General features: G+C 70.8%; 67 protein-coding genes and 3 pseudogenes (2 of these 70 only partly in view). 44 read left to right on the forward strand and 26 right to left on the reverse strand.

Features of this window, described 5'->3' with window-relative positions:
* Positions 1 to 1,201, forward strand: a pseudogene (locus AC0KTA_RS37615) (ATP-binding protein) (its annotated part extends 440 nt beyond the left edge of the window); the annotation flags it as partial.
* Between the two features lie 47 nt (positions 1,202 to 1,248).
* Here AC0KTA_RS37615 and AC0KTA_RS37620 read toward each other — a convergent pair.
* The 3 genes from AC0KTA_RS37620 to AC0KTA_RS37630 form a co-directional block, all read right to left on the reverse strand.
* Positions 1,249 to 1,851 carry a DUF2867 domain-containing protein gene (locus tag AC0KTA_RS37620; RefSeq protein ID WP_481052676.1) on the reverse strand — a complete coding sequence of 201 codons (603 nt, stop codon included), beginning with the start codon at positions 1,849 to 1,851 and terminating at the stop codon, positions 1,249 to 1,251.
* Positions 1,852 to 1,880: 29 nt separating this feature from the next.
* Positions 1,881 to 2,519: a TetR/AcrR family transcriptional regulator gene (locus AC0KTA_RS37625; protein WP_481052677.1), complete on the reverse strand. Its 639-nt coding sequence runs from the start codon at positions 2,517 to 2,519 to the stop codon at positions 1,881 to 1,883.
* Positions 2,520 to 2,583: 64 nt separating this feature from the next.
* Entirely contained in the window at positions 2,584 to 3,039 is a 456-nt protein-coding gene (locus AC0KTA_RS37630) for an Lrp/AsnC family transcriptional regulator (RefSeq protein WP_481052678.1), read from the reverse strand.
* A gap of 186 nt (positions 3,040 to 3,225) precedes the next feature.
* Here AC0KTA_RS37630 and AC0KTA_RS37635 point away from each other — a divergent pair, with 186 nt between their 5' ends.
* Together AC0KTA_RS37635 and aspA are read left to right on the forward strand one after the other, a co-directional pair.
* Positions 3,226 to 4,293, forward strand: a complete 1,068-nt coding sequence (locus AC0KTA_RS37635) for an asparaginase (protein WP_481052679.1) — start codon at positions 3,226 to 3,228, stop codon at positions 4,291 to 4,293.
* Between the two features lie 77 nt (positions 4,294 to 4,370).
* A complete protein-coding gene (gene aspA / locus AC0KTA_RS37640; protein WP_481052680.1) occupies positions 4,371 to 5,852 on the forward strand; it encodes an aspartate ammonia-lyase in 1,482 nt (493 codons plus the stop codon).
* Here the strand turns inward: aspA and AC0KTA_RS37645 are convergent.
* Positions 5,825 to 6,421 carry a hypothetical protein gene (locus AC0KTA_RS37645; protein WP_481052681.1) on the reverse strand — a complete coding sequence of 199 codons (597 nt, stop codon included), beginning with the start codon at positions 6,419 to 6,421 and terminating at the stop codon, positions 5,825 to 5,827. The two genes, aspA and AC0KTA_RS37645, sit on opposite strands and share 28 nt — an antisense overlap.
* 344 nt (positions 6,422 to 6,765) lie before the next feature.
* Here AC0KTA_RS37645 and AC0KTA_RS37650 point away from each other — a divergent pair, with 344 nt between their 5' ends.
* Positions 6,766 to 7,503: a S1 family peptidase gene (locus tag AC0KTA_RS37650; protein WP_481052682.1), complete on the forward strand. Its 738-nt coding sequence runs from the start codon at positions 6,766 to 6,768 to the stop codon at positions 7,501 to 7,503.
* Positions 7,504 to 7,682: 179 nt separating this feature from the next.
* Here AC0KTA_RS37650 and AC0KTA_RS37655 read toward each other — a convergent pair whose 3' ends face one another.
* From AC0KTA_RS37655 to ccrA, 6 genes are all read right to left on the reverse strand, one after another.
* Positions 7,683 to 10,556 (reverse strand): amino acid adenylation domain-containing protein, encoded by a 2,874-nt coding sequence (locus AC0KTA_RS37655; protein WP_481052683.1) that lies wholly within the window; start codon positions 10,554 to 10,556, stop codon positions 7,683 to 7,685.
* Positions 10,557 to 10,588: 32 nt separating this feature from the next.
* Positions 10,589 to 11,413, reverse strand: coding sequence for an SDR family NAD(P)-dependent oxidoreductase (locus AC0KTA_RS37660; protein ID WP_481052684.1), 825 nt, complete (start codon positions 11,411 to 11,413; stop codon positions 10,589 to 10,591).
* Positions 11,400 to 12,170: a thioesterase II family protein gene (locus AC0KTA_RS37665; RefSeq protein WP_481052685.1), complete on the reverse strand. Its 771-nt coding sequence runs from the start codon at positions 12,168 to 12,170 to the stop codon at positions 11,400 to 11,402. The genes AC0KTA_RS37660 and AC0KTA_RS37665 overlap by 14 nt, the downstream gene beginning before the upstream one ends.
* A gap of 208 nt (positions 12,171 to 12,378) precedes the next feature.
* Complete coding sequence (locus tag AC0KTA_RS37670; RefSeq protein WP_481052686.1) at positions 12,379 to 13,260, reverse strand: 3-hydroxybutyryl-CoA dehydrogenase; 882 nt, start codon at positions 13,258 to 13,260, stop codon at positions 12,379 to 12,381.
* On the reverse strand, positions 13,257 to 13,421 hold the full coding sequence (locus AC0KTA_RS37675) for a hypothetical protein (protein WP_481052687.1): 165 nt from the start codon (positions 13,419 to 13,421) through the stop codon (positions 13,257 to 13,259). The genes AC0KTA_RS37670 and AC0KTA_RS37675 overlap by 4 nt, the downstream gene beginning before the upstream one ends.
* A gap of 17 nt (positions 13,422 to 13,438) precedes the next feature.
* Positions 13,439 to 14,794 (reverse strand): crotonyl-CoA carboxylase/reductase, encoded by a 1,356-nt coding sequence (gene ccrA / locus AC0KTA_RS37680; protein WP_481052688.1) that lies wholly within the window; start codon positions 14,792 to 14,794, stop codon positions 13,439 to 13,441.
* Between the two features lie 467 nt (positions 14,795 to 15,261).
* On the opposite strand from ccrA, the gene AC0KTA_RS37685 reads away from it, so the two are divergent.
* The 11 genes from AC0KTA_RS37685 to AC0KTA_RS37735 all read left to right on the forward strand — a co-directional run bounded on the left by AC0KTA_RS37685 (position 15,262) and on the right by AC0KTA_RS37735 (position 42,727).
* Positions 15,262 to 15,486, forward strand: a complete 225-nt coding sequence (locus AC0KTA_RS37685; protein ID WP_481052689.1) for an MbtH family protein — start codon at positions 15,262 to 15,264, stop codon at positions 15,484 to 15,486.
* A 295-nt stretch (positions 15,487 to 15,781) separates the two neighbouring features.
* Positions 15,782 to 16,378: an LmbU family transcriptional regulator gene (locus AC0KTA_RS37690; protein ID WP_481052690.1), complete on the forward strand. Its 597-nt coding sequence runs from the start codon at positions 15,782 to 15,784 to the stop codon at positions 16,376 to 16,378.
* 75 nt (positions 16,379 to 16,453) lie between these two features.
* Complete coding sequence (locus tag AC0KTA_RS37695) at positions 16,454 to 18,049, forward strand: amino acid adenylation domain-containing protein (RefSeq protein WP_481052691.1); 1,596 nt, start codon at positions 16,454 to 16,456, stop codon at positions 18,047 to 18,049.
* 14 nt (positions 18,050 to 18,063) lie between these two features.
* Positions 18,064 to 18,294, forward strand: a complete 231-nt coding sequence (locus AC0KTA_RS37700; RefSeq protein WP_481052692.1) for a phosphopantetheine-binding protein — start codon at positions 18,064 to 18,066, stop codon at positions 18,292 to 18,294.
* Between the two features lie 97 nt (positions 18,295 to 18,391).
* A complete protein-coding gene (locus AC0KTA_RS37705; RefSeq protein ID WP_481052693.1) occupies positions 18,392 to 19,579 on the forward strand; it encodes an NAD(P)/FAD-dependent oxidoreductase in 1,188 nt (395 codons plus the stop codon).
* A 42-nt stretch (positions 19,580 to 19,621) separates the two neighbouring features.
* The gene (locus tag AC0KTA_RS37710) at positions 19,622 to 27,406 is read left to right on the forward strand and encodes an amino acid adenylation domain-containing protein (RefSeq protein ID WP_481052694.1); all 7,785 of its coding nucleotides are present in this window, start codon (positions 19,622 to 19,624) and stop codon (positions 27,404 to 27,406) included.
* The gene (locus tag AC0KTA_RS37715) at positions 27,403 to 36,345 is read left to right on the forward strand and encodes a non-ribosomal peptide synthetase (RefSeq protein WP_481052695.1); all 8,943 of its coding nucleotides are present in this window, start codon (positions 27,403 to 27,405) and stop codon (positions 36,343 to 36,345) included. The genes AC0KTA_RS37710 and AC0KTA_RS37715 overlap by 4 nt, the downstream gene beginning before the upstream one ends.
* A gap of 6 nt (positions 36,346 to 36,351) precedes the next feature.
* A complete protein-coding gene (locus AC0KTA_RS37720) occupies positions 36,352 to 40,173 on the forward strand; it encodes a non-ribosomal peptide synthetase (RefSeq protein ID WP_481052696.1) in 3,822 nt (1,273 codons plus the stop codon).
* Between the two features lie 79 nt (positions 40,174 to 40,252).
* On the forward strand, positions 40,253 to 40,972 hold the full coding sequence (locus AC0KTA_RS37725; protein ID WP_481052697.1) for a thioesterase II family protein: 720 nt from the start codon (positions 40,253 to 40,255) through the stop codon (positions 40,970 to 40,972).
* 55 nt (positions 40,973 to 41,027) lie between these two features.
* Positions 41,028 to 41,966: an ATP-binding cassette domain-containing protein gene (locus AC0KTA_RS37730; protein ID WP_481052698.1), complete on the forward strand. Its 939-nt coding sequence runs from the start codon at positions 41,028 to 41,030 to the stop codon at positions 41,964 to 41,966.
* On the forward strand, positions 41,963 to 42,727 hold the full coding sequence (locus AC0KTA_RS37735; protein WP_481052699.1) for an ABC transporter permease: 765 nt from the start codon (positions 41,963 to 41,965) through the stop codon (positions 42,725 to 42,727). Before AC0KTA_RS37730 ends, AC0KTA_RS37735 begins: the two co-directional genes overlap by 4 nt.
* On the opposite strand, the gene AC0KTA_RS37740 is transcribed toward AC0KTA_RS37735, so the two are convergent.
* A complete protein-coding gene (locus AC0KTA_RS37740) occupies positions 42,711 to 45,878 on the reverse strand; it encodes an ATP-binding protein (protein ID WP_481052700.1) in 3,168 nt (1,055 codons plus the stop codon). The genes AC0KTA_RS37735 and AC0KTA_RS37740 overlap by 17 nt on opposite strands.
* A complete protein-coding gene (locus tag AC0KTA_RS37745; protein WP_481052701.1) occupies positions 45,850 to 46,245 on the reverse strand; it encodes a hypothetical protein in 396 nt (131 codons plus the stop codon). Before AC0KTA_RS37745 ends, AC0KTA_RS37740 begins: the two co-directional genes overlap by 29 nt.
* Positions 46,246 to 46,533: 288 nt before the next feature.
* Here AC0KTA_RS37745 and AC0KTA_RS37750 point away from each other — a divergent pair, with 288 nt between their 5' ends.
* The 12 genes and pseudogenes from AC0KTA_RS37750 to AC0KTA_RS37805 form a co-directional block, all read left to right on the forward strand.
* Positions 46,534 to 46,800: a phosphopantetheine-binding protein gene (locus tag AC0KTA_RS37750; protein WP_481052702.1), complete on the forward strand. Its 267-nt coding sequence runs from the start codon at positions 46,534 to 46,536 to the stop codon at positions 46,798 to 46,800.
* Positions 46,797 to 48,047 (forward strand): cytochrome P450, encoded by a 1,251-nt coding sequence (locus tag AC0KTA_RS37755; protein ID WP_481052703.1) that lies wholly within the window; start codon positions 46,797 to 46,799, stop codon positions 48,045 to 48,047. Before AC0KTA_RS37750 ends, AC0KTA_RS37755 begins: the two co-directional genes overlap by 4 nt.
* Entirely contained in the window at positions 48,044 to 48,781 is a 738-nt protein-coding gene (locus AC0KTA_RS37760) for a thioesterase II family protein (protein WP_481052704.1), read from the forward strand. The genes AC0KTA_RS37755 and AC0KTA_RS37760 overlap by 4 nt, the downstream gene beginning before the upstream one ends.
* 54 nt (positions 48,782 to 48,835) lie before the next feature.
* Entirely contained in the window at positions 48,836 to 51,973 is a 3,138-nt protein-coding gene (locus AC0KTA_RS37765) for a type I polyketide synthase (RefSeq protein ID WP_481052705.1), read from the forward strand.
* A gap of 43 nt (positions 51,974 to 52,016) precedes the next feature.
* The gene (locus AC0KTA_RS37770; RefSeq protein WP_481052706.1) at positions 52,017 to 71,690 is read left to right on the forward strand and encodes a type I polyketide synthase; all 19,674 of its coding nucleotides are present in this window, start codon (positions 52,017 to 52,019) and stop codon (positions 71,688 to 71,690) included.
* Between the two features lie 32 nt (positions 71,691 to 71,722).
* Positions 71,723 to 78,253, forward strand: a complete 6,531-nt coding sequence (locus AC0KTA_RS37775) for a type I polyketide synthase (protein WP_481056698.1) — start codon at positions 71,723 to 71,725, stop codon at positions 78,251 to 78,253.
* 1 nt (position 78,254) lies between these two features.
* Positions 78,255 to 81,407, forward strand: a complete 3,153-nt coding sequence (locus tag AC0KTA_RS37780) for a type I polyketide synthase (protein WP_481052707.1) — start codon at positions 78,255 to 78,257, stop codon at positions 81,405 to 81,407.
* A 125-nt stretch (positions 81,408 to 81,532) separates the two neighbouring features.
* Positions 81,533 to 84,847, forward strand: coding sequence for a non-ribosomal peptide synthetase (locus tag AC0KTA_RS37785; RefSeq protein ID WP_481052708.1), 3,315 nt, complete (start codon positions 81,533 to 81,535; stop codon positions 84,845 to 84,847).
* 46 nt (positions 84,848 to 84,893) lie between these two features.
* Complete coding sequence (locus AC0KTA_RS37790) at positions 84,894 to 86,450, forward strand: FAD-dependent monooxygenase (RefSeq protein ID WP_481052709.1); 1,557 nt, start codon at positions 84,894 to 84,896, stop codon at positions 86,448 to 86,450.
* A gap of 124 nt (positions 86,451 to 86,574) precedes the next feature.
* Positions 86,575 to 87,345 (forward strand): thioesterase II family protein, encoded by a 771-nt coding sequence (locus AC0KTA_RS37795; RefSeq protein ID WP_481052710.1) that lies wholly within the window; start codon positions 86,575 to 86,577, stop codon positions 87,343 to 87,345.
* 728 nt (positions 87,346 to 88,073) lie between these two features.
* Positions 88,074 to 88,628: an LmbU family transcriptional regulator gene (locus AC0KTA_RS37800; protein WP_481052711.1), complete on the forward strand. Its 555-nt coding sequence runs from the start codon at positions 88,074 to 88,076 to the stop codon at positions 88,626 to 88,628.
* A gap of 13 nt (positions 88,629 to 88,641) precedes the next feature.
* Positions 88,642 to 88,980, forward strand: a pseudogene (locus tag AC0KTA_RS37805) (MGH1-like glycoside hydrolase domain-containing protein); the annotation flags it as partial.
* Here the strand turns inward: AC0KTA_RS37805 and AC0KTA_RS37810 are convergent.
* On the reverse strand, positions 88,910 to 89,614 hold the full coding sequence (locus AC0KTA_RS37810) for a FadR/GntR family transcriptional regulator (RefSeq protein WP_481052712.1): 705 nt from the start codon (positions 89,612 to 89,614) through the stop codon (positions 88,910 to 88,912). The pseudogene AC0KTA_RS37805 and the gene AC0KTA_RS37810 overlap by 71 nt on opposite strands.
* A 115-nt stretch (positions 89,615 to 89,729) precedes the next feature.
* On the opposite strand from AC0KTA_RS37810, the gene AC0KTA_RS37815 reads away from it, so the two are divergent.
* The gene (locus AC0KTA_RS37815; protein ID WP_481052713.1) at positions 89,730 to 90,212 is read left to right on the forward strand and encodes a flavin reductase family protein; all 483 of its coding nucleotides are present in this window, start codon (positions 89,730 to 89,732) and stop codon (positions 90,210 to 90,212) included.
* A 42-nt stretch (positions 90,213 to 90,254) separates the two neighbouring features.
* A complete protein-coding gene (locus AC0KTA_RS37820) occupies positions 90,255 to 91,451 on the forward strand; it encodes an acyl-CoA dehydrogenase family protein (protein ID WP_481052714.1) in 1,197 nt (398 codons plus the stop codon).
* A 55-nt stretch (positions 91,452 to 91,506) separates the two neighbouring features.
* Here AC0KTA_RS37820 and AC0KTA_RS37825 read toward each other — a convergent pair whose 3' ends face one another.
* From AC0KTA_RS37825 to AC0KTA_RS37840, 4 genes and pseudogenes are all read right to left on the reverse strand, one after another.
* Positions 91,507 to 92,232: a nucleotidyltransferase domain-containing protein gene (locus tag AC0KTA_RS37825; protein WP_481052715.1), complete on the reverse strand. Its 726-nt coding sequence runs from the start codon at positions 92,230 to 92,232 to the stop codon at positions 91,507 to 91,509.
* Between the two features lie 6 nt (positions 92,233 to 92,238).
* Entirely contained in the window at positions 92,239 to 92,985 is a 747-nt protein-coding gene (locus AC0KTA_RS37830; protein WP_481056699.1) for a nucleotidyltransferase domain-containing protein, read from the reverse strand.
* A gap of 207 nt (positions 92,986 to 93,192) precedes the next feature.
* A pseudogene (locus AC0KTA_RS37835) lies at positions 93,193 to 93,979 on the reverse strand (N-acetyltransferase).
* Positions 93,980 to 94,078: 99 nt separating this feature from the next.
* Positions 94,079 to 95,149, reverse strand: a complete 1,071-nt coding sequence (locus tag AC0KTA_RS37840; RefSeq protein ID WP_481052716.1) for an alkene reductase — start codon at positions 95,147 to 95,149, stop codon at positions 94,079 to 94,081.
* A gap of 95 nt (positions 95,150 to 95,244) precedes the next feature.
* Here AC0KTA_RS37840 and AC0KTA_RS37845 point away from each other — a divergent pair, with 95 nt between their 5' ends.
* Both AC0KTA_RS37845 and AC0KTA_RS37850 read left to right on the forward strand, forming a co-directional pair.
* A complete protein-coding gene (locus AC0KTA_RS37845; protein WP_481052717.1) occupies positions 95,245 to 95,613 on the forward strand; it encodes a MerR family transcriptional regulator in 369 nt (122 codons plus the stop codon).
* 150 nt (positions 95,614 to 95,763) lie between these two features.
* Positions 95,764 to 97,095, forward strand: a complete 1,332-nt coding sequence (locus tag AC0KTA_RS37850) for a cytochrome P450 (protein ID WP_481056700.1) — start codon at positions 95,764 to 95,766, stop codon at positions 97,093 to 97,095.
* Positions 97,096 to 97,112: 17 nt separating this feature from the next.
* Here the strand turns inward: AC0KTA_RS37850 and AC0KTA_RS37855 are convergent, their stop codons facing one another.
* Positions 97,113 to 97,442: a hypothetical protein gene (locus AC0KTA_RS37855; protein WP_481052718.1), complete on the reverse strand. Its 330-nt coding sequence runs from the start codon at positions 97,440 to 97,442 to the stop codon at positions 97,113 to 97,115.
* A gap of 93 nt (positions 97,443 to 97,535) precedes the next feature.
* Here AC0KTA_RS37855 and AC0KTA_RS37860 point away from each other — a divergent pair, with 93 nt between their 5' ends.
* The 4 genes from AC0KTA_RS37860 to AC0KTA_RS37875 all read left to right on the forward strand — a co-directional run bounded on the left by AC0KTA_RS37860 (position 97,536) and on the right by AC0KTA_RS37875 (position 100,627).
* Positions 97,536 to 97,808, forward strand: coding sequence for a hypothetical protein (locus tag AC0KTA_RS37860; RefSeq protein WP_481052719.1), 273 nt, complete (start codon positions 97,536 to 97,538; stop codon positions 97,806 to 97,808).
* A gap of 307 nt (positions 97,809 to 98,115) precedes the next feature.
* Positions 98,116 to 98,739, forward strand: a complete 624-nt coding sequence (locus AC0KTA_RS37865; RefSeq protein WP_481052720.1) for a TetR/AcrR family transcriptional regulator — start codon at positions 98,116 to 98,118, stop codon at positions 98,737 to 98,739.
* Positions 98,736 to 99,602, forward strand: coding sequence for an alpha/beta fold hydrolase (locus AC0KTA_RS37870; RefSeq protein ID WP_481052721.1), 867 nt, complete (start codon positions 98,736 to 98,738; stop codon positions 99,600 to 99,602). The genes AC0KTA_RS37865 and AC0KTA_RS37870 overlap by 4 nt, the downstream gene beginning before the upstream one ends.
* A gap of 158 nt (positions 99,603 to 99,760) precedes the next feature.
* On the forward strand, positions 99,761 to 100,627 hold the full coding sequence (locus tag AC0KTA_RS37875) for an AraC family transcriptional regulator (protein WP_481052722.1): 867 nt from the start codon (positions 99,761 to 99,763) through the stop codon (positions 100,625 to 100,627).
* Between the two features lie 34 nt (positions 100,628 to 100,661).
* On the opposite strand, the gene AC0KTA_RS37880 is transcribed toward AC0KTA_RS37875, so the two are convergent.
* Complete coding sequence (locus AC0KTA_RS37880) at positions 100,662 to 101,558, reverse strand: LysR family transcriptional regulator (protein ID WP_481052723.1); 897 nt, start codon at positions 101,556 to 101,558, stop codon at positions 100,662 to 100,664.
* Positions 101,559 to 101,740: 182 nt separating this feature from the next.
* On the opposite strand from AC0KTA_RS37880, the gene AC0KTA_RS37885 reads away from it, so the two are divergent.
* On the forward strand, positions 101,741 to 102,562 hold the full coding sequence (locus AC0KTA_RS37885) for an alpha/beta fold hydrolase (protein ID WP_481052724.1): 822 nt from the start codon (positions 101,741 to 101,743) through the stop codon (positions 102,560 to 102,562).
* An 18-nt stretch (positions 102,563 to 102,580) separates the two neighbouring features.
* Here AC0KTA_RS37885 and AC0KTA_RS37890 read toward each other — a convergent pair whose 3' ends face one another.
* Complete coding sequence (locus AC0KTA_RS37890; protein ID WP_481052725.1) at positions 102,581 to 103,510, reverse strand: alpha/beta fold hydrolase; 930 nt, start codon at positions 103,508 to 103,510, stop codon at positions 102,581 to 102,583.
* A gap of 303 nt (positions 103,511 to 103,813) precedes the next feature.
* Here AC0KTA_RS37890 and AC0KTA_RS37895 point away from each other — a divergent pair, with 303 nt between their 5' ends.
* The 3 genes from AC0KTA_RS37895 (at position 103,814) to AC0KTA_RS37905 (ending at position 106,742) form a co-directional block, all read left to right on the forward strand.
* A complete protein-coding gene (locus tag AC0KTA_RS37895; protein WP_481052726.1) occupies positions 103,814 to 104,941 on the forward strand; it encodes a C45 family autoproteolytic acyltransferase/hydolase in 1,128 nt (375 codons plus the stop codon).
* A 215-nt stretch (positions 104,942 to 105,156) separates the two neighbouring features.
* On the forward strand, positions 105,157 to 106,299 hold the full coding sequence (locus AC0KTA_RS37900) for a baeRF2 domain-containing protein (protein ID WP_481052727.1): 1,143 nt from the start codon (positions 105,157 to 105,159) through the stop codon (positions 106,297 to 106,299).
* Between the two features lie 35 nt (positions 106,300 to 106,334).
* Positions 106,335 to 106,742, forward strand: coding sequence for a DUF2795 domain-containing protein (locus AC0KTA_RS37905; protein WP_481052728.1), 408 nt, complete (start codon positions 106,335 to 106,337; stop codon positions 106,740 to 106,742).
* Between the two features lie 129 nt (positions 106,743 to 106,871).
* On the opposite strand, the gene AC0KTA_RS37910 is transcribed toward AC0KTA_RS37905, so the two are convergent.
* Positions 106,872 to 107,249 carry an ANTAR domain-containing protein gene (locus AC0KTA_RS37910; RefSeq protein ID WP_481052729.1) on the reverse strand — a complete coding sequence of 126 codons (378 nt, stop codon included), beginning with the start codon at positions 107,247 to 107,249 and terminating at the stop codon, positions 106,872 to 106,874.
* A 260-nt stretch (positions 107,250 to 107,509) separates the two neighbouring features.
* Here AC0KTA_RS37910 and AC0KTA_RS37915 point away from each other — a divergent pair, with 260 nt between their 5' ends.
* The gene (locus tag AC0KTA_RS37915) at positions 107,510 to 108,766 is read left to right on the forward strand and encodes an alcohol dehydrogenase catalytic domain-containing protein (protein WP_481052730.1); all 1,257 of its coding nucleotides are present in this window, start codon (positions 107,510 to 107,512) and stop codon (positions 108,764 to 108,766) included.
* Positions 108,767 to 108,798: 32 nt separating this feature from the next.
* Here AC0KTA_RS37915 and AC0KTA_RS37920 read toward each other — a convergent pair whose 3' ends face one another.
* The 5 genes from AC0KTA_RS37920 to AC0KTA_RS37940 all read right to left on the reverse strand — a co-directional run bounded on the left by AC0KTA_RS37920 (position 108,799) and on the right by AC0KTA_RS37940 (position 111,535).
* On the reverse strand, positions 108,799 to 109,176 hold the full coding sequence (locus AC0KTA_RS37920) for a VOC family protein (protein ID WP_481052731.1): 378 nt from the start codon (positions 109,174 to 109,176) through the stop codon (positions 108,799 to 108,801).
* A gap of 267 nt (positions 109,177 to 109,443) precedes the next feature.
* Positions 109,444 to 109,785 (reverse strand): DUF3140 domain-containing protein, encoded by a 342-nt coding sequence (locus AC0KTA_RS37925; RefSeq protein WP_481052732.1) that lies wholly within the window; start codon positions 109,783 to 109,785, stop codon positions 109,444 to 109,446.
* Between the two features lie 36 nt (positions 109,786 to 109,821).
* The gene (locus AC0KTA_RS37930; RefSeq protein WP_481052733.1) at positions 109,822 to 110,397 is read right to left on the reverse strand and encodes a superoxide dismutase family protein; all 576 of its coding nucleotides are present in this window, start codon (positions 110,395 to 110,397) and stop codon (positions 109,822 to 109,824) included.
* A gap of 155 nt (positions 110,398 to 110,552) precedes the next feature.
* Positions 110,553 to 111,023: an N-acetyltransferase family protein gene (locus AC0KTA_RS37935; RefSeq protein WP_481052734.1), complete on the reverse strand. Its 471-nt coding sequence runs from the start codon at positions 111,021 to 111,023 to the stop codon at positions 110,553 to 110,555.
* Positions 111,020 to 111,535, reverse strand: coding sequence for a hypothetical protein (locus tag AC0KTA_RS37940; protein WP_481052735.1), 516 nt, complete (start codon positions 111,533 to 111,535; stop codon positions 111,020 to 111,022). The genes AC0KTA_RS37935 and AC0KTA_RS37940 overlap by 4 nt, the downstream gene beginning before the upstream one ends.
* A gap of 147 nt (positions 111,536 to 111,682) precedes the next feature.
* Here AC0KTA_RS37940 and AC0KTA_RS37945 point away from each other — a divergent pair, with 147 nt between their 5' ends.
* The 4 genes from AC0KTA_RS37945 to AC0KTA_RS37960 all read left to right on the forward strand — a co-directional run.
* On the forward strand, positions 111,683 to 112,126 hold the full coding sequence (locus AC0KTA_RS37945) for a helix-turn-helix transcriptional regulator (RefSeq protein WP_481052736.1): 444 nt from the start codon (positions 111,683 to 111,685) through the stop codon (positions 112,124 to 112,126).
* A gap of 10 nt (positions 112,127 to 112,136) precedes the next feature.
* Complete coding sequence (locus AC0KTA_RS37950) at positions 112,137 to 112,550, forward strand: VOC family protein (protein ID WP_481052737.1); 414 nt, start codon at positions 112,137 to 112,139, stop codon at positions 112,548 to 112,550.
* A gap of 113 nt (positions 112,551 to 112,663) precedes the next feature.
* Positions 112,664 to 115,057, forward strand: coding sequence for an ATP-binding cassette domain-containing protein (locus tag AC0KTA_RS37955; RefSeq protein WP_481052738.1), 2,394 nt, complete (start codon positions 112,664 to 112,666; stop codon positions 115,055 to 115,057).
* Positions 115,058 to 115,275: 218 nt separating this feature from the next.
* On the forward strand, positions 115,276 to 115,343 hold the 5' end (the start) of the coding sequence (locus tag AC0KTA_RS37960) for a hypothetical protein (protein ID WP_481052739.1). Its footprint extends 151 nt past the window's final position; only the first 68 of its 219 coding nucleotides appear in the window; it begins with the start codon at positions 115,276 to 115,278; its stop codon lies off the right edge, out of view.

The following is a 115,343-nucleotide window of genomic DNA, read 5'->3' on the forward strand; positions in this document are numbered from 1 at the left end:
CGCCGACAATGCCGAAGCGAACCTCACGCCCAAGCAGGTGGAGTTCGCCGACACCATCCACAGCGCGGGCTCGGACCTGCTCCAGCTCATCAACGACATCCTCGACCTGTCACAGGTGGAGGAGGGCAGGATGACCCTCAGCCCGGCCCGCGTCGTGCTCGCCCAGCTCGTCGACCACGTGGAGGCCGGTTTCCGCCCGGTGACCACGGAGAAGGCGCTGGACTTCGCCGTGCGCGTGCGGCCGGAGCTGCCCGCCGTGCTGCAGACGGACGAGGAGCGTCTCCTCCAGGTGCTGCGCAATCTGCTGTCCAACGCGGTGAAGTTCACCGATTCCGGAGCGGTCGAGCTGGTCATCCGGCTCGCCGGCGACGACGTGCCGGACGAGATCCGCGAGCAGCTCCTTGATGCCGGTTCCCTGCGGGACGCGGACGCCGACCTGGTCGCCTTCTCCGTGACCGACACCGGCATCGGCATCGCGCCCGCCAAGATGGGGGAGATCTTCGAGGCCTTCAAGCAGGCCGACGGCACCACCAGCCGGAGGTACGGCGGCGCGGGCCTGGGCCTGTCGATCAGCCGGGAGATCGCGCGGCTGCTCGGCGGTGAGATCCACGCGGTGAGCGAGGCGGGGCGTGGGTCCACTTTCACGCTGTACCTGCCGCTGCACCCCGGCTATCTGTTCGTGAGCGGTGATGCGTACGACCTTCCCTCGATGCCCGCGGCCGTGTCCGCTCCCGTTCAGGACGCACTCGTTCAGGACGCACTCGTTCACCACGCAGCCGTTGAGGACGCACCCGCCCTTCCACCCGAGTTCCAATTCGGCGGCGAGAAGGTACTGGTCGTCGACGACGACATCCGCAATGTCTTCGCGCTCACCGAGGGGCTGGAACGCCACGGCTTGCAGGTGTTGTACGCCGAGAACGGGCGGGAATGCATCGAAGTCCTCGAACTGTACGAGGACGTCGAGGTCGTCCTCATCGAAATCATGATCCCGGAGATCGACGGGTACGAAACCATGCGCATGATCCGCGGAATGCCGCAGTGCGCCCGGCTGCCGATCATCGCCCTCACGGCGAAGGCCATGAGAGGCGATCGCGAAAAGGCTCTCGAGTCCGGAGCCTCGGACTATGTGACGAAGCCGGTGGACCTCGATGCGCTGATGTCCGTCATGGAGCGATGGATGCGTACGGCGAAGGAACCCTGAGGGGCGGGAACCCGCGAGTTCCGGGCGCCGCCCCCAGGGCGAGTGGGCTAGGTCGCGGGAACGCGGCCCTGGGGCGGGTCGGCCCGCCACTCGGACGCGATGCCTCGCATCAGCGGCGGATACACGAGCAGGTGCCGGAACGGCGCGATCGCGGCCATGTAGGCCTTCCCGAACAGGCCGTTCGGCTTGACCAGCACGGCCATCTGGCCACGGTAGCCGCCCGCTCCGTCCGGGACCCAGCTCAGGTGCATCACGCCGTGCATGGTGCGGTTGCTCATCTCCGACGCCCACTCGTCGTCCGCCAGGTAGATCGAGCGGAACGGCAGGCGGTCGAAGTCCGGCCCGAAGGGGCCGTCGCGCAGGTCGTCCGGCAGCCGGTCGCGCAGCGTCGGCACCCGGGAGCCGACGCCGGCGTCGGGCTTGTCCCAGCCGAAGAGCTTGCCGAGCTTCCAGCGGATCGCGAAGAGCATGCGGGCGATCCAGGACGGGTTGTCCGACGTGTCGCCCGCGGTGGTCTGCCGTATCAGGTGCGGGAAGTCGTCGGGGCCGCCCGGCGTCGGCAGGGCCCACACGTCGTAGAGGCGGAAGTCGGGAGCGAGCTCGTGGATCCGCCAGGGCCGGGAGGTGTGGGCGGAGTTCGGGAGTTTCATTCGTGGACCTCCATCTGCTCAGTGATGTGTCACAACGAGGGGGTGAGTCCGAGTACGCCGGAGACGGCCCGGGCCGCGAGCAGTTCATCGTCCGGGACCTGCCCGGCCAGTGCGATGACGGTGCCCTCCAGTGCGCCGACGAAGGCGAGCGCGAGGGTCCTGGTCGGCCGCCCCTGCGGGATCGATCCCGCCTCACGCCCGGCGTCGATGAGGCCCGCGCAGCGGGTGAGGAGCGTTTCGTAGTTCCGCTCGACCTCGTGCCCGACGGGATGGTCCTGTCCGCTGAACTCGAGCCGGAGCGCGATCGGTACGCGCGCCACGTCCCGTCGGCAGAAGACGGCGTGGCCGCGTGCCAGCGTGAGCAGCGCCGCGACGGGGTCCGGTTCCTGCTCGACGAAGCGCGCCACCTCGTGCCAGTACGTCTCGCGGTACCACGCGCACACGGCCAGGGCCAGATCCTGCTTGTCCTTGAACTGGTGGTAGAGGGCGCCACGCGTATATCCGGCGTCGCGGGCCACCTGTTCGAGCTTGAGATGGCCGTAGCCGTAGCGGGACAGGCCCCGCGCGGCCGATTCGAGCAGCGCGTTACGCGTGCGCGCGCTGCGGTCGGCCTGGGTGGCGCGACCGGTCTGCGCCCCGCGTCGCGCGTCCGGGGTCCGCGACTTCATCTGGCATCCCTTCTTGGAGCCCTCTGAAACGAGCATACATGCACGTGTGTATGTTTGTTGAGCCCTACGGGCCGACCGGGAGGCCGCGCGGCTCCTTGACCCGCTTCATGATGATCTGCGAGTTGACCTCGGCGACCCCTTCCAGGGACGTCAACCGCTCGATCCACAGGCGTTCGTACGCGGCCAGGTCGGCGACCGCGATGCGCAGCAGGCAGCCGGGGCTGCCGAAGAGGCGGTACGCCTCGATGACGTCGGGGATGTCCTGCAGCGCCGCCTCGAACGCCTCGACCGTCGCCCGGTCGCGGCGCACCTCGATGGAGACGAGGACCTCGAAGCCGCGGCCGACCGCCTGCGGGTCGACGACCGCCCGATAGCCCTGGATCACCCCGTCCTGCTCCAGTTGCCGCACCCGCCGCATGCAGGGTGAGGCGCTCAGGCCGACTCGCTGCGCGAGCTCCTGGTTGCTCAGCCGACCGTCCTGTTGAAGCTCGCGCAAGATTGCGCGATCAATTCCGTCCATGGCGCAATCATCCACTATCCATGCCCGATTTTCCGGGTGAAGTTGGCAAGCCGATTGCGCGGCTTCTCGTCTATCGTTGCGGCGCGGCGGCCCGCGACCCGCGAGCCGCCGTCCGCTGCGGCCGCGTGACGCCACGAGCGCCCCCGGCCGCACACCCGACCAGCATGGAGAGGCGGGCACATCCCGATGACACACCTGGCATCCCCGGCGGTCCCCCGGCGGGTCGTCGTCATCAGCACCGGTGGCACGATCGCCAGCCGCTGGCAGGGCACCGGGTACGCCGCCGACGCCTCCGGCGGCGAGGTCCTGGCCCGGGCCGCCGTGCCGGACGGCGTCACGGCCGAGGTCGTCGACCTGTTCAACGTGAACAGCTCCCGCATGACCTCCGCGCAACAGCTCACGCTGCTGCGCGCGGTCCACGAGGCGCTCACCGACCACCGCGTCGCCGGTGTCGTCGTCACCCACGGCACGGACACCCTGGAGGAGTCCGCCTTTCTGCTCGACCTGCACCACACCGACCCGCGCCCGGTGGTGTTCACCGGTGCCCAGCGCCCCTTCGGCTCCGCCGACAGCGACGGTCCCGGCAATGTGTACGACGCGCTCCAAGTCGCCTCGACCGTACGGCACTTGGGCGTACTCGTGGCCTTCGACGGCATGGTGCACGCGGCGCGCGGCACGGTGAAGACGCAGACCCTGGCGGCCCATCCGTTCACCGACCCGTCCGCGCCGACCGTCGGGCGCCTGGGCTTCGGCCGTGTGGACATCGACCGGCGCCCGGAGCGGCCCGAGCCGCTGCCGTTGCCGCGGGCCGCGCACGCCCTGGCCGCGGGCGGCCCCGTGGAACTGCCGCGCGTCGACATCGTGACGCACCACTCCGACGCCGACCCGGTGCTCCTGGACGCGGCGGTCGCGGCCGGAGCGCGGGGCATCGTGCTCGTCGCCACCGGGGCGGGCAACGCGACACCGCAGTTCGCCGAGGCCGTCGCGGCGGCGGTGGACCGCGGCATCCTTGTGGCCCTCACGACCCGGGTGCACGCCGGTCCCGTCGCCGAGATCTACACCGGCGGCGGCGCGGTGGACCTGGTCGCCGCCGGCGCCGTCCTGACCGGCACGCTGCGCGCCGGTCAGGCGCGGATCGCCGTGCTCGCGACGCTGCTCGCCGACGCCGTGCCGGAGCAGCGGGGAGAGCTCCTCCGACGCCTCCTGGGCGGCGCGAGCCACGATCAGGGTCAGGAGTCCGCCCCGGCCGCCTGACCCTCGTACGCCACCCGCCCCTTCATCCCCTTCCGCTTCGCGCCCGACGTACACGTCGTACACAAAGGACCCGCCCCATGACCGCGCCCGCCCAGGCGTCCCCCGAACCCGCCGCAGCCCACCCGACCGGGCCCGCGACCCGCCGCGAGCACGACCTCCTCGGGGAGCGCGACGTACCCGCCGACGCGTACTGGGGCATCCACTCGCTGCGTGCCCTGGAGAACTTCCCGATCACGGGCGTCCCGATCTCCGTGTACCCGCGGCTCGTCGACGCGCTGGCCGCCGTGAAGGAGGCCGCGGCGCGGGCCAACGAGGAACTGGGCCTGCTGCCCGCGGCCAAGGCCCACGCCGTCGTCGCCGCCTGCCGGGAGATACGCGAGGGGCACCTGCACGACCAGTTCGTCGTGGACGTCGTCCAGGGTGGCGCCGGGACCTCCACGAACATGAACGTGAACGAGGTCGTCGCCAACCGCGCCCTCGAACTCCTCGGCCACACCAAGGGGGAGTACGCGCACCTGCACCCCACCGAGGACGTCAACCTCGGCCAGTCCACCAACGACGCCTACCCGACCGCCCTGCGCATCGCCACCATCACCGCGGCGCACGGGCTGCTGCAGGCCATGACGGTGCTCCAGGACGCGTTCGCGGCGAAGGCCGTCGAGTTCCGCGACATCCTGAAGATGGGCCGGACCCAGCTCCAGGACGCCGTACCCATGACGCTGGGCCAGGAGTTCTCCACGTACGCCGTCATGCTGGACGAGGACCGGAGCCGACTGTCCGAGGCCGTCGAGCTGATCCACGAGATCAACCTCGGCGCCACCGCCATCGGCACCGGCCTCAACACCCCGCCCGGCTATGCCGAGACCGCCCGCCGCCACCTGTGCGAGATCACCGGCCTGCCCCTGGTGACGTCCGCGAACCTGGTCGAGGCCACCCAGGACTGCGGCGCCTTCGTCCAGCTCTCCGGCGTACTCAAGCGGATCGCCGTGAAGCTCTCCAAGACCTGCAACGACCTGCGCCTGCTCTCCTCGGGACCGCGCGCGGGGCTCAACGAGATCAACCTGCCCCCGGTCCAGGCCGGTTCGAGCATCATGCCCGGCAAGGTCAATCCGGTGATCCCCGAGGTCGTCAACCAGGTCGCCTTCGAAGTGATCGGCAACGACGTCACCGTCACCATGGCCGCCGAGGCCGGGCAGCTCCAGCTCAACGCCTTCGAACCGGTCATCCTGCACGCCCTGTCCAAGAGCATCACCTCCCTGCGGGCGGCCTGCCTGACCCTCGCCGAACGCTGTGTCGCCGGACCCGACGGAGGCATCACCGCCAACGCCGCCGCCCTGCGCGCCACCGTGGAGAACTCCATCGGCCTGGTCACCGCCCTCAACCCGCACATCGGCTACACCGCGGCCACCGCCATCGCCCAGGAGGCACTGAGCACCGGCCGTGGCGTCGCCGAACTCACGCTGGAGAAGGGCCTGCTGCCCGCCGAGCGGCTGGCCGGGCTGCTCACCCCCGAACGACTCGCGGGCACACGTCAGTTCTTCGGTACGTCGACGACCTGATCCCCGTCGGGTACGTCCGCCACGGTCACCGCGGCCCCCGGCACGCCGAGCCCCTGTGCCACGGCGGACCTCAGCCCGGCGAAGTCCCGTCCCTCGGGCACGGGGACCTGTTCGCCCTCGCTGTAGCTCTCGATCGCCTTGGTGAAGTAGCTCGGATGCCAGGCGCCGACCGCACCCCTGACGTCCACGGAGGTCACCGCGCGGTCGCCGACGAGACTCTTGATCCGGCCGAGGATCTCGTCGGAGCGGAGTTCGCCCGGTACTTGGAAGAGGCTCGCGTGCGCGCCCACGGCGCCGCCCGAGTGGAGCCGGACCGTGACGGTCAGACAGCTCGTGACACTGGGGTACCTGAGGACACTGCCGGGACCGGCCTCCTTGACCTGGCCCTCTGTCACCACGGTCTCCGTCGCGGCCGGGCGGACAGCGGCGACCGGGCCGCCGCCCTCGGCCGCGTGGGCCGCGACGGGAACCGCGAGGGAGGCGGTGACGGCGGTGACGGCGGTGACGGCCACCCCGGCCAGCACGGATGCCACGGCCGAGGGGAGGGACAGGCGCGTACGTATGGACATGGACAAGGAGGGGCTCCCGGCTGATCGGTGTCAAAGGGAGCCACTTTATGCCGCGTCGGCCGGACCGGCGATGCCGGGCAGCGCGGGCACGGACGCGGCGGCGTTGGGGAGGGAGGCCGGGGATGGAGGCCGGGGAGGTGGGGGCCAACGCCCTTGTCGGCGGGCTCAGTTCGGCGGGCCAAACTCTTGCGTGGGCAACTACTCCTCTGCCACATTCGCCCCAGCCGAACATGGCATGCACGCGCCATGGCTCAACCCGCCTGGCGTGCGTGCGCTCGGGCCGCATACCTATGCGGTCAAGTCCCCATGAAGGACGCTCCAACCCCCACACAATGGAGACGAACGTGCGAATATCCAGACTCGTCCCCGCGCTCGCGGCCACCGCCATCGCCGTCCTGGGGCTCGCCCCCACGGCAGCGGCCCAGTCGGCGCCCAGCGCGAACGCTCCCGCCGCCGCGAACGGCACCTCGGCCCAGCCGATCATCGGCGGCGGCTACGCAAGCAACGCCCCCTGGGCGGCCCGGCTCTTCTCCAACGGCCGGCAGACCTGCAGCGCCACCATCATCGCCCCGACCTGGATCCTCACCGCGAAGCACTGTGTCAGCGGCGGCGGCCTCTCGTTCCGCATCGGCAGCCTCGACCAGACCACCGGCGGCACCACGGCCAACGGCACGAGCGTGCACAACCACTCGTCCTCTGACCTGTCCCTGGTCAAGCTCGACCGCTCCGTGTCGGCCACCTACTCGCGCCTCGGCCAGCCGGGTTCCGTGACGGTCGGCCAGACCGTGCAGGTGTACGGCTGGGGCGCGACCTCCCAGTGCAGCCCTGAGATCAACTGCCAGTCCCGGCTCCTGAAGGTCGCCGACGTCGTCGTGACCGGCGGCTGCCGCGACGCCTACCAGGGCCAGGCCATCTGCGCCCGGCGCGGCAACGGCATCACCGCGGGCGGCGACTCGGGCGGCCCGATGATGGCCAACGGCGTCCAGGTCGGCGTCGCGTCCACCAGCGACCGCCAGACCACGACCGCGTACACGAACGTGACGGCGTACCGCTCCTGGATCCAGAGCGTGGCGGGAGTCTGAGCGACTCCGCCGTCGGCACCGACGCGCAGCCCGGTCGCCGCAGGGTAGTTCGTGTCGCCTCCGTGCGGTCATCGCCATCGCGCGGAGGCGATGCGGGGCCCGCGTCCGTTCGCGGCGCGGGCCCGGATCCACAACACCGGCCACGCCCCGCGCACCCTCGCCGCCGCGGCACGGCCCGGTCACATCGGGGGGTGCCCGCCCGGCTCCTCGGTGGGCTCGCGGCCGGTGATGAGCGCGCGCACCTCGGCCGCGGTCGGGTGTACGTACAGTTCGCGCAGTGACACCGGGGGCAGTCCGGCTCTGCGCAGCGCACCGGACAGCCGTACCGCGAGCAGCGAGTTGCCGCCGCAGGCGAAGAAGTCGTCGTCCGGGCCGACGTGGTCGCCAAGTATCTCGCGCATCGCCCGCAGCACCGGGTCGTCCGTCGGCTGCCCGGCCTCGGCGCCCGGCGTGGCGGTCTCGGTGGCCGGCTTGAGCCTGCTCACGTCGACCTTTCCGTTGACGGTCAGTGGCAGCTCGGACAGCAGCGTGAACGCGGCCGGCACCATGTAGTCCGGCAGGTATCGCGCCGCCCGCCGCCGGATGTCGTCCACGGACACGTCGTCGTGCTTCAGCACCAGGTAGGCCTCCAGGCGGACGTCAGCCGCGTCACCGGTCTCGCCGCCCAGCACGACCGCTGCCGCGGTCACGTTCTGGTCCTCCAGCAGGACCGCGCGGATCTCGCCGAGTTCGATGCGGAAGCCGCGCACCTTGACCTGGCCGTCGATCCGGCCGAGGTGGTCCAAGCGCCCGTCCGGGCGCAGCCTGCCCAGGTCACCGCTGCGGTAGACGCGCTCCCCGGTGACCGGGTCGGACACGAACCGCGCGGCGGTCAGCTCCTCCTGGTTGAGGTAGTGGCTGGCCACGCCTGCGCCGCCGACGTAGATCTCGCCGGGCACCCCGAACGGCTGGACGCGGCCCGCGGGATCCCGCACGGACACCGACCAGCCGGGCAGTGCCCTGCCGACCGAACGGGACCCGGCGCCGACGTCCTGCGGTGTGACGGTCTGGCTGGTGACGTGCACGGTGGTCTCCGTGATGCCGAACATGTTGACCACCCGGCATCGGGTATGCGGGTGCCTGCGGAACCAGTCCTGCAGCATCCGCACGTCCAGCGGCTCACCACCGAAGATCACCAACCGCACCGCGAGGTCGGCGGAGCGCCGCAGGTCGACCTCCTTGAGCATGGCGAACGCGGACGGGGTCTGGTTCAGGACGGTGACCCGGTGCCGCACCAGGAGGTCGTAGAACTCCTCCGGGTTCCGGGAGACGAAGTACGGCACCACGACCAAGTGGCCACCGGTCAGCAGGGCGCCCCAGATCTCCCACACCGAGAAGTCGAACGCACTGGAGTGGAACAGGGCCCAGTTGTCCGCCGGCCCGAGTCCGAAGTCGGTGGTGGTCGCCGCGAGCAGCGCGCCGACGTTGCGGTGGGGTACCGCGACACCCTTGGGCCGACCGGTGGAGCCGGAGGTGTAGATCACGTAGGCGATGTCGTCCGCGCCGACGCCAGGGTCCGTGATCGGCTCACCACCGGCACCGGTCACCTCGCCCGGGTGCACCACGGTCACCCCGTCGACCACGGGGAAGTCCGACGCAGTGGAGAGCACCAACCGGGCGCCGGAGTCGGTCACCGTGTGGACCAGCCGTTCCACCGGATAGGTGACATCCATCGGGACATAGGCGGCACCGGCCTTGAGCACACCGAGCAGCGCGGTCACCAGGTCGACGGCACGGTCGAGGCACACTCCGACCCGGTCCCCCGACGCCACCCCGTGGCCGCGCAGCGCACCGGCCACGGCGTCGGACCGGGCGTCCAACTCGGCGTAGCTCAACGTACGGTCCGGATCGGACAGCGCGGGGGCGTCCGGCCGGCCGGCGGCCACCTTGCGGAACAGCTCGTGGACGGGCGCGACCACCGCGTCGCCCACGGCCGGGGTGCGTCCGGCGGCGATGACGGCGGCGGCCTCCGCGGTGTCCACCAGCTCGATGTCACCGACCCCGGCTCCGGCCGGAGCACGTACCAGCGCCGCCACGAGGCGGTCGATGTGCCCCGCGAACTGCTCGGCGACCACCGGGTCCAGGACACCCTCGTCGTAGTGCAGGACACCGCTCAGGGTGCCGTCCGCGTCGTACTGCCACGCGAGCGTCACCGGAAAGACCGGCGCGAGGACGGCTTGGTAGACGTCACCGGCGCGGCCCTCGGTCAGCAGGACCCCGACCGCCGGCATACCGGACGGCGGCTCGCCGCCCGTGGCGCAGGCGGCTGCCGCGGCGTCGAGCAGGTCGGTGACGCGTGCCGCGTCCCCGGCCGGGAGCGCGACCGACCGCTGCGCGTCGGCGGCCGCCGTACCTCCGGTGATCAGCGTGAACCCGGCGCGCTCCGTCCCGCCGTAACGGGCCAGTACGAGCGCGGCAGTCGCGACCGCCACCGCCGGTGCCGCATCGCCCGCGACCGCCGTCGCGGTCAGTGTGATGGTACCGGTCCGGCCCGCCGCGGCCGGGTCGCCGAGGCCCCACGGCAGATCGGGCGGGCCGTCGTGCTGAGGGCCCCCGTCAGCCGCCGGTTCAGGCAGCGCCACGGGCTGCGCCGGGTCGGCCAGCGCCGTGGCCAGCTGGTCCAGGGCGCGTCGGTCCACGGCCCGGCGGTGTGCCACCAGCACCAGGTCGGCCGCGCCGTCGGCGTAGCCGAGCACGACGGCGCGCGCGATGACCGGGGCGCCGTTGACCGCGCGGCCGGCCTCCCGGGTGCGGCGCCTGTGCGCGACCCTGTCACCCGCGTCGCCGTCCAGCGCCTCGTCGAACAGCTGCATGCCGCGGAGCACTGGATGACGCTCCGTCAGAACGGCCAGGTTCGCGCGCACGGCCACCGCGTCGGTCCCGGCGGGCAGCCGCCTGATGAGGCTGTGGCAGGCACGGGCCGGCTCGGCGCCGAACTCGGCGCGGGCGAAGAGCCGACCGCTCGGGTGATCGGCCGCGGGGACCTCCGCGGCCGCTTCGCTGGAGACGGACACACGCACTCCTTCTGGTGAGGCCGGGAGAGGGGTCAGCGGGCGGAGAAACCGGCATCCACGGGGATCACCGTTCCGGTGACCTTGAGGGAGTCGTCGCCGGCGAGCCAGATCGCGGCACCGGCGACGTCGGCCGGGTCGACCAGCGAACCGGTCGCCACCGACTCCAGGTAGACGGCTTCCTGTTCCTCGTAGGTGATGCCGAGCGCGTCGGCGACGACCGCGGTCATCTGGCCGTCCACGGCCGGGTCGTCCCGCACCGGACCCGGGCACAGCGCGTTGACCCGGATGTTCAGCGGCGCGTAGTCCAGCGCGGCCGCCTTGGTCAGGCCGACCAACCCGTGCTTGGAGGCGACGTATCCGGCGAAGTGGCGGTAGCCGACGAGGCCGGCCGTCGACGCGACGTTGACGATGCTGCCCGACCTCTGGGCGACCATGACCGGCGCGACCGCCGTGATCAGGTGCCATGGCCCGGAGAGGTTCACATCCAGCACGACCTGCCACTCCTCCTCAGTGAAGTCGTGCGCGGCCTTCCCCGACGGTGCCCCCACCCCCGCGTTGTTGATCAGGGCGTCGATCCGCCCGAACCGGTCCACCGCGGCCGTGACGGCCGATGCCACGGCGGACCGCGAGCGGACGTCCGCCGTGGCGACGAGCACGGACACGCCGTTCTTACGGCACAGCCGTGCGGTCTCCTCCAACTGGGTCGTGGAACCAAGGGCGTAGGGGACCTCTGGAAGGTCACCGGCGATGTCGATGAGAACGACGTCCGCGCCCTCCTCGGCGGCCCGCACGGCGCAGGCCCGGCCAATCCCCCTGGCCGCGCCCGTGATGACGACGGTCTTGTCATGCAGTCCCATGGGTGAGCCTCCTTCCGGAGCCGACACGGCCGGCAGCGATGGTCTCGGAGATCAGTGCGAGCAACGGCTCGGGATCATCTGCCGGATACATATGGCCTCCGGGCAGCTCCGCGAGGGAGAAGCCGGCGGTGGTCACGTCCTGCCACTCGGCCACATCGCCACGGGAGACGAACGAGTCGCCCGCGGCGTACACCCCCGTCACCGGGACGTCGAGGGGGGCTCCGCCGCTCGGCCGGTAGCCCTCGTCCATGGCGTAATCGGCACGCAGTGTCGGTATCAGCAGCTCGCGTATTTCAGGTACGTCGAAGGCGTCGTACTGGCGCCCGGTGGTTTTCTCGACGTGCTCGAGGAATGCGTCGTCGGTCAGCCCGGACACGTCGCTGACCGCGCCGGCGGACGGCGGGCGCGCCGCGCTGACGAACAGGTGCACCACCTCGTGGGACCCGGTCTCGGTGATGCGCCGGGTGAGTTCGTAGGCGAGCACCGCGCCGAGGAAGCAGTGCCCGAACACGGCGACGGGGCCCTCGCCCGCCGCCTCGAGCGCGGCCGGGAGCAATCCGTCCGCCGCAACGTGCACGTCCCGGTACGGCTCCTCGTCCAGCCGGCGCTCGCGGCCGGGTAGCTGGAGCGGCGTGGCCACCACCCCTCTCAGGCTGTCCATCCCGTTCCACGGGCGGAAGAAATTCGCTCCGCCCCCGGCGAACGGAAGGCACAGCAACGGCACCTTGCCGCGCCCCGAAGTCGTCGTCTTGGTCACGGCATTGCCTCCAGGCGTGACTCCCGGACGGCTCGGATGTCCGTCCTGGGCAGATGGATGGTGGATGTCGAACCGTGTGCGAATGCTAGCTACCGCGGCGGTGCGGAATGTCTCTCCGGGACCACCGCCCAAGAGGTGCTCGATGTCGTGTTGTGTCTCGCCGGCGAGACACGCCGTGGTGCACGCTCGTCGCCTCCGGTGGAACCGCTCAGGAATGGGAGTAGAAGCCGCGGCCGGACTTCTTGCCCAGCAGTCCGGCCTCCACCATGCGGAGCAGCAGGGCGGGCGGGGCGAACTGCGGTTCGCGGAACTCCCGGTGCAGGGACTCGGCTATCGCGGCGACGACGTCCAGGCCGATCAGGTCGCTCAGCCGCAGCGGCCCCAGGGGGTGCGAGCAGCCGAGCGTCATGCCCTGGTCGACCACTTCGGCCGTGGCGACGCCGGACTCGACCATCCTGATCGAGCTCAGCAGGTAGGGAATGAGCAGGGCGTTGACCACGAAGCCGGACCGGTCCGGCGTGCGGATCGGCGTCTTGCCGAGGGTGACCTCGACGAACTCGGTCATGCGCAGCAGGACGTGCTCCTCGGTGAGCAGCGAACCGGTCAGCTCCACCAGTGGCAGCACGGGCACCGGGTTGAAGAAGTGCGCGCCGACCACTCGCTCCGGCCTGCTGGTGACGGTGGCCAGGCGTGTGATCGGGATGGACGAGGTGTTCGACGCGAGGATGGCGCTCGGGGACTCGACGACCTTGTCCAGCGCCACGAACAGCTCGGACTTCGCGTCCTCGTCCTCCCGGATCGCCTCCACCACGAGGTCACGGTCGGTCAGGTGGTGGAGGTCGGCGGTGAACGCGATGCGCGCCAGCGCGGCATCCCGGTCGGCCTCGGACACCTTGCCGCGGGCCACGGCCCGGTCCAGTGAGGCGACCAGCCGCTCGCGCCCGGCGGACACGGCGCCGGGCCCGGAGACCACGACCACGACGTCCAGTCCGGCCCGGCCGCACACGTCGGCGATACCGGAGCCCATCGTGCCGCAGCCGACGATTCCCACCCGGTGGACGGCATCCGGCAGGCCGGCGGTCCCGGTCATGCGGGCACCCCCCACCACAGCAGGCAGGCGCCGATGTTCCGCGTCCTGCACCGCATCCACTCCGGCCCGACGCCCACGCGCTCGGTCACCTCGGTGTTGCCGATCTGCTCCTCCGGGGCGTACGAGTCCGTCCCCAAGATGCCCACAGCGTGCTCGGTCACGGTCGGGTACCTCCTGGTCAGCCGATGGACCCGGTGACGACCGGGGCCGGGTCCCGCAGCGGGTTGAGCCGGTCCGCGCCGATCCGGGCGCGCAACGCGGGGTCGGTGACCCCGAGCCCGGTGTGCGGGGCCAGGCACAGCACACCGACCTTGCCGGTGTGCTGGTTGTTCTGCACCAGCCGGGTGGCCTCGCCGATCTCGTCGAGCGGGTACGTCGTCGAGAGCGCGGGGACGAGCATGCCCAGCTGCACCAGCCGGTTGCACTCCTGCAGCTCCTGCCAGTTGGCGGCGTGGCTGCCGATGATCCGCTTGAGATTCATCCACAGGTAGCGGTTGTCGTACTGGTGCTGGTAACCGGTGCTGGACCCGCAGGTGATGACCGTGCCGCCCTTGCGCACCACGAACACCGAGACGCCGAAGGTGGCGGCGCCGACGTAGTCGAACACCACATGAGGGTCCTCGCCCACCTCGGCCCGGATCCGCTTGCCGAGTTGCTTGCCCAGGTCGATGGCCTCGTCCGGGCTCGGGACGTGGTGGCCGAGACCGATGTCGTTGCGGTTGACGACCACGTCGCAGCCCAGTCGGCGCAGCGCGCGTGCCTTCTCCTCCGAGCCGACCACACCGATCGGGATGCCACCGCCCGCCTTCACCAGTTGCACCGCGTAGGCGCCCAGGCCGCCGACCGCCCCCCAGATCAGCACGATGTCGCCCTGCTTGATGCGCGCGCCGCGGTCGCCGACCAGCATCCGGTAGGCGGTGCTGCCGCACAGCGGCACGGCCGCGGCCTCCTCCCAGGTCAGGTGCGTGGGTTTGGGCACGAGCTGGTTGACCCGCACCACCGCGTAGTGGGCCAGGCCGCCGAAGTTGGTCTCGAAGCCCCACACGCGCTGCTCCCTGCCGAGCATCCCGTCGGCGTGCGTCGCGGGCTCCTGGTCGTCCACGTAGGACGGCGAGACGACCACGTGGTCGCCGACGCGCCAGTGCCGCACGCCCGTGCCGACGCGCACGATCACGCCGGCGCCGTCCGAGCCGAGGACATGGTGCGGCCGGTCGTGCCGGGCGGCGTAGCCGCCCTGGCGGCCGAACCGGCGCAGGAAGTCGAAGGTGGGCAGCGGTGCGAACGTCGCCGACCAGACGGTGTTGTAGTTGACGGAGCTGGCCATGACCGCGACCAGTGCCTCGTCCGGCGCCAGTTCCGGCATCGACACCCGGCCCACCCGGAGTGAGCGGCGCACATCCTTGTCCGGGGCGTCGCCGAACATACGGGTGTCTTCCGCGTGCAGGTATGCGGCCAGGTACTCGCCCGGCACGTCCTCCTGGCTCAGTTCGTCCGGCGAAGCACCCGCGAGCACGGCTTCGGCCAATGCGTCCATCAGGAATTCCTTTGCCCTCGTTGCGGCGCAAGTGCGGGCGCCGCTGTGCGACGGAGTTCGACTGGAATAGGGCTGTTCCGACGTCTCTTCACTCGGGAGACCAAGCCGTGGCGGGCTACCTGCGCAGGCCCGTAATCAGCCGCGCGCTCCCTTGATCGCCTTGGCGGGAGGAGATGGGTTCAACCCGAAATTGAGTAGGCCTGTCTACGGGCCACTGCTCGGCCATCGTGACACAGAACCCCAGTGGGATACAGGTCCGGGCGGACGACCGGGAGTTCAGCAATTCTGCCGTTCCTTGCGGAGTCGGCGGTCGAGTCCTAGCGTGGCCTCGGCATTCCAGGATGGCCGCGGATACCCGGTGTCCTGTCGACAGGACAAAGTGTCCTGTCGACAGGACAAACGCCGATCTGCGAACCGGTGCGCGGCCCTGGAGAGTTCCTGTCCCGAGATCTCCTTGACGACTGAGGATGGTGGCAGTGAGCACAAACCCATTCGATGACGAGGACGGCAGCTTCTACGTCGTGGTCAATGACGAGGAGCAGCACTCCCTGTGGCCGGTGTTCGCCGAGGTGCCCGCAGGCTGGCGGGTGGTATTCGGCGAGGCGGCCAGGGCTGAGTGCCTGGAGTACGTCGAGCGGCACTGGACCGACTTGCGCCCGAGGAGCCTGCGAGAGGCCATGGCGGCGGACTGAACGTCGGTCGCGCAGAGGGGCCGTACGACACGCGCCCGCCGGTCATCGCGGACCCGCGGCTCCCCGCTGGTGCGCAGGCCGACGGATGCGGAACGACGGTAATTGCTGCCCGGGCGCCCGATCGAGCGATCGGTTCACGCCCAGGCGAACAATGTGGTTGGGAGATGAAGCTTGTGAGGGCCGTCCAGTGAGAACCGCGAGTCGTAACAAAGCAGGGTTAGCCGGTGGTGAGCTCGCCCAGCGCGATGTGCTGCTGTCCTTCGTGGGGGAACAAGCACAGGTGCAGAAGACAGGGATGACCTTTTCGCGGAACCTGTCGGAGCGATCCTGGGTCCAGATCGGGGCCAGCCTGCGCGAGCTCACGAATTCCTCGGCGTGGTGGCTCGGCGACTGGTTGATCTTCGGTGAGGAAGCCTACGGGTGGCGGCGGTACCGGGAGGCGATCGAGCGAACAGGGCTCGACTACCAGACCCTGCGCAACTATGCGTGGGTGGCCCGGCGGTTCGAGCACCACCGCCGGCGGGACGGCCTCAGCTTCGCCCACCACGCCGAGGTGACCCGCCTGTCGCCACCGGAGCAAGACTACTGGCTGCGCACGGCCGAACAGCAGAAGTGGTCGCGCAACGAACTCCGCAAGGTGGTCCGCGCCAGCCTGGCCGAGCAGTCCGACACCCCCGGCATCCCCCCGAGCAGCGGCAACGAGCAGCAAGAGGCACCCAAGGCGGCCGAGTCCGCGGGTGCCGACATGAGTCGGCGGAAGGCCACCACGCTCACCATCGAGCTGTCCGCCGGTCAACTGGACTGCTACGCGAAAGTGGCCGCCGCGCACGGTCTGCCCATCGACAAGTGGGTGACCCAGGTGCTCGACGCCGCCGATCGGCGCACCGTCTGAGTGCCGGACAAGCTCCGTTCCTCGTGGCGTGCCGGCGGCTCGCCCGACGGGACACCTCCCCATCGGAGTCAGCTGATGATCCTTCAGGGAAAGCGCGTCGCCCTGCCCGCGACGCCCGTCGTCCACCGGCAGTTCGAGGCGCATGCGGAAGCCACCCCCGACGCCGTTGCCGTCGTCTGCGCCGGACAGCGGATGACGTACGCGGAACTGAACGCGCAGGCGAACCGGTTCGCGCACTTCCTCACCGCGCGCGGACACGGCCGGGGCGCGAAGGTCGGGGTCTGCCTCGACTACTCGATCGACATGGTCGTCGCCGTCCTCGGCACTCTGAAGGCAGGCGCGGCCTATGTACCGTTCGACCCGTCCTACCCGGCGGCAAGACTGCGACTGCTGCTGGAGCAGGTCCCGGATCTCGCCCTGATCGTGGCCTCCCCGGCGACGGCCGGTCCGGTCGAGTCGGCGGCCGTCGAGATCGTCGGCCTGGAGGAACTGTCCGATCACCTGGCAGGTCTCCCGGCCACCGATCCTGACGTCACGGTCACCGGGGACGACGTGTGCTACGCGGTCTTCACATCCGGGTCGACCGGTACGCCGAAGGTGACCGCGGTGCGGCACGAGGGCTGGTTCAACCTGCTGAACTGGCTGATGCTCGAATACGGTCTGCACCGCGGGTCGAGCAATCTGGTCGTCAGCGCATTCGGGTTCGACCTCTCCCAGCGCGCCCTGATGATGCCGTTGTTCTGCGGCGCCACCCAACACCTCATGGCCAGCCGGAACTTCGACGCCGCGATGGCCTACCGCATGGTGGCCCAGCACGACATACGCGTGGTGCACTGTGCTTCCAGCACGCTGTACCTGCTGGTGGACTGGGAGACCGCACGGGGCGGTGAGGCGCTCACCCGGCTGGACTACGTGCTCTTCGGCGGGGAGCCGCTGCGCATCGAACGGATCGCGGACTGGGCCCGGCGCGAGGGCAACACGTGCACCCTCCTGCACCAGTACGGCGTCGCCGAGTGCACGGACGTCGCGACGTCGTACGACCTCGCCGGCTACCGGCCCGGCGAACACGACATCGCACCCGTCGGTACGCCGGCCTACAACACCGACATCCACATCCTCGACGAGCGGATGCGCGGTGTCGGGGCGGGGGAGTACGGCGAAATCTGCATCTCCGGGACCAGCGTCGGCGCCGGCTACCTGGGCGGCACGGGTCCCGAATCCGAGCGGTTCACGACGGTCGTGATCGACGGCGCGCCGCGCAGGATCTACCGCACGGGTGACCGCGGCTGGGTGAACGAGGCCGGGGAACTCGTCGTCGCCGGCCGGATGGACGCGCAGGTGAAGGTGCGGGGCATGCGCATCGATCCCACCGACGTCGAGCGCGCGCTCGGCAGGCTGGCCGGGGTCCGGGAGGCCGCCGTCGTCGTCAGGTACACGGACTCCGGCGAGGCCGAGCTGATCGCATTCATCGTCCCGGCGGCAGACGGTCTCACCGGAAACGACGTGCGCGCCCACCTCCTCGAGACGCTGCCGCGAAACATGGTTCCGGCCAGGTTCGTCAGTATTCCGCGGCTTCCGTTGAGCCCGCACGGGAAAGTGGACCGCGCTGCGCTGGTCGATGAATGCAAGAACGAGTACGCCGACGGCATGGCCGACGGACCTTACCGATAACCGAGGGGACTGTGATGATCGCCGACAGGGTGCGCAGCATCTGGTGCCGGGAACTTCAGCAAGACGATATATCGGTCGACGACAATTTCTTCGCCCTGGGTGGTCAGTCCGTGATCATGGCCAAAATCCAGATGGCTTTCATTGAGGAGTTGGGCGTCGAGGTTCCGGTGGACCAGATGTTTCTCAACCCGACGGTGGCGTCGATCTCCGCGTACATCGAATCCACGGGTGCGGCCACCCAATAGTGTCAGGCGCGGTTGATGCCGTTTCGTGTGTCTTTTCTCCTCGGCGCTTCCGGCTGTGGCCGCGCTGGGCCAAAAACCACCTGATCAGAGAGGCGCCATGTACGACGTCATTGTCATAGGTGCCCGTTGTGCGGGTTCGCCGGCGGCCATGTTGTTCGCTCAGCAGGGGTACCGAGTCCTGCTCCTGGAGAAAGCGCGATTCCCGCAGGACACGCTGTCCTCGCATTACATCCACCAGCCGGGCGTGGCACTCCTGGGCCGGTGGGGGCTGCTCGACGAACTCCGCGACGCGGGCTGCCGGCCGATCGACCACCAGAGCTACGAGGCGCCCGGCGTCCGGCTGGACGGCTTCTCCCTGCCGGTCGACGGCTACCGGACCACGTACGCGCCGCGACGGTACGTGCTGGACCCCATCCTCGCCGGCGGTGCCGTGGCCTCCGGAGCGGACTTCCGTGAGGGCTGCGCCGTCACGGATCTCGTGTTCGAGGACGACCGGGTCGTCGGGGTGCGGTACACGACGCCCGGCGGCGCCGAGGCGACGGACCGGGCGCGGCTGGTCGTCGGCGCGGACGGCATGCGGTCGCTGGTGGCCCGCAAGGCCGGCGCGCAGAACGTCATCGAGCATCCGCGTATGACGTGCACCTACTACAGCTACTGGGCCGGGGTTCCCGCGCACTTCGAGCTGTACGAGCGGCAGGGGCGCTGGATCGGGGTCATCCCCACCAACGACGACCTCACGCTGATCATGGCCTACTTCCCGCAGGACGAGTTCTCCGAGGTTCGCACCGCGGTGGAACCCGCCTACCTCGACGCCGTCCGCACGACGGCGCCCGAGTTGTACGAGCGGATGTCGGCGGGCAGCCGCGTGGAGCAGCTGTACGGCACGGGGCACCAGGAGAACTACTTCCGCAAGGCCTTCGGTCCCGGGTGGGTGCTGCTCGGTGACGCGGTGCACCACAAGGACTCCATCACCGCCCGCGGCATCACCGACGCCTTCATCCAGGCCCAGTCGCTCACCGAGCACATCGGGGAGCGACTGCACGACGACGCGGCACTCGACGTGGCGCTGCAAGGCTACGAGGACGACCTGGACGACACCTTCTCCGACGTCTACCAGGGCGCGCTCAACGTGGCCGAGCTCAAGCCCGACGGCCGGGCCGAGTTGCTGCGGACACTGGCCGGTCACCAGGAGCTGACCGACCGGTACTTCTCGACGGTGTCGGGCGCCTGCTCCATCGACGACTTCTACAACGCCGAACTCTTGACGCTGCTCGACCAGAGCTGAGTAACGGCTCTCTCCCTGGTGTCCTGCCGATTTGGAGAAGCAATGATCCCGTTGTCGTTCGCGCAGCGTCGGCTGTGGTTCGTGGACCGGTTCGAAGGCCCGTCGCCGACCTACAATGGCGCTTTCGCCCTGCGGCTGACCGGTGAACTGGACGTGGGCGCGCTGGAGTCGGCGCTCCGCGATGTCATCGAGAGGCACGAAGCCCTCCGCACGGTGATCGTCGAGGGCGACGACGGCGTCCCGCACCAGCAGGTGCTGCCCTCCGGTCGGAAGCCGTTGGACCTGCCGGTCGTCGAGGTCGCGAAGGAGGAGGAGCCGGCGGCCGTCGACGAGGTGGCCACCGCGACCTTCGACCTGGCCGCCGACGTTCCGATCCGCGCCAGGCTGCTGCGGTGCGCAGAGCGCGAGCACACCCTGGTGCTGGTGATGCACCACATCGCCGTGGACGGGGAGTCCTTCGGGCCGCTCTTCCGCGATCTCCTCGATGCCTACGCGGCCCGCACGGAGGGCAGGCCCCCGGCGTGGGAGCCGCTCCCGGTGCAGTACGCGGACTACACGCTGTGGCAGCGGGACATGCTCGGCGACGAGTCCGATCCGCACAGCCTGGCGGCCAGGCAGCTGGAGTACTGGCGGCAGACCCTGGCCGATCTGGCACAGCCGCTGGCCCTGCCCACCGATCGGCCGCGCCCGAAGGCGATGAGCCGCCGCGGCGACATGGTCCCGTTCTCCATCGACCCCGACCTGCTCCGGTCCGTGGAGAAGCTGGCCGCGCAGGCGGACACCACGATGTCCATGGTCATGCACTCCGCGCTGGCGGTCCTGCTGCACCATCTCGGCTGCGGTGACGATGTGCCCATCGGCGCACCGATCGCGGGCCGCACCGACAGGGAACTGCGGGACCTCGTCGGCTTCTTCGTCAACACCTGGGTGCTGCGCGTCGACCTCTCCGGGAACCCGACCTTCCTCCAACTGCTCCAGCGGGTGCGGGACCGGGCCCTCGCCGCGTACGACAACCAGGACCTGCCGTTCGAGCGGCTGGTGGAGCTGCTGAACCCGGACCGGTCCACCGCCTACAACCCGTTCTTCCAGGTGATGCTCGCCTGGCAGCCGCCTGTGCCGGAGATGGAGTTCCCCGGCCTCGACGCCCGGGCCGAGAGGCTCGAGACCAGAACAGCCAAGTTCGACCTGTTCTTCGACATCATCCCGAACGGCTCGGGCGGGGCGCGTTGCCGTCTGGAGTACGCCACCGAACTGTTCGACAGGCACACGGTCGAGGGCATCGCGAACCGGTTCGTGCGCGTGCTGGGCCGACTCGCGGCCGACGCGGAGCGCCGGATCGGCGGCATCGACGTGCTCGGCGCGACCGAGCGGGACCGGTTGCTCCGCCAGTTCAACGACACGGCCACAGCGGTGTCCGAGCTGACGGTCCCGGAGCTGTTCGAAAGCCAGGTGGCCAGGACGCCGGACGCGCCGGCGATCGTGTGCGACGGCCGGACGCTGACCTACCGGGAGCTCGACGACCGGGCGAACGGCGTCGCGCGGGAGCTGGTCCGGCGCGGTGCCGGGCCGGAGGACTTGGTGGTGCTGGCCTTGCCGCGCACGGAGGACCTGGCGGTCGGCCTGCTCGGCATCCTCAAGTCCGGTGCCGGGTACCTGCCGATGGACCCGCAGTACCTCGGCGGGCGAGCGGAGACCGTGCTGTCCGAAGCGGCTCCGCGGTTCGCGGTCACCGACACTGAGGCGTGGCAGAACCTGCCGCGGAACGACATCGCGATCGTCGACCTGGACGACCGAGCGGAATGGGCCTCGCTCGAGGGACCGCCGGACGACGCGGGCCGGATCTCGCCGCCGGGTCCGGACAACCTGGCGTACGTCATGTACACCTCCGGCTCCACGGGCAAGCCGAAGGGTGCGATGATCACCCACCGCAATGTCGTCAACGGGATACGGGAGCTGGTGCGCGTCCTGGACGCGCCGCCCGGTTGGCGGATGCTTGCCGGCACCTCGGTGAACTTCGACGTCTCGGTCTTCGAGCTGCTCACCGCCCTGTCCACCGGCGGCACGGCCGAAGTGGTGCCGAACGCGCTGACGCTCGCCGAGCGGGACTCCTGGGACGGCCAGGTCATCAGCGCGGTCCCCGCGGTGCTCGGGGAACTGATCGGCCACCTGGAGAAGACGACGGACGTGCGCACGGTCGTCTTCGCGGGCGATGTGCTCCCGGCCCGGCTGGTGCGTCAGGTGCGCGAGGCCCTGCCCGGGGTGCAGATCGTGAACTCCTACGGGCAGAGCGAGAGTTTCTACGCCACCACGTTCTCCCTCGCCGCGTCCGAGGAGTGGGCGGACAGCGACGTCGCGCCCATCGGCACCCCGCTGGGGAACATGCGGGCCTACGTGCTGGGCCCGGGACTCGCTCCGGTGCCGCAGGGCGCGATCGGGGAGCTGTATGTGGCCGGGACCTGCCTGGGCCGCGGGTACCACGGCCGCCCGGGTATGACCGCCGAGCGCTACGTGGCGAACCCGTTCGGCCCCGCGGGTGAGCGGATGTACCGCACGGGCGACCTGGCCCGCTGGAACGCACGTGGTCGGCTGGAGTGCCTCGGCAGGAGCGACGGCCAGGTGAAGGTGCGCGGCTTCCGCATCGAAACGGCCGAGGTCGAGGCCGTGTGCGCGCTGCACCCCGGGATCAGCGAGGCAGTGGTGGTCAGCCGGGAGGTGCCCTCGGGCGGGCGGCGGCTCGTCGCGTACGTGGTGCATGTCGGCGAGGGAGCCGTCGGTGACGACGGCGCCGGCGGGATCGGCGATGTGGCGGATGTGATGGCCGGTGTCTCGGCCGCCGAGCTGCGCCGATTCGTCGCGGCACGGCTGCCCGACTACATGGTGCCGTCGGTCTTCGTGACCCTCGGCCGCCTGCCGCTCGGGCCGACCGGCAAGCTGGACCGCTCGGCGCTGCCCGAACCGGAGTTCGTGGGCGAGGCCTACCGGGAGCCCGCCACCGAGGCCGAGGCGATCATCACCGCGGCGTACGCGGACGTACTCGGCGTGGACCGGGTCGGTGCCGACGACGACTTCTTCGTCGTGGGCGGGGACAGCCTGAGGTCGATCCAGGTGGTGGCGCGGGCCCGGGCCCGGGGGCTGGACCTCACCACGCGGGAGATCTTCGAGTACCGCACGGCGGCCCGGCTGGCCGAGGCGGCCTCCGCCCGCCGGGACCGGGCGCCCGCGCTTGCGGAAGACGAGGGCGGCGGCGTCGGCCCGATGCCGTTGCAGCCGGTCGCGCGGCATGTGTTCGAGCACGGTGGCGTGACGAACCGGTTCGCCATGGCGATGGCGCTGGAGCTTCCCGCGGGCATCGACGCGAACGGACTTGCCGCGACGCTGGACGCCGTGCTCGACCGGCACGACCTCCTGCGCGCGCAGCTGGTGCGCGGCGACGAGCCCTCTCTCGTCGTGCGTCCGGCGGGCTCCGTGCGGGCGGCGGACCTGATCCACCGGGTTCCCTGCGACGGCCGGTGGGACGAGGCGTCCCTGCTCGACCTGGCGAAGAGGGAACTGGACGAGGCGACCGGGCGGCTCGACCCGGAAGCCGGGACCATGGCGGACTTCGTCTGGTTCGCCGCGGAGCCGGGCGCGGGTCGGCTGTTCGTGGTGCTGCACCACCTGGTGGTGGACGGCGTCTCCTGGCGGATCCTCATGTCGGACTTCGCCGAGGCGTGGCAGCAGGTCAGTTCCGGCCGGACGCCCGAGCTGCCCGCGGTCGGGACGTCGGCCCGCCGCTGGGCGTCGGCGCTGCAGACCGAGGCGCTCGCCCCGGAGCGGGAAGCGGAACTGGCGTACTGGCAGGACATGCTCGAGGCGCCGAACCCCCCGCTGGGCACGCGGGCGCTCGACCCGGCGGTGGACGGGATGGCCACGGTCGACACCGTGCGGGTGCAGCTGTCCGCCGAGGTCACCGAGGCGGTGCTGACCAAGCTTCCCGCGGCCTTCAGGAGCACCGGGACCGATGTGCTGCTCGCCGCGCTCGCCCTGGCGGTGAACCGGTGGCGCGGCGCGGACCGTTCGACCCTGGTCCGGTTGGAGGGGCACGGCCGTGAGGAGGACGTCGTCCCCGGGGCCGACCTCTCCCGAACCGTCGGCTGGTTCACCAGCATGTACCCGGCCCGGGTCGACGTGGGCGGAGTGGACCTGGCCGAGGTGCTGGCAGGCGGCCCCGCGGCCGGTACGGCGATCAAGCTGGTCAAGGAGCAGTTGCGCGGGATCCCGGACAAGGGCGTGGGCTACGGACTGCTGCGCTACCTGAACCCGGAGACCGCCCCGCAGCTCGCGGAGTACCCGGCGCCGCAGATCGGCTTCAACTACCTCGGCCGGATCTCCGACGCCGACGTGCCCGAGCACCTGCGCGGGCACGGCTGGGGACCGGCGCCCTGGTCCGCCGAGCTGGTCCCGGCGCCCGACCCGGACCTGCCCGCGCTGTCCGCGCTGGAGGTCAACTCGGTCGCCACGGACACCGCCGACGGCACTCGCCTGCAGACCGCCTTCATGTTCCCCACCGGGGTGCTGTCCCGTGAACGGACCGCGGAACTGGCCGCGTTGTGGGTCGAGGTGCTGCAGGGCATGGCCGCGCACGCCGCACGCCCGGGGATCGGCGGGCTGACGCCCTCGGACGCCCCGCTGGTCTCGGTGCGCCGACACGAGATCGAGACCTGGGAGCAGCGCTACGGCCCACTGGTCGAGGTGTGGCCGCAGGCCCCGGGACAGTCCGGGATCCAGTTCCAGGCCGCGGTCGCCGACGGCTCCTTCGACGTCTACCACATGCAGTTCGTGCTGCACCTGTCCGGGCATGTGGACCCGGCGCGCATGCGGGCGGCCGGGCAGGCCCTCCTCGACCGGTATCCGAATCTGTGCTCCGCCTTCCTCACCGCGGCCGGCGGCGATCCGGTGCAGGTGGTGCCGGAACACGTGGCCCTGCCGTGGCGGCACATCGACCTGACCGGCCGGAGCGAAGCCGAGCAGGACGCGGCGCTCGACAAGGCACTCGCCGACGACCGGGCCGACCGGCTCGACCCCCTCCGGCCGCCGCTGTTCCGCATGGCTCTGCTCACCTGCGGGCCGCAGCAGGCGAAACTCGTCATCACAGCGCATCACACGGTGTTCGACGGTTGGTCGTCGCCGTTGGTGTTCAAGGATCTGATTCAGCTGTACTCCGGGACCCGCGAGCCCGCCCCGGTCCGAAGCTACGGTGACTACCTGGCCTGGCTGTCCACGCGGGACCGGGAGGAGTCGGCCGCCCGGTGGGCCGCCGAGCTCGCCGGGTTCGACCAGCCGACCCTCGTGGTTCCGAACGCTCCCCTTCAGGAGGCGGCGGCCGCCCTCGGGCGGGTCGAGGTACCGCTGTCCATCGACAAGGGGCGTGAACTCGCCCGGCGTGCCGCGGAACTCGGCGTCACGTTGAACACGCTCCTGCAGGGGGCGTGGGCGATCCTGCTCTCGAAGCTGACGGGCCAGCAGGACGTGGTGTTCGGCGCCGCCGTCAACGGGCGCCCGGCGGATCTCGCCGGTTCGGACGAAATGGTCGGCCTGTTCATCAACACCTTGCCGACCAGGGCTCTGTGCCGGCCGGACCACCGCGTGGTCGACGTCATCACCGAGCTCCAGGACCGGCAGACCGCGCTGCTCGACCACCACTACTACGGGCTGGCCGACATCCAGCGAGGCGTCGGGCTGCCCGCCCTGTTCGACACGATCGTCGTCTTCGAGAACTACCCGGTCGACCGCGAGGGCATCGTCGACGCGAACCTCGCGGCGGGGTTCAAGATCGACGCCATCCGGCCGTTCGCGGGCTCGCACTACGCACTCACGCTCAACGCCTCGGACCCCTATCTGCGGCTCGCCCTCGACTACCGGAAGAACCTCTACGAACGCGACGCGGCCGAGGGGATCGCCGCCCGGCTTGTCCGGGTGTTGGAGCAGGTGCTCGAGGATCCGTTGGTGTCGGTCGGTGCTGTTGAGGTGTTGGGGGAGGAGGAGCGGGACTGGTTGGTGCGGGGGGTCAATGACACGGTCCGGCCTGTGGCCGTGGGGACGTTGCCGGGTGCCTTTGAGGCTCAGGTGGAGCGTGATCCTGATCGGGTGGCTGTGATCGGGGAGGGCGAGAGGCTGTCGTACGGGGAGTTCAACCGGCGTGCGAATCGGTTGGCGCACTGGTTGGTCGAGCGGGGTGCAGGCCCTGAGCGGTTGGTGGGCGTGTGTGTTCCGCGTTCGGTGGATCTGATGGTGGCGATCTATGCGGTGGTCAAGGCTGGTGCGGCCTATCTGCCGGTTGATCCGGATCTGCCTGAGGAGCGGGTGCGGCATGTGCTGGAGGACGCGAAGCCGTTGTTGATGCTCGGTGAGGTGCTTCCGGACGTGTCGGGGTATCCGGACACGAATCCGGAGCGCAGTCTGTCGGCGGATCATGCGGCTTATGTCATCTACACCTCTGGTTCCACGGGTGGGCCGAAGGGTGTGCAGGTGTCGCACCGGTCGATCATGAACCGGCTGGCGTGGGGCCTATCGCACTTCGATGTCACGGTCGATGACCGGGTGCTGCTCAGCACGTCCGCGAGCTTCGACGTGTCGGTGCCGGAGCTGTTCGCGCCCTTGCAGGTCGGTGCGGCGGTGGTCGTCGCGCGTCCGGACGGGCGCCGGGATCCGGCTTATCTGGCGGACCTGATTCGGCGGGAGCGGGTGACGGGTGCGGACTTTGTGCCCTCGCTGCTTGAGGCGTTCGTCGCGGAGCCGGCGGCGGTGGAGTGCACGAGTCTGCGGTGGATGGAGGTCGCGGGTGAGGCGTTCCCGGCCGCGCTGGCGAACAAGGCCGTGGATGTGCTGCCGGGCTGTGGGGTGCACAACCTCTATGGGCCCACTGAGGCGGCGGTGGAGGTCACCGCGTGGCAGCACGTGCCGGGGGCCGAGCGGGTGCCGATCGGTGCGCCCGTCTGGAACACCCAGGTGTATGTGCTCGACGCGGTGTTGCGGCCGGTCGCCCCGGGGGTCGCCGGCGAGCTCTACCTGGCCGGTGCCGGGCTTGCCCGGGGTTACCTGGGGCAGTTCGGCCTGACCGCGAGCCGTTTCGTCGCCTGTCCCTTCGGGGCGCCGGGTACTCGGATGTATCGCACGGGGGATCTGGTGCGGTGGAACGAGGACGGGCAGGTCGAGTACCTCGGGCGGACCGACTTCCAGGTCAAGATCCGCGGCTTCCGCATCGAACTCAGCGAGGTCGAGCAGACACTGACCGCACACCCGGACGTCGACAACGCGGTGGCCGTGGTGCGCCAGGACCGCGTCGGCGACCAGCGCCTGGTGGCATACGTGGTGCCGGGCGACGGCAAGACGGACACCGACGTGGACACCACGGCCCTGCTGGAGCTGGCCCGGGAGACCCTGCCGGAGTACATGGTCCCGTCGGCGATCGTGCCGCTCGCGGAGCTCCCCATGACCACGAGCGGGAAGCTGGACCGCAAGGCGCTCCCCGCGCCCGACCACAGCGAAGTCGCAGCCGCCGGACGAGGGCCGCGCAACCACAACGAGGAAGTGCTCTGCCGGCTGTTCGCCGAGTTGCTCGGCGTGGAGGAGGTCGGCATCGACGTCGACTTCTTCGAACACGGTGGGCACTCGCTGCTGGCCACCCGGCTCATCGGCCGCATACGCAGCGAGCTCGACGTCGACGTGAAGGTCACAACGGTGTTCCGCAATCCGACCGTCGCCCAACTGGCGCAGCGGATCGAGAAGTTGGCCACATCGAAACGCCCCCAGCTGCGACAGATGACCGTACAGGAGAAGCGTCGATGATCCCGTTGTCCTTCGCCCAGCGTCGGATGTGGTTCCTCCACCGTCTGGAAGGTCCATCCGCGACCTACAACATTCCGTTCGCGCTGCGTCTGGACGGCGCGCTGGACACGGAGGCCCTCGTCGCGGCAGTGACGGACGTCGTCACCCGGCACGAGAGCCTGCGCACCCTGGTCGTCGAGAACGCCGACGGCACGCCGGAGCAGCGGGTCCTGCTCCCGGAGGAGGCGGCCCCGGAGTTCCGGGTGGTCGACGTGGCCGCGGAAGCGGTGGACGGCGCGATGCGCGAGGCCGTGGGAGCGAGTTTCGACCTGGAGACGGAACTCCCCCTGCGGACCACCGTTTTCCGCATCTCCCCGCAGGAGCACGTCCTGACGTTCGTGTTCCACCACATCGCCGCGGACGGGGCGTCGATGGCCCCGTTCCTCCGGGATCTGGTGTCGGCCTACACGGCCCGCCACCGCGGGAGCGCACCGGAGTGGGCGCCCCTGCCGGTGCAGTACAAGGACTACACGATGTGGCAGCGGCAACTGCTGGGCGAGGACGGCGACCGAGAGAGCGTCGCCGCGCCACAACTGGCCTACTGGCGGCAGGAGTTGGCCGAAGTGCCGCAGCCGGTGCGGTTACCGCTGGACCGGCCACGACCGACAGTGGCCGGCTACCGCGGCGACCACGTCGACTTCGTGCTGGAGCCCGAGGTGGTCGCGGGCCTCGCGAAACTGGCCGCGGAGCGCGGAGCCACGGCCCCGATGGTGGTCCAGGCCGCCCTGCTGGTGCTGTTGCAGAAGCTGGGCGCCGGCGAGGACGTGACGATCGGCAGCCCGATCGAGGGCCGCACCGACGAGGCCCTGGCCGACCTGATCGGGTTCTTCGTCAACACCTGGGTGCTGCGCGCCGATCTCTCGAAGAACCCCTCGTTCGGCGGTCTGGTGGAGCAGGTCCGGGACAAGGCGCTCGCCGCGTACGACAACCAGGACGTTCCGTTCGAGCGGCTGGTGGAACTGCTCGACCTGGAGCGGTCCACCTCGTACCAGCCGCTGTTCCAGGTGATGCTGGCCTGGCAGTTCGTGTGGCCGGAGATCGAGATGCCGGACCTGCGGGTCTCACTCGTCCCCGTGGGCACCGACACCGCGAAGTTCGACCTGTTCTTCAACATCGTTCCGGAGGCGTCCGGACGCGCCTACGGGCGGCTCGAGTACGCGACCGAACTGTTCGACCACACCACGGCTGTCGACATCGTCGACCGGCTCGTGCGCATCCTGGGACAGGCGGTCGCCGACCCGGGCGTGCGGCTCGGGGACGTCGACGTGCTGTCGGCGGAGGAGCGGGAGTGGTTGGTGCGGGGGGCCAACGACACCGCGCAGCCGGTGGCCGTGGACACTCTGCCGGGCGCGTTCGAGGCGCAGGTGGAGCGGGATCCCGATCGTCTGGCGCTGATCGGGGAGCGGGAGAGGCTGTCGTACGCGGAGTTCAACCGGCGCGCCAATCAACTGGCGCACTGGCTGGTCGAGCAGGGCGCGGGCCCCGAGCGGCTGGTCGCGGTGCGTGTCCCGCGTTCCGTCGACCTGATGGTGGCGATCTACGCGGTGGTCAAGGCGGGCGCGGCCTACCTGCCGATCGACCCCGATCTGCCCGAGGACCGGGTGCGGCACGTGCTGGAGAGCGCGAAGCCGCTGCTGGTGCTCGACGAAGCACTTCCCGAGGTATCCGGCCACTCGACGGCGAACCCGACGCGTGCGCTGTCGCCGGACAACACGGCATACGTCATCTACACCTCCGGCTCCACGGGTGGGCCGAAGGGTGTGCAGGTGTCGCACCGGTCGATCATGAACCGGCTGGCGTGGGGCCTATCGCACTTCGATGTCACGGTCGACGACCGGGTGCTGCTCAGCACGTCCGCAAGCTTCGACGTGTCGGTGCCGGAGCTGTTCGCGCCCTTGCAGGTCGGTGCGGCGGTGGTGATCGCGCGTCCGGACGGCCGCCGGGATCCGGCCTACCTGGCGAAGCTGATCCAGGAGGAGCAGGTGACGGGTGCGGACTTCGTGCCGTCCTTGCTGGAGGTGTTCCTCACCGAGCCGGCGGCGAAGGCGTGCACCAGTCTGCGCTGGATGGAGGTCGCGGGCGAAGCGTTTCCGGCCGCGCTGGCCAACAGGGTCGTCGGCGTGCTGCCGGGTTGTGGGGTGCACAACCTCTACGGACCCACCGAGGCGGCGGTGGAGGTCACCGCGTGGCAGCATGTGCCGGGCGCGGACCGGGTGCCCATCGGTGCGCCGGTGTGGAACACCCAGGTGTACGTGCTGGACGCGGCGCTGCGTCCGGTGGCGCCGGGGGTGGCCGGTGAGCTGTACCTGGCCGGTGCCGGGTTGGCGAGGGGCTATGTGGAGAACAGCGCGCTGACCGCGCACCGGTTTGTCGCCTGCCCCTACGGTGCGCCGGGAACCCGGATGTACCGCACCGGCGATGTGGCGCGGTGGAACAGGGACGGCCAGGTCGAATACCTCGGGCGGACCGACTTCCAGGTCAAGATCCGCGGATTCCGCATCGAGCTGGGCGAGATCGAGCAGGCGCTCGCGGAGCATCCCGGTGTGGCGCAGGCGACCGTCGTGGTGCGGGAAGGCCAGCAGGGCGACAAGCGTCTCGTGGGCTACGTGGTACCTGACCCGAATGCCGCGGTGGCGGATGTCGGCGCTCAGGCGGATGAATGGCGCCAGGTCTACGACGACAGCTACCGCGCGTCCGAGGATCAGGCGTGGGGCGAGGACTTCCAGATGTGGACGTCGTCGTACGACGGTGAGCCGATCCCGCGTGAACAGATGCAGGAGTGGCGGGACGCGGCGGTGGCACAGGTGCTGCGGTACGCGCCGCGGCGGGTGCTGGACATCGGTGTCGGTGCCGGTCTGCTGATGGCAAGGATCGTCGGTGAGGTCGACGAGTACTGGGGCACCGACATCTCGTCCCCGGTGGTGGAGCGGGTCAGGGCACAGGCTGAGCAGGCGGGCCACGGCGACCGGGTCCGGCTGAGCGCCCAGGCGGCCGACGATCTGTCCGGCCTGCCTCGCGGCCGGTTCGACACCGTGGTGCTGAACTCGGTGGTGCAGTACTTCCCGAGCGCCGACTACCTGGACCGGGTTCTGTGCGAGGCCATGGAGCTGCTCGCGCCGGGCGGCCGGGTCGTCGTAGGTGACGTCCGCAACGCCACGACGCTCCGGCTTCTGCTCACCGCGGTGCAGCGTGCGGCGCACCCGCACGCCTCGTACGAGGAGCTGCGGACGCTGGTGGAGAAGGAACTGCTCGCCGAGCGGGAGCTGGTGGTGGCCCCGGAGTGGTTCACCCAGTGGGCGGCGGACCGCTCCGTCGGTGTCGACATCCGGTTGAAGCCGGGGCAGGCGCACAACGAACTCACCCGGCACCGCTACGAGGTGGTCCTCCACAAGGAGTCGGCTGACGTCCTCGACCTGGCCGACGTGCCGTCGGTGCCATGGGGCGGGCAGCTGTCCGACCTGCCCGACCTGGACACTCTCGAGGATCGGGTGGGAGGCGGCCCGGTGCGGGTGACCGGCATACCCAACGCGCGGCTGGTCGAGGAGGCCACCGTGGCCGTCGCGGCAGGTCTCCTCGGTCCGGAGCCCATGCCCGGCAAACCGGTCGATCCGCAAGAACTGCTCGGGTGGGCGGGCGAGAACCGCCGTGACGCGGTCCTCACCCTGTCGGGCGAGGACGCGCGCTGCTTCGACGTGGTGCTGCTGCCCGAGCGGCAGACCGGGCAGTCGCGGGTCTCTGGCACGTTCGTTCCCAGCGCGGTGGGCAGCCGGGTCCGGGCGAACGCCCCCGCACTCGCCAAGACGATCGGTCCGCTCCTCGCCGAGCTGCGCGAACACCTTCAAGGGCGTCTTCCCGACTACATGGTGCCCGCCGCCGTCGTACCGCTGGTGGAGATACCGCTGACTCCGAGCGGGAAGCTGAACCGGAGGGCGCTGCCGCCGCCGGACTACGCGCAGGGGACGACGGGCCGGGCACCGCGCAATCAGAGCGAGGAGACCCTCAGCGCGCTGTTCGCCGAAGTGCTCGGCCTGGAGAGGGTCGGCATCGACGACGACTTCTTCGCCACCGGCGGGGACAGCATTCGTTCCATCCAGGTCGTCGCGCGGGCCAGGTCGCGTGGCCTGACGGTCAGCACGCGGGAGATCTTCGAGCACCGGACGGTCGCTCGGCTCGCGGAACTTGTCGAAGGACGAGAAGGAGCACTCCCGACCCTGGCCGAGCTGCCCGGTGGCGGCGTCGGCTGGGCCCCGCTGCCTCCGATGGCGGCACACGTCCTCGCGCTGGGCGGTGGCATCGGCCGGTTCTCCATGAACGTGATGCTGTCGCTGCCCGAGGACATCGACCGTACGGGACTGGTCGCGACATTGCAGGCCGTGCTGGACCGGCACGACGTGTTGCGCTCCCGGCTCGACCGGGCCGGGCCGGGCCTGTGGATCGAGCCGCCGGGCAGTGCGGACGCCGACGCACTGCTGCGAGAGATCCCCGACCGCGACGCCGACGTGAACGCCGAACTGGACGCGGCCGCAGGCCGGCTGGACCCGGACGCGGGTGTCATGGCGCAGTTCGTGTGGTTCACCTCCGGCACGGGTGGTGGCCGGCTGCTGATCGTGCTGCACCACCTGGTCGTCGACGGGGTGTCGTGGCGGATCCTGGGACCGGCCCTCATCTCGTCCTGGCAGCAGGTCCGGGACGGCCGCGCCCCGGAACCGGTGGAGGCAGGCACCTCGTTGCGCCGGTGGGCGCACGCCCTGGTCGCCGAGGCGGCTCGTCCGGAGCGGGAGGCAGAACTGCCCGTGTGGCAGGGGATCCTGCGCGAAAAGGAGCCGGTGCTGGGAGCACGGGCGCTGGACCGCACGCGTGACGTCGCGGCCACCGTCGACACGGTGCGCGTCCGAGTGCCGGCAGACGTCACGGAGACCTTGCTGACCACACTCCCCGCTGTGTTCCGTGGCAGGCCCGACGACGGTCTCCTTGCCGGGCTCGCACTGGCGCTGGCCCAGTGGCGCCGGACGCGGGGCGTGCCCGCATCCTCGACGCTGGTGCGGATGGAAGGGCACGGCCGGGAAGAGCACGTGGCGCCCGGCGCGGACCTGTCGCGCACGATCGGATGGTTCACCTCGCTGTACCCGGTGCGCCTCGACCTGGACGGCATCGAAGTGGCGGACGCCGTCGCCGGCGGTCCGGCCGCAGGCCGGGTGATCAAGGCCGTCAAGGAGCAGCTGCGGGCGGTGCCGGACAACGGCATGGGCTACGGCCTGCTGCGGCACCTCAACCCCGACACCGCCCCTGTGCTGGCCGCCGCGCCGGAACCGCAGATCGGGTTCAACTACCTCGGCCGGACCTCCGGCGCGGACATCCCGGAAGACCTGTGCGGACTGGGCTGGGCACCGGACACCTCGCACCAGGACCTGATCGCCGCACCGGACGCCGACATGCCTGTGCTGTCGGCACTGGAGATCAACGCGGTGGCCGCCGACACCGGCGACGGCGACGAGCTGACCGCCTATCTCGCCTTCCCGACCGGTGTGCTCGCCCGTGACGAGGTGACCGAGCTGGCCGGGCTGTGGGTCCAGGCGCTCACCGCCCTGGCCCAGCACGCCGCGGCACCCGACGCGGGTGGGCTGACCCCGGCCGACGCATCCCTGGTCGACGTGCGCCAGGAGGAGATCGACACCTGGGAGAGCCGGTTCGGCAAGCTGACCGAGATCTGGCCGACGACCCCCGCACAGTCCGGAATCCTGTTCCACACGATGCTGGCCGGGGCGTCGTTCGACCCGTACCACATCCAGTTGGTGTTCCAGCTGTCCGGCAAGGTCGAGCCGGAGCGGATGCGCCGGGCCGGGCAGGCGCTGCTGGGCCGCTATCCCAACCTCCGTGCGGCGTTCGTCGACCGGGCCGACGGCGATTTCGTCCAGGTGGTGCCCGCGCAGGGAGTGACCCTGCCGTGGCAGTACCTCGACCTGACCGCAGCCGGTGAGGCGGAGCGCACCGAGACGTTCGAGCGGTTCCTCACCGAGGACCGGGCCGCCCACTTCGACGTGGACACCCCGCCGTTGATGCGGTTGGCGCTCGCCGTTCTGGAGCCCGGCCGGGCCGAACTGGTGATGACCGTTCACCACGTGCTGTCCGACGGCTGGTCCACGCCCTTGCTGATGCGGGACCTGTTGCTGCTCTACGCATCCCACGGTGACGCGACCGGTCTGCCCGGCACGCGGAGCTACGGTGAGTTCCTCGCCTGGCGCGCGAGGCAGGACCAGGACGAGGCGGCACGGGCGTGGGTGGCCGAGCTCGACGGGGTCGAGGAGCCCACCCTGCTCGCTCCGGGATCCGCGGGCGGCGACGGCCTCGACCAGATCGAGTTCAGCCTCCCCCTCGACGTGTCCGGCGAACTCGGCCGGCGCGCCGCCGAGTTGGGCGTCACCGTCAACACCCTGGTCCAGGGCGCGTGGGCGCTGCTGCTCGGGCAGCTCACCGGCCGCCAGGACCTGGTGTTCGGTGCCACGGTCTCCGGGCGCCCGCCCGGGGTGCCGGACGTCGAGTCGATGGTCGGGATGTTCATCAACACGCTGCCCGTACGCGTGGAGTACGCGCCCGGCGACACCCTCGCCGACGTCGTGACCCGGCTTCAGCACCGACAGGCCGGCCTGATGGAGCACCACCACTACAGCCTCACGCAGATCCAGCAGTCCGTCGGACTGCAGACCCTCTTCGACACGCTGGTCGTATTCGAGTCCTATCCGGTCGACCGGGAGGGCATCAGCGCCGCCACCGAGGCCGCGGACGGGATCGCCTTCACCGGCCTGCGCCCGTCCAACGGCACCCACTACCCGCTGGCGCTGATGGCGGCGGCCGACAAGCACCTCGAGTTCCTCCTCCAGTACTGGCCCGGCCTCTTCGACCGGGACACGGTGGAGGCCTACGCGGCCCGGTTCGTGCGCGTCCTGGAACAGCTGGCGACCACTCCCGAACTGAAGGTCGCGCAGCTCGACGTCCTGGAGCCGGCCGAACGTGACCGGCTGCTCGTCGAGTTCAACGACACGGCCGTCCCGACCCCGGACGCCACGATCACCGGGCTCGTCGAGGCCCAGGCGGAGCGGACCCCCGACGAGGTCGCCGTGGTCGCCGAGGGCACGTCACTCACGTACCGCGAGGTGACCGCCCGGGCCGACCGCCTGGCGCGCGAACTGGCCGGACGCGGCGTCGGCCCGGAGTCGGTGGTCGCGGTCTCGCTGCCGCGGTCGGCCGACCTGGTGGTGGCACTGCTCGCGGTCCTGAAGGCCGGTGGAGCGTATCTGCCGGTCGACCCCAGGTACCCCAGCCATCGCCTCGTACCCATCTTCGACGAGGCGCGGCCGCACCTGGTCCTGACGGACACCGCGACGGCCGCGGTGCTGGTGGAGCACGACGCCCCGGACGTCCTCCTCGACGCCCTGGACCTCTCCGCGGACGCCCCGGACCTCGACCGTTCTCTCCACGCGGACCAGTTGGCGTACGTGATGTACACCTCCGGCTCCACCGGCAAGCCCAAGGGCGTCGCCATCACCCACGGATGCGTGGTCAACGGCGTGCTGCGGCTGGCCTCGCGCATCGGGATGGAGCCGGGCAAGCGGCTCCTCGCGGGCACGTCGGTCAACTTCGACGTCTCCGTGTTCGAGATCTTCACGACTCTCGCCACCGGCGGCGTCGTCGAAGTCGTCCCGGACGTCTTGGTCCTGGGCGACCACAAGGGCTGGAGCGGCAGTGTCATCTCCACCGTGCCGTCCGCCTTCGCCGAGCTCGTCGACGAGATCTCCGGCCGCACCAGCGTGGAGACGGTCGTCTTCGCCGGCGAGGCCCTGCCCTCGTCGCTCGTCGAGAAGACACGGAACGCCTTCCCGGGTGTGCGGGTCGTCAACGCCTACGGGCAGAGCGAGTCGTTCTACGCCACCACCTTCACCGTGGCGGGCGACACGCGGGACGGTACGGGCAGCGCGCCCGTCGGCACCCCGCTCGGCAATATGCGGACCTACGTCCTCGGCCCCGGTCTGGCCCCGGCGCCGCCGGGCGCGGTCGGCGAGCTGTACGTCGGGGGGAACGTGGGCCGCGGCTACCACGGCCGCGGCGCACTGACCGCCGAGCGTTTCGTCGCCGACCCCTTCGGCCCCTCGGGCTCGCGCATGTACCGCACCGGTGACCTGGCCCGTGTCAACGGCGAGGGTCAGCTGGAGTACGTGGGCCGCGGGGACGCGCAGGTCAAGGTGCGCGGCTTCCGCGTCGAGCCCGCCGAGGTCGAAGCCGCGCTCACCGCGCACCCCGGCGTCGCACAGGCCGTGGTCATCGCCCGCGACGGGCGCGGCGGCAACACCGGCAGGCAACTGGTCGCGTACGTCGTGCCTGCCGTCACCGGTGACGACCCGACGACCGGCGACGACCCCACGACCGGCGACGACCCGACGACCGGTGACGCTCCGACGATTGACCCTTCCGGCCCGGAGACGAAGGCGCTGCGCCCCTTCGTCTCGGAGCGGCTGCCCGACTTCATGGTGCCGTCCGCCTTCGTGGTCCTCGACCGGATGCCGCTCGCCCCGAACGGCAAGCTGGACCGGGCCGCGCTGCCCGAGCCGGAGTACACCGCCACCGCCTACCGGGCACCTCGCACCTCCCGCGAGGAGACCCTGGCCGAGCTGTTCGCCGAGGTGCTCGGCGTGGACCGGGTCGGCATCGACGACGGCTTCTTCGAGCTCGGCGGGCACTCCCTGCTCGCCACCCGGCTGATCAGCCGCGCCCGCGCCGAGATGGAGATCGAGATACCGATCCGCAAGATCTTCGACCTGCCGACAGTGGCCGCGCTCGCCGCGTGGACGGAGGAATCGGCTGCTCCCCGTCGCCCCGGCCTGCGCAAGATGTTCACAGAGGAGTAAGAGGCGATGATTCCGCTTTCATTCGCGCAACGCCGCATGTGGGTTCTGCATCAGATGGAGGGCGGGTCGGAGAACTGGAACATGCCGGCGGCCTTTCGGTTGACCGGGTCCCTGGACCTGGCCGCCCTCGCCGCGGCGATCCGCGACGTGGTCGACCGGCACGAGATCCTGCGCACCGTGTACGCGACGAACGACGACGGTGAGCTCTACCAGCGCATCCTCCCGACAGCGGAGGCCACGCCGGAGGTGCCGGTCATCGAGGTGGCGCCCGAGGACGTGTCCGGCGCGGTCGACGAGGCCATCGCGTACCGGTTCGATCTGGCGGCCGAGATTCCGGTGCGCGTGCGCCTGTTCCGCTGCTCACCCGAGGAACACGTCCTCGTCCTGGTCATCCACCACATCGCCACCGACGGCAGCTCGGGCGCGCCGTTGGCACGGGACCTGGCCGCGGCCTACACCGCCCGCCGGGACGGCCGGGCCCCGCAGTGGGAGCCGCTGCCGGTGCAGTACAAGGACTACACGATGTGGCAGCGCGAGGTGCTCGGTGACGTCGCGGACCCGGACAGTCTCGGGGCGAGGCAGATCGCGTACTGGCGCGGGGAACTGGCCGGGGTGCCGCAGCCGCTGAACCTGCCGCTGGACCGCCCGCGGCCCCCGGAGGCGAGTGGGCGCGGCGCCACGGTCGGCCTCATGGTGGAAGCGGAGGTGGCGACGGGGCTGCAGAGGGTGGCCGACGAGCACGGGTCGACCATGTCGATGGTCCTGCACGCCGCGCTGGCGACGCTGCTGTGCAAGCTGGGCGGCGGGCAGGACGTGACGATCGGCAGCTCGATCGCCGGGCGGACCGACGAGGCGCTTGCCGATCTGGTCGGGTTCTTCGTCAACACCCAGGTGCTGCGAGTGGACCTCTCCGACGACCCCTCGTTCACCGATCTGCTCGCACAGGTACGGAACAAGGCGCTGGCGGCCTACGAGCACCAGGACGTCCCGTTCGACATGCTGGTCGAGTCGATCAACCCCGTACGGTCCGCCGCGTATCAGCCGCTGTTCCAGGTGATGCTCGGCCTGCTGAACTACGAGCGGCCGGAGCTCGAACTCGCCGGACTCACCTTGGAGGCCGAGCCGGCCACCGCGTCTAACTCCAAGGTCGACCTGTTCTTCAACGTGGTCGCGGACGACTCGGGGACGCTGCGGGGCGACATCCTGTACGCGACCGACCTGTTCGACCGGGAGACGGTCGAGGCCATCGCCGCTCGGTTCGTGCGGGTGCTGGAGCAGTTGGCCGCCGATCCGAGCATGCGCGTCGGGGACGTCGACGTACTCCTTGCGGGGGAGCGGCAGCGGCTGGTGGTGGAGGTGAACGACACCGCCGAGCCGACCCTGGAGGGAGGGCTGGTCGCGGCGCTGCGCAGGCAGGCACAGGCGACACCGGAGGCACTCGCCGCCATCGGCGAGGACGAGTCGGTCACCTACCAGGAGCTGGACGCGCGGTCGAGCAGGCTGGCGCACTGGCTGGTCGACCGTGGTGTGCGGGCGGAGTCGCGGGTCGCCGTGTGCCTGCCCCGGACGGTGAACCTGGTGGTGGCGCTGCTGGCGGTGCTGAAGGCCGGAGGAGCCGTCGTTCCGATCGATCCGGACCACCCGCGCTCTCGTATCGACCATGTCATCGCACATGCGGAGCCGGTGCTCGTGCTGGACGCCGACGCGCTGGCCGGCATGGACCGGTCGGGCTACCCGGATTCGGCACCGGAGGTGGTCGTCCGGCCCGAGAACACCCAGTACGTGATCTACACGTCGGAGTCGACGGGGAAGCCCAAGGGCGTGGCGGTCCCGCGCGGCGCGGTGGCCAACTACCTGGCCACGGTGCAGCGTCGGGTCCTGCTGTCGTCCGCGGACCGGATGCTGTTCGGCACGACCGTGGCGCTCGACATGGCCGTCACCGAGCTGTACCTCCCGCTCATCGCCGGCGCCACCATGGTGGTGGCGGCTGAGGAGACCGTCGACGACATGTCGTCCGTGGCGGAGTTGATGCGCCACCACGAGGTCACCGTGGTACAGGCGACGCCCGCCTTCTGGCAGACGCTGGCGATGCGCGAGCCGCACGCCGCGAACGGTCTGCGGATCATCATCGGCGGGGAGGCCGTACCGGTACGGCTGGCCAAGATCCTGGCCAAGCAGGCCGCCGAAGTGCTCCACATGTACGGCCCGACCGAGACGACGACGTGGTGCACCGAGGCACGCGTGAGGGTGGGGGCGGGGGTGCCGATCGGGTTGCCGGTCGGGAACACCCAGGTGTACGTGCTCGACTCACGGTTGCGCCCGGTTCCGCGCGGGGTGCCGGGTGAGCTGTACGTCGCCGGTGCCGGGGTGGCCCGCGGGTACCAGGGCCGGCCGGAGCTGACCGCGGAGCGGTTCGTGGCGTGCCCGTTCGGCCCCGCCGATGGCGGGCGAGGAGAGCGGATGTACCGCACGGGAGACCTCGTGCGCTGGGACAGCAACGGTCAGCTGGAGTACGTCGAGCGAACCGATCGCCAGGTGCAGATCCGGGGTTTCCGGGTCGACCTGGGGGAGATCGAGCATGTGCTGACCGGACATCCGGGCGTGGCCCAGGCGGCGGGTGTGGTGCGTGAGAACCAGGACGGCGGTCAGCGCATCGTGGGCTATGTGGTGCCCGAGCCCGATGCCGCGGAGTCTGATGCCGGTGTGCAGGCGCTGCTCACCGAGCTGCCCGAGTACCTGCGGGGGCACCTCCCGCGCCAACTGGTGCCCTCCGTGGTGATTCCGCTTTCGGAGATCCCGCTGACTCCGGACGGAAGGCTCGACCAAGGAGCACTGCCGTCCGGGGACACGAACACAGCGGTCAGCCGGGAGCCGCGCAACTCCCACGAAGAGAGAATGTGTGCCCTCTTCAGCGAGTTGCTCGACGTCGAGAGGGTCGGTATCGACGACGACTTCTTCGAACTCGGTGGCCACTCGCTCCTGGCCACCCGGCTCAGCGCCCGCATCCACAGCGAGTTCGACATCGAGATGCCCCTCAGGACGATCATCAAGTACCCCACGGTGGCCGAGTTGGCCGCGCTGCTGCTCGTCGCCTCTTCCGAGGAACTCTCCGACCCGTTCGCCGTCGTGCTGCCGTTGAACAGCGATCCCGGCACGGGCAAGCTGCCGCTGTGGTTCCTCCATGGGGGAGGCGGGCTGGGCTGGGCGTTCTTCAGCTTCGTGCTGCACGCGCAGGACCGGCCGGCCTACGCCCTGCAGTCCCGCGGCTGGAACAGCGCGGACAAGCTGGCGGGGTCGGTGGAGGAGATGGTCGAGGACTACGTCGACCAGATGGTGAAGATCCAGCCGGACGGGCCCTTCCACCTGATCGGCTGGTCCTACGGCGGGACTGTCGTGCAGGCCGTCGCGGAGGCGATCGACCGGCGTGGGCGCGAGGTCGCCTTCGTGGCCATCCTGGACTCCCAGCCCGGGGGGAACTATTTCAAGGAGATACACGCCGGCAGGACTCTGGCGGACTACCGGACGGAACTCGAAGAGCACTTCGGCCAGTACTTCGGCACCGAGAACAGGCAACAGCTCGTGGACAGCATGTCGAGAATCCTGGCCAACAACGCGGCAATCATGTCGAAGTTCGAATCGCCGGTCTACCGCGGTGATGTGCTGTTCTTCAACGCGACGCTCGAGGAGAACTCCTACGCGCACCTGTGGCGGCCCTACGTGCTCGGTTCCATCGAGGTGCACGACGTGCGCGCTGTGCACCACGAATTGCACATGCCCGGCCCCGTGGCCGAAATCATGGAGGTCATCAACCGCAAGCTGGCGGCATGACCGGACACCGACGCTGTGGAGCCGATTCGACGAACCGGCGAAGGGATGATGGGGGTTGGTCGCGGTGAAAGCATCCGGCATGCCGGCGGAGGACAGGGACCGGGCCACGCTGCTGTGTGTGCCGTTCGCGGGAGCGGGAGCTTCGTTCTTCCACCCGTGGCGGGCGTTGGCCGCCGACCGGTGGCGCGTGGTCGCCTTCGAATTGCCCGGCAGGGAGCGGCGGATGCTTGAGACGCCGTACCGCAATGTCGTCGAGGCGGCCAGGAACGAGGTCGACGGCATTGCCGCGACGCTCGGCGAGGGGGCACGGGTGGTGCTGTTCGGACACAGCCTGGGCGCGGTGCTCGCGTACGAGCTGGTGCACCTGCTGACCAAGCGCGACGTGCACGTCGAGCGGCTGGTCGTGAGTGGTTCACCGGGACCGTGGACGCAACGGGAGCGGCGCGCCGCGGGGCTCCCCGACGAGGAATTCCTCGCCCGCGTCGAGGAGTTCGCGGGGTTCCGGCACGAAGCCCTGGACCACCCGGAGATGCGTGAGCTGATTCTCCCCGTGCTGCAGGCCGACTGCGAGATGCACGAGGACTACCTTCCCAGCACCGGCGAACCGGTGTCGGTGCCGATCTGCTCGCTGCGGGGCGATTCCGACGGCCTGGTCACGGCGGAAGAGGCGCAACAGTGGCGGGGCGCGACCACGAGTGGATTCAGCTATGCGGAGCTCGAGGGCGATCACATGTACCTGGTCGATCTCGGCCGGGAGGTGCTGGACGTGATCGAGGCCGAGTCCGCCCGTGCCTGCTAGTGCCGTGCCAGGGGCGTGACAGAGGGGTGACAGCTCCGACGAGCACGGTGGGGACATGAGAAGTCCCGCGATTGCAGTCTCTGGACTGCGCAAGGCATATGGCGACAAAGTCGTGCTCGACGGCATCGACTTCGAGGTCGCTGAGGGATCGGTGTTCTCCATGCTCGGCCCGAACGGGGCGGGCAAGACGACGACGGTGAACGTCCTGGCGACGTTGCTGAAGGCCGACGCCGGAACGGTGCGCGTGGCCGGGCACGACGTGGCGACCGCGACCAAGCAGGTGCGCGGGGCCATCGGTGTGACCGGTCAGTTCGCCGCGGTGGACGATCTGCTGACAGGTCGGGAAAACCTGCGGCTGATGGCGGACTTGAAGCGCGTGCCCTCCGGCGATCAGACGGTCACGCAACTGCTGGAGCGGTTCGACCTGACGGAGTCCGCGGACAAGATGGCGGCGACCTACTCCGGCGGCATGGGCCGGAAGCTGGACCTGGCGATGACGCTGGTCGGCAAGCCGCGGATCATCTTCCTGGACGAGCCGACCACGGGTCTCGACCCCCGCAGCAGGCGCACGATGTGGGGCATCGTCCGCGATCTGGTGGCCAACGGCACCACCATCTTCCTCACGACCCAATACCTGGGGGAGGCCGACGAGCTCTCCGACCGGATCGTGGTGCTCGACGAGGGCCACCTGGTCGCCGAGGGCACCCCCGAGGAACTCAAGCGCCAGGCCCCCGGCACCCACGTCCGGCTCCGGTTCGACGACCTCGACGACCTCGACACGGCGGCCCGGATCTTGCCCGGTGCCACCCGGGACGACCAGGAACTGACCCTGCGGGTGCCCAGCAACGGTGACGCGAAGTCGCTGCGGTCCCTGCTGGACCGGCTCGACGAGCACGAGGTCAACGCCCAGGAGGTCTCCGTGCACACACCGGACCTCGACGACGTCTTCCTCGCCCTGACCGGTCACGCGAGCACGAAGGAGGCGGCGAAGTGAGCTCTCTCTCCGCGGCGTTGACCGATTCGTCGATCATGTTGCGCCGCAATCTGAAGCACACCCTGCGGAACCCGATCACGGTGTTCAACGCGCTTCTCATCCCGATCCTGGTCATGCTCATGTTCGTCAAGGTGTTCGGTGGCGCCTTCAGCGTCGGTGACGACTACGTCGACTACGCGACACCGGGGATGCTCGTGATGGGCATCAGCTACGGGCTCGGGGCGACCGCGACGGCCGTGAACGACGACATGACCAAGGGCATCATCAACCGGTTCAAGGCGATGGACGTCTCCCGCGGTGCCGTGCTGACCGGCCAGGTCGTCGTCACCACGCTGCGCTGCATGGTGGCCGACGCGGCCATCATCGGGGTGGCCTTCGCGATGGGATTCAACCCGACCGCGAGCGCCATGGACTGGCTCGGTGTGTTCGGTCTCGTCGTGCTGCTCACCGTCGCGACCAGCTGGCTCACCGTCGCCGTGGGGCTGGCCGCGAAGACCGCCGAGTCGGCCGGCTTGGCCGCCGTGCCGCTGATCCTGCTGCCGTTCCTGAGCAGCGCGTTCGTACCCGCGGACACGATGGGGGCCGGCGCGCGGCAGTTCGCGGAGTACCAGCCCTTCACCCCGATCATCGAGACGCTGCGCGGGCTGCTGGTGGAGGACGGCCCGTCCAGGGGCGACGCGATCGCGGCCGTCGCCTGGTGCGTCGGGCTCGCCCTCCTCGGCTACGTGTGGGCGCTCTCCACGTTCAAGAAGCGAGCGTGACCTCGACCAGCTGAGACCAGTTGGTCCCCGTCCCCTCCCGGGCCGCCTCGGCGAACCGCGCGTCGCCGAGGCGGCGGCGTGCGGTCTGCTCGATCCGGGCCACGTCCGGGTGGGAGCGGTCCTGCAGCCCGCGCACGCCCGCGCTCGCGGCGAGCAGCCGCGCCGCCTGCTCGTGCTCGTCACGGCGCAGCGCCAGGTCCGCGACCCCGACGAGTACGTGCGCGATCAACGGCGCGTGTCCCCCCTGGGACGCCGCCTCGCAGGCCGCCGCCCGGTGCGCCCGGGCCTCGCCGAGGTCATCGGTGAGGTAGCCGAGCAGGTCGTGGGTCGTCGCACGAATGATCGCCCGCTCCGCTTCGTCGCCCAACAGAGCCCTCGCGACGCCGAGTTGTCTGTGCGCCTCCTCGGTCCTGCCGCCCCACCGGGCGAGTTCCGCCTCCGAGAGGGCCAACTCGGCCAGAGCGTCCGGCCAGGTGACACGCTGCGCGCTCCGCCGCGCCTCGGCGAGGGCGACCGTGCAGGCGTCCTCGTCGCCCAGCAGCCAGTACAGCTGCGCCTGCCGCGACCGCATGCGCATGATGTCCTCGGCGGCACCCACCTCGGTGACGACCGCGATCGCCTGCTCGTAGTGCTCGCACGCGGCGACGAACTCCCCGCGCACGGCGATCCGGTCCGCCAGCTCGGTCAAGGCGAACGAGATCCCGAACCGCTCCCCGAGCGCCCGGAACTCGATGAACGCCCTCTCCAGATATGCGTCCGCGTCACGCCCGTCCCGGCCGAGCATGATCCGCATCTTGCCCAGGTGCAGCCGGGCCATCGCGCGTACCCAGGGGTCCTCGTCGTCGAGCAGTGGCTCGAACGCGGGCAGGAACGCGTCGGGCGCCTGCAGCATGCGTTCCAGGGGCGCGACGAATCCCAGCACCGGATGGCTGCGTCGGCTGCGCCGGCTGAACCTGTAGGTCTTGTGAATCCACTCCGCGGCCTGGTGTTCGTCACCGCCCGGCCCGGAACTCAGGAACATCGCGATGAGGGCGTACACCATGGCGCGGTCCTCGTCGGTCACCTTGCCGGACGTTCTGGTGGCCGCGGTGAGCAGCTCGATGCCCTCGGTCTTGTGGCCGCCGAGCCACCAGTACCACCCGGCACTCGCCGCGAGCCGCATCGCCGCCTGCGCCTCGCCCGCCGCCAGCGCGCCGCGCATCGCCGCACCGATGTTGCCGTGCTCCGTCTCGAGCGTGGCCAGCCAGTCCAGTTGCTCGGCGCGGCGCAGGTGCGGCTCCGCGATCTCGGTGAGCTCGGTGAAGCAGGCCAGGTGTGCGTGGCGCGCCCGGTTCGTCTCCCCTGCCTCAGCGAGCCGGTGCCGGGCGTACTCCTTGATCGTGCCGATCATGCGATAGCGCGGGGCGCTGCCGCCCTCAGCGAGCAGCAGCGACTTCTCGGTCAGCGCGGTGAGCAGTTCGAGGATCTGCTCGGGCTCGACGGCGTCACCCCCGCACACCCGTTCCGCCGCCTCCAGACTCGCCCCGTCGGAGAACACCGAGAGCCTGCGCAGAACCATGCGCTCGGCGTCGCTGAGCAGCTCCCAGCTCCAGTCGACCGACGCGCGCAGCGTCTTGTGGCGCGGCAGCGCGGTCCGGCTGCCGCTGGTCAGCAGGCGGAACCGGTTGTCGAGTCGGTTGGCGAGCTGGTCGACGGACATGGTGCGCAGTCGGGCCGCGGCCAGTTCGATCGCCAAGGGAATCCCGTCCAGCGCCCGGCAGACCCGCGCCGTGGTCTCCAGAGTGTGCGCGTCGGCACCGAGATCCCGGCGCACCGCCCCGGCCCGGTCCCGCAGCAGTCGGACGGCGGGTGAGGCCTTGATCTCGTCCGGGCCCGCGTCGCCTTCCGGCACGGCCAGTGGCTCGACCAGCCACAGTGCCTCCCCGGTGACGCCGAGCGGCTCCCGGCTCGTCGCCAGGATCCGCAGCCGCCGGCACTCCCCGAGCATCCGGTGGGCGAACACCGCCGCGGACTCGATGACGTGCTCGCAGTTGTCCAGGATCAGCAGCGCCTCCCGCTCGCGCATCGCGACGACGAGCCGGTCGATGAGTTCCGCGTTCGGGGCCCCGCCGAGCAGGGAGTCCCGCAGGCCCAGTGCGGCGAGCGTGGACTGCGCCACGTCGGCCACACCGCCGTTCACGCGGACGGCGGCGAGTTCGACCTGCCGGACCCCGTCCGGCAGGTCGCCGAGCAGCGTGCGCGCGGTCTCCGCGGCCAGCCTGGTCTTCCCCGAGCCGGCCGGCCCGATGACGGTGGTGAGCCGGTGCTCGGCGACGAGCTCACGGACCGCGGCGACATCGGCGCCCCTGCCGACGAAGGTGGTCAGCTCGGCGCGCAGGTTGGTCCTGGGGCCCGCTTCCTTTTGCCGCAGGCCCTGCCTCAGCTCACCCCGTAACAGCGCGACGTGTAACGCCACCAGCTCGGGGGAGGGGTCGGCGCCCAGCGCGTCGGCCAGCGCCTCCCTCGCGCGCTGGTACACGAGCAGCGCCTCGCTGTCGCGGCCTGCCGCGGCGAGGGCGCGCATCAGCGCGGCGACGAACCGTTCCCGTACCGGGTGCGCGGCCACCAGGTCGGTCAGCTCCGTGACCATCTCCGCACCGCGCCCGAGCGCGATCTCGGCGTCGATCCGCTCCTCCGTGGCGGTCAGGCGCAGCTCCTCGAGCCGGACGACCGCAGCGTCGAAGGCGGCGCTGTCCCGCTGGCCGACGTCCTGCATGGCCGCGCCGCGCCACAGTTCGAGGGCCTCGCCGAGCAGTTGCACCCGTCGGGGACTGTTCTCGGCGTGGGCCCGGCCCGCGACGACGAGGCGTTCGAACCGCACGGCGTCGACGGCGTCAGGCTCCAGCGCCAACCGGTAGCCGTCCGTCTGCCCCTCGATCACGCCGTACGGCAGTGCCTTGCGCAGCCGGGAAACCAGGCACTGGAGAGCGTTCGTCGCATCGGAAGGCGGGTGCTCGCCCCAGATCCAGTCGATCAGTGACGCCTTCGGGACCGCCTGACCCGTCCTGAGGGCGAGGGCGATCAGCAGTCCGCGCAGTCGCGCGCCCGGCATGTCGACCAAGTCACCGTCGTCCGTGCGGACTTCAAACTGCCCCAGCATCCCGATCTGCACCCGCTGATTCTGTCACGGGCGTTTTACGGGCAGCGAACTCGCCGACCTGCTTCTGGACATCGCGGCGGCTGTCCCGTCGACAGGACAGCTGGCGGAATGCGGCCGTCCGCACCGCCGGCGCCGTGTTGAGGTGGTACGGTCGCGGGCTGACGAGGCTCAAGCCGATCACGCAACACCTGAAGAACTCGCGCACCTCGTCGTGAGCCCGCGGTTCGGAGCGGAATCCGATGGCGGCCGGGATCTCCCTGTCGACGCAGCGCAATTCGCCCTCGTTGACGTACTCCTCCTGCCGGACCTCGGACCAGCCGCCACAGCCGAACCATTCCGGACAGGCACCGGAATCATCCTTTCGCTGTTCGCGCGGCACGCGGCACCTCCGCCCCTTTCCGTAGGTGAAACATCGAGAATTACGGAATGGATCCCGGCGAGAAAGGAGTAACGCGGCGACGCCAAGTCAATGCGGCTGCGCATGGTGATGCGCTGTCCCGCCGGCGGGACCACGGTGCCCGGCGGGGGCCGCACTGTGATCCCTTGCAGCGCGTTTCCCGGGCCATTTACGTTGGCCTGGCGATGGCCCCTCGGTGCACTGCCGGCGACCACTTCCGATCAACGGATTCGTCTCGCCGGCGGGACAGTGGGAAGGAGAATGCTGGCAATGGAGTCAGAAGCGCAAGCCGCTCGTCCGAGTGCGCCCGTGTCACTCGTGCAGGAAATCTCGGCGCTATGGGGGGAATACCTCTCCCGCGAAGTCGGGGCGGACGACGACTTCTTCGAACTCGGCGGCAATTCGCTGATCGGAATCAAGATCATCGACCGGGTGACCCAGGACCACGGCGTCGAGCTGTCCGTGCGCGACTTCTACCTGGCGCAGACACCGGCCCGGGTCGCCGCGCTGATCGTGCAGGGGAGGACACACAGGTGAGGTTGACGCCAGGTCCCGCACGCGACGTCGACCTCGATCGCGTCGACCTGTTCGACCTGGACCTCTACGCCTCGGGCGATCCGCATCCGATCTGGGACGTGATGCGGGCGAAGGCGCCCCTGCACCACCAGGTCCTGCCGGACGGCCGGGAGTTCTGGTCGGTGACCCGTTACGACGACGTCTGCCGGGTGCTCGGCGACCATCAGGCGTTCACCTCGGAGCGCGGCACGGTCGTCACCCATCTCGGGGTGGACGACGTCGCGGCGGGCACGCTGCTGACGTCCACCGACCCGCCACGGCACACCGAGGTCCGCAGGGCGATCGGAACCCAGCTCACCGCGCGGGCGGTGGCGCCCTGGGAGGACCGGATCCGGCAGACGATCGTGCGCTTCCTGCAACCGGCGCTCGACGGTGGCACCTTCGACCTGGCCGAGCAGGCGCTGCTCCTCCCGGCGATGGTCACGGGTCCGCTCCTCGGGATCCCGGAGCGGGACTGGGACGAACTCGTACAGCTGACCGCGATGGTGACGGCGCCCTCGGACCCGCACTTCCGGCACGGCAGCGAGGCCGCGACACTGGCCATCTCCCACCACGAACTCGTCACTTACGTCACCGAGTGGGTCAAACGACGGCGGTCGGCCGGCGGCGAGGACGGGAGCCTGCTCGACCACCTCATGAGCGTCCGCGCGGGGGGCGCGCCGCTGACCGACGAGGAGATCGCCCTCGACGGCTACAGCATCCTTCTGGGCGCCAACGTGACGACGCCGCACACCGTCTCCGGCACGGTGCACGCGCTCGTCGAGCGGCCGGAGCAGTTCGCGAAGGCGCAGGCCGACCCAGCTCTGGTCCCGAACCTGGTCGAGGAGGGACTGCGCTGGACATCGGCCGCCTGCAACTTCATGCGGTACGCGGTGAGCGACGTCCGGATCGGCGGGGGCACGATCCCGGCCCGTGGGGCGGTCGTCGCGTGGATCGGGTCGGCCAACCGGGACGATTCCCAATTCACCGCTCCCCACGAGTTCGACATCACGCGGGACAACGCCAAGCGCCAGGTCGCGTTCGGGTTCGGACCGCACTTCTGCATCGGGGCACCACTGACCCGGCTGACGCTGCGCGTCTTCTTCGAAGAACTGCTCCGGCGGTTCGCCTCGATCGACCTCGACGGTGAACCCCAGCACCTGCGGTCGTACTTCATCGCCGGGATGACCCACCTCCCCATCGTCGCCAAGAAACGAATGACGCCATGACATCCGGCCCCAGCACCGTCACGTCGCCGTGGTTCGTCCGACCGCAGTCCACCGACCACCCCGCCCGGCTCTTCTGCTTCCCCTACTCCGGGTCCGGCGCCTCGGCCTTCAGCGCCTGGCCCACCGCGATCGACGACGTCGAGGTCTGCCCGGTCCAGTTCCCCGGACGCGAGAACCGGCTGGCCGAACCCCACTACGGCACCTACGACAACCTCGCCGCCGACCTGGCCGGACCACTGGCGCCGCGCCTCGACCGGCCGTTCGCGTTCTTCGGCCACTGCGCGGGCGCGCTGCCCGCGTACGAGACCGTGGTCCGGCTCGCCGAACGGGGCCTGCCCCGGCCGGAGCGCCTCTTCGTGTCCGGCCAGCCCGCACCGCACGACGCCGCGAGCGACCGGATGCTCACCATGACCGAGACCGAACTGCGCGCCGAGTTGGAGTCGTTCCTCCGCGGCCGGGGCATCGAGCCACGGCCGGACATGATCGACCTGGGCATGATGGTGCTGCTCCGTGACCTCGCTGCCGCGCGTGCGTACCGGCGGAGCGAGCCGGTCAGGGTGGGCTGCCCCATCGTCGTACTGCACTGGCGGGACGACCCCGACGTGCGCCTCGAGCAGCTTGCGGGGTGGCGTCAGTACGCGGACTCGGTCGACATCCAGGTCGTCGACGGCGGCCACCACGACTTCATGAACGCGCCGGACGAGCTGCGGAAGTTGCTGACCTCTTGGCGGTGAAGGCAGTGCGGCCCGAGCGCCGTACGCCGAGGCAACCGGAAGGAATTCGCATGAGTGGCGCAGCCACCGATATTGCCGTCATCGGGATGTCGTGCCGCTTCCCCCGGCGTGCACGACCTGGGGCAGTTCTGGCGCCTCCTGCGCGACGGGAAGTCGACCGTCGGAACATTCCCCGAGCAGCGGGCCGTCGCCTCGAAGCACCCGTCCCACCCGGACGCCGCCACCGTCAACGCGGGTTCGTTCTTCGACGCCGTCGACGGGTTCGACGCGGAGTTCTTCACCACGGGTCCGGAGGAGGCGGCCGCCATGGACCCCGTGCAGCGACTGGGTCTTGAACTCGCCTGGGAGGCCGTCGAAGACGCCCGTGTCCCGGCGACCGCGCTCGCGGGCCGCGATATCGATGTCCTGGTCGGTGCCGCGTCCTCTGGGTACGACGTGCTGCGCGGGCTGGCCGGCAGCGACCGGGACGACCACTACGCCGCGCTCGGTTCGAGCGGCGCGCTGATCGCGAACCGGATATCGAGCCTGTTCGACGTCCGCGGCATGAGTTTCTGCGCGGACTCGGGTCAGTCCTCTTCCCTCGTGGCGCTGGCCCTGGCGTGTGACCGGATACGCGGCGGCGCGGTCGACATGGCGCTGGTGGGCGGAGTGAACCTGATCGTCGACCCGGAAGCGGGACTCGGCATGGCGAATCTGGGCGCCCTGTCGCCCGATGGCCGCTGCTTCACCTTCGACGAACGGGCCAGCGGTTTCGTCCGGGGAGAGGGCGGGGGATTCGCCCTGCTGAAGCGGCTGGACCTCGCCGTCGCCGACGGCGATCACATGTACGCGGTGGTCCGCGGCTGGAGCGTCGGCAGCGGTGGCTCGACCTCCCGGATGCCGGACCCCAGTCCCGGCGCGCAGGCGGCGACAGCGCTGTCCGCTCTGCGACGCGCGGGCGTTCCGTTCGACGAGGTCGACTACGTCGAGGCCCACGGCACCGGTACCCGGCTCGGCGATCCCGCTGAGATATCCGGTCTGCGCGAGGTGTTCCGGGAAACCGGCCGGAGCCGCCCCCTGGTGATCGGTTCGGTGAAGACGAACGTCGGGCACCTGGAGCCGGCCGCGGGAATCGTGGGCTTCGTGAAGGCGGCGCTCTGCGTGGACCGCGCCCAGCTGGTGCCGAGTCTGAACTTCCGGTCTCCGAACCCCGCCATCCCCGACTTCCAGGAGGACTTCGACGTCCTCCAGGCCGCGCGGGCCTGGCCGAGCACGGCGAACCGGCCGCGGCGGGCAGGGGTGTCGTCGTTCGGAATGGGTGGCACGAACGCGCACGTGATTCTGGAGCAGGCGCCCCAGGAGCGGACTGCGCCCCGCGCCGAGGGTGATGACTCGGCCTCCGCGGGCGGTTCCGGGGTGGTGCCGTGGGCGCTGTCCGCGCGGTCGGAGCCGGCCTTGCGGGAGCAGGCGGCGCGGTTGCGGGCACTCGTGGCCTCGGACACGTCTCTGCCGGCGGCGGACGTGGGGCATTCGCTGGTGTCGACGCGGTCGTTGTTCGAGCACCGGGCGGTGGTCCTTGCCGGTGGCCGCAAGGAGTTGTTGGCTGGCCTGGACGTGGTGGCGGCGGGCGGGAGCGCGGCGCGGGTGATTCGCGGGGCGGCCGCGGGGCCCGTGGGCCCGGTCGTCTTCGTGTTCCCCGGTCAGGGGTCGCAGTGGACGGGAATGGGGAGGCGGCTGTACGCGGAGTCGGAGGTTTTCGCGCGCGGGATCGATGAGTGCGCGCGTGCTCTGGCGCCGTGGGTGGACTGGTCACTGGTGGACGTGGTGACCGGTGCGGAGTCGGCGCCGTCGCTGGAGCGGGGCGACGACGTGGTTCAGCCGGCGTTGTTCGCGATGATGGTGTCCCTGGCGCGGGTGTGGCGGTCGCTGGGAGTGGTTCCCGAGGCAGTGGTGGGGCACTCACAGGGAGAGATCGCCGCGGCGTGCGTGGCGGGTGCGCTCCCGCTGGAGGACGCGGCGCGGATTGTCGCCCTGCGCAGCCGGGCATTGACCGACCTGGCCGGCCTGGGCGGGTTGAACGCGGTGTCCGCGCCCCTCGAATGGGTCGAGGACCGGTTGGGGCGGTGGCCCGGGCGGCTCTGCGTGGGTGCGGTCAACGGACCGGGCTCCGTGGTGATCTCCGGGGACCTTGAGGCGCTGGACCAGTTCGCCGCGATGGCGGCCGGTGACGGGGTCCGGGTGCGCCGGGTCAAAATCGAGTACGCGTCGCACTCCCACCAGGTCGAACGCATCCGTGATCGTGTGCTTGAGGCCGCCGCCGGTCTTTCCCCGAAGGAGTCGGCGGTGGAGTTCCACTCCACGGTCACCGGAGGGTTGCTCGACACGCGCAAGCTCAACGGCTCGTACTGGTACGACAACCTGCGCTCGCCGGTGCGTTTCGGCGACGTGGTCGAACACCTGATGCGTGATCGCGGCGGTGTGTTCGTGGAAATCAGCCCGCATCCGGTGCTCGCGGTGGCGATGGAGGAGACCGCCGATGCGCTGACGGCCTCGCCGGTGGTGGTGGGCACCCTGCACAAGGACGACGGGAGTGCGGGCAAGATCATCACTTCGCTGGCCGAACTGCACGTGCGGGGTGTGCCGGTGAACTGGGAGGAGGTGTTCGCGGCGGACCGGCCGCGCCGGATCGGCCTGCCGACCTACGCGTTCCAGCGGCAGCGGTACTGGCTGACGGCGCCCGATGACACCGACACCACGAACACGGGGCCGTCCGCGCACACGAGCGGACCGGGCATGCACCGGCCCGCCGACGCCGACACCGGGGCAACGAACCCGGTTTCGGAGCCATCGGTCCTCGACCTTGTGTGCGCCGCAACGGCAGCGGTGCTGAGCAGGGAGGACACGGATCTGACGGGCGCCGATCTCGTGGCGAGGTCGACCGAGACCTTCAAGGACCTGGGCTTCGACTCCTCGATGGCCGTGCGGCTCCGCAACCGGCTTGCCACGGCTGTCGGTGTGCGGCTCCCGGCCACCGTCGCGTTCTCCTACCCCACTCCGCAAGCGCTCGGCAGCCACATCTTTTCCCTCCTCAGGCCGGAGGCGCCCGACGTCGAGCCGGAGGCGCCCGACGTCCCGGAAACGGCGGAGGGAACGACGCCGGAAAGTCGGAGTGATGATGAATTGTACGAATTGATCGACCGCGGATACGTGTAACACCGCCCGTTCGTCCAAGCAACACCCGTTGGAGGAGGCCCTGGTGAAAGACGTCGACAAGCTCCGGTCCTACTTGCGACGCGCCGTCGACGATGCGCAGGCCTTGCGCGAGCGGGTGCGCGAGCTGGAGGAGTCCGCTCGCGAGCCCATCGTGATCGTGGGCATGGCCTGCCGCTATCCAGGAGACGTCCGCACCCCTGAGGACCTGTGGCAGCTCGTCAGCGACGGCGTCGACGCCATCACCGACTTCCCCACCGACCGGGGCTGGGACACCGAGAAGCTCCTCGATCCCGACCCGGACCGACCCGGTGCGTCCTATGTCGCCAAGGGCGGATTCCTGTCCGACGCGGCCGAGTTCGACCCCGCGTTCTTCGGGATCAGCCCGCGTGAGGCGACGGCGATGGACCCGCAGCAGCGGCTGCTCCTGGAGACCTCCTGGGAGGCGTTCGAGCGGGCGGGCATCGACCCGGCCGCGCTGCGCGGCAGCCAGACCGGCGTGTTCGTCGGCGCCATGACCCAGGAGTACGGCCCTCACCTGCACGACGGCGCCGCCGGGTTCGACGGGTACCTCTTGACCGGCAACACCGCGAGCGTCGCTTCCGGCCGTGTCGCCTACACCTTCGGGTTCGAGGGTCCGGCGGTGACGGTGGACACCGCATGCTCGTCCTCGCTGGTCTCGATGCACATGGCGGCCCAGGCGCTGCGCAACGGCGAGTGCTCGCTGGCCCTGGCGGGCGGCGTCGCCGTCATGGCCACGCCGGGCATGTTCGTGGAGTTCAGCCGGCAGCGCGGGCTCGCGGTGGACGGGCGGTGCAAGGCGTTCGCCGAGGCGGCGGACGGCACGGCCTGGGCGGAGGGCGTGGGCCTGCTGCTGCTGGAGCGCCTCTCCGACGCGCGGAGGAACGGCCACCAGGTGCTGGCGGTCGTACGCGGCTCGGCCGTCAACCAGGACGGCGCTTCCAACGGCCTGACCGCCCCCAACGGCCTCTCCCAGGAGCGCGTGATACGTCAGGCCCTCGCCGGCGCGGGACTGTCGTCGCAGGACGTTGACGCTGTCGAGGCGCATGGCACGGGCACGACGCTGGGTGACCCGATCGAGGCGCAGGCGCTGCTGGCCACCTACGGTCAGGACCGGCCGGGGGACCAGCCGTTGTGGCTGGGTTCGCTGAAGTCCAACATCGGCCACAGTCAGGCCGCGGCGGGCGTGGGCGGTGTCATCAAGATGGTGATGGCGCTGCGCCACGGCGTGCTGCCGAAGACGCTGCACGTGGATGAGCCGTCCCCGCATGTGGACTGGACCGCGGGCGCGGTAGAACTCCTTACCGAGAACCGGGCCTGGCCAGAGACCGACCGCCCGCGCCGCGCCAGCATTTCGTCGTTCGGTGTCAGTGGCACGAATGCCCACCTGATCGTCGAGCAGGCTCCGGTGGGCGAGGGCGTCACGGGTCAGGGTGTGCCGGGGCCGGTGGTGGTGACGGATGGGACGTTGCCGTGGCTGGTGTCGGCGAAGTCCGAGGATGCGCTGCGGGAGCAGGCGCTGCGGCTGCTGGAGCACCTGGACCGTCACCCGGAGGTGGCGCCCGCCCAGGTTGGTCATGCGCTGGCGACGAGCCGTTCCGTGTTCGATCATCGGGCGGTGGTGATCGGCCGTGAACTGGCCGACTACCGGGGTGCGTTGGCGGCGCTGGCCGCGGGTGAGCCCTCCCCGCATGTGGTCACCGGGATGGTGGCCGCTCAGCCTGGCAAGACCGTGTTCGTGTTCCCTGGTCAGGGGTCGCAGTGGGTCGGTATGGGTGTGGAGTTGATGCGTACGTCGCCGGTGTTCGCCGAGCACTTGACGGCGTGTGCGGTGGCGCTTGAGCCCTTCACCGGCTGGAACCTCATCGACGTCCTTACGCAGGTGCAGGGTGCTCCCACTCTTGACCGGGTGGATGTGGTTCAGCCTGCCCTGTGGGCGGTGATGGTCTCCCTGGCCCGGTTGTGGGAGCACCTGGGGATCACTCCGGATGCGGTGGTGGGTCACTCCCAGGGCGAGATCGCCGCTGCCCATATCGCCGGTGTGTTGTCGTTGGAGGACTCCGCCCGCATCGTGGCGTTGCGTTCTCAGGCCATCATCGACATCGCGGGCCGGGGCGGGATGGTCTCGGTGCCCCTGCCTGCGGCCGGCGCCTCAGAGCTGATCGCCCGCTGGCAGGGCCGGGTAGCCGTGGCCGCGGTCAACGGACCGTCGGCCACGGTGGTTGCCGGTGACGCCGACGCGCTCGCCGAGCTCCTCGAGCACTGTGAGGGCGAGGGCATCCGAGCCCGCCGCATTCCCGTCGACTACGCCTCCCACACCACCCACGTCCACGCTCTTCACGACCAGCTGCTGGAGTTGCTGGCACCCATCGAGCCCCAACCGGCCACCGTGGCGTTCTACTCCAGCGTCACAGGCCACCTCGGCGGGCCGATGGCCGACACCACGGTGATGAACGCCCAGTACTGGTACGACAACCTGGCCACCACCGTCGACTTCCAGGGCGCCACCCGTGCTCTGCTGGATGACGGGCACACCCTGTTCGTCGAGGCCAGCCCGCACCCCGTCCTCACCCACCCCCTCCAGGAAACCGCCGAAGACCACCCGGTGGGCGAGCGGGCCCTGGTCACCGGCACCCTGCGCCGCGACGAGGACACCTGGCACCGCGTGCTGACCTCCCTCGCGACCGCCCACCCCCACACCACCGCCGCCAACTGGGCCGGCTTCTACCCCGCCACCCGGCCCACCCACCTCGACCTGCCCACCTACCCCTTCCAACACCAGCACTACTGGATGGAGGCGTCCGGGGGCACGGGAGACGCGGCCGCGGCCGGACAGCTGCCGGTCGAACACCCGCTGCTCGGTGCGGCGGTGGAGCTGGCGGGGACGGATGGCACCGTGCTGACCGGCCGGTTGTCGTTGCAGACGCATGGCTGGCTGGTCGACCACGCGGTCTCCGACACCGTTCTGCTGCCCGGCACGGCCTTCGTCGAGATGGCACTCCGCGCGGGTGACGAGGTGGGCGGCGACCACCTTGAGGAACTCACCCTGCAGGCACCGCTCGTTCTGTCCGCGACCGGCGGCGTCCGGCTGCGGGTGGAGGTGGGTGAGGCCGACGACGCCGGGCGGCGATCCGTGAGCGTCTACTCCCGGCCCGACGGCGCGGGGACGGGTGTGCCCTGGACCTGCCATGCCACGGGCGTGCTCGCCTCCGGCGGTCCGGCGCCGTCCTCGTGGGATCCCAGGGTGTGGCCGCCGGCCGGAGCGGTGTCGGTGGAGACCGATGAGCTGTACCCGTCGCTGGCCGCCCTCGGCTATCAGTACGGCCCCGCCTTCCAGGGACTGCGGGCGGTGTGGAAGCGGGGGGAGGAGGTGTACGCCGAGGTGGTGCTGCCGGAGGAGCGGCTCGCCGAGGCGACCGCCTTCGGCATCCACCCCGCGCTGCTGGACGCGGCCCTGCACGCCGGGCTCGTCCCGGACGGCCCGGAGACCGGGCGGGAAACGGAGCCACCGAGGCTGCCGTTCGTGTGGTCCGATGTGCGGCTGCACGCGACCGGCGCCACGAACGTGCGGGTGCGGCTGACCCCGTCGGGCCACGACGCCCTTGCCGTGGAGGTCGCCGACACCGAGGGCGCACTGGTCGCGTCGGTCGGTTCGCTGACGATGCGTCCCGTTGACCCCGGGAAGCTGGGCGGGGCCCGGGACGGGCGCCACGACGCGTTGTTCCGCGTGGAATGGGTGAGCCGGCCGGTGGGGGATGCCGCTGGGACCCCGGTCGGCCCGTGGGCGCTGGTGGGCGACGACGGACTCGGTCTTGGCACCGTTCTGGACGGTGCACGGCTGGGGCGGTACGCGGATCTGTCCGCGCTCAGTGACGCGTTCGAAGAATTCGAAGAACTCGAAGAACTCGCCGCCTCCGCCTCCCGGCCCGAACTCGTCCTGGCCTGTCATCTGCCCGGCGAAGACGCCGCCTCCGGCGATCCTGCCGCCGCTCGCACCGAGCTGGTCAAGGCGCTGTCCTTGGTGCGGTCTTGGCTCGCCGACGAGCGGTTCGCCGACACACGGCTGGTGGTGGTCACCCGCGGTGCGGTGGTGGCCGGCCATGCGGAGCAGCCGGATCTCGCCTCCGCGCCGGTGTGGGGTCTGCTGCGCACCGCGCAGACAGAGAACCCGGACCGTTTCGTCCTCGTCGACGTCGATGAGGACGAGCGTTCCCTGCAAGCCCTGCCCGCCGCGCTCGCTTGCGGGGAGCCGCAGCTGGCGGTGCGCGGGGGAGAGGTCCTGGTGCCGCGGCTCGTCCGGGCCGCGGCCGATGGCGCGCTGACACTCCCGCGGGAGCAGGCGGCGTGGCAGCTGGACGTGACCGGCCGCGGAACCCTGGACGAGCTGTCCCTGGTGGCAGCACCCGACGAGGCAGAGCCGCTGCTGCCGCACCAGATCCGGGTCGCCGTGCGGGCGGCCGGGCTGAACGTCCGGGACGTGTCGATCGCACTCGGTGTCACCTCGGGTGACAGCTCCACGATGGGCATCGAGGGCGCCGGGGTGGTGACCGAGGTCGGCTCGGGCGTGACCGGGCTGCGGCCGGGCGACCGGGTGCTGGGCTTGATGCCGGGGGCGTTCGGCCCCGTGGTGGTCACCGATCACCACCTGGTCGTACGGATCCCCGACGGCTGGTCGTTCGAGGACGCGGCGTCGGTGCCCCTGGCGCTCGGGACGGCGTATCACAGCCTGGTGAACCTGGCGGGGCTGCGGCCGGGCGAGTCGCTGCTCGTGCACGCCGCCGCAGGAGATGTGGGCATGGCCGCGGTGCAACTGGCGCGGCATCTGGGCGCGGAGGTGTTCGGCACGGCGAGCACCAGCGAGTGGGATGTCCTGCGGGCGTCCGGGCTGGACGACGAGCACATCGCGTCGTCGCGGACGCCGGAGCTCGAGGAGCGGTTGCTGTCCGCCACCGGCGGCCGGGGTGTCGACGTCGTACTGGGCAGCCCGGCGCGGGAGTTCGTGGACGCCTCGCTTCGGCTGCTGCCGCGCGGGGGCCGTTTCGTGGAGACGGGCACGACCGACATCCTCGACCCGCGGGAGGTGGCCGGGGCCCGTCCCGGCGTGGAGTACCAGGCGTTCGACCTGATCGAGGTGGCCCTCGCGGAGCCGGAGCGGTTCCAGCAGATGCTGACCGAGATCGTCGCGCTGTTCGAGCGCGGTGCTCTGCGCCACGCGCCGGTACGGGCATGGGACATGCGGCAGGCGCCGGAGGCGTTCCGCGCGTTCAGTCAGGCCCAGCACGTCGGAAAGATCGTACTGACCACGCCGCCGGTGTGGGACCCCGAGGGCACGGTGCTGATCACCGGCGGCACCGGCACGCTGGGCGGGCTGCTCGCCCGGCACCTGGTGACCGAGCACGGAGCGCGGCACCTGCTGCTGGTCAGCCGCCGCGGGCCCGGGGCCGAGGGAGCCGGGGAACTGGTGGAGCGGCTGGCCGGGCTCGGGGCGACGGCCACGGCGGTGGCGTGCGACGTCTCCGACCCCGAGGCGCTGTCCGACCTGCTGGAGGCGATACCCGCCGAGCATCCGCTGACCGCGGTCGTGCACACGGCGGGTGTGCTGGACGACGGCCTGGTCTCCGCGCTGACGCCCGAGCGCCTTGACGCGGTGCTGCGGCCCAAGGCGGACGCGGCATGGCACCTGCACCGGCTCACCCGGGACCGGGATCTGGCGGCGTTCGTGCTGTTCTCCTCGGTGATGGGCGCGCTCGGCGGTGCGGGGCAGGGCAACTACGCGGCGGCGAACGTCTACCTCGACGCGCTGGCCGCGCACCGCCGGGCCCAGGGACTTCCGGCCACGTCGCTGGCCTGGGGCCTCTGGGACCAGCGCAGCGACATGACGGGGGACCTGGACCGGGCGGACCTGGCCCGGATGGCCCGGGTCGGCCTGACGCCTCTCCGGTCGCAGGAGGGGCTCGCCCTGTTCGACGCGGCCCTCGCCCTCAACGAACCGATGCTCGTTCCTGCGCGGCTGGACACCGCGCGGCTCGCCCAGGGCGGGGCGCTCCCCGCGGTGCTCCGCGCCCTGGTGCGTCCCCGTGCCGCCCGGCGCACCGCCGCGGCCGGTTCGGCGGGTGGCGTCGGGGGTGGGCAGCGGTTCGCCGGGATGTCCGTGGCCGAGGCGGAGCGCGAGTTGACGGAGGTGGTGCGTGCTCACGCCGCGACCGTGCTGGGGCACGCGACACCGGAGGCGGTCCGACCGGACAACACCTTCAAGCAACTCGGCTTCGACTCGCTGTCCTCGGTCGAGCTTCGCAACCACCTCAACGCCGCCACCGGCCTGCGCCTGTCACCGACGGCGGTCTTCGACTACCCGACGCCGGCTGCGATGGCCCGCCACCTGCGCGGTGAATTGCTCGGGGAGGCGACGTCCGCCGCCGAGCCCGTGGTGGCGGCTGCCGCGTTGGACGAGCCCATCGCCGTGGTGGGCATCGGCTGCCGTCTTCCCGGGGGTGTGGGATCGCCTGAGGAGTTGTGGGAGCTGGTGGCCTCCGGCAGTGAGGCGATCTCGGGGTTGCCGACGGATCGTGGCTGGGATGTCGAGGGGTTGTACGACCCTGATCCGGACCGGTCGGGCAAGAGCTATGTCCGTGAGGGCGGGTTCCTTCATGACGCGGCCGGGTTCGACGCCGGTTTCTTCGGGATCAGTCCGCATGAGGCGCTGGCCATGGATCCGCAGCAGCGGCTGCTCCTGGAGACCTCCTGGGAGACGATCGAGCGGGCCGGCATCGACCCGACGACGTTGCGCGGCAGCCGCACCGGCGTGTTCATCGGCGCCATGACCCAGGAGTACGGCCCGCTGCTCCATGAGGCCTCGGAAGGGATGGACGGCCTGCTGCTGACCGGCAAAATAGCCAGTGTGATCTCCGGTCGGCTGGCCTATTTCCTTGGGCTGGAGGGCCCGGCGATCACGGTCGATACGGCGTGTTCGTCGTCTCTGGTGGCGTTGCACCAGGCGGCGCAGGCGCTGCGTCAGGGGGAGTGCACCCTTGCGGTGGCCGCCGGTGTGTCGGTGATGACCACTCCGGGTGTGTTCACTGAGTTCAGCCGGCAGCGCGGGCTTGCGGCGGATGGGCGGATCAAGGCGTTCGCGGCTGCCGCCGACGGCACGGGCTGGGGCGAGGGCGCCGGCGTCCTCCTCCTGGAACGCCTCTCCGACGCGCGGAAGAACGGTCACCAGGTGCTGGCGGTCGTACGCGGCTCGGCGGTCAATCAGGATGGTGCGAGCAACGGCCTGACCGCCCCCAATGGGCCTTCGCAGGAGCGCGTCATCCGGCAGGCCCTTGCCAACGCCCGGGTCAAGGCTGACGAGGTCGACGTGGTCGAGGGGCACGGCACGGGCACGACGCTGGGTGATCCGATCGAGGCGCAGGCGCTGCTGGCCACCTATGGTCAGGGCCGGCCCGAGGACCAGCCGTTGTGGCTGGGTTCGCTGAAGTCCAACATCGGCCACACCATGGCGGCTTCCGGGCTTGCCGGAGTGATCAAGATGGTGATGGCGATGCGTCACGGCCTGCTGCCGAAGACGCTGCATGTGGATGAGCCGTCCTCGCATGTGGACTGGGCGTCGGGTGCGGTGGAGCTGTTGACGGAGGCGCGGTCCTGGCCGGAGACGGGGCGTCCGCGTCGTGCTGGGGTGTCGTCGTTCGGTATCAGTGGGACCAATGTGCATGTGGTGTTGGAGCAGGCTCTGGGGGGTGTGGAGGTATCGGGTGAGATTGTGCCGGAGCCGGTGGTTGAGCCGGAGCCGGTGGTGGGGGCGGTGCCGTGGTTGGTGTCGGGTAAGAGTGTGGCGGCGTTGGCGGCGCAGGCGGGGCGGCTGGGGGATTTCGTGGCTGCGGATGCTGAGGTGTCGGTGGCTGATGTGGGGTTGTCACTGGCGGTGTCGCGGTCGGCGTTTGATCATCGGGCGGTGGTGATCGGCCGCGAACTGGCTGACTATCGGGGTGCGTTGGCGGCGCTGGCCGCGGGTGAGCCCTCCCCGCATGTGGTCACCGGGACGGTGGCTGCTGAGCCCGGCAAGACCGTGTTTATGTTCCCCGGTCAGGGGGCGCAGTGGGTCGGTATGGGTGTGGAGTTGATGCGTACGTCGCCGGTGTTCGCCGAGCATTTGACGGCGTGTGCGGCGGCGCTTGAGCCCTTCACCGGCTGGAACCTCATTGACGTCCTTACTGAGGTGCAGGGTGCTCCCACTCTTGACCGGGTGGATGTGGTTCAGCCTGCTCTGTGGGCGGTGATGGTTTCGCTGGCCCGGTTGTGGGAGCACCTGGGGATCACTCCGGATGCGGTGGTGGGTCACTCGCAGGGTGAGATCGCTGCTGCTCATATCGCTGGTGTGTTGTCGTTGGAGGATTCTGCCCGGATTGTGGCGTTGCGTTCGGGGGCCATCACGGAGATTGCGGGCCGGGGCGGGATGGTTTCGGTGCCGCTTGCCGCGGAGGGGGCTGCGGAGCTGATCGCCCGCTGGGAGGGGCGGGTGGTGGTGGCCGCGGTGAACGGGCCGTCGGCCACGGTGGTTGCCGGTGACGCCGACGCGCTGACTGAGCTGCTTGCTCACTGTGAGGGCGAGGGCATCCGGGCTCGCCGTATTCCTGTGGATTACGCCTCTCACACCTTCCATGTGGAGGCGTTGCGTGAGCGGCTGTTGGAGTTGTTGGCGCCGGTTGAGCCGCGGTCGGCGACGGTGGCGTTCTACTCGACGGTGGCCGGGCACGCTGGCGGGCCGATGGCCGACACCACGGTGATGGACGCGGCGTACTGGTACGAGAACCTCCGCACCCCCGTCGCATTCGAGCCGGTGGTGCGGTCGTTGCTCGGTGACGGGTTCCGGGTCTTCGTGGAGTCCAGTGCTCACCCCGTGCTGACGCTGGGGCTGGTGAATACCGCTGAGGATGCCGGGACCGAGGTTGTGGCGGTGGGCTCACTTCGCCGGGACGAGGGGGGCCTGGAACGGCTTTACGCCTCCCTTGGTGAGGCGTGGGCGCAGGGTGTGGACGTCGACTGGCCGGAGGTGTTCGCGGGCCGGGGAGCACGCCTCGTCGACCTGCCGACCTACGCCTTCCAACACCAGCAGTACTGGCTGGGGACGTCCGGGAGCGCGGGGAACGTGATCGCAGCCGGACAGGCGGCGACCGGTTCGGTGGGCGGTGTCGGGAGTGGGCAGCGGTTCGCCGGGATGTCCGTGGCCGAGGCGGAGCGCGAGTTGACGGAGGTGGTGCGTGCTCACGCCGCGACCGTGCTGGGGCACGCGACACCGGAGGCGGTCCGACCGGACAGCAAGTTCAAGGACCTCGGCTTTCACTCGCTGGCCGCGGTGGAGCTGAGCAACCGTCTGACAGCGGCTATTGGCCTGCGCCTGTCGCCGACGGCGGTCTTCGACTATCCGACGCCGGCTGCGATGGCCCGGCATCTGCGCGGTGAGTTGCTCGGGGAGGCGACGTCCGCCGCCGAGCCCGTGGTGGCGGCTGCCGCGTTGGACGAGCCGGTGGCTGTGGTGGGTATCGGCTGCCGTCTTCCCGGGGGTGTGGGGTCGCCTGAGGAGTTGTGGGAGCTGGTCGCGTCCGGCAGTGAGGCGATCTCGGGGTTGCCGACGGATCGTGGCTGGGATGTCGAGGGGTTGTACGACCCCGATCCGGACCGGTCGGGCAAGAGCTATGTCCGTGAGGGCGGGTTCCTTCATGACGCGGCCGGGTTCGACGCCGGTTTCTTCGGGATCAGTCCGCGTGAGGCGACGGCGATGGACCCGCAGCAGCGGCTGCTCCTGGAGACCTCCTGGGAGGCATTCGAGCGGGCGGGCATCGACCCGATCGCGCTGCGCGGCAGCCGCACCGGCGTGTTCGTCGGCGCGGTGTCGCTGGACTATGGCCCTCACCTGCACAAGGCCTCGGAAGGGATGGACGGCCTGCTGGTGACCGGCAAGATGACCAGTGTGATCTCCGGTCGGCTGGCCTATTTCCTTGGGCTGGAGGGCCCGGCGATCACTGTTGATACGGCGTGTTCGTCGTCTCTGGTGGCGTTGCACCAGGCGGCGCAGGCGCTGCGTCAGGGGGAGTGCACCCTTGCGGTGGCCGCCGGTGTGTCGGTGATAGCCAGTCCGGGTGTGTTCACCGAGTTCAGCCGGCAGCGGGGGCTGGCGGCGGACGGGCGGATCAAGGCGTTCGCGGCTGCCGCCGACGGCACGGGCTGGGGCGAGGGCGCCGGCGTCCTCCTCCTGGAACGCCTCTCCGACGCGCGGAAGAACGGTCACCAGGTGCTGGCGGTCCTGCGCGGCTCGGCCGTGAATCAGGATGGTGCGAGCAACGGCCTGACCGCCCCCAATGGGCCTTCGCAGGAGCGCGTCATCCGGCAGGCCTTGGCCAACGCCCGGGTCAAGGCTGACGAGGTCGACGTGGTCGAGGGGCACGGCACGGGCACGACGCTGGGTGACCCGATCGAGGCCCAGGCGCTGCTGGCCACCTATGGCCAGGACCGGCCCGAGGACCAGCCGCTGTGGCTGGGCTCGCTGAAGTCCAACATCGGCCATCTAGGGGCCGCGGCGGGCGTGAGCAGCGTCATCAAGATGGTGATGGCACTGCGGCACGGCGTCCTGCCCCCCACGTTGAACGTGGACGAGCCGACCCCGCACGTCGACTGGACCGCTGGCGCGGTGGAGCTGCTGACCGAGGAGCGGCCCTGGCCGGACACGGGGCGTCCGCGCCGCGCCGGGGTCTCCGCCTTCGGTGTCAGCGGGACCAACGCCCACCTGATCGTCGAACAGGCCCCGGAAGGCGAGGGCGTCACGGGTCAGGGTGTGCCGGAGCCGGTGGTGGTGACGGATGGGACGTTGCCGTGGCTGGTGTCGGCGAAGTCCGAGGCCGCGCTGGGGGAGCAGGCGCTTCGGTTGCTGGAGCACCTGGACCGTCATCCGGAGGTGGCGCCTGCCCAGGTTGGTCATGCGCTGGCGACGAGTCGTTCCGTGTTTGATCATCGGGCGGTGGTGATCGGTCGTGAACTGGCTGACTACCGGGGTGCGTTGGCGGCGCTGGCCGCGGGTGAGCCCTCCCCGCATGTGGTCACCGGGATGGTGGGTGCTGAGCCCGGCAAGACCGTGTTCGTGTTCCCCGGGCAGGGGTCGCAGTGGGTCGGCATGGGCGTGGAGCTCATGGCCACCAGCCCCGTCTTCGCCGAGCACCTCACCGCGTGTGCGGCGGCGCTTGAGCCCTTCACCGGCTGGAACCTCATCGACGTCCTTACGCAGGTGCAGGGTGCTCCCGCCCTTGACCGGGTGGATGTGGTCCAGCCTGCCCTGTGGGCGGTGATGGTCTCCCTGGCCCGGTTGTGGGAGCACCTGGGGGTCACTCCGGATGCGGTGGTGGGTCACTCGCAGGGTGAGATCGCTGCCGCGCATATCGCTGGTGTGTTGTCGTTGGAGGACTCCGCCCGCATCGTGGCGTTGCGTTCTCAGGCCATCATCGACATCGCGGGCCGGGGCGGGATGGTCTCGGTGCCGCTTGCCGCGGCGGGGGCTTCGGAGCTGATCGCCCGCTGGCAGGGCCGGGTAGCCGTGGCCGCGGTGAACGGACCGTCGGCCACCGTGGTCGCCGGTGACGCCGACGCGCTGACTGAGCTGCTTGCTCACTGTGAGGGCGAGGGCATCCGAGCCCGCCGCATTCTCGTCGACTACGCCTCCCACACCTTCCATGTGGAGGCGTTGCATGAGCGGCTGTTGGAGTTGTTGGCGCCGGTTGAGCCGCGGCCGGCGACGGTGGCGTTCTACTCGACGGTGGCCGGGCACAGTGGCGGGCCGATGGCCGACACCACGGTGATGGACGCGGCGTACTGGTACGAGAACCTCCGCACCCCCGTCGCATTCGACACGACCACCCGTGCCCTGCTCGATGACGGGCACACCCTGTTCGTCGAGGCCAGCCCGCACCCCGTCCTCACCCACCCCCTCCAGGAAACCGCCGAAGACCACCCGGGCACCGGCGAATTCGGCGTCACCGGCACCCTGCGCCGCGACGAGGACACCTGGCACCGCGTGCTGACCTCCCTCGCGACCGCCCACACCCACACCACCACCGCCGCCAACTGGGCCGGCTTCTACCCCGCCACCCGCCCCACCCACCTCGACCTGCCCACCTACCCCTTCCAACACCAGCACTACTGGCTGCCGGACACCGACACAGCCGACACCGATCCCCACACCCTCGGCCTGCGCGCCACCGACCACGGCCTGCTCGGTGCCGCCGTCGCCCTCGCGGACGGCGATGGCCACCTGTTCACCGGGAGTCTGTCGCTGCGCAGCCACCCCTGGCTGGCCGACCATGCCGTTCACGACACTCCGCTCGTGCCGGGCACCGCGTTCGTCGAACTCGCCCTCCACGTCGGCCAGATCATCGACGCTCCTCACCTGGACGACCTGACCCTCGAAGCACCCCTGACACCCCCGGCCGTCGGCGGCTTTCACGTGCAGGTGCGCGTGGCGGCACCCGACGGAGACGGCCGCCGAGCTCTCACCGTTCACTCCCGGCCCGACGACGCCACACCCGACCGGCCCTGGACCCGCCACGCCACCGGCACCCTCAGCCCTCAGCTGCCCGCCACACCGGACACGGCAGAGTGGGCGGAGCCGACGGCATGGCCGCCGACCGGCGCCAGTCCCTTGCCCGCCGACACCCTCTACGACCTCATCGCCGGCTTCGGTTACCACTACGGCCCCACCTTCCAGGGCGTGACCGCTGCCTGGCGCCAGGGCGACACCCTCTACGCCGAGGTGACCCTCCCCACCGACGACATCACGGACGCCGGCCACTACGGCATCCACCCCGCTCTCTTCGACGCCGCGCTCCACCCGACCGTCTTCGCCCGTTCCGAAGAGCGCTCGGACGAGGTACCTCTGCTGTTCGCCTGGTCGAACGTCCGGCTCCACGCCGTGGGCGCCCAGGCACTGCACGTCCAGATCACTCTTTCCGACGCGGGGGCGCTGCGGGTCAGCCTTGCCGACCCCGTCGGGCGGCCGGTCGCCGAGGTGGAGTCGCTGGCCATGCGGCCGATCACCGCCGAGCAGTTGGCGAAGGCGGTCGCGACGGGCGCAGACGACCACCTGTTCCGCCTGGACTGGGTCCCCATGCCCGTCGCGGAGGGCCTCAAGGCCGACCGGGTGGCGTTCCTGGGCACCGACGTTCCCGCGGCGCTGGTCACGTCCCTGCCCGAAGGTGTCGAGGTCGAAAGCCATCCGGAGCTGGCGACGCTGCTGGCGGACGACACCGCTGCCCTCCCGGACCTGGTCATCGCCTCCGGTCTACTGGATCGTTCCGGCCCGGCCGAGGATGTCCCCGGCTCCGCGCGTGAGGCCGTTCAGTACACCTTGGACATGGTCCAGTCGTGGCTGGCCGAGGAGCGGCTGGCCGGCAGTCGGCTGGTGTTCGTCACCAGGCGAGCTGTAGCGGTCCACGCCGGAACCGAGTCGCCCAGCCCCGCGGACGCCGCTGTCTGGGGCCTGATCCGTACGGCCCAGACCGAGAATCCGGGCCGTTTCACCTTGATCGATCTTGCGGACGAGAACACCGTCTCCGCCGAGTCGTTCCGCGCGGCGTTGGGAGGCGGCGAGCCGCAGGTGGCCCTCCGCGACGGCGATCAACAGCCGCTGTACGTCCCCCGGCTCGTGCGGGAGACCCCGCCCGACGACGCCATCGTGCCGGAGCCGGCCGTGGGCGGCACGGTCCTGATCACCGGCGGCACCGGCACCCTGGGTTCGATGTTCGCCCGCCACTACGCGACGGCCGGGCAGGCCGGTCATCTGCTGCTGACCAGCCGGCGTGGCCTGGACGCTCCGGGCGCGCCCGAACTCGCCGCCGAACTGGCCGAGCTGGGCGTGAACGTCACCATCGCCGCTTGCGACATCGCCGACCGCGACGCTCTCGCCGCGCTTCTCGCGGGCATCCCCGACGAACACCCCCTCACCGTCGTCGTGCACAGCGCCGGCGTCCTCGACGACGGCGTCGTCACCTCCCTGACGGCGGAGCGCGTCGACAGTGTGTTCCGCCCCAAGGTCGACGCCGCCTGGCACCTGCACGAGCTCACCCGCGAGACGGACCTCACCGAGTTCGTCCTCTTCTCCTCCATGGCGGGAGTTCTGGGCACTCCGGGACAGGGCAACTACGCCGCGGCGAACGTCTTCCTCGACGCCCTGGCCCAGCGCCGTCGTGCCGACGGCCTGCCCGCCACCTCGCTGGCCTGGGGCTTCTGGGAACAGCGCAGCGACATGACCGGCCACTTGGACGACGCGGACCTGACCCGAGCGGCACGCCTCGGGATCAAGCCCATCACGGCGGAGGAAGGGCTGGCGTTGTTCGAAGCCGCCCGCTCCACGCGCGGCGCCTGCCCGGTCCCCGCCAAGATCGTTCCCGCCCTGCTCCGCCCGCACCTGGAGACCGGTACTGTTCCCGCCGTCCTCCAGGGCCTCGTGCGGGCTCCCGTCCGCAGGGCCGGCGCCGCCACGGCGACCAACGCCGACCTCCGCGACCGCCTGGCCCGCCTCTCTCCCGAGGACGCCGAGGACGCCCTCGCCACCCTCGTCCGCACCGAAGCCGCCCTGGTCCTGGGCCATGCCACGCCCGACACCATCAACCTCACCCAGGCGTTCAAGGACCTCGGTTTCGACTCGCTGACCGCGGTCGAGCTCCGCAACCGCCTCAACGCCGCCACCGGCCTGCGCCTCCCCGCCGGCCTCGTCTTCGACCATCCCACCCCGCGCCGCCTGGTCACCCACCTCCACGCCGCTCTCGCCCCGACCGCCCACGCGTCCACCGCCGCCCCGGCCACCACCGTCGCCGTCGGCGCCACCGACGAGCCCATCGCGATCGTGGCCATCGGCTGCCGGTACCCGGGCGGTGTGCAATCCGCGGACGACCTGTGGTCCTTGGTGGCGAGCGAGTCGGATGCCGTCGCGGAGTTTCCGACCACCCGTGGCTGGGACGTCGAGAAGCTGTACGACCCCGATCCCGACCGACCGGGCAAGACCTACGTCCGCGAGGGCGGTTTCCTCTACGACGCCGACGTCTTCGACCCCGCCTTCTTCGGCATCAGCCCCCGCGAAGCCCTTGCCATGGACCCCCAGCAACGCCTCCTGCTGGAGGTCGCCTGGGAAACCATCGAACGCGCCGGCATCGACCCCACCACCCTCCAGGCCACCCCCACCGGCGTCTTCACCGGCGTCATGTACGGCGACTACGGCAGCCGCCTCAGCTCCGTCCCCGAAGACCTGGAGGGCTACCTGCTCAACGGCAGCGCGGGCAGTGTCGCTTCCGGCCGTGTCGCCTACACCTTCGGGTTCGAGGGGTCGGCGGTGACGGTGGACACCGCCTGCTCTTCGTCGCTGGTGGCCATCCATCTGGCCGCGCAGGCGCTGCGCAACGGCGAGTGCTCCCTGGCTCTGGCGGGCGGCGCCACCGTCATGGCAACGCCTGATGTCTTCACCGAGTTCAGCCGGCAGCGTGGGCTTGCGGTGGACGGGCGGTGCAAGGCGTTCGCCGAGGCGGCGGACGGCGCGGGCTGGGCGGAGGGCGTGGGCCTGCTGCTGCTGGAGCGCCTCTCCGACGCGCGGAGGAACGGTCACCAGGTGCTGGCGGTCTTACGCGGCTCGGCCGTGAATCAGGATGGTGCGAGCAACGGCCTGACTGCTCCCCATGGGCCTTCGCAGGAGCGCGTCATCCGGCAGGCCTTGGCCAACGCCCGCCTCACGCCGGGTGAGGTCGATGTGGTCGAGGGGCACGGCACGGGTACGACACTGGGTGATCCGATCGAGGCCCAGGCGCTGCTGGCCACCTATGGTCAGGGCCGCTCGGAGGACCAGCCGTTGTGGCTGGGTTCGCTGAAGTCCAACATCGGCCACAGCCAGGCCGCGGCGGGCGTGGGCGGTGTCATCAAGATGGTGATGGCGCTGCGCCACGGCCTGCTGCCGAAGACGCTGCATGTGGACGCGCCGTCCTCCCATGTGGACTGGGCTGCGGGAGCGGTGGAGTTGTTGACGGAGGCGCGCTCTTGGCCGGAGACAGGGCGTCCGCGTCGTGCCGGGGTGTCGTCGTTCGGTGTCAGTGGCACGAATGCCCACCTGATCGTCGAGCAGGCGCCGGACGGCGAGGACGTCGCCGGTCAGGGTGTGCCGGAGCCGGTGGTGGTGACGGATGGGACGTTGCCGTGGCTGGTGTCGGCGAAGTCGGAGGCTGCGCTGCGGGAGCAGGGGCTTCGGCTGCTGGAGCACCTGGACCGTCACCCCGAGGCGACGCCTGCCCAGGTTGGTCATGCGCTGATGGCGGGCCGTTCGGTGTTCGATCATCGGGCGGTGGTGATCGGCCGTGAACTGGCGGATTTCCGGGGTGCGTTGGCGGCGCTGGTCGCGGGTGAGCCCTCCTCGCATGTGGTCACCGGGACGGTGGCTGCTCAGTCTGGCAAGACCGTGTTCGTGTTCCCCGGTCAGGGGTCGCAGTGGGCCGGTATGGGTGTGGAGCTCATGGCCACCAGCCCCGTCTTCGCCGAGCACCTCACCGCGTGTGCGGTGGCGCTTGAGCCTTTCACCGGCTGGAACCTCATAGATGTGCTCCATGGTGTCCACGAGGCTCCCACCCTTGACCGGGTGGATGTGGTTCAGCCTGCCCTGTGGGCGGTGATGGTCTCGCTGGCTCGTTTGTGGGAGCACCTGGGGGTCACTCCGGATGCGGTGGTGGGCCACTCCCAGGGGGAGATCGCTGCCGCGCATATCGCCGGCATCCTCACCCTTGAGGACTCCGCCCGGATTGTGGCGCTGCGTTCTGGGGCTATCACGGAGATTGCGGGCCGGGGCGGGATGGTTTCGGTGCCGCTTGCCGCGGCGGGGGCTGCGGAGCTGATCGCCCGCTGGGAGGGGCGGGTGGTGGTGGCCGCGGTGAACGGGCCGTCGGCGACGGTGGTCGCGGGTGACGCCGACGCGCTGACTGAGCTGCTTGCTCACTGTGAGGGCGAGGGCATCCGGGCTCGCCGTATTCCTGTGGATTACGCCTCTCACACCTTCCATGTGGAGGCGTTGCATGAGCGGCTGTTGGAGTTGTTGGCGCCGGTTGAGCCGCGGCCGGCGACGGTGGCGTTCTACTCGACGGTGGCTGGGCACAGTGGCGGGCCGATGGCCGACACCACGGTGATGGACGCGGCGTACTGGTACGAGAACCTGCGCACCCCCGTGGCATTCGAGGCAACCACCCGTGCTCTGCTGGATGACGGGCACACCCTGTTCGTCGAGGCCAGCCCGCACCCCGTCCTCACCCACCCCCTCCAGGAAACCGCCGAAGACCACCCGGTGGGCGAGCGGGCCCTGGTCACCGGCACCCTGCGCCGTGACGAGGACACCTGGCAACGCATGCTGACCTCCCTCGCGACCGCCCACCCCCACACCACCGCCGCCAACTGGGCCGGCTTCTACCCCACCACCCGGCCCACCCACCTCGACCTGCCCACCTACCCCTTCCAACACCAGCACTACTGGCTGCTGGACACCGACAAAGCCGACACCGGCCGTGCGACCAGTGCCTCCGCGGACCCGGTCGAGGCCGAGTTCTGGGACGCGGTCGAACGGGAGGACTTGGACGCGCTGATCAGCACACTGGGGCTGGGCGATGCGGAGGCCGAGCGCGACGGCGCGAGCACCTCCCTTCCTGCTGTGCTGTCCGCCATGGCGTCGTGGCGGCGGCGTCGGCTGGACCGGTCGGTACTGGCGAGCTGGCGCTACCGCGCCACGTGGAAGCCGCTGCTCGACATCGGGACCGGCGCGACGCGGGGATTGGAGGGGAGCGCCTGGCTGGTGGTCGTCCCCGAGGCGGCCGCCCCGGACCCCGCGGTGGAGACGGTGCTCGACGCGCTGCGGCAACACCGTGCCCGGGTGATCCGATGGGACATCGCGCCGGCCGACCTGCGGAGTCGCACCGCGCTCGGCCAACGGCTCGCCGACAGGCTCGCGGAGGAGGACGCCCCCGCCCGCCTCACCGGCGTGCTGTCGCTCGCCGCGCTCGTCGACGACGGCCTGGGCGCCGCGCACGAGCCGGTTTCCGACGGCCTCGCGGGCACGGTCGCCCTCGTGCAGGCGCTGGATGACGCGGGCGTCGAGGCCCGGCTGTGGTGCCTGACGCGCGAGGCGGTGTCCACGGGGAACGCCGACGCCGTCACCAACCCGCTGCAGGCCCAGATCTGGGGCCTGGGCCGGGTGGTGGCGCTGGAGCGGCCGGAAAGGTGGGGCGGGCTCGTGGACGTGCCGGCCCGGCTGGAGGGGCGCGCCGTGCAACTGCTGTGCGCGGCCCTCGTCGACGCCGTGGACGAAGTCCATGGTGAGGACGAGGTGGCGGTGCGCACCTCAGGAGTGTTCGGCCGACGCCTTGCGCGGGCACCGCTGGGCGACGCACCGGTGGAGGACTGGCGTCCCCGGGGCACCGTGCTGGTGACGGGCGCCGCGGGCGCGGTCGGATCGCACGCCTGCCGTTGGCTGGCCCGGGCCGGCGCGCCACACCTTCTGCTGGTCGGCAGGCGCGGCAAGGACGCGCCCGGCATCGCGGAGTTGGAGGCGGAGCTGACGGAGCTCGGATCGCGCGTGACCGTGGCCGCGGTCGATGCCGCCGACCGGGACGCGTTGCGGAAGGTGCTGGCGTCGGTTCCGGAAGAGCTCCCGCTGACTGCGGTGATCCACAGCGCCGCAGTGCTCGCGGACGGCTTGGTGGAGTCCCTCACGGCGAAGCAACTGGAGCGGGTGCTCAGGCCCAAGGTGGCCGCCGCCACGGTGCTGCACGAGCTCACCGCCGATCTGGAGCTGGACGCGTTCGTGCTGTTCTCCTCGGCCGTCGGCAGCATCTGGGGCAGCGGCGGGCAGGGCGGGTACGCCGCGGCGAACGCCTTCCTCGACGCGCTGGCCCAGGTGCGGCGGGCGGCCGGGCTGCCCGCGACCGCCGTGGCCTGGGGGTCCTGGGGCGGCGGCATGGTGACCGGCGAGGTGGAGGAACGCCTGCGCCGGCAGGGGCTGCCGCCGATGGCTCCCGAGACGGCGATGGCGGCGCTGGCCGCTTCACTGGGCCGGGAGGAGACGCAGGTGATGGTGGCCCAGGTGGAGTGGGCGGACTACGCGACCGTCTTCACCACGACCCGTTCCAGCCGGCTCATCGCCGATCTCCCCGACATCGCCGTGCCCACCGCGGCGCACCCCGGCGACCACGCGGGTGAGGCATCGGAGGCCGATCTGGTGGCCCGGCTGAAGGGGCTGCCGGAGGGCAAGGTGGACGACGTCCTGCTGGACACCGTCCGTGCGCACGCCGCGGCGGTCCTCGGCCTGAGCGGGCCGGACGCGATCGGCGCCGAGCGGGCGTTCAACCTGGTCGGATTCGACTCGCTGACCTCCGTGGAGCTGCGGAACCGGCTGCGGCGTGCGACCGGGCTGCAACTGCCCAGCACGCTGCTGTTCGACTATCCGACGCCGGTCGTCGTGGCGCGGTACCTGCGGGAGGAACTGTTCCCCGAGCGGACGGCCGACGGCGATGACAGCAGTGCGAACGGTGTGGGTCACGTACCGGAAAACGGCGACGGGCCGTCGCTGGACGAGATGGGCGTGGACGACCTGGTGCGCATGGCGATGAAGCGCGACGTTCCTGACGAGACGCGGAGGTCATGATGGCTGAACCGAATGATGCCGTTGTCGAGGCGTTGCGGGCATCCCTCAAGGAGACGGAACACCTGCGCCGCCTCAACGCCGAGCTGTCCGCGGCGTCGCACGAACCGATCGCGATCGTGGGCATGAGCTGCCGCTATCCGGGCGGAGTGCGCTCGCCGGAGGACCTGTGGGATCTGGTCGCCGCCGAGCGGGACGCCATCTCCGGCTTCCCGCGGAACCGTGGCTGGGATCTCGACGGGCTGTACGCGCCGGAGCCGGGCACCCATGGCAAGTCGTACGTGCGTGAGGGCGGCTTCCTGTACGACGCGGACGAATTCGACCCGGCCTTCTTCGAGATCAGCCCGCGCGAGGCGATGGCGATCGAACCGCAGCAGCGCCTCCTGCTGCAGTCCTCGTGGGAGGCGATCGAGCGGGCCGGCATCGACCCGACGACGTTGCACGGCAGCCGCACCGGGGTCTTCGTGGGGATCGCGCGCCAGGAGTACGGGCCGCCGCTGCACGAGTCGCCGGAAGCCCTCGAGGGCTACCTGATGATGGGCACCTCGGTCGCGGTCGCCTCGGGGCGCATCTCCTACGTGTGCGGTTTCGAGGGGCCGTCCGTCACGATCGACACGGCGTGCTCGTCGTCGCTGGTGACGATGCACATGGCAATTCAGGCACTGCGCAACGGCGACTGCTCGCTGGCCCTGGCGGGCGGCGTGACGGTCATGGCGATGCCCGGTGTGTTCATCGAGTTCAGCCGCCAGCGCGGGCTCGCGGCAGACGGGCGGATCAAGGCGTTCGCCGAGGCGGCGGACGGCACGGCCTGGGCAGAGGGCGTGGGCCTGCTGCTGCTGGAACGCCTCTCCGACGCGCGGAGGAACGGCCACCAGGTACTGGCGGTCGTACGCGGCTCGGCCGTCAACCAGGACGGCGCCAGCAACGGCCTCACCGCCCCCAACGGCCCCTCCCAGCAACGCGTCATCCGCCAGGCACTGGCGAACGCGCGGCTGACGGCGGACCAGGTGGACGCCGTCGAGGCCCACGGCACGGGCACCACGCTGGGCGACCCGATCGAAGCGCAGGCACTCCTTGCCACCTACGGCAAGGACCGGCCCGAGGACCGGCCGCTGTGGCTGGGGTCGGTGAAGTCGAACATCGGCCACACGCAGTGCGCGGCGGGCGCGGCGGGCGTCATCAAGACGGTCATGGCCATGCGCCACGGCACCCTGCCGAAGACGCTGCACATGGACGCGCCGACGTCGCATGTGAACTGGTCGGAGGGCGCGGTGGAACTCCTCGCGGAGCAGCGGCCTTGGCCGCAGACCGGCGGTCGGCCGCGGCGGGCCGCGGTGTCGGCGTTCGGCGTGAGCGGTACCAACGCGCACCTGATCCTTGAGCAGGCTCCCGAGCAGGAGACGGCGCCCGACACCGTCGATCACGTGCCGGGCGGTGCCGCCGGGTTGGTGCCGTGGGTCGTGTCGGCGCGGTCGGAGCAGGGCTTGCGGGCCCAGGCGGAGAAGCTGCGCGATTTCGCCGCCGCCGATGCCGGCCTGGACATCGCTGATGTCGGCTGGTCGCTGGTGTCGAGCCGGGCGCGGTTCGAACATCGCGCGGTGGTCCTTGGTCATGACCGGGACGAGTTGCTGAGCGGTCTTGCGTCGTTGAGCGACGGTGCGGAGTCCGCCCGGGTGGTGCGTGGTGTCGCGGGGAGACTCGGTGGTTCCGTCTTCATGTTCCCGGGCCAGGGAGCGCGGTGGGCCGGTGTGGCGCGGCAGCTGTACGACGCCTTCCCCGTCTTCGCGCAGAGCCTCGACGAGGTCTGCGAACGCTTCGACACCCACCTGCCCTACGAGCTGAAGCCCCTGCTCGTCGCCGACGCGCTCGCGGAGGCCCGAGCCCAGCGAACCGACATCGCACAGCCGGCGCTGTTCGCCCTGCAGGTCAGCCTGTACCGGCTCATGACACGGTACTGCCCGCAGCCGGACCACCTGATCGGTCACTCGGTCGGCGAGATCACCGCCGCGCACGTGTCCGGCGCCATCGACCTGGACGGCGCGACCAGGCTCGTGGCCGCTCGCGGACGGGTCATGCAGACGGTCACCGAGCGGGGCGCCATGCTGGCGGTGCGCGCCTCGGAAGACGAGGTGAGCGCCCTGCTCGGCTCGTACGACCGCATCGGCATCGCGGCTGTCAACGGCCCGGATTCGGTGGTGGTCTCGGGCAACCGCGACGAGGTCCTCGAACTCCGGGATCGGCTCGTCGCCGACGGCACGCAGGCGAAACCGCTGAAAGTGGACCACGCTTTCCACTCCCCGCTCATGGACCCGATCCTGGACGAGTTCGCGGGAGCGATCAACGAGCTCCCCGCGGGCGAGACGGCGATCCCGGTCGTCTCGACGAGGCTGGGCCGCGAGGCCACGCTCGGGGAGCTGACGTCCGTCGAACACTGGGTGAACCACGTGCGCGAACCCGTCCGCTTCTTCGACGCGGTGGAGCACACCCGCGCGGCCGGTGCGCACGTCTTCCTCGAAGTGGGCCCCGGATCTGCACTCGCGAGCATCACCAAGGAAGCCTTCGCCAGTGAGGGCGTGGACGACGCGATGGTCCTGTCGTCGTCGCGGCGGGACCGCGGGGCGGTGGAGGCGCTCATCGGCTCGCTGGCCCAACTGCACGTCCGGGGCGGGTCCGTGGACTGGGACGCCCTGTTCGGGGCGCGCCGGCGGGTGGATCTTCCGACGTACGCGTTCGAGCGGCAGCGTTACTGGCTGGACCCCTCGGCCGGGACGGGCGCGGCCGACGTGGCCTCCGCCGGTCTCTCGGCCCCGGAGCACCCCTTGCTCGGTGCCGTGGTGGACCACCCCGGCACCGGCGAGGTGGTGTTCACCGACCGGTGGTCCCTGCACACCCACGACTGGCTTGTCGATCACGCCGTGTTCGGCGCGGTCGTCGTACCGGGAACGGCCTACCTGGACCTGGCGCTCTGGGTGGGCGACTTCGTCGGGTGCGCGGCGGTCGAGGAACTCTCCTTGGAAGTTCCCCTGGTTCTTCCCGGCTCGGGTGACGTGCAGGTGCGGGTCGCCGTCGGCGCGACGGGTGAGACGGGGCGCCGCTCCCTGGACGTGTACTCGCGCTCCGGCGACGACGGCCGGACGGTGGGCGGCTGGACCCGGCACGCGACGGGGAGCCTGTCACCGAGCACACCGGGGTCGGCCGTGCGAACCGATGACGAGAGCTCACTCGCCGTGTGGCCACCGGCCGGGGCGAGGCAGCTCGCCGTCGACGGTTTCTACGACTCCCTCGCGGACACGGGGTTCGACTACGGTCCGGCCTTCCGCGGGCTGCGCGAGGTGTGGCAGCACGGCGCCGACCTCTACGTGCTGGCCACACTGCCGACGACCCACGACGCCTCGGCCGACGGGTTCGCGCTGCATCCGGCGCTGATCGACTCGGTGCTCCACGCAGTGGCGGTCGGCGGTGTCCTCGACCTGAACGGCGGCCAGGGCTGGATGCCCTTCTCATGGTCCGGAGTGGACCTGACCGGGGAGTGCGGCCCGAGCGTGAAGGTCCGGATGACCCCGGCGGGCGAAGGCGTCGTGTCCTTGACGATCGCCGACGAGCACGGCCGCGACATCGCGCACGTCGCGGCGCTGACATTCCGGCCGGCCGGCCCTGAGCAACTGCGCTCGGCACGAGGCGGGCACGAGCGATCGCTGTTCGAACTGCAATGGCGACCGCTCCAGCAGAGCAAACGAGAAACCCACCGCGGGCCGTGGGGCATTCTCGGTGCGAAGAACGACCTGGCCTCTCGGCTCGCTGAGGCAGGCGGCGGGAACATCCTGTCCTACGCGTCCCTGGACGACGCCCTCCTGGGGGAGGCACCCCGGCACATCGTCCTCTGCCTGGACGACTTCGTCACCGCCGGCCCCGACCTGCTCGCCGAGGTCGCCGGCGCGGACACGCGCGTCCTCGACCTGGTCCAGCGGTTCCTCTCAGAGGAGCGGCTCTCCGCATCCACGCTGGTGGTGCTCACCCGCCGGGCCCTCGACACCAGTGGTGGGGAGAGCGTCGAAAGCCTCCCCGGCGCGTCCGTGTGGGGCCTGATCCGGTCCGCCCAGACAGAGCACCCCGGCAGGTTCCGGCTGGTGGACGTCGACGACGAGGAGGCGTCCTGGGCCTGCTTCCCTGACGTACTCACCCTCGGTGAAGACCAGCTGGCGCTGCGCGGCGGCGCGTACCTCGTGCCGCGGATGGTGCCGGCCGCACCCGCGGACCACCAGATCGAGCCACCCCCGGCCGGCGCCCACCGGCTGGGCATCCCGGTCAAGGGGACACTGGAGAATCTGACCTGGGTTCCGTGCCCCGAGGTGCAGGCACCCCTGACAAGCGGGCAGGTCCGCGTCGCCGTGCAGGCCGCGGGGCTCAACTTCCGGGACGTCACGATCGCCCTGGGACTGGTGGACAGGACCGCCTTCGGCGCCGGGCTCGGCAGCGAGGGCGCCGGAACGGTGCTGGAGGTGGCGGACGACGTCACTGGTCTTTCGCCGGGTGACCGGGTGATGGGCGCGTTCTCCGGCGCCTTCGGGCGCGTGGCCGTGACGGATCAGCGCCTGCTCATGCCCATCCCCGACGGGTGGAGCCACGCCGAGGCGGCGTCCGTGCCGAGCGCCTTCCTCACCGCCTACCACGCGCTGTTCCATGTGGTGAAGCTCGAAAAGGGACAGCGGATTCTCATCCACGCCGCGGCAGGCGGCGTCGGGATGGCCGCCGTTCAGCTGGCGAAGCACGTCGGTGCCGAGATATACGCGACCGCGAGCCCGGCCAAGTGGCCCACCCTGCGCGGCCTCGGACTGGACGACGAGCACCTGGCGTCGTCGCGGGACCTGGAGTTCGACGACAAGTTCCTCGACTCGTCCGACGGCCGGGGTGTGGATGTCGTTCTGAACTCCCTCGCGCACGGGTTCGTCGACGCCTCACTGAGGCTGCTCCCCAACGGCGGGCACTTCATCGAGATGGGGAAGACCGACATCCGCGCCCCCCAGCAGGTGGCGGCCGATCACCCCGGCGTCGACTACCGGGCCTTCGACCTCTACGAGGAAGGCCTGGACGCGACCCACGAGATGTTCCGGGCCGTCATGGAACTGTTCGCCGACGAGCGGGTGCACCTGAACCCCGTCTCCGTCCGGAACATCCGCGACGCGCGCAAGGCGTTCCGCGAGATGAGCCAGGGCCGCCACGTCGGCAAGCTGGTCCTTGAGGTGGGCGACGGCTTCGGCGGTGGGACCGTGCTGGTCACCGGCGGGACCGGGGGAGTGGGTTCGCTGGTGGCACGGCACCTCGTCGCCGAGCACGGTGTACGGAGTCTGGTGCTGGCGAGCCGTCGGGGAACGGCGGCCGACGGGGCGTCCGAGCTGGTCGCGGACCTGGAGGGGGCAGGCGCGACGGTCGCAGTCGTGGCATGTGATGTCGCGGACCGGGCCGCCGTGGCGGACCTGCTCGCGGACCTGCCGCGGGAGTACCCGCTGACGGCGGTCGTGCACGCGGCGGGTGCGCTGGCGGACGGCACCGTCGAGTCGCTGACCGCGGAGAGCCTCGAACACGTACTGCGGGCCAAGGTCGGCGGTGCGGTCAACCTGCACGAGCTGACCAGGGAACACACCCTGTCGGCGTTCGTCCAGTTCTCCGCCCTCGCGGGCACGCTCGGCAGCGCGGGACAGGCGAACTACGCTGCGGCGAACACGTTCCTGGACGGTTTGGCGGCGCAGCGCAGGGCGTCCGGCCTGGTCGGCACGTCACTGTGCTGGGGCTGGTGGGAGCAGCGCAGCGGCATGACCGCGGACCTCGACCAAGTCGCCCTCACCCGGTCCCGGCGCCTCGGCGTCGCCGCGATGCCGACACCCGAAGCGCTGGCCCTGTTCGACTCGGCGTGCGCGATCGACAAGCCCGTGCTCATCCCGGCCCGGATGGACCTCTCCGCGCTGCGGAACAAGACCGACGACGAACTGCCGCTCCTCCTGCGCGACCTCGTCGACGGCAGCCGTCCACTCCGTAACCGGACGAGCACGACCAGGGACAGCAGCCTCCTCAGCCTGTCCACCCTGCCGGAGGACGAGGCGGAGGCAGCCGTCCTCACGTGGGTCCGCGAGCAGGCCGCCATCGTGCTCGGACACCCCTCCAGCGCGGGCGTCGACGCGGACCAGGCGTTCAGCCACCTCGGATTCGACTCGCTGACCGCGGTCGAACTCTGCAACCGCCTGGGTTCCTCGACGGGACTGCGCCTGCCGTCCACGCTCGTCTTCAGCTACCCGACACCACGCGAGCTGGGCCGGCACATTTGCGGTCTGCTGCGTCCGGTGCCGGACACGAGCTCGGCCGAGGACACGCAGATCCGAGACGTACTGCGGACCGTCTCGATCGACAGCCTGCGGAGCGCGGGCATCTTGGAACAGGTCCTGGCGTGCGCCGACCCGTCTCCAACGGGCGCCCACGGACCCGTGCCGGACGCGGGCACGGGTGCGGCCGAACTGGCGGGCATGGACTTGGAAGCACTGGTCGACCTGGCTCTGGACGAGAGGGACAAGTGACATGACCAACCCGCCGGATCGCACAGCGGAGGGCGCGGACCGGGTCCAGCGGGCGCTCCGCACGCTGCTGGAGGAGCGCGACCGCCTCCGGCAGGAGAACGACGCCCTGAGAGCCGGCCGCGGCGAGCCGATCGCCGTGGTGGCCATGGCGTGCCGCTACCCGGGAGGTGTGTCCTCGCCCGAGGAGCTGTGGGACGTGATCCGCAGCGGCCGGGACGTCGTGGACGAACTCCCGCAGGACCGCGGGTGGCGGGATGTGTACGACCCGGATCCCGACACCGTCGGCGGCTCGTACACGCGTCACGGAGGCTTCCTGACGGACGTGGCCGGTTTCGACACGGATTTCTTCGGCATCAGTCCGCGTGAGGCGCTGGCGCTGGACCCGCAGCAGCGGCTGCTCCTCGAGACGTCGTGGGAGGTCTTCGAGCGGGCGGGCATCGTCCCCGCCAGCGTGCGCGGGGCCGACGTCGGTGTCTTCACCGGGGTGAGCTCGCCCGAGTACGGGGCGCGTTTCCTGGAGGTGAGCGCGCACGAGCTGGAGGGCTATCTGCTGTACGGCAGCACGCTGAGCATCGCCTCCGGCCGGGTGGCGTACGGGATGGGGCTCACCGGGCCTGCGGTGTCGGTGGACACGGCGTGTTCGTCGTCGCTGGTGGCCCTGCACCTGGCGGCGCAGTCACTGCGTTCGGGCGAGTGCTCGCTCGCGCTGGCCGGCGGGGTCTCGGTGATGTCGACACCCGCGATCCTCGTGGAGTTCTCCCGGCAGCGCGCGCTGTCGGCCGATGGCCGTTGCAAGGCATTCGCAGACGGAGCCGACGGGACCGGCTGGGCCGAGGGGGTCGGTGTGCTGCTCCTTGAGCGGTTGTCCGATGCCCGCAGCAACGGCCACCCGGTGCTGGCTGTCCTGCGTGGTTCCGCGGTGAACCAGGACGGCGCTTCCAATGGCCTGACCGCCCCCAACGGCCGCGCTCAGGAGAAGGTGATTCGCAGGGCGCTGGCGAACGCGGGAGTTGCGGCCCGCGAGGTGGACGTGGTCGAAGCCCACGGCACCGGAACCGCGCTGGGGGATCCCATCGAGGCTGGTGCGCTCCTTGCGACCTATGGCCAGGACCGGCCGGAGGACCGGCCGCTGTGGCTGGGGTCTGTGAAGTCGAACATGGGCCACGCCCAGGCGGCTTCCGGGGTTGCTGGGGTGATCAAGATGGTGATGGCGATGCGTCACGGCCTGCTGCCGAAGACGCTGCATGTGGATGAGCCGTCCTCGCATGTGGACTGGGCGTCGGGTGCGGTGGAGTTGTTGTCGGAGGCGCGGTCTTGGCCGGAGACGGGGCGTCCGCGTCGTGCTGGGGTGTCGTCGTTCGGTATCAGTGGGACCAATGTGCATGTGGTGTTGGAGCAGGCTCTGGGGGGTGTGGGGGTATCGGGTGAGGTTGTGCCGGAGCCGGTGGTTGAGCCGGAGTCGGTGGTGGGGGCGGTGCCGTGGTTGGTGTCGGGTAAGAGTGTGGGGGCGTTGGCGGCGCAGGCGGGGCGGCTGGGGGATTTTGTGGCTGCGGATGCTGAGGTGTCGGTGGCTGATGTGGGGTTGTCGCTGGCGGTGTCGCGGTCGGCGTTTGATCATCGGGCGGTGGTGATCGGCCGCGAACCGGCCGATTACCGGGGCGCGTTGGCGGCGCTGGCTGGTGGGGAGCTGTCGCCGGGTGTGGTTACTGGTGCGGTGGCCGCTGAGTCCGGCAAGACCGTGTTCGTCTTTCCCGGCCAGGGGGCGCAGTGGGTGGGGATGGCGGTGGAGTTGGTGGACTCCTCGCCGGTGTTCGCGGCTCGGTTGGCGGAGTGCGCGAAGGCGGTCGAGGCGCATGTGGACTGGCGGGTGCTCGATGTGTTGCGGGAGGTGGAGGGGGCGCCGTCGCTGGAGCGGATCGAGGTCGTGCAGCCGGTGCTGTTCGTCGTGATGGTGTCGTTGGCGGCGTTGTGGCAGGCGTGTGGGGTGATGCCGGCGGCGGTGGTGGGGCATTCGCAGGGGGAGATCGCTGCCGCGTGCGTGTCGGGGGCGTTGTCGTTGGAGGACGCGGCGCGGGTTGTTGTTCTGCGGTCGCAGTTGTTTGCGGACGAGTTGGTGGGTCGGGGTGCGGTGGCGTCGATGGCGTTGTCGCGGGCGGAGGTTGAAGCGCGACTGGAGTCGTATGGGGACCGGTTGTCGGTTGCGGGTATCAATGGACCTCGGGCGGTGACGGTCGCGGGTGAGGCCGGCGCTTTGCAGGAACTGGTCGCGGGTTTGGAGGCGGAAGGCGTGCGGGCCCGGGTAGTGCCGGCGACCGTGGCTTCGCACTGTGTCCAGGTGGATCGGTTGCGCGAGCGGATTCTCGATCTGCTCGGTTTTGTCGAGCCCCGGGCGGGGTCGGTGCCGTTGTATTCCACGGTCACCGGGGAGGTGTTGGACGGGTCGGAGCTGAATGCCGGGTACTGGTTTGAGAATTGCCGTCGTCCGGTGGCTTTCGAGCCGGTGGTGCGGTCGTTGCTCGGTGACGGGTTCCGGGTCTTCGTGGAGTCCAGTGCTCACCCCGTGCTGACGCTGGGGCTGGTGGATACCGCTGAGGATGCCGGGACCGAGGTTGTGGCGGTGGGCTCACTTCGCCGGGGTGAGGGGGGCCTGGAACGGTTTTACGCCTCCCTTGGTGAGGCGTGGGCGCAGGGTGTGGACGTCGACTGGCCGGTGGTGTTCGAGGGCCGGGGAGCACGCGTCGTCGACCTGCCGACCTACGCCTTCCAACACCAGCGGTACTGGCTGAACGCCCCCTCGCACGCAGCGGTGACGGCGGAGATGCCCTCGACGGAGCCGCCCGCAGGCGGTGATCACCTCGTCCCTCTGTCGGACAAGCTCGCCACGCTCCCCAACGGTGACGCGGAGGCACTCGTGCTGGACCACGTCCTGGAGAAGGTCGCCGTCGTGCTCGGGCGCCTTCCCGCCGAGACCGTCGACCCCGACCAGAAATTCGGCGACATCGGATTCGACTCGATGCTGTCGGTGGAGCTGAGTAAACGCCTGTCCGCGACGACCGGACTCAAGCTGAGGGCGAATGTGGTGCTGCGGTACCCGACACCGAAACTGATCAGCAAGCACATCATGTCCTCGATGACCAACCTCGATCCGCGGTAATCCCCGGTGTTCCGGGGCCCTTCCGCCTCGCAGTACGTCCCGCCGGCGGGACACCGCAAGGTTGACCGCGGCCTGTCCCGCCCCGGCACCCGATTGTCTTGACCGGCTGATCCGTCTTCGTGAAGGTGGAGGCGACCTGCGAATTCCTCCGCTGCCCGGGCCTATTCGTTAAGGGGTTGATCGGTTTGCGTTCATTCGATGCGTCGGCTGCGCACAAAGGGATGTGGCTGGCGCAGAAAATGACTCCCGATGCGCTGAACCACGCGATGATCATGTGGGATGTGGACGGTGAGCTGGACCCGGCGGCCATGGAATCCGCGTTCCGGCACGTGCTCGGCGAGGCGGAGGTGCTGCGCGTCAACTTCGTCGACGACGGCAGCGGGCTGCGGCTGGTGCCTCGGGAACTGGGGGACTGGCGACCGTTCTCGCTGGATTTCAGCGCCGCGGCCGATCCCGAGCAGGCGGCGCGCGAAGCGCTGGCCGACATGGTGCGGCGGCCGTTCGACCTGGAACGGGATCTGCTGTTCCGGCTGGGCGTGGTCAAACTCGCGGCGACCCGCTCCCTCGTGGTGATCGCGTACCACCACCTCATATCGGACGGGTACGGGGCAGCCGGCCTGCTGTCGCGGCGCCTCGCCGAGGTGTACACGGCGTTCGTGCGGGGTGCCGAGGTACCGGAGCTGCCGCACCCGTGGGACGCCGAGTCGTTCGCAGCCCTGGCAGCGGACTATCAGGCCTCCCCGACATCCGCCGATGACACGGAGTTCTGGCGCGACTACCTGAAGGACGCGCCCGCGCCCGCACAGGTTCCGCGTGTAGCCCTGTCCGAGTCGATGGAATCCGCGCTCTCCGAACCGATGAGCAGCGCCGACCGTTGGTCGGAGGTGGCCGGCTCCATCGGCATGGTGAGCCGGACGCTGACCGTCCCGCGCGCCGAGGCGGACACGTGGACCGAGGCCGCGAAGTCCATGGGCATGTGGATGTCGTCGATGCTGACCGCGGCCGCCGCGGTGTTCGTCCGGCACCGCTGCGATCGTCCGGAGTTCCTCCTCTCGCTGGCCGTGGGCAACCGGGTCGGGGCGGCGAGCAGGACACCCGGTCTGGCGGTGAACGTGGTGCCGGTGCGGGTGGCGGTACCGCTCGGCGCGACCCTCACCGAAATCGCCGACTCGGTGAGCGACGAGACGTATGACATCTTCGACCACGCCGCCTGCCACTACTCCGAGATCCAGCGCGCGAGCGGAGCCGTCCTGAGCGGCCGCGGCAGTTTCGGCGCCGTCATGAACGTCACCGAGTTCGCGGAACAACTCCACTTCGCCGACAACCCGGCGCGCTACCTCTGCGCGACGACCGGGACCTTCGATGAACTGTCGATCGCCGTCGGCACCGACGGGAGCCCCGAGAGCGACCTGTGCTTCCGGCTCGATGCCCCCGCGGGCATGTACTCCAGCGCGGAGCTGCGCTTCATCGGCGCGGAGTTGATCGCCTACATCCGTGCCGTGACGGCCGCCGATCCGCAGCTGCCGGTCGGCGCGCTGGATGTGGTGAGCGGTGCCGATCGGGATCGGGTGCTGACGGCACCGAACGGCACGGACGTGCCGCTGCCGGGGCTGACTGTTCCGGAGCTGTTCGCCCGCCAGGTGGAGCGGGCTCCCGATGCCGTTGCCGTGGTGTCCGGGGACTCGGCGGTCTCGTACCGGGAACTGGACGAGCGGTCGAGCCGCCTGGCCGAGGCGCTGCGACGCCGGCGCGTCGGACCCGAGGCGGTCGTGGCGGTGGCGATGCCTCGATCGGTGGACCTGGCCGTCGCCCTGCTGGGGGTGGTGAAAACGGGTGCGGCCTACGTGCCGATCGACCCCACGTCCCCGGTGGTACAGATCAAGTCGGTGGTCAGTGATTCCTCGTCGCGCGTACTGCTCACCGACGCGACGACAGTCGAAGGTTTCTCTGCCGACGTCGATGTACCGACGGTCCTGTTCGACGACCTCCGCTCGGACACCGCCGCTGCCGCTGCCGACGACGGTGACGGTGACGGTGCGCGGGAGATTCCGGTCCCGCCGCACCGGGACAACCTGCTGGCCGTGATGTACGGCAACGAATCCACCGGTGCGGCCACAGGAGTCGCCGTCACGCACCGGAACATGGAGCGGTTCGTCCTGGATCGCCACTGGCGAGAAGGCGGCCCCGGCACCGTGTTGTGGCACGCGCCGCACACCTCCGACGCGCTCGCCCTCGAACTGTGGGTGCCGCTGCTGAACGGCGGCCGGGTGGTCGTGGCTCCTCCGGGGGAACTGGACATCGACGCGCTGCCCGAGTTGCGAGCAGCGCATCAGATCTCCACGGTGTGGCTGCCCGCGGCTCTGTTCTCGGCGATCGCGGCGGAACGCCCCGAGTGCGTTGCCGGATTGCGCCAGGTGGGGACCAGCGGAGACCGCGTGTCCGCGGCCGCGGTGCGACGGGTGCGGGAGGCGTGCCCCGGACTGACGATCGTCAACGGCCACGGCCCGGCGGAAACGACCGTGTTCGCCACTTGCCACCTCCTGGCCGCGGACGAACCGGCGCACCACGCGGGCGCGGTCGGCCGCCCCATGGACAACACCGCCCTCTATGCGTTGGGGCCGGGGCTGGCGCCGGTCCCCGTGGGCGTGACCGGAGAGCTGTACGTGGCCGGGCCCGGCGTGGCGCGCGGGTACCTGGGGCGGTCCGGGCAGACCGCGGAGCGGTTCGTACCCTGTCCGTTCGGTCCGGTCGGAGGGCTCATGTACCGCACCGGAGACCGGGTGCGGTGGCGGGCCGACGGCCGGCTCGAGTACGTGGGCCGGGCCGACTCCCAGGCGGAGATACGTGGTGTCCGGGTCGAAGCGGCCGAGGTCGAAGAGGTGCTGTCCGAGCACCCCGGCCTTGCGCAGTCGGTCGTGGTCGTCGGCAAGGACGACTCCGGGCAGCAGCGACTGGTGGCCCACGTGGTCCCGGTGGGCGGCCCCGAACTCGGGGACGGCCTTTCGGTCGAGGAACTGCGCCGGTTCGTCGCGGGGCGGTTGCCGGAGTTCATGGTGCCGTCGGTGTTCGTGACTCTGGAACGCCTGCCGATGACGGCCGGCGGAAGGGTGGCCCGGGCGTCGTTGCCGGAGCCGACGTTCGATCACGGGCGGTACCGGGCACCGCGCAACCGCATCGAGCGCGTTCTGGCCGAGGCGTTCGCCGAGGCGCTCGAAGTGAACCGGGTGGGTATCGACGACGACTTCTTCGACCTCGGTGGCAACTCGCTGCGGGCGATCAGTCTGGTCGGCCTGATCCGGGCGGAGCTGAACCAGGAGGTGTCCATCCGCACGCTGTTCGCGGTACGCACCGTCGCCGGTCTGTCGGACACGTGGAAGGACCTCGCCCAGTCCAGCAGGCCGGCTCTGGGCAGGAGGACGAAGGACGGCGAAGTCCTCTGAGCGGGGCCGAGGCGGATGCGGAGGACTTTGTGGTGGAGGTGAGTTCATGACGTCACCGACGCATGGAAATGGGGGAGAGAACGAGGTGGGGCACACCGGTACGGACACGGACGTGGTGATCGCGGGCGCCGGGCCGACGGGCCTGATGCTCGCCTGCGAGCTGCGACTGGCGGGCGTCGACGTGGTGGTGGTCGACCGGCTCGCGGAGCGGACGGGCGAGTCGAGAGCCGGCGGGATGCACTCCCGCACCCTGGAGGTGCTTGACCAGCGCGGAGTCCTGGACCGCTTCCTGGCGGTCGGCGAACTGCAGGGAGTGGGCCACTTCTCCGGTCTCCGGCTGGAATTCGACGAGTCCGAGTCCCGCCACCCCTACCCGCTGATGATTCTGCAGTCCGCCATCGAGCGCCTGCTGGAGGAGTGGGCCGCCGAGCTCGGCGTGCGGGTGCGCTGGTCATCAGAGGTGAGCGGAATCCGCCAGGACCAGTCGGGCGTCGCGGTCGAGCTGCGTACGGCGCAGGCGGCACCGGCGACGCTGCGTGCCCGCTACCTCGTGGGCTGCGACGGCGGGCGCAGCACGGTGCGCAAACTGGCGGGCATCGACTTCCCCGGCACTCCGGCGACGATGACCTCGCTGATCGGCGACGTCGAACTCCCCGATCTGCCCGAGGACTACATCTGGGGTCGGCGCTGTCCGGGCGGCGACTATTCGGTGATCGCCTTCGAGCCGGGCTGGTACCGAGTGATCACCACCGAGCACGGCCGCGTCGCGGACCGCGACGAACCCACGACGTTCGAGCAGCTCCGGGAGTCGCTGGTCAGGATCGCGGGCACCGACTACGGCATGAACAGCCCGCGATGGGTCTCCCGGTTCAGCGACGCCGCACGGCAGGCCGCCCGCTACCGGAAGGGCCGCGTGCTGCTCGCGGGCGACGCGGCACACATCCACTTCCCGGCCGGCGGGCAAGGGCTGAACATGGGCGTGCAGGACGCGGTCAACCTCGGCTGGAAGCTCGCCTCGGTGGTGCGCGGGCAGGCTCCGGTGAGCCTGCTGAACAGCTACCACGCCGAGCGCCATCCCGTCGGGGAGCGCGTTCTGCACAACACCCGGGCGCAGGCGGCCCTGGCCCGTCCCGGCGCCCACTCGGACGCGCTGCGCGACGTGTTCTCCTCGCTCATCGTGTTCGACGACGTCAATCAGTATCTGCGCGGCATGCTCACGGCACTGGACATCCGCTACCCGGCCGACGGCGACCACCTGCTGGCGGGCCGCCGGGTCCCCGACGCCGACCTCAAGGCGCCCGACGGCGCCGGCCGCGTCTACGAGCTGCTGCACGCCGCCCGCCCCGTACTGCTCGATCTGCACGGCAGCGCCGAAGTGGCGGCGGCCGCCGAGGGCTGGGCCGATCGCGTCGACCTCGTCGAGGCGCGGAGCGAGGACGACCACTGGCCCGTCCCGGCCGTCGGTGAGATCCCCGCTCCCGCCGCGCTTCTCATCCGCCCCGACGGCCATGTCGCCTGGGCAGCCGCCGCCGGCAGCGCGCCCGACACCTCCGCGCTCCGGACCGCCCTCGCCACCTGGTTCGGCCCGGCCCTACGGAGGTGAGGCACCGCCCGCAATGACCGGTGCACGCCGGGGAGGCCCTACGCCCCTTCGGTCTGCGAGCATCGCCTTTCGCCGATCGCGCTGATCACTGCCTGCCTCCAGCATGCGGAAAGGGACTGGTGGGATGAGGAGTCCGCTGGAAGAGCGGTGGATACGCCACTTCCGTGATGACGACATGTGCGGCACGAAACTCGTCTGCTTCCCCCATGCCGGCGGCTGGGCGAGTGCCTACCGCACCTGGCCTCTGGGACTGCCTTCGGACACCGGCGTGCTCGCCGTCCGGTACCCGGGCCGAGAGGACCGGTACGCCGATCCGTTCCCGTCAGGGCTGGAGGTCCTCGCGGACGACATAGCCGACGCGCTTGGCGAGCTGACGCGACACCAGTTGGTGCTGTTCGGCCACAGCATGGGGGCTTCGGTGGCGCATGAGGTGGCGCTGCGCCTCCAGGAGCGGGGGTGTCCGCCGGCCGCCTTGTGCGTGTCCGGCAGACGTCCGCCGCATGCGCTGGACGGTATGCGGAAGTTCTTCGGCACGGACGAGAAGATCATCACGGAAATCCTGCGCTTCGATGAGAGCCGTGCCCCGGTCTTCGCCGACCCCGACCTACGGGAGCTCGTGCTCCCCGCGGTTCGCGCGGACTACCGGTTGGTGGACGCCTATCGCGGTGGCCGCCGCCCTCCGCTCGACTGCCCCGTGTACGGCTATACCGGTCACGACGATCCCGAAGTGACCCCGGAGCAGATGCGCGGCTGGGAGGACCTGACGCACGATGCCTTCCGGCTCCGGGTGCTGCCCGGTGGGCACTTCTACCTCGTGGCCGAGGAGGCCGCGCTGCTGGCGGACCTGAGTGACGTACTGGGCCGTATCAAGCACCGTAAGGAGGCCGCCTCTTGACGCGCGCGCGGCAGGCACAGCGCAAGGCATCCGATGGGGAGGCCGACCGCTCGTGCGGGCGAAGTAGGGGTGAATTGTTCCAGAGGCAATTCCGAATTGATGGCATGTGCTTCGCGGCAGGACAAAGGCTGGATTCCACTCAACCCTCGAAGGAGTGGCCGCTCGTTTGCGCTGTCGGCTGTGGTACGTGGACGACACGGCCATGAGGCCTTGGCCTCCGAGGATGCGGAGCGCGTGTGTCCGTGTCGCGGACATCCTAGGGTGCCGCAGGTCCTGCGCGTGTGATCAAATTCCGCCAATCAGTGTACTAGATCGCTAAGTTAGAGAAGCGCTCTGACTCTGCAAAGTCGTGCTCGATGGCGCCAAGTTCCTTGAACCGGCGCCGATGCCGCGGTCTACTCGGGAGTGCGGTAGTTGGTCATCGCAGCCATCATGGGAGACCGCGTAATGCCCGGTTCATTCAGGCCGGAAGTGCTCATCTGTGAGTGGTGGCCGCCGCATTCGGCGTGTGTTCGGAAAACGGGGTGAACGCTTTCCGTGTTCGATGGGGAGCCACCCCGAATCCGCTTGGTCGATACGCGCATTGAAACGGAGGCGTGATGACACGGCAGGTTGAGGACTGCGAAGACTCCAGAGCGACCTTGTTCGGCAGAACTGCGGAAGCCAGGGAAAGGGCCGGAGGGGCCGGCGGGGCGGAGTCCGGGTGCGATCAGGTACGCACCACAAAGGTGGGGCTGCACATACCCATAGGACTGCCCTTCGAGGAGTGGGAACGTGCCGGACGCCGGCTCTCCGAGCTGGTCAACTCGTCTTGCTGGTGGCTCGGGGACTGGCTCGTCTACGGCAAGGATCACTTCGCCGACCGCTATCAGCTCGGCATCCAGGCAGCTGGGCTCCGGTACCAGACGATGCGCAACTACGCCTGGGTCTCCCGGCAGTTCGAGGTGTATCGGCGGCGGCACGTACTCAGCTTCCAGCACCATGCCGAGCTGGCGTCGTTATGCGTCGATGAGCAGGAGACCTGGCTCAATCGTGCCGAGCGGATGAGGTGGACCACCAAGCAACTTCGTACGGCCATCCGGGTCCAGCGCGAGGGCGCCACGCAGCCGACGGACGCCGTGGAGACGACACGTCGGCTCACCGTGCCCGACAACCGGCTTCAGCGGTGGCACAAGGCGGCGGCCCGAACCGGCGCCGAGTTGGAGGATTGGGTGATGGCCACGCTCGACGCCGCCGCCGGCCAGATGCTGAAGGAGACGGCCCGGCCGCTCCCCCACGAATGACTGGTGGACCGGCACGGCATCGCCCGCGCAGGCAGTCGCCGTACGCGACAAGCTGACGGACCCCGACGAGTTCGCCACCCCCGTCCCCTTCCCGACCGTCGCCCGCAGCTCGCCCCACTTCGCCCCGCAGCGCTACTGGCGCGGCCCGGTCTGGCTCGACCAGGCGTATTTCGCCCAGGCGGGACTACGGCGGTACGGCTACGCGCCGCAGGCCAGGGCGCTGACGGGCCGACTCCTGGCCACGGCGCGCCGCCTGTCGGCCCGGAGCCCGGTGGGCCGCCTCAGTCGGGTCGCGCCAGTTCGAGCGCCCGGCCTCGATCACGGGCTTCGAGGGCGTCGACCAGTGCGGTGAGGTGCTCGAACCGGTCCTGGAGCTGCTCGACGGCGGCGGGCTCGGTGAGGGGCAGGAGCGTCGCGTACAGCGAGCGCAGCAGCGTGTTGGGGCTGACGGACGCGAGGCGCGTCCAGAGCCGGTGGTCGGCGGCGGCGAAGGCGGCCGGGTCGGATGTCCGCGCCGCCTTCGCCAGGTCCGCCAACTCCCGCCGCAGCGCGGCGACATCGGCCGGAGCGGCGTGCCAGAGGGCGTCCTCGACCAGGAGCGGGCCCAGGGCGTCGCGGATCCGCCGGGCCTCCTCCGCGCGCGTGCCGTCCGGCTGCTGAGTGTCCAGCGCGAGAACGGAGTTGCCCAGCCGGCGCATGGGTGACTGTTCGGCGGCGAAGAGGCCGCCTCCCGGGCCGGGGCGCACCTTGACGAGGCCGCGGGACTGGAGCAGCCGCAAGGTCTCGTTGAACGTGCCGACGGACACTCCGCAGGTGGCGCGGAGTTCCTCCTTCGTGCCCAGGCGTTGTCCCGGTTCCGCGTCCGCGACCAGGGCCGCGATGCGCTCGGCGGCGACCTCGGCGCGGGAGGCGGCGCCGCGTTCCCACTCGCCGCGCCGCAGCGCGGGCGGCTCGACGCCCCCTCGGGTGTCGTCTGCGGCTCCCACAGGGTCTCCCCATCCTCAAGGCTATTGATTATGGCCAATAGCATCGCACCCCTTGACGCTCTTGGGAACCCCCGTGCATGATCACCGTAATCATCATGATGGATTGGAGGACGCCATGATGGCTGAGCAGGACTTCCGGGACCTGATGGCCGGGGTCTGCGCCCCGGTGACCGTCGTGACCGCCACCGAGGACGAGGTGCCGCACGGGGCGACCGTCAGCGCGTTCGCGTCGCTGTCCTTGCGCCCGCCGATGGTGTCGCTGGCCCTGGACCGCGGCTCGGGGCTGCTTGCCCGCATCCTGGCGACCGGGCGGTTCGGGGTGAACGTGCTCGGCGCGGACCAGGAAGCGCTGGCGCTGCGCTTCGCCCGCCGGTCGGCCGACCGCTTCGCCGAGGTCCGGTGGGAGTACGACCACGGGCTGCCGCGACTGCCGGACGCGCCCGGCTGGCTCGTGTGCGAGCTGGCCTCGGTGGTCGAGGGCGGTGACCACCTCCTGCTCCTCGGGACGGTCGTCCACGCCCGTACGGCCACGGCGGCGCCGCTGGTCTACGGCCACCGGACCTTCGGCACGCACTCCGCGTTCGCTCCGGTCGCGTAACTCCCCTCATCCCACAACGTGTTCAAGGCTATGGAGACAGACATGACCATCACCGACATTGCCGCCCCGACCACCGCCGAGCTGGTGGCGCGGGCCACCGCGCTGCACCCGCTGCTGCGTGAGCACGCCGCCAGGATCGACGCGGAGCGCAGGGTGACCGACGAGGTGATCGACGCGCTGACGGACGCGGGCCTCTTCAAGCTGACCGTGGCGCGGCGCTTCGGTGGATTCGAGGCCGACATGCGCACCCTGGTGGACGTGCCGGCCGCGCTCGCGGAGGGCGACGGCTCCACGGGATGGGTCGTGGCCGTGGTCAACACCTGCAACCTGCTGGCCGGCCTGTTCCCCCTCGAAGCCCAGGAGGAAGTCTTCGGTGCCGACCCCGACGCGCGGGTCACCGGCGTCTTCACCCCTGCCACCGCCACCAACCGCAAGGTCGAGGGCGGCTGGCGGATGTCCGGCCGTTGGTACTACAACTCCGGTTCCTGGCACTCCACTTGGGCCGTCCTCGGCATACCGCTGACCGACGAGAGCGGTGCCGTGGTCGACCAGGCGATGGTCCTTGTGCCGCGTACGGACCTGGAGATGCAGGACGTCTGGTACGTCGCCGGTATGCGTGGCACCGGCAGCAACTGCCTGATCGCCGAGGACGTCTTCGTGCCCGGGCACCGCGTCATCTCCGTGCCGTGTGCGATCGACGGCGAGCTGCCCGCGGTGCACGGGTCGACGGGCCTGTTCCGCGCGCCCCTCGCACCGCTCCTCGCCCTGGGCCTCGCCGGGCCCCAAGTGGGCATGGGGCGCGCCGCGTTGAAGCTGGTCACCGAGAAGGCCCTGACCAAGCCGATCTCGTACACCTACTACGAGACGCAGGCCGACTCGGTCGCCGTACAGCTCCAGCTGGCCGAGGCCGCGCTGCGGATCGACACCGCGCAGCTGCATCTGCACCGGGCCGCCGCGGACATCGACGAGGCCGCCGCCCGCGGCGGCGACCTCGACGTGCTGACCCGCCTCCGGATCCGGGCGGACAGCGGGCACGCCATCAAGAACGTCCTCGATGCCATCAACACCCTGCTCGACGTGCACGGCGGCGGTTCGTTCGCCGACGCGAATCCGCTGCAGCGGATCTGGCGGGACGCGAGCACCGCCGGACGGCACGCGGTCGCCACACCCGCGGTGGGCATGGAGATGTACGGCAAGGCGCTCCTCGGCGTCGAGGAGCGGATCACGCCCTTCGTGTGAGACGCCCGGCCCGGAGCGGCGGCGACACCGCTCCGGGCCTCAAACGCTCCGGGCCTCAGGGACTCCACGCGTGCGCGTACCCCTCCCGCAAGGGCCCGCCGACCAGCGCCAGCACGTCCTCGACAGCGTCCGCCAACGGAGCGGCGTCCGCCTGCTCGGCCACGGCCAGATGGCCGTCCAGCAGGGCCTTTCCCCGCACCGGGTCCGCCTGCAGCAGCCTGCGCGGCAGCCACTTGCCGATGCCTGTCCAGGCGTTGTGGTGGGCGGTGAGCAGGTGGGCGGCCTTGCCCAAGGTGTGGTCGGCGAGGGCCAGTTGCTCGTGGCGGTCGGCCGGGGGCGTGTCGACCAGGTCGTCCATGAAGCAGGTGAGGACGTAGCGGCCGTGCTCGCGTTCCGCCGCGGTGAGCGGGGGAGGCCCGGACGCGAGCACCTCCTGGGCCAATCGCCGCGTACGCGCCACATGGCCGTGCGGGTCGGTGAGGGGGAGGCCCTGGTCGTACAGGAAGAGGACGGTGCCGCGGCGGCGGGTTCTGTCCCATGCGAAGAACTCCGGTATGTCCGCCAGGGTGTTGAGGAACAGCTCGGCGAGGCGGCCGTCGTGGCGGACCACCTCCCGCCGGCTGGTGTCGGAGTCCGGCAGGAGGACGGCCACGTCCAGATCGCTGGTCGCGGTGGCGTGCCCGTGGGCGGCGGAGCCTCCGAGCACGGCGCCCAGAGCGTGCGGGAAGCGTGCCCGGACCAGCCGCAAGGCCTCGGCCTGAGCCGTCTCATGATCATTCATGGACGTTCATCGTGCCAGGAACAGCGCCTCCGCGTCGGCGATCGCGCGGGCCAGGGCGTCGGGACGCGGCCGCAACTCCGCCATCACGTCATCGACACCGCGCAGCCCCGCCCGCCGCAGGAGCCGCTTCTCGTTGGTGACCCATTCGCCGCGGGCGGCCAGTACGGCGTGCGCGGTCTGCAGGGCGGCGGTGGCGATGGCGCCCGCGGCCTCGGTGGCCTGACCGCGTGGTACGTACGAGGACTTGGCGTACTGCAGCGTCATGGCTGCGCGGCCCCGCCACTCGGGCGGAGCGGTCTCGCGCAGGGCCTTCGGGTACTCGGGCCGGGGCAGGCTGCCGCGCAGCACCTGGTTGACGGCGAGTTCGCCCACGACCAGGTAGCTGGGGATGCCGGCGAGGTGGAACATCAACGGCTCCCAGTGGAAGCGGCCTTGCCGCGCTTCGGCGAGTTCGTGTTCGACCACGTCGAGATCGCGATAGTGCACGTCGACGCTGCGGCCGTCGATGGTGAACCAGCCGCCACCGTTGAAGACCCCACCACCCCAGCCGCCGACCTCGGAGGCTTCCCCGTCCCAGCCGAGCGCACGGAGGTCGTCCGGGTCGAACTTCCCCCGGTAGTAGAGGGCCAAGTCCCAGTCGCTGTCGGGGGTATGGGTGCCCTGGGCGCGTGAGCCGCCGAGGGTGACGGCGCACACGGAGGGAAGGGCGGCGAGCCGGTCGGCGATGTGGTCGAGGAACAGGTCGTCGGTCATGGAGAGGTCCGATCGTGCGAAGCGGATGATGAGCCGCCGCTGCTGTTGCAGGCGGGGTGCGGGCTGCTGCTGCGGGCACACCTGCTGAACGCCGGAGCGCGGGCTCGGACGGCGTCGGGTGGGCGGGTGCGCCTGGATCATCACTTCATGGGGGCGACCATATCGTCTCTGTTCGAGGCCGGTCGGGCGGGGTGGCGGCTGTCGGCGTCACGAGGTCTGGATCGCGTGGCCACTCGCGTCGTGGCGCACGTCGTGGCGGACCCACACATTGGGCTCGACGTAGAGCTTGGTCATGTGCGGTGCTGCAGTGCACCGGCACGAGCGCCCCGGGCACATCGACGTCGCCGTCGCGGTCGAAGGGGAGGCCCGTCCACTGACGCCACTGCGTGAGGGACCCGCTGATCGTCATCGAAGCGGGCGCGACCTTCTCGATGGTCCCGCCGGCCCGGACGTGCACGCGCAGCCACGGATCGATCGGCAGTCCGTCGTCGCGGCGCCGCTGGATGTAGTCGTCCACGGGCAGGCGGGGGTATCGATGTTTCGCGGTGGGGCGGACCGGTGCGAACAACGAGTCGTGCCCCTGCCGGAAGGCGGCCGCGCGCAGCGCGGACAGCAGGCGCCGGGAGAGGCCGAGCCCGAGGCAGCCGACGTCGACGGTGATGTCGAGGGCGCAGGCCGCGGTCGTCGTACGGCGGTGGTGACGATCGGAGTACGCCCACACCAGCACGCCGTCCCAACCTTGATCGGGCAACTCCGCACGGCCGGGCGACGCGGCGTCGAAGGGCACACTCTGGCCACGGGCCACCACGCGCCCGCCATCGGTCGCCACGACGCAGTAGTGCGGGAATTCCTCGCGGACGCGGCTGAACAAGGACCTGCCGACCGGGTCATGCGCCATGAAGGCCGGCCAGTCCTCGTTGATCTCATAGAGGCGCGCGATGAGCTCTGGACGCTCCGCACACGACGTGATGGTGATCCCGCCGACGTCCACCACGAGGGCTCTCCTCCCCAGGCTCGGCTCCCACCCTCCACTCTCAAGCCTTACCTGCTCAGTGTGCCCGACTGGCGCAGAACGGCTGCCGGAACCGGCAGTTCAGTGCTGGTAGCTGCTGTACGTCGTGTATCCCGTGAGGTCGCCCTGGTACCAGGTGTCCGGGTCGGCGGTCTGGAGTGGCAATCCTGTGCGGAAGCGTTCGACGAGGTCGGGGTTGGCGACGTAGGCGCGGCCGTAGCTGATGAGGTCGGCGCCCTGGGTGAGCCAGTGTTCGCCGAGGGGCTGGTCGGTCTCCTTCGGGCCGATCTGGCCGCCGGGGTTGATGATGAAGGCGCCCGGCCAGGCCTTGCGGAGTGCGATGAGGGTGTCCTCCTCGGTGGTGACCAGCAGGTGGAGGTAGGCGAGGCCGAGGGGCGCCAGGGCCTCGATGAGGGCGGTGTAGTGCTCGGGGACGTCGTCCTCGGCGATGTCCCAGACGTGGCCGCCGGGGGAGAGGCGCAGGCCGACGCGGTCGGCCCCGATGGCGTCGGCGGCCGCCTCGGCGGCCTCGACGGTGAAGCGGATGCGGCCGGTGACCGATCCGCCGTACGCGTCGGTGCGCCGGTTGGTGTTGGAGGAGAGGAACTGCTGGATGAGGTAGCCGTTGGCGCCGTGGAGCTCGACGCCGTCGAATCCGGCGTCGACGGCGCGCCGGGCCGCGTCGGCGAAGACCTGTACCTCGCCCCTGACTTCGGCGGTGGAGAGGGCCCGGGGAACCGGGGCGGGCCGGCGCCCGCGGGGGCCGGTGAACAGCGGGGCGTCGAGGGCGATCGCGGAGGGCGCGACGGGATGGTGACCGGCGACGTCGGGGTGGCCGACGCGGCCCCCGTGCATGAGCTGGGCGAAGATGCGGCCGCCGTTGGTGTGGACGGCGGCGGTCACCGGCCGCCACGCGGCGACCTGCTCGTCGGTGTGCAGGCCGGGGGTGTTGGGGTTGGACTGGCCGGTGAGGCTGGGCTGTACGCCTTCGCTGACGATGAGTCCGGCGGTGGCGCGCTGCGCGTAGTACGTACCCGCGCTCGCGCCGGGGATGCCGTCGGCGGACGCGCGGGCCCGCGTCATGGGGGCCATGACGATGCGGTTGGGGAGCGTCAGATTCCCGAGCTGGAAGCTGTCGAACAGGCTGGTCACAGTGGTGTCCTTCGCGTTGTGCCGACGAATGGGCGGTACGTCGGCTACGCTAAAACCTGACGTTGACGTCAGAGGCAAGTAACTCAAGGGGGGCCATGAGGATCGGCGAACTCGCCGCCGCGACCGGCGTGAGCGTACGAGCGCTGCGCTACTACGAGGAGCAGCACCTCCTCGCCTCCGACCGCAGCCCCAGCGGCCAGCGCCACTACCCGGCCGCAGCGGTCGAGCGGGTCCGGCTCATCCAGCAGCTGTACGCCGCCGGACTCGCCAGCCGGACGATCGTCGAACTGCTGCCATGCATCGAGGCCGAGGAAGTGACCCCGCAGCTCCTGGAGCGGCTGCGCGCCGAGCGGGCCCGTATCGACGGACAGATCGACGGCCTGCTGGAGGCCCGGAACCGGCTGGACGCGGCCATCACCTTGGCGGCCGTATCGTGGAAACAGGGGCGTCCTTGTCCTCGGTGAGGACGCCGTCCCCGGTGAGGTGAGGACGCCGTCCCCGGTGAGCGGAGGAGGCACCATGGGGGCGCCTCGACGCTCGCCGAAGTCACGTGCGTACGCCGAAGGCTCGTGCTCGACGCCGACGACGCCAACTGCCCGCTAGGAGGCGCCACCATGCGGATCCCCGGCCCCGAGCCCCGGACGGACGGCGGAGTGGGTGCCGTCACGGCGGCGGGCGGACTGCACACGTACCAGCTGCGGCTGCACGCCGAGTACGGCCCCGTCGTACGGTTCCAGCTTCCGGGCGCCGAGACGGCCGTGTCGGTCGCCGACCCCGTACTGCTGGAGGCGACGGCGCACATCGACAAACGGCCGGAGCGGCTGTTCGAGTTCCTGGCCCCGCTCTGCGAGGCCGGCAATCTCCAGGTGATCCCGGCCGACGAACACACGCCTTGGCGACGGGTGTTGCTTTCGGTCCTTGCCGGACGTCCCTCCCACGAACGGCACTTCGCGCGGTTCACCGAGCTGGCGACGGCGCTCGCGGACGACTGGGCCGCGCGCCCCGACGGCGAACCCGTCGAGCTGCAGAAGGACCTCACCGCCCTGACGCTGCGGATGATCAGCGAGTACGCCCTCGGGGGTGACGTCGACACCGCGGACCCGGACAAGGTCATCGCCGCGTTCGAGGAAGTACTCACCGAATATCTGGGACGGCTCTACCACGTGCCGGTCCCGGGTACGCAGGACGAACGCGCCCGGCGCGCGGAGGAGGCCCTGGCCTTCCTGCGCGCGACGGTCGACCGGGTGGTCGCGGCGCATCGTTCCGGCGGCCGCACGGACAGGAGCGATCTGATCGGGGCACTGGTCGAGGCCGGTGAGAGCCCCGCGCGGATCCGCGACACCGTCATGGTGACGATGCTGGCCGCCCACCACACCACCGGGGTGGCCGTCTCCTGGACGCTGCACCTCCTGGCACGCCACCCCGAGGCGGCCGCCCGCGTCGCCGACGAGCTGGACCGCGTACTCGGTGACCGGGCGGCGCCCGAGTACGCCGACCTCCGACGGCTGACGTACCTGGAGATGGTCCTCAAGGAGTCGATGCGGCTGTACCCGCCCGGTCCCTACGGCGCCCGCGAGACGACCGAGGATCTCGTCCTGGGCGACTACGAGATCCCGGCCGGGGCGACGATCTTCTACCCGTTCTGGGCCGTCCACCTGAACCCCGCGTACTGGCCCGAGCCCGAGAAGTTCGTACCCGAGCGTTTCACCCCGGAAGAGACCGCCAAGCGCCCGAGGCTCGCCTACATCCCCTTCGGGCTCGGCCCCCGGAGCTGCGAGGGCGCCGCGCTGGCCATGGTCGAGGCCGAACTGGTGCTGGCCGTCCTGCTCAACCGCTTCCGGTTCCGGCCCGCACCAGGGCACGAGTCGGTGACACCGATCGAACGGTTCGTGCTCTGGGCGGCCGACGACATCCGCATGCTCGTGAGCCCACGGCGCTCGGCATGACCGTGAGCCCGCGCTGATCACGCGTCACCGGACGGCACGCGCGGCCTCGCAAGCCGGGCCGCAGCCCCGACACCCAAGGCCGCGAGCGCGAAACCCAGCGCGGCCGGATTGACGTAACCGGGAACGGCGTCGGTCGCGTAGCTGCCGCCGTCACTCGTCTCGCAGACGAAACGGAGCGGCAGATAGTCGACCGTGAAGTCGATGATCCCGTCGGTCGTCGTCTCCCGCTCCTGCCAGCCCGGTGTACGGCAGGACCGGATCGGTGACGAGTCGGTGCCGCCGTCCTCCGCCTCCGCGATCGCAGCGGTGACACCGAGCAGGCCCAAGGTGTACGCGGCGGCGGCCACCGCGCACAGGAGGGCGGCACAGCTCCGCAGCCATACCTCACGGCCGGCCTGCCGGAGGCCGATCCGGCCCAGGGCACGTTCACCACACGTCGGGTGAGCACCGCGTCGACGAACAAGGTGAGATACGGCCTCTGTTCGGGCTCCCGGTACCAGGCCGGAGCGTCCAGGTGGAACACCGACGCGGTCCGCGCCGCCTCCTCGCGCACCCCTGCGGGCAACGCGGCCAGCAGCTTCGGCCGCGCCGCCGTCACCTCCGCCGCGAGTCCCAGGTCGGCGGCGGGGCCGGGCAGCCCGGCGAAGAACAGCGCCCGCGCCTCGCCCTGGCTCATCCCGGTCAGGCGCGTGCGACAGCCGTCCAGCAGCTGATAGCCCCTGACACACCCGCGTCCTACCGTCGATCCACGCCCGGCCCCGACCGAACCGGCCGGGAAGCCCGCGCCCGAAGACCCAAAGACCCTCCGAGATCTTGCCGAGCGTCGAGCGAGAACAGACGGCAGCCCCCCGGACCCTGCGGCTGGCACCCACAGGCCGCTCGGTGCTCTAGCCGGGAGGTTCTGACCGTCGGCTCGGCCTCGCGGCGGGCGGTCTGTGTGCTCCCTCGCCCCTTGACGTATTCAGAGACCTCTCTAAATTTGGAGTGCTCTCTAAATTTCAGGGGAAGGGGTGGGCGCGTATGCGGTCGGTCGAAGGGGGACTGCGTGAGCAGCGCAAGGCCCAGCGGCGGATCCGGATCCTCGAGGCGACGCGCGAACTCCTGCGGGAGAGCCCGGATTCGGTGATCAGCACCGAGCGGATCGCCGAGCGGGCGCAGGTCGCCCCGGCCACCGTGTACAACCTGATCGGACCGCGCGACAAGATCTGGGAGGCGCTCGCCGCCGGGTTCATGGACGAACTGGAGCGCCGCCTGGCGGTGCTGGAAGCCGTCGGCCCGCGCGAGGTCGTCAGGTCGACCGTCCAACTGTTCGTGGACGACCCGGTCGTGTCGCGCCGCATGGTGCGTGAGTGGGAGCAGAGCGGCCTCGTACTCGACCGCAGTCCGCTCACCCAGCTTCGCCAGGTGATGGCGGACGCACGGACACAGGGCCTCCTGCGCGCCGACATCGACACCGGCGCGTTGGCCTCCGTTGTCGGCACCTCGTGCGTGGGGGCGCTGCATCAGTGGGTCGCCGCCCTGATCGACGACGAACGGTTCCTCGCACGTGCTCTGCTCGCGCTGGACGTCGCGCTCGCCGCGGCGGCCGCCGATCCCTACCGCGAGCAGCTGCTTGCGCCGCTGCGGACACGGGGCACGGTATGACGGCCGGCGCGCCGCCACGGCACCAGAGCTTCGTGGGCCGCGGCGGGATCCGGCTCACGGCGGATGTGTGGGGCGAGGCGTCCTCGCCGCCCCTTGTGCTGCTGCACGGCGGCGGCCAGACGCGGCACGCCTGGGGTCGGACCGGCGCTCGACTGGCCAGGCTGGGGTGGCGGGTCATCGCCCCGGACCTGCGCGGGCACGGCACCAGCGAATGGTCGGCCGACGGCGACTACGACCTCGACCTGTTCGCCGGGGACATCCGGGCGCTCGTCGCCGAAATCGGCGGTCGGCCGGTGCTCGTCGGTGCCTCGCTCGGCGGCCTGAGTGCGCTGCTCGCCGCCGGAGAGTCACCCCGGGCGGCGATTCGCGCCCTCGTACTCGTCGACGTCGCCCATCGACCGGATCCCCGCGGGGCCCGCCGGATCGTCGAGTTCATGCGCCGCCGGCCGGACGGATTCGCCGACGTCGGGGAAGCAGCCGCGGCGGTCTCGGCCTACCTGCCGCACCGCCCACGCCCGGCCGACCCCGAGAGGATCCAGAGGCTGCGGAACAACCTGCGCCGCCACGGCGACCGCTGGGTCTGGCACTGGGACCCCCGGCTGGTGGACGGCTTCGAGGGCCGGATGGATCCGCCCGGCATGGCGGAGCGCCTCCTCGACGCGGCGCGCCACGCCGACGTACCGATCCTGCTCGTCCGCGGCGGGATCAGCGACGTGGTGCGCGAAGACATCGCCGAGCAGTTCTGCGACAGGGTTCCGGGCGCGCGGCGGGTCGATGTGGCGGACGCGGGGCACATGGTGGCCAGTGATCGGAACGAGCACTTCATCGATGCGATCGTGCCCTTCTTGGAAGGAGCTCAGTGAGCACGGCTCAGGCCTCGGATTGCCCCCGGTCGCAAGACGAGGCGTACTCGACCAGATCAGGAGCCGCCCGTACCCGACCCGATCGGGCACAGGATGTCGGGTCCGGCCAGGCGCCCGCTGCCTAGCGTGGTGATCGCGAAAGAGGAAGGGGACCGGGCATGCTGGAGCGTCTCAACCAGGCCCTGGAGCACATCGAGCGCCGCCTCGACCAGGACATCGACGTGGCCGAGCTGGCGCGCGTCGCGGCCACGTCGGAGTACCACCTGCGCCGGATGTTCTCCGCGCTCGCGGGCATGCCGCTGTCGGAGTACGTACGGCGCCGTCGGCTCACCGTCGCGGGTGCCGAAGTGCTCGCGGGGCGTGCGTCGCTGCTGGAGATCGCGGTGCGCTACGGCTACGGCTCGGGCGAGGCGTTCGCCCGGGCGTTCCGTGCCATGCACGGGGTCGGTCCCGGCGAGGCCCGGCGCGACGGCGCCGCGCTCGTCTCCCAGCCCCGGTTGACCTTCCGCCTCACCGTCGAAGGGAGCAGCAGCATGCGTTATCGCGTCGTGGACAAGCCGGACTTCAGCGTCGTCGGCTTCAAGACCCGGGTGCCACTGGTGCACGCGGGGCCGAACCAGGCGATCATCGAATTCGTCCGCGGGATCGAACCGGGGGCCCTGGAGCGCCTGGAGAAGCTGTCGGACCAGGAGCCGCAGGGTGTGCTCGCGGTCTGCGACGACTTGGACCCGAGTCGCGCCGAAGGCACGGAGCTGGACTACTACCAGGGGGTGATCACGTCGGCGGCCGCCCCCGGAGGCACCACGGTTCTCCCGGTCCCGGCCGGTACGTGGGCGGTCTTCACCACGTCCGGACCGGCACCGCGGGCCGTCCAGGAGCTGTGGCGGGACGTCTTCACGGAGTGGTTCCCGTCCAACCCGTACCGCAGCCGCCCCGGCCCAGAGATCCTGCGCACCCACCTGTCGCAGGACAAGACCGAGGCCGATGCCGAACTGTGGCTTCCGGTGGAGCGGGAACAGGGCTGACCATCCCTGACGGGGAGGGGGCCTGGTCAAAGTCCTACGGCCGGGCCCCCTCGACCGCCTCATAGCAGGCTTCGATCAGGGCACGCAGCGCCGCCCGGGGCGGACCCTCCCGCACCGCGAGGTAGGTCTGTATGACGGGCGCCGGGTCGCTGAGGGGGCGGAACACCACGCCGGGAACGGGGAGTTGATCGGCATGCGGGGCGTAGAAGACCGTCCAGGACGGTCTGCCGTGGCCGATGGCGGCGAGGGTGTCCTGGTCGTTGGTGAACTCCGGGCCCAGGACGGGCGTGTAACCGGCGGCCCGGCAGGAGCGCATCACCAGGTCGTGCAGCGCGGGGTTGCGGGAGCGCGGGGCGAGCCGCAGCGGCAGGTCCGCGAGCCGGGCCAGTTCGACGGTCTCCCGCGCGGCGAGCTCGTGGCCCGCGGGCAGCGCCGCCACCACGGCGTCCCGCCACAGCGGCAGGAACTCGAGGCCGGGGTCGGTCCGTTCGCCGCGCAGCAGGGCGGCGTCCAGGTCACCGGCCCGCACCCGCGCCAGGCGTTCCTCCGTACCGCTGGTGACGAGTTCCAGCTGGGCGTGGCCGCCGTACCGGGTGAACGCGGTGAGTACGGCGTCCAGCCAGCCACCGAGACCGGAGCTGGTGCCGAGGCGCACCGTCGCGGACTGTTCGGCGCGCAGTTCGCCGATGGCCTCGCGGGCGCGCGCTTGGAGGGCGAGCATCTCCCTGGCGTACGGCAGGAGCCGATTGCCGGCCTCGGTGAGCCGGACGACGCGGGTGGAGCGGGTGAACAGCTCGGCATCCAGCTCGCGTTCGAGCCGCCGGACCTGCTGGCTGACCGCGGACTGCACGATGTGCAACCGCTCGGCTGCACGGCCGAAGTGCAGTTCCTCCGCCACCGTGAGGAAGTAGCGCAGCTGACGCAGCTCCATGGCCTTCCGTCTTCCTGACCGCCGTGACTCCGGGGCTCCGGGAATCACTGACCAGCATTGATCACCGTTCGCGATCAGTGTAGTAGCGGATCGATCATTGGTCGGCGGAGGTGATCACGGTTGGCTGGGGACATCACGAACCGCGCGGTCCGCACGGGCCCACGAGGCGGAAGGAAGCCGTCATGCCTTATCTGGATGTCAACGACACCACCCTCTACTACGAGGACGAGGGGACCGGCCCGGCGCTGCTGTTCCTGCACGGCTGGGGCACCAGCGGCCGGACCTGGGGCGCTCAACTGCCCGATTTCACCCGGGACCACCGCGTCGTCACGGTCGACTGGCGGGGCTGCGGGCGGTCGGCCCACCCCGTCCGGGGCAACACCACCGCCGGGGTGGTCGGCGACCTGGTGGCGCTGATCGGCGCGCTGCGGCTGGACCGGCCGGTGGTCGTCGGCTCGTCGATCGGCGGGACCTTCGCCACTGAACTGGCCCTGCGGCGGCCCGAGTTGATCGCGGGCGCGGTCCCGGTGGACGCGCCGGGGTACTGGCCGTCGACGACGGCACAGGCTCAGGCGGAGCTCGTGGCCGGTCTGCGCCGCGACCGGGCCGGTACGGTCGCCGGCTGGGTGCCGGGGTGGTACGCGCCGGGCACCGCGCCCGCGCTCATCGACTGGACGGTCCGGCAGATCCTGGACTCCGGCGTCTACATCGACGAGCACCAGGCCACCGCCGACGGCTACGACCCCCGCCCCACGCTGCCCGGGCTGCGGGTGCCCGTCCACTACCTCCACGGAGAGCTGGACACCGCGATCCCCCTGGAGGTGGCCCGGACCTGTGCCGCCCTGACGCCGGGCGCCACGGTCGGCGTGATCGCCGGCGCGGGCCATATGCCCCACCAGGAGCGCCCCGAGCGGTTCAACGCCGCGCTGCGCACCGCGCTCGCCAGGATGGCCCCCGTCGCCCACACCCCCGACACCCCTCTGCCGGAATCGCCCCATGGCTGAGCGCGACACGGATCACGGCTACCTGCTGGCGCCGGTGGCCCGTCCGTACCCCTCGGCCTCGCCGCCCTCCACGCCGTGGACGAGCGTGGCGATGTGCGTGGCGAGCTCGGGCCACAGCTCCCTCGGAAGGTGGTGGCCCATCCCCTCCAGGATCACCAGTTCGGCACCCGGGACGGCGGCAGCGGTGGCCCGGCCGCCGCTGACGTCGCACACGATGTCGGCGGCGCCGTGCAGCACCAGCGTGGGCACCCGCAGCGACCGCAGCCGTTCCGTGCGGTCGCCCGTCGCCACGACCGCGAGGCCCTGACGCTGGATGCCGAGGGCGTCGTACCCCCGGTCGAAGGCCCGCCCGGCCCGCTCGGCCGCGGCGGCCGCGTCGAACGCGAACCCCGGAGACGCGGAGAGGCGCAGAGCGCGCGTCTGCCAGTCGACGAACACCTCCCGCTCGTCGGGCGGTCCGCCCAAGTCGGCGAACACCGAGAAATCGGCCTCGCCCACGCCGGGTTCACCGGTCGTGGACATCATCGACGTCAGCGAGCGCACCCGGGCCGGATGCTCGACGGCGACCATCTGGGCGATCATCCCGCCCATGGACGAGCCGACGAGGTGCACAGCGGTGAGGCCGAGCACGTCGAGCAGACCGACGGTGTCGGCCGCCATGTCGGAGAGCGTGTACGAGGCCGTGGAGAGGTCACCCGCCAGGGCCGCCGCGAAATCCGGCACGGGCGCGTCGGGGAAGTGCGTCGACCGTCCGCTGTCGCGGCTGTCGAACCGGATCACCTGCAGGCCGCGGTCCACCAATGCCCGGCAGAACCCCTCCGGCCAATTGATCATCTGTGCGCCCGCCCCCATGATCAGCAGGACCGGCGGGGCGTCCGGTGCACCGAAGCGTTCGTAGGCGATCTCGATCTCGGACGGGCCGACATGCCGTGCCTTCAGTTCAGCCATGCCCCAAACGCTAGCTGCTTCAGGGGAGTTGAAGATCCCGCTGCGGTATGCGGCAACCCGCACACGAACCGATCCCTCGCCGTGACGGGCGGGGGCATACTGCTGTCGAAGCTTGAAAACGGCGTCCTCTGCACGCGAGTTGACCGTGAAGGAAGCGGGCTGGAAGCTGACGCTTCGTACCCATCACCAGCAGGGCCATCTAGTGGTGAGGCTTCCGGCACGGGCGGACATCGGCAACGCGGCGGCCGTACGCACAGCTGCTGCGGATCATCGGCCTGAGGGCTCGCGTAGAGAGGGCACGGCATGGCCGCGCACGTGCGGGAGCAAGAGCTGGCCGGGCTGCACTGGCTCGTGGTGAGCAGGACCCGTCAGGACGCGTTCCACGCGCTCGGCGCGGCCGCGCGGGACAGTGTCCGTGCCATGGTGGGCCCGCTGGAGGAGGACGCCGACCTGCAGAAGTGGCTGCGGACTCCCGCGGGCGAGGAGCGCTTCGGGCGGCTCGCGGACGCCACGCGCCGCGGCTGCGGACCCAAGTGGGCGGAGCTCCAGGCTCTGGCCGACGGCAGCGGTGTCGGCTTCGACGAACTGCTGACGATGAACCTGCTCGGGGACCTCGGGGTGGAAGATGGCACCGGTTGCAGCGATCTGGGCTGGCGGTCGGAGCGGTCGTTCGTGGCGCACAACGAAGACGGCTATCCGTCGGAGGACGGCCGCTTGCTGATCGTCACGCTGGCCATCGACGGACAGGCCCCCGTGACCGCCCTGTGGTATCCGGGATTTCTCACCGCGAACGCGTTCACCGCCACTGGCCACGGACTGGTCTGGGGTGTCGACCACATCCCCGTCGTACGCCCCGGCCGCACCGGCGCGGGCCGCCACTTCGTCGCCCGGGCCATGCAGGAGGCGACGACGCTGGACGCGGCCGTGACCCACCTGCGCACCCGCCCCAGCGTCGGCGGCTACGCGTACACCATCGGCGAACGAGCCACCGGCCGCGTCGCGGTGGTGGAAGCCGTCGCCGGTCGTGTCACCGTGACCGAGGCCGGCCCGGCACGGCCGCTGCTCTGGCACACCAACCACCTGCGCCGGACGGCCGACCCGGCCGATTCTCCGGCTCTTCTCGGCGACAGCCCGGCAGCCCGGGACCACACCGTCCGGTACGAGGAGAGCGTGGCCCGCGGCCGGGTACTGGCAGCCCTCGAACCGCCCGGGGGAGTGCCCACCGCCGACTGGTTCATGGAGGCACTCACCTCGGCCCCGCTGCCGCACGGCGTGTACCGCACAGCGGCAGACACCGACCCGCTCATGACGCTGTGTACCGTGGTCGCCGCCCTGTCCGGTGACAGCGTCACGCTGCGTGGCCGGAACGGGCAGACTTCGCAGCTCGCGTTGTCGGCCTTCACCGACGGCTCCGGCGCGCCCACCACCTGAGCTGGGCGGGCGGCCCACCTGGTCATTGATTTGACGCGGCCGGCGTTGTGGCCGAGCATTTTTAGGGGAAGGCCCCGACCCTCGTGCGTCACCGTTCACGGCAGTCGCCCTCGGTTGCCGCTCCTCCTTCCCCGAGTCTGCTCACGACCTCGCCGCGTGTCCGTCGCAGCCCTCCGGGCACTCGTCCTGAGAACGGGGACGAATGAGGAGGAGATATGCAGCTGTCCGTTCTGGAGCCGCTCTTCGACCGCGAGGGCCCCTGGGCCACCGTCTACTTCGATCCCTCTCACCACGACGAGGCAGGGGCCAGGCGGCGCGAACTGTACGTCCGGGAAGCGTGCCGGACACTGGAGGAGGAGGGCGCCGACGCCGCGACCACGCAAGCCGTGCGGGACGCCCTGACGAACATCAGCCCCGCAGAGGACCCGGCGGGGCGAGTGGTCTTCGCCGCCGGAGGGGAAGTGGTGCTCAGCTGTCGTCTCTCCCGCCCGCCGCAGCGCCAGGTCGTCTGCTGGGCCCCGCTGCCCCGCCTGACGCCGCTCCTGGAGCTGTCCGGCCAGGACCCGGTCTGCCTCGTGGCGTACATCGACCGGACCGGCGCCGACTTCCAACTGCGTGGCGCGGCCGGCCCGCAGGATGCCGGGCATGTCCAGGGACGGCAGTGGCCGATGCACCGTACGGCCTCGGCCGACTGGTCCGAGCGGCACTTCCAGCTCAGGGTCGAGGACACCTGGGAGCACAACGCCGGCGAGATAGCCGACGCGCTGACCTCGGCGTACGAGGAGTCCGGTGCCGACCTGGTCGTCCTGGTCGGCGACCCCCGCGAGCGGCCCGCCGTACGGGAAAGGCTTCCCGAAGCCGTCCGCGAGGTCACGACGGAGACCGAGCACGGCGGTCGCGCCGCGGGCTCCTCCTCCGCCGCGCTGGACGAAGCCATCGAGGAGGCCCGGCAGCGGCACAACCGTCGCCGGGTCGAGGAGGCGCTCGACCGGTTCCGCGCCGGACGGGTGGGCACCGACAGGCCGACGGACGCCGTGGAGGGTGTCCCGGCCGTGGCGGAAGCCGCCCGGGAGCACCGCATCGACACGCTGCTCATCCGGCCCGACGGGGCGGACCTGGCCCGTGAGACCTGGGTGGGCGGCGAGCCCGACCAGGTGGCGGTGCGCCGCGGCGACGTACAGACCCTGGGCGAGGACCACCCGGTCCCGGTACGCGCCGACGACGCGCTGCTGCGGCTGGCGGCCGTCACCGCCGCCGACGTACTGATCGTTCCTCCCTCGGACGGGGACGACCCGGACGTTCCGGCAGGTGGTCTCGGCGCGCTGCTGCGCTGGACGTACGAGCCGACCGCCGCGTAGCGACGGCGCACGCCAAGAGAGGGAGGTATGCCGACATGGACCGAGGCAGCAATCCCGTCAGCCGCCGCAAGGACGACGAGATGAAGCACGAACTGCAAGGTCACCTGCGTTCCGGCCGGCCCACTCACGTGGAGGAGGCGTACGAGCCCGAGCCGCCGGCGGACGACGACATCCGGGTGCACCCGCGCGGACCGGTGCCGCCACCCGGCGAGGAACGCGAACAGGCCGAGGCCGCCGCCGAGGCAGAAGCCCTGCGGAGCGAACTGGCCCGCCACCTCGAGCGAGCCGCCTTCCCGGCCGACCGGCAGAAAGTGCTGGACGTCCTCGAAGCCCACCACGCGCCGGAAGACGCCCTGGAAGCCGCGCGCCGACTGCCGGACGGCGGCGCGTACGCCAACGTGACCGAGATCGTCAACGCGCTCGGGCGGCGCCACAAGGGGTGACCTCTCGCCTGCCTCCGGCAGGTTTTCACCATGCCTCACGTGGTAGCCCGGAAGTACGTTCCTTGCGTACGGAGGAGCGAAGGCGCCGGATGAGTTGGGACCAACAGCCGCTGGCGCCGCCCCTCTTCCTCAGCGCCTGTGCGCCTCCGCGATCGCCCGACGCAGGGCTGCCTTGACCTCCGGGGCGGGAGGCGGCCCGTCGACGCCGCTGATGATCTCGTGGGCCACGACGCGCAGCTTGGTGTTGCTGTGCTGCGAGACGTCGACGAGGATCTCCCAGGCGCGTTCGGGCGAGCATCCGGCCAGCGCCATGACGATCCCGCGGGCCACGTCGATGTCGGGGCGTGTCTCGATGGCGTGCTGGAGCTGTCCCACTTCCTGCTGCAGCTCTTCGACGCGGCCGGACCCGACCTCGATCCGGGACAGCGGACGCCCGTTCACGGAGCGGGGCGGCGACGCACTGGTGGAAGGACTCTCGTTCACGCTGGCGGGACGGTTCTTGGTCATGTGCGTGCAGCTCCCTTCCAGTGACAGAACGAGCGAGGACAAGAGGGATGTCCTCCTTGCAGTCCTCATAGTCTCGCCTGCCCCGCCCGACCGGGAGCCCAATCGCGGCCGGGCTCCGCTGCCGGTGAGCCGGCGCGGGCTCCGCTCCCGGTGAGCCGGTCCGGGCTCCGTTTTCCCGTACCCGCCCTGGGCACCCGTGGGGGCGCGGCAGAGAAGGCACGTACGAGAGATGGCGCGTACGAAGGACACGGGAGGCACGCATGAAGGCAGTCGTCTGGCGAGGGACAGGTGACATCCGGCTCGAGGACGTGCCGGAGCCCAAGATCCAGGAGCCGCACGACGCGATTGTGCGCGTCACCACTTCGGCGATCTGCGGCACCGACCTGCACCTCATCCGCGGCACGCTGACCGGGCTGCGGGAGGGCCGGGTGCTCGGCCACGAAGGCGTCGGCGTCGTCGAGGAGACCGGCCCCGGCGTGCGGAACTTCCAGGCGGGCGACCGTGTGGTGATCCCGTCCACGGTGGCCTGCGGGGTGTGCAGCTACTGCCGCGCGGGCTACTACGCGCAGTGCGACAACGCCAACCCCGCGGGCGTGCGGGGCGGCACCACGTTCTTCGGCGGTCCGGAGGCCGCGGGCGGACTCGACGGGCTACAAGCCGAGTACGCGCGCGTGCCGTTCGCCCACACCGGGCTCGTCCCGCTTCCCGACACCGTCGACGCCACACACGCCATCCTGCTCTCCGACATCCTCCCCACCGCCTGGTTCGGCGCGCGCCTTGCCGAGGTCAGCAGCGGCGACACCGTCGCCGTCCTGGGCGCGGGCCCCGTCGGCCAGTGCGCGGTCAGCGCGGCCCGGCTCCAGGGCGCGGGCCGCGTGATCGTGATCGACGGCGTCACCGACCGGCTCGCTCTCGCCCGCGCACAGCACGCCGAGACGGTGGACTTCAACTCCGAGGACCCCGTCGAGAAGGTGCGGGAGATGACCGGCGGCGTCGGCGTGGACCGCGTGATCGAGGCGGTGGGCATCGACGCCGAACGCCCCGTGCTCGGACCGGCCGCCGAGACACTGGCGCGGGCCGAGCGACAGCAGGGCAGGGAGGAGAGGTTCAGCACGGAGCGAGACCTGGCCGCGCCCGTGCAGAACCCCGACGAACGCGGCACCTGGATGCCGGGCGACGCCCCGAGCCTCGCCGCCCGCTGGGCCGTCGATCTGGTCGCGAAGGCCGGAACCGTCGGCGTCGTCGGCGTCTACCCGCCGGGCGCCGACCGCTTCCCGATCGGCCGGGCCATGCAGAAGAACCTCACCCTCCAGATGGGCAACTGCAACCATCGCCGCTACATCCCGCACCTCGTCGGCCAGATCGCGTCCGGCGTCCTCGACCTCACACCGCTCGTCACCCAGTGGGCCGTCACGCAGGACGCCGTCGCGGCGTACGGATGCGTCGACCGGCGCGAGTACGGCTGGACGAAGGTCGCGCTGGACGTGGCCGACCCGGACACGCCGAAGGCCGCCTGAGTGGCGGTGGGTTGAGAGGGTTCGGTGGGGGTTCAGTGGGTTCGGAGGGCGAAGGTGTGTCCGGCCGGGTCGGAGTAGAGCCGGATGTCCTGGACGCCGCCCTGCGGGTTGGTGTCCACGGGCCGTGCGCCCCCGGAGATCGCCTGGCGCTCCGCCGCGTCCATGTCCTCTTTGGCGACGAGGAGTTCGAGATGCGTCTGGTGGGAGTCGTCCGGCCGCGGCCAGCTCGGCGGCGCGAAACCGGTTTCCCGGCGGAAACCCATCCGCATACCGGAAGCGCCCGTGATCTCGAACCGGTCGGCCCGCGGGTTGAACTCGGCCTCCCCACCGAGCAGCGCGCCGTAGAACTCGGCCAGTTGCTCGGGTTCGCCGCAGTCCAGGACAAGGATTCCGGTATCGACGATGGCCATGGTCTTCCTCGCTTCGCCCTCTTACCTATTACCTGCCGCAGTACCTGCCGCACCGGCTCGATGGGCCGGGTGGCCGCCGAGTACCCCACCCGCCGGGAAGCAAGTCCCGCGAAGTCCCGCGCGGAACGTTTGGGGGCGGAGGCCCGGGGGACTCGCCGAGGTGGCCGATGAGCCAGGGGAGTGAGGGGCTCTGGGCGCGGGGCGATACGCCTCGCGCCCAGAGTGGCATCAGGCTCAGAGTGGCCTCAGGCAGCGGGTCGTTCGCGGTCACGACGGCTTGAGCGGATCGTGCCCCAGGGACATCAGCCGGTGCCTGCGGTACGTGTCGTCGGCCCCGGGCTCCCGCTCCTCGTCGCGGGCGGCGTTGATGAGGTCCACCACCTTGTACATGAGGCGAATGTCGTCGTCGGTGAGGTCCGTGCGCCGCTTCTGCAGGATCGCCAGGACATGCCGGCCCGCGTCCGAGCCCGCGTGCTCGGGCAACGGCTCGGTGTGCTCGCCCGCGTCCCGCGTCCTGAGCCAGGCGCTGAGCTCCTGCGAGGTCATGTTGACCAGGCGGTGGAACTCGGCCCAGAGGGCGTCCAGTTCGAGGGAAGAGATGTCAGTCATGCGCGGCGGGTACCCGTGAATCCGGCGGCGAAGCCGCTAGGCGAACGGCACGTTGACACAGGCGAGGCGCTCGCCCGCCTGGCCCGCGTGCCCGGGCTCGGTGTGGGTGGCGTGCTCGTGGATCACGATGGAACGGGCCTCGCCGGGACGGAACCCCCACTCGACGGCCGCGTCCGACCGGCCCGCGCCGCGGCCGTCCGTGGTGAAGTCGAGCCAGATCTCGTTCCGCGGGTTGGCGTACGCGGGATCGGTGGACGGCTGCACCGGGTCGACCCGGTGCTGGTAGTGCGGCCCGGAGTCGTCGGGGCGCGGGCCGCACGGCTTCTGGTGGACGTGCGCGCCGTAGGTCCGGTCCGGGTTGACGCCGTGCAGCCGCAGCTCGACGCGGGTGCCGCCCTCCTCCGTGACCTGCTCGGTGACGGTGACGCGACTCCCCACCGGTACGCCCTGCTCGTCGTACGTCACCGCGCCGCGCGCGGGCAGGTCTTCGGGCGGCGCGAACTCGGCCCGCACTTCGACGGGATCGGGACAGGCGGCCGCCGGGCTCGCGAGGAAGGGCACGGCGATCACGGCTGCGGCGGACGTACCCAAGAGAGCAGGGCGTACAAGCATGAACTCCTCCTCCGACGACTCTTCCGGACTTCCGGCTCTTTCCCCGGCTCGGGGATGAACGCCGGTTGCCCGGTCCGGCCCGCCTGAAACGACGGAATCCGGCCCGGTCCCGAAACATCGCCCGCGCTCCGCCCGCGCGGATCCGCTCGGCACCGTCAGGCTCTCGACACCGCCAGGCTGTAGCGGAGCTTCTCCTTGGCGCGGGCGCCGAGGCGGTCGTAGAAGCGGACCGCGCCTTCGTTCCAGGCCGGGGTCTGCCACTGGACCTCGGTGAGGCCGAGGTGCCGCGCCTCGGCCGTCACGGCGTCCATGAGGAGGGCGCCGAGGCCTGCTCCGCGGGTGCCGGAGCGCACGAAGAGGCAGTCCATGTGCAGGTATTCGCGCCCCTGCCAGGTGGAGAGTTCGGGCGCGCACGTGGCGTAGCCGACGATATCCCCGCCGGGCAACTCCGCTACCAGGCAGCGCAATCGCGGTTCCGGGGCGTCGAAGAGCAGCGCTTCGAGTCGCCGCGCGAGGTCGGGTGCGGGCGCCGCGGCGTTTTCGTACGAGGCGTGCTCGGCGGCCAGTTCGGCGATCCGCGGCAAGTCGGCGGGCCGCGCGTGCCGCACCGTCGCGGCACCGGTCATCGGACGCTTCCCGTCGAGGTGTCGGCGCTCCAGGCGGGCAGCCGGTCGGTGATCGTGCCGGTGCCGTCGAGGATGTGCCGTGAGAACGCGTCGCGTTCGTGGGCGAGGACGGCGGCTTCCCAGACGCAGGGGGCGAGTCCGGTACGGCCCGGGCGCAGTCGGTCGGGCTGTCCGGCCGGTCCGGTGAAGACGGCCAGGTCGGACATGTGTCCCTCGATCCAGGTGTGGACGAGGACGTAGTCGCCGTCGCCGCCCGCGTGCACGATCAGGACGGCGAGGCCGAGCGACCCGCGTATACGGCCGAGTTCCAGATGGGCCCCGGCGATGCGCAGGGCGGCGTCGACGTCCTGCTCCGTCACGGTGCGGCCCGGCGCTTCGAGGGAGTACACCTTCGTCAGGTGCCCGCCGGCCTCCCGGGTGCCCAGAGACCGTGTGGTGCGTGCGTGGTGTCCTTGGGACAGGGCGAGCAGTGCTTCCGTGTCCACCGCCGCCGGCATTTCGCGATCAGTCATCCGGCCATGATGCAGTGCGCGCCGCCGACCGGCTCCGGCGGGCCATCCTCTCCGCGGACGCCGAGGAGGCCCGGATGACGTTCCCCCGCCCCGCGCTCGTCGTCCGACTGCCGCCTCGACGACCCGGCGCGGCGTACGATTCCGTACGTGACCAGCAGACCCGACCCGGAGCAGCGGCTGCGCGACCTCGCGCGGCTGCGCCGGGTCCGGGACCGCATCGACCGGGAGTACGCGCAGCCGCTGGACGTCGAGGCGCTCGCCCGCGGCGCGCACATGTCGGCCGGGCACCTCAGCCGCGCGTTCCGGGCCGCGTACGGGGAGTCGCCGTACAGCTACCTGATGACGCGCCGCATCGAGCGCGCGATGACGCTGCTGCGCCGCGGCGACCTCAGCGTCACCGAGGTCTGCTTCGCGGTCGGCTGCTCGTCCCTCGGCACCTTCAGCACGCGCTTCACCGAGCTGGTCGGCATGCCTCCCAGCGCCTACCGGCGGCAGGCGGCGAGCGCGACGGCGGGCATGCCGGCGTGCGTGGCGAAGCAGGTGACCAGACCGGTCAGGAATCAAGAAGCACGGTCCCAGCGCCACGGCTAGCGTGACGGGCATGGACATCACCCTGCACGCGAGCTTCCTCCCGCACAACGACCCGGAGGCCTCCCTGGCCTTCTACCGCGACGCCCTCGGCTTCGAGGTCCGCGGCGACGTCGGATACGAGGGAATGCGCTGGATCACGGTCGGCCCCGTCGACCAGCCCGGCACGTCCATCGTCCTGACGCCGCCCGCCGCCGACCCCGGCATCACCGACGACGAGCGCCGCGTCATCGCCGAGATGATGGCCAAGGGCACCTACGGCGGCATCCTCCTCGCCACCGCCGACGTCGACGGCACCTTCGAGACGCTCCAGGCAGCCGACATCGTCGAGGTCGTCCAGGAGCCGACCGACCAGCCGTACGGCGTGCGAGACTGCGCCGTCCGCGACCCGTCGGGCAACCTGATCCGCATCCAGCAAGTGAAGTGAGCTGGCCGGAAGACGGAGAAGCGAGCCGGTCGGAAGGTCGGAAGACGGAGCAGTGAGCCAGTCGGAAGGCCGGAAGACGGAGACACGATGAGCAAGGCGAAGATGGAGAGACGATGAGCAAGGCCAGGAAGACGGACCAGCGGTCGCCTGCGCCGCACGCCGCCGACAGCCACGATCTGATCCGTGTGCACGGCGCGCGCGAGAACAACCTCAAGGACGTCAGCATCGAGATCCCGAAGCGCCGGCTCACGGTGTTCACCGGCGTCTCCGGCTCGGGCAAGAGCTCGCTGGTGTTCGACACGATCGCCGCGGAGTCGCAGCGGCTGATCAACGAGACGTACAGCAGCTTCGTCCAGGGCTTCATGCCGACGCTCGCCCGCCCCGAGGTCGACGTACTCGACGGGCTGACGACCGTGATCACCGTCGACCAGCAGCGGATGGGCGCCGACCCGCGCTCCACCGTCGGCACCGCCACCGACGCCAACGCGCTGCTGCGCATCCTCTTCAGCCGGCTCGGCAAGCCGCACATCGGCCCGCCCAGTGCGTACTCCTTCAACACCGCCACGGTCCGGGCGAGCGGTGCGATCACCGTCGAGCGCGGCGACAAGACCAAGGCGCAGAAGGCGACCTTCCAACGCACCGGTGGCATGTGCGCGCACTGCGAAGGCCGGGGCAAGGTCTCCGACATCGACCTCACCCAGCTCTACGACGACTCCAAGTCGCTCGCCGAGGGCGCGTTCACGATCCCCGGCTGGAAGTCGGACAGCTTCTGGACCGTCCGGGTCTACGCCGAGTCGGGCTTCGTCGACCCGGACAAGCCGATCCGGAAGTACACCAAGAAGGAGCTGTGGAACTTCCTCCACCACGAGCCCGTCAAGGTGAAGGTCGACGGCGTCAACCTCACCTACGAAGGGCTGATCCCGAAGATCCAGAAGTCCTTCCTGTCCAAGGACAAGGAGGCGATGCAGCCGCACATCCGGGCGTTCGTGGAGCGCGCCGTCACCTTCACCGTCTGCCCCGAGTGCGACGGCACCCGGCTCAGCGAGGCGGCCCGGTCGTCGAAGATCAAGCGGATCAGCATCGCCGACGCCTGCGCGATGGAGATCAGGGACCTCGCCGCCTGGGTCCGCGGCCTCAAGGAACCCTCGGTGGCGCCGCTGCTCGCCACGCTGCGGCGCACCCTCGACTCGTTCGTCGAGATCGGCCTCGGCTACCTCGCGCTCGACCGGCCCGCGGGCACGCTGTCGGGCGGTGAGGCGCAGCGCGTCAAGATGATCCGCCACCTCGGCTCCTCGCTCACCGACGTCACGTACGTCTTCGACGAGCCCACCATCGGCCTGCACCCGCATGACATCCAGCGCATGAACGAGCTGCTGATCCGGCTGCGCGACAAGGGCAACACGGTGCTCGTCGTCGAGCACAAGCCGGAGGCGATCGCGATCGCCGACCACGTCGTGGATCTCGGTCCCGGCGCCGGTACGGCGGGCGGCACCGTCTGCTTCGAAGGCACCCTCGACGAACTGCGGGCCAGCGACACCGTCACCGGCCGCCACCTCGACGACCGGGCCGCCCTCAAGGAGTCGGGGCGTACGTCCACCGGCGCGCTGAAGATCCGCGGCGCGACGGCGAACAACCTGCAGGACGTGGACGTCGACATTCCGCTCGGCATGCTGGTCGTCGTCACCGGCGTCGCGGGATCCGGCAAGAGCTCCCTCGTACACGGGTCGATTCCCGCGGGCGAGGACGTGGTCTCGATCGACCAGACCCCGATCCGCGGTTCACGCCGCAGCAACCCGGCGACGTACACCGGACTGCTCGAACCGATCCGCAAGGCGTTCGCGAAGGCCAACGGCGTGAAGCCGGCGCTCTTCAGCGCCAACTCCGAGGGCGCCTGCCCCACCTGCAACGGCGCCGGGGTCATCTACACCGACCTTGCGATCATGCAAAGCGTCGCCACGCCCTGCGAGGACTGCGAGGGCAAGCGGTTCCAGCCCTCGGTCCTCGAATACCACCTCGGCGACCGCGACATCAGCGAGGTGCTCGCGATGTCGGTGACCGAGGCCGAGGAGTTCCTCGGCGCCGGCGAGGCGCGCACACCGGCCGCGCACAAGATCCTCGAGCGGCTCGCCGACGTCGGGCTCGGCTACCTCACTCTCGGCCAGCCGCTCACCACGCTGTCCGGCGGCGAGCGGCAGCGGCTCAAGCTGGCCACGCGCATGGGGGAGAAGGGCGGCATCTACGTCCTCGACGAGCCGACCACCGGCCTGCACCTCGCCGACGTCGAGCAGCTCCTCCGCCTGCTCGACCGGCTCGTCGACTCCGGCAAGTCGGTCATCGTCGTCGAACACCACCAGGCGGTCATGGCACACGCCGACTGGATCATCGACCTCGGCCCCGGCGCCGGCCACGACGGCGGCCGCATCGTCTTCGAGGGCACACCCGCCGACCTCGTCGCCGACCGCTCGACGCTCACGGGGGAGCACCTCGCGGAGTACGTCGGCGGCTGAACGGGGGCCTTGCCTATGACCGTGCATCTGCCATCCCCGAGCGGGGGGTCGGCGGGTGACCATCGGTGATCAGATCGCGGGTTTGGCGACCCACTGACGTGGTTCCACCGGCATGGCGTTCGAGTGGATCGTCGTTGCTTTGCGACTGTGGCCATGGGCGGTGCGGTAGTTCCCCTGGCGTCCCCGCCAAAGGGGCGGGCAGAACCTGGGAGGAATCAATGCGTACCCGTACCGCGTTCTTCGTGGCCGCTCTGACCGCTGCATCACTGCTGGGCAGTGCCGGCGC

Source organism: Streptomyces sp. Y309, from assembly GCF_056712025.1.

Excerpts from the sequence above, each read along its gene's own strand:
- AC0KTA_RS37845 (WP_481052717.1), top strand. The coding sequence starts at position 95,245 with ATGAGGATCGGCGAACTCGCCGCCGCGACCGGCGTGAGCGTACGAGCG.
- AC0KTA_RS37700 (WP_481052692.1), top strand. The coding sequence starts at position 18,064 with ATGATCGCCGACAGGGTGCGCAGCATCTGGTGCCGGGAACTTCAGCAA.
- AC0KTA_RS37955 (WP_481052738.1), top strand. The coding sequence starts at position 112,664 with ATGAGCAAGGCCAGGAAGACGGACCAGCGGTCGCCTGCGCCGCACGCC.
- AC0KTA_RS37660 (WP_481052684.1), bottom strand. The coding sequence starts at position 11,413 with ATGGGACTGCATGACAAGACCGTCGTCATCACGGGCGCGGCCAGGGGG.
- AC0KTA_RS37850 (WP_481056700.1), top strand. The coding sequence starts at position 95,764 with ATGCGGATCCCCGGCCCCGAGCCCCGGACGGACGGCGGAGTGGGTGCC.
- AC0KTA_RS37885 (WP_481052724.1), top strand. The coding sequence starts at position 101,741 with ATGCCTTATCTGGATGTCAACGACACCACCCTCTACTACGAGGACGAG.
- AC0KTA_RS37715 (WP_481052695.1), top strand. The coding sequence starts at position 27,403 with ATGATCCCGTTGTCCTTCGCCCAGCGTCGGATGTGGTTCCTCCACCGT.
- AC0KTA_RS37870 (WP_481052721.1), top strand. The coding sequence starts at position 98,736 with ATGACGGCCGGCGCGCCGCCACGGCACCAGAGCTTCGTGGGCCGCGGC.
- AC0KTA_RS37730 (WP_481052698.1), top strand. The coding sequence starts at position 41,028 with ATGAGAAGTCCCGCGATTGCAGTCTCTGGACTGCGCAAGGCATATGGC.
- AC0KTA_RS37635 (WP_481052679.1), top strand. The coding sequence starts at position 3,226 with ATGACACACCTGGCATCCCCGGCGGTCCCCCGGCGGGTCGTCGTCATC.
- AC0KTA_RS37865 (WP_481052720.1), top strand. The coding sequence starts at position 98,116 with ATGCGGTCGGTCGAAGGGGGACTGCGTGAGCAGCGCAAGGCCCAGCGG.
- AC0KTA_RS37900 (WP_481052727.1), top strand. The coding sequence starts at position 105,157 with ATGCAGCTGTCCGTTCTGGAGCCGCTCTTCGACCGCGAGGGCCCCTGG.
- AC0KTA_RS37690 (WP_481052690.1), top strand. The coding sequence starts at position 15,782 with ATGACCTTTTCGCGGAACCTGTCGGAGCGATCCTGGGTCCAGATCGGG.
- AC0KTA_RS37780 (WP_481052707.1), top strand. The coding sequence starts at position 78,255 with ATGACCAACCCGCCGGATCGCACAGCGGAGGGCGCGGACCGGGTCCAG.
- AC0KTA_RS37695 (WP_481052691.1), top strand. The coding sequence starts at position 16,454 with ATGATCCTTCAGGGAAAGCGCGTCGCCCTGCCCGCGACGCCCGTCGTC.
- AC0KTA_RS37620 (WP_481052676.1), bottom strand. The coding sequence starts at position 1,851 with ATGAAACTCCCGAACTCCGCCCACACCTCCCGGCCCTGGCGGATCCAC.
- AC0KTA_RS37905 (WP_481052728.1), top strand. The coding sequence starts at position 106,335 with ATGGACCGAGGCAGCAATCCCGTCAGCCGCCGCAAGGACGACGAGATG.
- AC0KTA_RS37795 (WP_481052710.1), top strand. The coding sequence starts at position 86,575 with ATGAGGAGTCCGCTGGAAGAGCGGTGGATACGCCACTTCCGTGATGAC.
- AC0KTA_RS37790 (WP_481052709.1), top strand. The coding sequence starts at position 84,894 with ATGACGTCACCGACGCATGGAAATGGGGGAGAGAACGAGGTGGGGCAC.
- AC0KTA_RS37705 (WP_481052693.1), top strand. The coding sequence starts at position 18,392 with ATGTACGACGTCATTGTCATAGGTGCCCGTTGTGCGGGTTCGCCGGCG.
- AC0KTA_RS37760 (WP_481052704.1), top strand. The coding sequence starts at position 48,044 with ATGACATCCGGCCCCAGCACCGTCACGTCGCCGTGGTTCGTCCGACCG.
- AC0KTA_RS37830 (WP_481056699.1), bottom strand. The coding sequence starts at position 92,985 with ATGACCGACGACCTGTTCCTCGACCACATCGCCGACCGGCTCGCCGCC.
- AC0KTA_RS37815 (WP_481052713.1), top strand. The coding sequence starts at position 89,730 with ATGATGGCTGAGCAGGACTTCCGGGACCTGATGGCCGGGGTCTGCGCC.
- AC0KTA_RS37915 (WP_481052730.1), top strand. The coding sequence starts at position 107,510 with ATGAAGGCAGTCGTCTGGCGAGGGACAGGTGACATCCGGCTCGAGGAC.
- AC0KTA_RS37940 (WP_481052735.1), bottom strand. The coding sequence starts at position 111,535 with ATGACTGATCGCGAAATGCCGGCGGCGGTGGACACGGAAGCACTGCTC.
- AC0KTA_RS37875 (WP_481052722.1), top strand. The coding sequence starts at position 99,761 with ATGCTGGAGCGTCTCAACCAGGCCCTGGAGCACATCGAGCGCCGCCTC.
- AC0KTA_RS37630 (WP_481052678.1), bottom strand. The coding sequence starts at position 3,039 with ATGGACGGAATTGATCGCGCAATCTTGCGCGAGCTTCAACAGGACGGT.
- AC0KTA_RS37950 (WP_481052737.1), top strand. The coding sequence starts at position 112,137 with ATGGACATCACCCTGCACGCGAGCTTCCTCCCGCACAACGACCCGGAG.
- AC0KTA_RS37625 (WP_481052677.1), bottom strand. The coding sequence starts at position 2,519 with ATGAAGTCGCGGACCCCGGACGCGCGACGCGGGGCGCAGACCGGTCGC.
- AC0KTA_RS37935 (WP_481052734.1), bottom strand. The coding sequence starts at position 111,023 with ATGACCGGTGCCGCGACGGTGCGGCACGCGCGGCCCGCCGACTTGCCG.
- AC0KTA_RS37750 (WP_481052702.1), top strand. The coding sequence starts at position 46,534 with ATGGAGTCAGAAGCGCAAGCCGCTCGTCCGAGTGCGCCCGTGTCACTC.
- aspA (WP_481052680.1), top strand. The coding sequence starts at position 4,371 with ATGACCGCGCCCGCCCAGGCGTCCCCCGAACCCGCCGCAGCCCACCCG.
- AC0KTA_RS37890 (WP_481052725.1), bottom strand. The coding sequence starts at position 103,510 with ATGGCTGAACTGAAGGCACGGCATGTCGGCCCGTCCGAGATCGAGATC.
- AC0KTA_RS37930 (WP_481052733.1), bottom strand. The coding sequence starts at position 110,397 with ATGCTTGTACGCCCTGCTCTCTTGGGTACGTCCGCCGCAGCCGTGATC.
- ccrA (WP_481052688.1), bottom strand. The coding sequence starts at position 14,794 with ATGGACGCATTGGCCGAAGCCGTGCTCGCGGGTGCTTCGCCGGACGAA.
- AC0KTA_RS37670 (WP_481052686.1), bottom strand. The coding sequence starts at position 13,260 with ATGACCGGGACCGCCGGCCTGCCGGATGCCGTCCACCGGGTGGGAATC.
- AC0KTA_RS37645 (WP_481052681.1), bottom strand. The coding sequence starts at position 6,421 with ATGTCCATACGTACGCGCCTGTCCCTCCCCTCGGCCGTGGCATCCGTG.
- AC0KTA_RS37880 (WP_481052723.1), bottom strand. The coding sequence starts at position 101,558 with ATGGAGCTGCGTCAGCTGCGCTACTTCCTCACGGTGGCGGAGGAACTG.
- AC0KTA_RS37920 (WP_481052731.1), bottom strand. The coding sequence starts at position 109,176 with ATGGCCATCGTCGATACCGGAATCCTTGTCCTGGACTGCGGCGAACCC.
- AC0KTA_RS37820 (WP_481052714.1), top strand. The coding sequence starts at position 90,255 with ATGACCATCACCGACATTGCCGCCCCGACCACCGCCGAGCTGGTGGCG.
- AC0KTA_RS37710 (WP_481052694.1), top strand. The coding sequence starts at position 19,622 with ATGATCCCGTTGTCGTTCGCGCAGCGTCGGCTGTGGTTCGTGGACCGG.
- AC0KTA_RS37685 (WP_481052689.1), top strand. The coding sequence starts at position 15,262 with ATGGTGGCAGTGAGCACAAACCCATTCGATGACGAGGACGGCAGCTTC.
- AC0KTA_RS37720 (WP_481052696.1), top strand. The coding sequence starts at position 36,352 with ATGATTCCGCTTTCATTCGCGCAACGCCGCATGTGGGTTCTGCATCAG.
- AC0KTA_RS37925 (WP_481052732.1), bottom strand. The coding sequence starts at position 109,785 with ATGACTGACATCTCTTCCCTCGAACTGGACGCCCTCTGGGCCGAGTTC.
- AC0KTA_RS37825 (WP_481052715.1), bottom strand. The coding sequence starts at position 92,232 with ATGAATGATCATGAGACGGCTCAGGCCGAGGCCTTGCGGCTGGTCCGG.
- AC0KTA_RS37725 (WP_481052697.1), top strand. The coding sequence starts at position 40,253 with ATGCCGGCGGAGGACAGGGACCGGGCCACGCTGCTGTGTGTGCCGTTC.
- AC0KTA_RS37895 (WP_481052726.1), top strand. The coding sequence starts at position 103,814 with ATGGCCGCGCACGTGCGGGAGCAAGAGCTGGCCGGGCTGCACTGGCTC.
- AC0KTA_RS37910 (WP_481052729.1), bottom strand. The coding sequence starts at position 107,249 with ATGACCAAGAACCGTCCCGCCAGCGTGAACGAGAGTCCTTCCACCAGT.